106 protein-coding genes and 1 tRNA gene (1 of these 107 only partly in view) are annotated in these 114,222 nt (G+C 63.4%); 65 read left to right on the top strand and 42 right to left on the bottom strand.

What is annotated here, in order from left to right; genetic code table 11:
- Positions 1-728 carry the 3' portion of a YihY family inner membrane protein gene (locus GQB03_RS03485; protein WP_159684473.1) on the top strand. It extends 517 nt beyond the left edge of the window, so 728 of the gene's 1,245 nt are visible here — the last part of the coding sequence; its start codon lies off the left edge, out of view; the stop codon is at positions 726-728.
- Here the strand turns inward: GQB03_RS03485 and GQB03_RS03480 are convergent.
- Entirely contained in the window at positions 716-2,185 is a 1,470-nt protein-coding gene (locus tag GQB03_RS03480; protein ID WP_159684471.1) for a hypothetical protein, read from the bottom strand. The two genes, GQB03_RS03485 and GQB03_RS03480, sit on opposite strands and share 13 nt — an antisense overlap.
- A gap of 189 nt (positions 2,186-2,374) precedes the next feature.
- On the opposite strand from GQB03_RS03480, the gene rpsP reads away from it, so the two are divergent.
- From rpsP to rplS, 4 genes are read left to right on the top strand one after another with little or no spacing between them, the layout of a single operon-like run.
- Complete coding sequence (rpsP, locus tag GQB03_RS03475; protein ID WP_159684468.1) at positions 2,375-2,623, top strand: 30S ribosomal protein S16; 249 nt, start codon at positions 2,375-2,377, stop codon at positions 2,621-2,623.
- A gap of 26 nt (positions 2,624-2,649) precedes the next feature.
- The gene (rimM, locus tag GQB03_RS03470; protein ID WP_159684465.1) at positions 2,650-3,156 is read left to right on the top strand and encodes a ribosome maturation factor RimM; all 507 of its coding nucleotides are present in this window, start codon (positions 2,650-2,652) and stop codon (positions 3,154-3,156) included.
- Positions 3,138-4,007 carry a tRNA (guanosine(37)-N1)-methyltransferase TrmD gene (gene trmD, locus GQB03_RS03465; RefSeq protein WP_159684462.1) on the top strand — a complete coding sequence of 290 codons (870 nt, stop codon included), beginning with the start codon at positions 3,138-3,140 and terminating at the stop codon, positions 4,005-4,007. Before rimM ends, trmD begins: the two co-directional genes overlap by 19 nt.
- 21 nt (positions 4,008-4,028) lie before the next feature.
- The gene (gene rplS / locus GQB03_RS03460; protein WP_159684459.1) at positions 4,029-4,412 is read left to right on the top strand and encodes a 50S ribosomal protein L19; all 384 of its coding nucleotides are present in this window, start codon (positions 4,029-4,031) and stop codon (positions 4,410-4,412) included.
- An 85-nt stretch (positions 4,413-4,497) separates the two neighbouring features.
- Here the strand turns inward: rplS and lptG are convergent, their stop codons facing one another.
- Positions 4,498-5,574 carry an LPS export ABC transporter permease LptG gene (gene lptG, locus GQB03_RS03455; RefSeq protein WP_159685205.1) on the bottom strand — a complete coding sequence of 359 codons (1,077 nt, stop codon included), beginning with the start codon at positions 5,572-5,574 and terminating at the stop codon, positions 4,498-4,500.
- Positions 5,568-6,653: an LPS export ABC transporter permease LptF gene (gene lptF / locus GQB03_RS03450; protein WP_159684456.1), complete on the bottom strand. Its 1,086-nt coding sequence runs from the start codon at positions 6,651-6,653 to the stop codon at positions 5,568-5,570. The genes lptG and lptF overlap by 7 nt, the downstream gene beginning before the upstream one ends.
- A 108-nt stretch (positions 6,654-6,761) precedes the next feature.
- On the opposite strand from lptF, the gene GQB03_RS03445 reads away from it, so the two are divergent.
- From GQB03_RS03445 to GQB03_RS03425, 5 genes are all read left to right on the top strand, one after another.
- Positions 6,762-8,261 carry a leucyl aminopeptidase gene (locus GQB03_RS03445; RefSeq protein ID WP_159684454.1) on the top strand — a complete coding sequence of 500 codons (1,500 nt, stop codon included), beginning with the start codon at positions 6,762-6,764 and terminating at the stop codon, positions 8,259-8,261.
- Positions 8,262-8,275: 14 nt separating this feature from the next.
- A complete protein-coding gene (locus tag GQB03_RS03440; protein WP_159684451.1) occupies positions 8,276-8,707 on the top strand; it encodes a DNA polymerase III subunit chi in 432 nt (143 codons plus the stop codon).
- On the top strand, positions 8,704-9,162 hold the full coding sequence (locus tag GQB03_RS03435) for a hypothetical protein (protein WP_159684449.1): 459 nt from the start codon (positions 8,704-8,706) through the stop codon (positions 9,160-9,162). Before GQB03_RS03440 ends, GQB03_RS03435 begins: the two co-directional genes overlap by 4 nt.
- A gap of 94 nt (positions 9,163-9,256) precedes the next feature.
- Complete coding sequence (locus GQB03_RS03430; RefSeq protein WP_159684446.1) at positions 9,257-12,136, top strand: valine--tRNA ligase; 2,880 nt, start codon at positions 9,257-9,259, stop codon at positions 12,134-12,136.
- A gap of 77 nt (positions 12,137-12,213) precedes the next feature.
- Positions 12,214-12,576: a hypothetical protein gene (locus tag GQB03_RS03425; protein ID WP_159684443.1), complete on the top strand. Its 363-nt coding sequence runs from the start codon at positions 12,214-12,216 to the stop codon at positions 12,574-12,576.
- Here the strand turns inward: GQB03_RS03425 and GQB03_RS03420 are convergent.
- Positions 12,511-14,040, bottom strand: a complete 1,530-nt coding sequence (locus GQB03_RS03420; protein ID WP_159684440.1) for a tetratricopeptide repeat protein — start codon at positions 14,038-14,040, stop codon at positions 12,511-12,513. The two genes, GQB03_RS03425 and GQB03_RS03420, sit on opposite strands and share 66 nt — an antisense overlap.
- An 80-nt stretch (positions 14,041-14,120) precedes the next feature.
- Here GQB03_RS03420 and GQB03_RS03415 point away from each other — a divergent pair, with 80 nt between their 5' ends.
- On the top strand, positions 14,121-14,555 hold the full coding sequence (locus tag GQB03_RS03415; RefSeq protein ID WP_159684436.1) for a gamma-glutamylcyclotransferase family protein: 435 nt from the start codon (positions 14,121-14,123) through the stop codon (positions 14,553-14,555).
- Here the strand turns inward: GQB03_RS03415 and GQB03_RS03410 are convergent, their stop codons facing one another.
- On the bottom strand, positions 14,556-15,644 hold the full coding sequence (locus GQB03_RS03410) for an HD-GYP domain-containing protein (protein ID WP_159684433.1): 1,089 nt from the start codon (positions 15,642-15,644) through the stop codon (positions 14,556-14,558). It abuts the gene before it with no gap.
- Positions 15,645-15,786: 142 nt separating this feature from the next.
- Entirely contained in the window at positions 15,787-16,707 is a 921-nt protein-coding gene (locus GQB03_RS03405) for a LysR substrate-binding domain-containing protein (protein ID WP_159684431.1), read from the bottom strand.
- A gap of 91 nt (positions 16,708-16,798) precedes the next feature.
- Between GQB03_RS03405 and GQB03_RS03400 the strand changes: the two genes are divergently transcribed.
- The 12 genes from GQB03_RS03400 (at position 16,799) to GQB03_RS03345 (ending at position 28,996) form a co-directional block, all read left to right on the top strand.
- A complete protein-coding gene (locus GQB03_RS03400; protein ID WP_159684428.1) occupies positions 16,799-18,259 on the top strand; it encodes a form I ribulose bisphosphate carboxylase large subunit in 1,461 nt (486 codons plus the stop codon).
- Between the two features lie 77 nt (positions 18,260-18,336).
- The gene (locus GQB03_RS03395; RefSeq protein ID WP_159684425.1) at positions 18,337-18,768 is read left to right on the top strand and encodes a ribulose bisphosphate carboxylase small subunit; all 432 of its coding nucleotides are present in this window, start codon (positions 18,337-18,339) and stop codon (positions 18,766-18,768) included.
- Positions 18,769-18,836: 68 nt separating this feature from the next.
- Positions 18,837-19,772 (top strand): CbbX protein, encoded by a 936-nt coding sequence (cbbX, locus tag GQB03_RS03390; RefSeq protein WP_159684422.1) that lies wholly within the window; start codon positions 18,837-18,839, stop codon positions 19,770-19,772.
- Between the two features lie 105 nt (positions 19,773-19,877).
- A complete protein-coding gene (locus GQB03_RS03385) occupies positions 19,878-20,954 on the top strand; it encodes a class 1 fructose-bisphosphatase (RefSeq protein WP_159684419.1) in 1,077 nt (358 codons plus the stop codon).
- Between the two features lie 44 nt (positions 20,955-20,998).
- Complete coding sequence (locus GQB03_RS03380) at positions 20,999-21,874, top strand: phosphoribulokinase (RefSeq protein ID WP_159684416.1); 876 nt, start codon at positions 20,999-21,001, stop codon at positions 21,872-21,874.
- Positions 21,875-21,905: 31 nt separating this feature from the next.
- Positions 21,906-23,948: a transketolase gene (gene tkt, locus GQB03_RS03375; protein WP_159684413.1), complete on the top strand. Its 2,043-nt coding sequence runs from the start codon at positions 21,906-21,908 to the stop codon at positions 23,946-23,948.
- Positions 23,949-24,008: 60 nt separating this feature from the next.
- Positions 24,009-25,241, top strand: a complete 1,233-nt coding sequence (locus GQB03_RS03370; protein WP_159684410.1) for a phosphoglycerate kinase — start codon at positions 24,009-24,011, stop codon at positions 25,239-25,241.
- A 51-nt stretch (positions 25,242-25,292) separates the two neighbouring features.
- Positions 25,293-26,333: a class II fructose-bisphosphate aldolase gene (gene fba, locus GQB03_RS03365; protein ID WP_159684406.1), complete on the top strand. Its 1,041-nt coding sequence runs from the start codon at positions 25,293-25,295 to the stop codon at positions 26,331-26,333.
- Between the two features lie 300 nt (positions 26,334-26,633).
- Complete coding sequence (locus tag GQB03_RS03360; protein WP_159684403.1) at positions 26,634-26,951, top strand: cupredoxin domain-containing protein; 318 nt, start codon at positions 26,634-26,636, stop codon at positions 26,949-26,951.
- Between the two features lie 5 nt (positions 26,952-26,956).
- Positions 26,957-27,778, top strand: a complete 822-nt coding sequence (locus tag GQB03_RS03355) for an FTR1 family iron permease (protein ID WP_159684400.1) — start codon at positions 26,957-26,959, stop codon at positions 27,776-27,778.
- A gap of 221 nt (positions 27,779-27,999) precedes the next feature.
- Positions 28,000-28,542: a redoxin domain-containing protein gene (locus GQB03_RS03350; RefSeq protein ID WP_159684397.1), complete on the top strand. Its 543-nt coding sequence runs from the start codon at positions 28,000-28,002 to the stop codon at positions 28,540-28,542.
- Between the two features lie 28 nt (positions 28,543-28,570).
- Entirely contained in the window at positions 28,571-28,996 is a 426-nt protein-coding gene (locus tag GQB03_RS03345) for a cupin domain-containing protein (protein ID WP_200832092.1), read from the top strand.
- Positions 28,997-29,094: 98 nt separating this feature from the next.
- Here the strand turns inward: GQB03_RS03345 and GQB03_RS03340 are convergent, their stop codons facing one another.
- Together GQB03_RS03340 and GQB03_RS23410 are read right to left on the bottom strand one after the other, a co-directional pair.
- The gene (locus tag GQB03_RS03340) at positions 29,095-30,615 is read right to left on the bottom strand and encodes a methyl-accepting chemotaxis protein (RefSeq protein WP_159684394.1); all 1,521 of its coding nucleotides are present in this window, start codon (positions 30,613-30,615) and stop codon (positions 29,095-29,097) included.
- Between the two features lie 21 nt (positions 30,616-30,636).
- Positions 30,637-30,759 carry a hypothetical protein gene (locus GQB03_RS23410; RefSeq protein WP_268817515.1) on the bottom strand — a complete coding sequence of 41 codons (123 nt, stop codon included), beginning with the start codon at positions 30,757-30,759 and terminating at the stop codon, positions 30,637-30,639.
- A 322-nt stretch (positions 30,760-31,081) separates the two neighbouring features.
- Between GQB03_RS23410 and GQB03_RS03335 the strand changes: the two genes are divergently transcribed.
- From GQB03_RS03335 to GQB03_RS03310, 6 genes are all read left to right on the top strand, one after another.
- The gene (locus GQB03_RS03335; protein WP_159684391.1) at positions 31,082-32,113 is read left to right on the top strand and encodes a DctP family TRAP transporter solute-binding subunit; all 1,032 of its coding nucleotides are present in this window, start codon (positions 31,082-31,084) and stop codon (positions 32,111-32,113) included.
- 90 nt (positions 32,114-32,203) lie between these two features.
- Positions 32,204-32,692, top strand: coding sequence for a TRAP transporter small permease (locus tag GQB03_RS03330; protein WP_159684388.1), 489 nt, complete (start codon positions 32,204-32,206; stop codon positions 32,690-32,692).
- Positions 32,689-33,972, top strand: coding sequence for a TRAP transporter large permease (locus tag GQB03_RS03325; RefSeq protein ID WP_159684385.1), 1,284 nt, complete (start codon positions 32,689-32,691; stop codon positions 33,970-33,972). Before GQB03_RS03330 ends, GQB03_RS03325 begins: the two co-directional genes overlap by 4 nt.
- A gap of 472 nt (positions 33,973-34,444) precedes the next feature.
- The gene (locus tag GQB03_RS03320; RefSeq protein WP_159684382.1) at positions 34,445-35,806 is read left to right on the top strand and encodes a dicarboxylate/amino acid:cation symporter; all 1,362 of its coding nucleotides are present in this window, start codon (positions 34,445-34,447) and stop codon (positions 35,804-35,806) included.
- A gap of 112 nt (positions 35,807-35,918) precedes the next feature.
- A complete protein-coding gene (locus GQB03_RS03315) occupies positions 35,919-36,602 on the top strand; it encodes an SDR family oxidoreductase (RefSeq protein ID WP_159684379.1) in 684 nt (227 codons plus the stop codon).
- A 534-nt stretch (positions 36,603-37,136) separates the two neighbouring features.
- Entirely contained in the window at positions 37,137-37,952 is an 816-nt protein-coding gene (locus GQB03_RS03310; RefSeq protein WP_159684377.1) for a D-alanyl-D-alanine carboxypeptidase family protein, read from the top strand.
- 39 nt (positions 37,953-37,991) lie between these two features.
- Here the strand turns inward: GQB03_RS03310 and ppk2 are convergent, their stop codons facing one another.
- Positions 37,992-38,924, bottom strand: coding sequence for a polyphosphate kinase 2 (gene ppk2, locus GQB03_RS03305; RefSeq protein WP_159684372.1), 933 nt, complete (start codon positions 38,922-38,924; stop codon positions 37,992-37,994).
- 131 nt (positions 38,925-39,055) lie between these two features.
- Complete coding sequence (locus GQB03_RS03300; RefSeq protein WP_159684367.1) at positions 39,056-39,550, bottom strand: hypothetical protein; 495 nt, start codon at positions 39,548-39,550, stop codon at positions 39,056-39,058.
- A 243-nt stretch (positions 39,551-39,793) separates the two neighbouring features.
- Here GQB03_RS03300 and GQB03_RS03295 point away from each other — a divergent pair, with 243 nt between their 5' ends.
- The 3 genes from GQB03_RS03295 to GQB03_RS03285 are packed head-to-tail and all read left to right on the top strand — an operon-like array spanning position 39,794 to position 41,167.
- Entirely contained in the window at positions 39,794-40,261 is a 468-nt protein-coding gene (locus tag GQB03_RS03295; RefSeq protein WP_159684362.1) for an SRPBCC family protein, read from the top strand.
- A 17-nt stretch (positions 40,262-40,278) separates the two neighbouring features.
- The gene (locus tag GQB03_RS03290) at positions 40,279-40,686 is read left to right on the top strand and encodes a VOC family protein (protein ID WP_159684359.1); all 408 of its coding nucleotides are present in this window, start codon (positions 40,279-40,281) and stop codon (positions 40,684-40,686) included.
- A 52-nt stretch (positions 40,687-40,738) separates the two neighbouring features.
- Complete coding sequence (locus GQB03_RS03285) at positions 40,739-41,167, top strand: GFA family protein (protein ID WP_159684357.1); 429 nt, start codon at positions 40,739-40,741, stop codon at positions 41,165-41,167.
- A gap of 39 nt (positions 41,168-41,206) precedes the next feature.
- On the opposite strand, the gene GQB03_RS03280 is transcribed toward GQB03_RS03285, so the two are convergent.
- The 3 genes from GQB03_RS03280 to GQB03_RS03270 form a co-directional block, all read right to left on the bottom strand.
- A complete protein-coding gene (locus GQB03_RS03280) occupies positions 41,207-41,560 on the bottom strand; it encodes a heavy metal-binding domain-containing protein (RefSeq protein WP_159684353.1) in 354 nt (117 codons plus the stop codon).
- A 49-nt stretch (positions 41,561-41,609) separates the two neighbouring features.
- Entirely contained in the window at positions 41,610-42,215 is a 606-nt protein-coding gene (locus GQB03_RS03275) for a hypothetical protein (RefSeq protein WP_159684349.1), read from the bottom strand.
- 113 nt (positions 42,216-42,328) lie between these two features.
- Entirely contained in the window at positions 42,329-42,709 is a 381-nt protein-coding gene (locus GQB03_RS03270; protein WP_159684346.1) for a rhodanese-like domain-containing protein, read from the bottom strand.
- Between the two features lie 250 nt (positions 42,710-42,959).
- Here GQB03_RS03270 and GQB03_RS03265 point away from each other — a divergent pair, with 250 nt between their 5' ends.
- The 7 genes from GQB03_RS03265 to GQB03_RS03235 all read left to right on the top strand — a co-directional run bounded on the left by GQB03_RS03265 (position 42,960) and on the right by GQB03_RS03235 (position 50,376).
- The gene (locus GQB03_RS03265) at positions 42,960-44,435 is read left to right on the top strand and encodes an AarF/UbiB family protein (RefSeq protein WP_159684344.1); all 1,476 of its coding nucleotides are present in this window, start codon (positions 42,960-42,962) and stop codon (positions 44,433-44,435) included.
- Entirely contained in the window at positions 44,435-44,839 is a 405-nt protein-coding gene (locus GQB03_RS03260; RefSeq protein ID WP_159684342.1) for a hypothetical protein, read from the top strand. The genes GQB03_RS03265 and GQB03_RS03260 overlap by 1 nt, the downstream gene beginning before the upstream one ends.
- A 101-nt stretch (positions 44,840-44,940) precedes the next feature.
- The gene (locus tag GQB03_RS03255; protein ID WP_159684339.1) at positions 44,941-45,471 is read left to right on the top strand and encodes a YeeE/YedE thiosulfate transporter family protein; all 531 of its coding nucleotides are present in this window, start codon (positions 44,941-44,943) and stop codon (positions 45,469-45,471) included.
- On the top strand, positions 45,471-46,061 hold the full coding sequence (locus GQB03_RS03250) for a YeeE/YedE thiosulfate transporter family protein (RefSeq protein ID WP_159684337.1): 591 nt from the start codon (positions 45,471-45,473) through the stop codon (positions 46,059-46,061). Before GQB03_RS03255 ends, GQB03_RS03250 begins: the two co-directional genes overlap by 1 nt.
- Positions 46,062-46,516: 455 nt before the next feature.
- Positions 46,517-47,476: a sulfurtransferase gene (locus tag GQB03_RS03245; protein WP_159684334.1), complete on the top strand. Its 960-nt coding sequence runs from the start codon at positions 46,517-46,519 to the stop codon at positions 47,474-47,476.
- A gap of 76 nt (positions 47,477-47,552) precedes the next feature.
- Positions 47,553-48,836, top strand: coding sequence for an NAD(P)/FAD-dependent oxidoreductase (locus GQB03_RS03240; RefSeq protein WP_159684332.1), 1,284 nt, complete (start codon positions 47,553-47,555; stop codon positions 48,834-48,836).
- A gap of 223 nt (positions 48,837-49,059) precedes the next feature.
- Positions 49,060-50,376 (top strand): DUF3422 family protein, encoded by a 1,317-nt coding sequence (locus GQB03_RS03235; RefSeq protein WP_159684329.1) that lies wholly within the window; start codon positions 49,060-49,062, stop codon positions 50,374-50,376.
- A 59-nt stretch (positions 50,377-50,435) separates the two neighbouring features.
- Here the strand turns inward: GQB03_RS03235 and GQB03_RS03230 are convergent, their stop codons facing one another.
- Both GQB03_RS03230 and GQB03_RS22915 read right to left on the bottom strand, forming a co-directional pair.
- On the bottom strand, positions 50,436-52,454 hold the full coding sequence (locus GQB03_RS03230; RefSeq protein WP_159684327.1) for a sigma-54-dependent Fis family transcriptional regulator: 2,019 nt from the start codon (positions 52,452-52,454) through the stop codon (positions 50,436-50,438).
- Between the two features lie 13 nt (positions 52,455-52,467).
- Positions 52,468-52,767, bottom strand: coding sequence for a hypothetical protein (locus GQB03_RS22915; protein ID WP_200832110.1), 300 nt, complete (start codon positions 52,765-52,767; stop codon positions 52,468-52,470).
- On the opposite strand from GQB03_RS22915, the gene pedF reads away from it, so the two are divergent.
- The 8 genes from pedF to GQB03_RS23125 all read left to right on the top strand — a co-directional run bounded on the left by pedF (position 52,766) and on the right by GQB03_RS23125 (position 61,325).
- Positions 52,766-53,197, top strand: a complete 432-nt coding sequence (gene pedF, locus GQB03_RS03225) for a cytochrome c-550 PedF (protein WP_235026923.1) — start codon at positions 52,766-52,768, stop codon at positions 53,195-53,197. The genes GQB03_RS22915 and pedF overlap by 2 nt on opposite strands.
- Positions 53,187-54,026: a substrate-binding periplasmic protein gene (locus GQB03_RS03220; RefSeq protein ID WP_159684321.1), complete on the top strand. Its 840-nt coding sequence runs from the start codon at positions 53,187-53,189 to the stop codon at positions 54,024-54,026. The genes pedF and GQB03_RS03220 overlap by 11 nt, the downstream gene beginning before the upstream one ends.
- Positions 54,027-54,064: 38 nt before the next feature.
- A complete protein-coding gene (locus tag GQB03_RS03215; protein ID WP_159684318.1) occupies positions 54,065-55,009 on the top strand; it encodes a beta-propeller fold lactonase family protein in 945 nt (314 codons plus the stop codon).
- Complete coding sequence (locus GQB03_RS03210) at positions 55,006-55,551, top strand: cytochrome b (RefSeq protein ID WP_159684313.1); 546 nt, start codon at positions 55,006-55,008, stop codon at positions 55,549-55,551. Before GQB03_RS03215 ends, GQB03_RS03210 begins: the two co-directional genes overlap by 4 nt.
- Before the next feature lie 889 nt (positions 55,552-56,440).
- Positions 56,441-57,205, top strand: a complete 765-nt coding sequence (locus GQB03_RS03205; protein ID WP_159684309.1) for a DUF6969 family protein — start codon at positions 56,441-56,443, stop codon at positions 57,203-57,205.
- A gap of 329 nt (positions 57,206-57,534) precedes the next feature.
- On the top strand, positions 57,535-58,401 hold the full coding sequence (locus GQB03_RS03200; RefSeq protein WP_159684306.1) for a YiiX/YebB-like N1pC/P60 family cysteine hydrolase: 867 nt from the start codon (positions 57,535-57,537) through the stop codon (positions 58,399-58,401).
- A gap of 304 nt (positions 58,402-58,705) precedes the next feature.
- Positions 58,706-60,253, top strand: a complete 1,548-nt coding sequence (locus GQB03_RS03195; protein ID WP_159684303.1) for a SulP family inorganic anion transporter — start codon at positions 58,706-58,708, stop codon at positions 60,251-60,253.
- An 82-nt stretch (positions 60,254-60,335) separates the two neighbouring features.
- The gene (locus GQB03_RS23125) at positions 60,336-61,325 is read left to right on the top strand and encodes a PEP-CTERM sorting domain-containing protein (protein WP_235026922.1); all 990 of its coding nucleotides are present in this window, start codon (positions 60,336-60,338) and stop codon (positions 61,323-61,325) included.
- 60 nt (positions 61,326-61,385) lie between these two features.
- Here the strand turns inward: GQB03_RS23125 and GQB03_RS03185 are convergent, their stop codons facing one another.
- Both GQB03_RS03185 and exaC read right to left on the bottom strand, forming a co-directional pair.
- Positions 61,386-61,757 carry a DUF779 domain-containing protein gene (locus GQB03_RS03185; protein WP_159684300.1) on the bottom strand — a complete coding sequence of 124 codons (372 nt, stop codon included), beginning with the start codon at positions 61,755-61,757 and terminating at the stop codon, positions 61,386-61,388.
- 195 nt (positions 61,758-61,952) lie between these two features.
- Positions 61,953-63,473, bottom strand: a complete 1,521-nt coding sequence (exaC, locus tag GQB03_RS03180) for an acetaldehyde dehydrogenase ExaC (protein ID WP_159684297.1) — start codon at positions 63,471-63,473, stop codon at positions 61,953-61,955.
- Positions 63,474-63,776: 303 nt separating this feature from the next.
- On the opposite strand from exaC, the gene pepP reads away from it, so the two are divergent.
- The 8 genes from pepP (at position 63,777) to hemF (ending at position 72,012) form a co-directional block, all read left to right on the top strand.
- Positions 63,777-65,105, top strand: a complete 1,329-nt coding sequence (gene pepP, locus GQB03_RS03175; RefSeq protein ID WP_159684294.1) for a Xaa-Pro aminopeptidase — start codon at positions 63,777-63,779, stop codon at positions 65,103-65,105.
- Positions 65,092-66,240 carry an FAD-dependent monooxygenase gene (locus tag GQB03_RS03170; RefSeq protein ID WP_159684291.1) on the top strand — a complete coding sequence of 383 codons (1,149 nt, stop codon included), beginning with the start codon at positions 65,092-65,094 and terminating at the stop codon, positions 66,238-66,240. The genes pepP and GQB03_RS03170 overlap by 14 nt, the downstream gene beginning before the upstream one ends.
- 179 nt (positions 66,241-66,419) lie before the next feature.
- Entirely contained in the window at positions 66,420-67,442 is a 1,023-nt protein-coding gene (gene dusB, locus GQB03_RS03165; protein WP_159684288.1) for a tRNA dihydrouridine synthase DusB, read from the top strand.
- Positions 67,439-67,675, top strand: a complete 237-nt coding sequence (locus GQB03_RS03160; RefSeq protein WP_159684285.1) for a helix-turn-helix domain-containing protein — start codon at positions 67,439-67,441, stop codon at positions 67,673-67,675. The genes dusB and GQB03_RS03160 overlap by 4 nt, the downstream gene beginning before the upstream one ends.
- Positions 67,676-67,711: 36 nt before the next feature.
- On the top strand, positions 67,712-69,283 hold the full coding sequence (purH, locus tag GQB03_RS03155; protein WP_159684279.1) for a bifunctional phosphoribosylaminoimidazolecarboxamide formyltransferase/IMP cyclohydrolase: 1,572 nt from the start codon (positions 67,712-67,714) through the stop codon (positions 69,281-69,283).
- Between the two features lie 61 nt (positions 69,284-69,344).
- Positions 69,345-70,616: a phosphoribosylamine--glycine ligase gene (purD, locus tag GQB03_RS03150; protein ID WP_159684273.1), complete on the top strand. Its 1,272-nt coding sequence runs from the start codon at positions 69,345-69,347 to the stop codon at positions 70,614-70,616.
- Between the two features lie 145 nt (positions 70,617-70,761).
- The gene (locus GQB03_RS03145) at positions 70,762-71,094 is read left to right on the top strand and encodes a YegP family protein (RefSeq protein WP_159684269.1); all 333 of its coding nucleotides are present in this window, start codon (positions 70,762-70,764) and stop codon (positions 71,092-71,094) included.
- A 9-nt stretch (positions 71,095-71,103) separates the two neighbouring features.
- Complete coding sequence (gene hemF / locus GQB03_RS03140) at positions 71,104-72,012, top strand: oxygen-dependent coproporphyrinogen oxidase (RefSeq protein WP_159684262.1); 909 nt, start codon at positions 71,104-71,106, stop codon at positions 72,010-72,012.
- A gap of 75 nt (positions 72,013-72,087) precedes the next feature.
- Here hemF and GQB03_RS03135 read toward each other — a convergent pair whose 3' ends face one another.
- The 4 genes from GQB03_RS03135 to hemC are packed head-to-tail and all read right to left on the bottom strand — an operon-like array spanning position 72,088 to position 76,368.
- Positions 72,088-73,269 carry a heme biosynthesis HemY N-terminal domain-containing protein gene (locus GQB03_RS03135; RefSeq protein WP_159684258.1) on the bottom strand — a complete coding sequence of 394 codons (1,182 nt, stop codon included), beginning with the start codon at positions 73,267-73,269 and terminating at the stop codon, positions 72,088-72,090.
- An 11-nt stretch (positions 73,270-73,280) separates the two neighbouring features.
- Complete coding sequence (locus tag GQB03_RS03130) at positions 73,281-74,612, bottom strand: uroporphyrinogen-III C-methyltransferase (RefSeq protein WP_159684251.1); 1,332 nt, start codon at positions 74,610-74,612, stop codon at positions 73,281-73,283.
- A gap of 9 nt (positions 74,613-74,621) precedes the next feature.
- Complete coding sequence (locus GQB03_RS03125; RefSeq protein WP_235026921.1) at positions 74,622-75,413, bottom strand: uroporphyrinogen-III synthase; 792 nt, start codon at positions 75,411-75,413, stop codon at positions 74,622-74,624.
- 7 nt (positions 75,414-75,420) lie between these two features.
- The gene (hemC, locus tag GQB03_RS03120) at positions 75,421-76,368 is read right to left on the bottom strand and encodes a hydroxymethylbilane synthase (RefSeq protein WP_235026920.1); all 948 of its coding nucleotides are present in this window, start codon (positions 76,366-76,368) and stop codon (positions 75,421-75,423) included.
- A 131-nt stretch (positions 76,369-76,499) separates the two neighbouring features.
- Here hemC and GQB03_RS03115 point away from each other — a divergent pair, with 131 nt between their 5' ends.
- Positions 76,500-76,919, top strand: coding sequence for a thioredoxin fold domain-containing protein (locus tag GQB03_RS03115; RefSeq protein ID WP_159684248.1), 420 nt, complete (start codon positions 76,500-76,502; stop codon positions 76,917-76,919).
- A 32-nt stretch (positions 76,920-76,951) separates the two neighbouring features.
- Entirely contained in the window at positions 76,952-79,699 is a 2,748-nt protein-coding gene (ppc, locus tag GQB03_RS03110; protein WP_159684245.1) for a phosphoenolpyruvate carboxylase, read from the top strand.
- A gap of 6 nt (positions 79,700-79,705) precedes the next feature.
- On the opposite strand, the gene GQB03_RS03105 is transcribed toward ppc, so the two are convergent.
- Both GQB03_RS03105 and GQB03_RS03100 read right to left on the bottom strand, forming a co-directional pair.
- Positions 79,706-80,461, bottom strand: coding sequence for a LytR/AlgR family response regulator transcription factor (locus GQB03_RS03105; protein ID WP_159684241.1), 756 nt, complete (start codon positions 80,459-80,461; stop codon positions 79,706-79,708).
- Complete coding sequence (locus tag GQB03_RS03100) at positions 80,458-81,477, bottom strand: sensor histidine kinase (protein ID WP_159684238.1); 1,020 nt, start codon at positions 81,475-81,477, stop codon at positions 80,458-80,460. The genes GQB03_RS03105 and GQB03_RS03100 overlap by 4 nt, the downstream gene beginning before the upstream one ends.
- A gap of 140 nt (positions 81,478-81,617) precedes the next feature.
- Here GQB03_RS03100 and argH point away from each other — a divergent pair, with 140 nt between their 5' ends.
- The 3 genes from argH to GQB03_RS03085 are packed head-to-tail and all read left to right on the top strand — an operon-like array spanning position 81,618 to position 85,311.
- A complete protein-coding gene (gene argH, locus GQB03_RS03095) occupies positions 81,618-83,114 on the top strand; it encodes an argininosuccinate lyase (protein ID WP_159684235.1) in 1,497 nt (498 codons plus the stop codon).
- Between the two features lie 17 nt (positions 83,115-83,131).
- The gene (locus tag GQB03_RS03090; RefSeq protein ID WP_159684232.1) at positions 83,132-84,415 is read left to right on the top strand and encodes a serine/threonine-protein kinase; all 1,284 of its coding nucleotides are present in this window, start codon (positions 83,132-83,134) and stop codon (positions 84,413-84,415) included.
- Positions 84,412-85,311: a fructosamine kinase family protein gene (locus GQB03_RS03085; protein ID WP_159684229.1), complete on the top strand. Its 900-nt coding sequence runs from the start codon at positions 84,412-84,414 to the stop codon at positions 85,309-85,311. The genes GQB03_RS03090 and GQB03_RS03085 overlap by 4 nt, the downstream gene beginning before the upstream one ends.
- Before the next feature lie 8 nt (positions 85,312-85,319).
- On the opposite strand, the gene GQB03_RS03080 is transcribed toward GQB03_RS03085, so the two are convergent.
- From GQB03_RS03080 to groES, 13 genes are all read right to left on the bottom strand, one after another.
- Positions 85,320-86,333, bottom strand: a complete 1,014-nt coding sequence (locus GQB03_RS03080; RefSeq protein WP_159684226.1) for a nucleotidyltransferase domain-containing protein — start codon at positions 86,331-86,333, stop codon at positions 85,320-85,322.
- Between the two features lie 67 nt (positions 86,334-86,400).
- Complete coding sequence (locus tag GQB03_RS03075) at positions 86,401-87,354, bottom strand: HprK-related kinase A (RefSeq protein ID WP_159684223.1); 954 nt, start codon at positions 87,352-87,354, stop codon at positions 86,401-86,403.
- Positions 87,351-87,590, bottom strand: coding sequence for an HPr-rel-A system PqqD family peptide chaperone (locus GQB03_RS23520; RefSeq protein WP_407644529.1), 240 nt, complete (start codon positions 87,588-87,590; stop codon positions 87,351-87,353). Before GQB03_RS23520 ends, GQB03_RS03075 begins: the two co-directional genes overlap by 4 nt.
- A gap of 35 nt (positions 87,591-87,625) precedes the next feature.
- Positions 87,626-88,138 carry a hypothetical protein gene (locus tag GQB03_RS03065; protein WP_159684217.1) on the bottom strand — a complete coding sequence of 171 codons (513 nt, stop codon included), beginning with the start codon at positions 88,136-88,138 and terminating at the stop codon, positions 87,626-87,628.
- A 264-nt stretch (positions 88,139-88,402) separates the two neighbouring features.
- Complete coding sequence (grxD, locus tag GQB03_RS03060; protein ID WP_159684214.1) at positions 88,403-88,732, bottom strand: Grx4 family monothiol glutaredoxin; 330 nt, start codon at positions 88,730-88,732, stop codon at positions 88,403-88,405.
- Between the two features lie 62 nt (positions 88,733-88,794).
- Entirely contained in the window at positions 88,795-89,664 is an 870-nt protein-coding gene (gene prmC, locus GQB03_RS03055) for a peptide chain release factor N(5)-glutamine methyltransferase (RefSeq protein WP_159684211.1), read from the bottom strand.
- Entirely contained in the window at positions 89,654-90,739 is a 1,086-nt protein-coding gene (prfA, locus tag GQB03_RS03050; RefSeq protein ID WP_159684208.1) for a peptide chain release factor 1, read from the bottom strand. The genes prmC and prfA overlap by 11 nt, the downstream gene beginning before the upstream one ends.
- A gap of 50 nt (positions 90,740-90,789) precedes the next feature.
- The gene (gene hemA / locus GQB03_RS03045) at positions 90,790-92,043 is read right to left on the bottom strand and encodes a glutamyl-tRNA reductase (protein WP_159684205.1); all 1,254 of its coding nucleotides are present in this window, start codon (positions 92,041-92,043) and stop codon (positions 90,790-90,792) included.
- Positions 92,044-92,184: 141 nt separating this feature from the next.
- Positions 92,185-92,260 (bottom strand) — tRNA-Phe (locus GQB03_RS03040).
- 71 nt (positions 92,261-92,331) lie between these two features.
- On the bottom strand, positions 92,332-93,816 hold the full coding sequence (locus GQB03_RS03035) for a sensor histidine kinase (RefSeq protein ID WP_159684202.1): 1,485 nt from the start codon (positions 93,814-93,816) through the stop codon (positions 92,332-92,334).
- Complete coding sequence (locus GQB03_RS03030; RefSeq protein WP_159684199.1) at positions 93,803-94,477, bottom strand: response regulator transcription factor; 675 nt, start codon at positions 94,475-94,477, stop codon at positions 93,803-93,805. The genes GQB03_RS03035 and GQB03_RS03030 overlap by 14 nt, the downstream gene beginning before the upstream one ends.
- Positions 94,478-94,748: 271 nt before the next feature.
- Positions 94,749-96,401 carry a chaperonin GroEL gene (gene groL, locus GQB03_RS03025; RefSeq protein ID WP_159684196.1) on the bottom strand — a complete coding sequence of 551 codons (1,653 nt, stop codon included), beginning with the start codon at positions 96,399-96,401 and terminating at the stop codon, positions 94,749-94,751.
- Positions 96,402-96,446: 45 nt separating this feature from the next.
- Positions 96,447-96,737, bottom strand: coding sequence for a co-chaperone GroES (gene groES, locus GQB03_RS03020; RefSeq protein ID WP_159684193.1), 291 nt, complete (start codon positions 96,735-96,737; stop codon positions 96,447-96,449).
- A gap of 435 nt (positions 96,738-97,172) precedes the next feature.
- Here groES and GQB03_RS03015 point away from each other — a divergent pair, with 435 nt between their 5' ends.
- Positions 97,173-97,790, top strand: coding sequence for a LysE family translocator (locus GQB03_RS03015; protein WP_200832091.1), 618 nt, complete (start codon positions 97,173-97,175; stop codon positions 97,788-97,790).
- A gap of 10 nt (positions 97,791-97,800) precedes the next feature.
- Here GQB03_RS03015 and GQB03_RS03010 read toward each other — a convergent pair whose 3' ends face one another.
- Complete coding sequence (locus tag GQB03_RS03010; RefSeq protein WP_159684190.1) at positions 97,801-98,694, bottom strand: LysR substrate-binding domain-containing protein; 894 nt, start codon at positions 98,692-98,694, stop codon at positions 97,801-97,803.
- A 112-nt stretch (positions 98,695-98,806) separates the two neighbouring features.
- On the opposite strand from GQB03_RS03010, the gene GQB03_RS03005 reads away from it, so the two are divergent.
- A complete protein-coding gene (locus GQB03_RS03005) occupies positions 98,807-100,066 on the top strand; it encodes an MFS transporter (protein WP_235026918.1) in 1,260 nt (419 codons plus the stop codon).
- A gap of 24 nt (positions 100,067-100,090) precedes the next feature.
- Here GQB03_RS03005 and GQB03_RS03000 read toward each other — a convergent pair whose 3' ends face one another.
- Positions 100,091-100,867, bottom strand: a complete 777-nt coding sequence (locus GQB03_RS03000; RefSeq protein ID WP_159684187.1) for an NUDIX hydrolase — start codon at positions 100,865-100,867, stop codon at positions 100,091-100,093.
- A gap of 157 nt (positions 100,868-101,024) precedes the next feature.
- On the opposite strand from GQB03_RS03000, the gene GQB03_RS02995 reads away from it, so the two are divergent.
- A complete protein-coding gene (locus GQB03_RS02995) occupies positions 101,025-102,287 on the top strand; it encodes a peptidase U32 family protein (protein ID WP_159684184.1) in 1,263 nt (420 codons plus the stop codon).
- Between the two features lie 15 nt (positions 102,288-102,302).
- Here the strand turns inward: GQB03_RS02995 and fumC are convergent, their stop codons facing one another.
- On the bottom strand, positions 102,303-103,685 hold the full coding sequence (gene fumC, locus GQB03_RS02990; protein WP_159684178.1) for a class II fumarate hydratase: 1,383 nt from the start codon (positions 103,683-103,685) through the stop codon (positions 102,303-102,305).
- Between the two features lie 137 nt (positions 103,686-103,822).
- A complete protein-coding gene (locus tag GQB03_RS02985) occupies positions 103,823-105,637 on the bottom strand; it encodes a TolC family outer membrane protein (RefSeq protein ID WP_159684174.1) in 1,815 nt (604 codons plus the stop codon).
- Between the two features lie 179 nt (positions 105,638-105,816).
- Between GQB03_RS02985 and GQB03_RS02980 the strand changes: the two genes are divergently transcribed.
- Together GQB03_RS02980 and GQB03_RS02975 are read left to right on the top strand one after the other, a co-directional pair.
- Positions 105,817-106,503 carry a transglutaminase-like cysteine peptidase gene (locus GQB03_RS02980; protein WP_159685185.1) on the top strand — a complete coding sequence of 229 codons (687 nt, stop codon included), beginning with the start codon at positions 105,817-105,819 and terminating at the stop codon, positions 106,501-106,503.
- 28 nt (positions 106,504-106,531) lie between these two features.
- On the top strand, positions 106,532-108,439 hold the full coding sequence (locus GQB03_RS02975; RefSeq protein WP_159684171.1) for a bifunctional diguanylate cyclase/phosphodiesterase: 1,908 nt from the start codon (positions 106,532-106,534) through the stop codon (positions 108,437-108,439).
- Positions 108,440-108,502: 63 nt separating this feature from the next.
- Here GQB03_RS02975 and GQB03_RS02970 read toward each other — a convergent pair whose 3' ends face one another.
- Together GQB03_RS02970 and GQB03_RS02965 are read right to left on the bottom strand one after the other, a co-directional pair.
- The gene (locus GQB03_RS02970; RefSeq protein ID WP_159684168.1) at positions 108,503-108,826 is read right to left on the bottom strand and encodes a hypothetical protein; all 324 of its coding nucleotides are present in this window, start codon (positions 108,824-108,826) and stop codon (positions 108,503-108,505) included.
- Positions 108,827-108,871: 45 nt separating this feature from the next.
- A partial coding sequence (locus tag GQB03_RS02965; RefSeq protein ID WP_159684165.1) for an Ig-like domain-containing protein occupies positions 108,872-114,222 on the bottom strand: 5,351 nt, incomplete at its 5' end.

Raw genomic sequence — 114,222 nt, 5'->3', positions numbered from 1 at the left:
AGGCGCAGTGGCTGCACGCTGCCTCGCTGCGCGTCATGACGCTGTTGCTGCTCGCTGCCGTCTTCAGCCTCATGTACCACGGCCTTCCGAACCGACCGGTCAGGGTCGCTCATGCAATCATGGGCGGCGTGTTCAGCGCCGTGGCACTGGCCGGCATGCAGCGCCTGTTCGGCGCCTACATCGGACACTTCACCGCCTACACGCTGATATACGGCACCTTCGCGGCACTCCCCATTTTCCTGCTATGGCTTTATCTTTCCTGGCTGATCGTCCTGATCGGTGCCGCGATTGTCGCCGTGCTGCCCGATGCTGCGTTCAACATGTCGAACCGCGACCGCTTTCCGGGCGACGCGCTGCTGGACAGTCTGCAGGTCATGGCGCGACTGCGCGTCGCCCAGCAACGCGGAGAAACGCCGGAAACCGGACAGATCGCGAACGACACCGGCCTCTCGCTCGCGGATACCGAGGCACGCCTGGAGGACCTGAACCTCGCAGGCTGGGTCGCCAACACCGATCGACTCGGCTGGGTCCTGACCATCCGCTGCGAGAACGTTCGACTGGGGCAGGTGTTGCAGGCCCTTAGCGTTTCACCGAAGGGCCTGCGCTCGCGCGGCGGGCAGCTTGGTCCTGCCCTCGCGGAGCGCATCGAGCAACTGGCCGACGACCCGCTCGCCGACTCGCTTGACCGCCTGCTCGACACCGCATCGACGGGCAATCAGATCGGGTAGGGATCAACCTCGAACTGGAACAGCTCGACACTCGTGGTTTGCATGTCGAGGCTCAGCAGTCTTCCCTGCGCCACGTAAAGACGGGCACCTTCGTGCAGCAGTACGAAGCGCCTCGAAGTATAGGTTCCCAAAGGCGCAAGGATCGCCTGATGGCGCCGGACCGCCTCGAGCGGCGGCAGCACCAGCGCACGCACCGGCCCTGCAGCCGACGCCCCGGTCCTGAACGCGATACGCACCGGGATGCCGGCCAGCGAAACCAGCTGCAGCCCAAGCTCCAGCTGATCGGGCGTCTCGCTGCGCACCCAACGGACTACGCAGATCGACCAGGGTTGATCTGTGTTCTTTCGTAGGGCGATCGGCATCCCCGAGGTCAGCGTATCGGCCACGCCCGAAAGGCGCATGATCGCATATCCCCCGGGGCTCTCGTTCTGGACCGTCCATTCGGCAAGGCGGCCGGCCGACGCGGGATCCGACAGCCGTCGCCAGATCGGATTCAGCCCAATGCACACCTGAACCGAGTACTCGCTCCTCCGCCGGGCCTGTTCACGCCTGGGCGGCATCGCCCATCGTTCGCGCAGTCGCCGATAAAGCGAAAGGCGCACGGCATCGACTCCAACATCCCACGCGTTTGCGTTCTCATCCGGCTCTTGTTCGCCGAGCGAATCGAGCAAGGTGGTGAGATGGTGTCCCAGCGGCACCGCCGAGAAAAAACCCAACCCGTCCACCGGCGGCGGCTCGCGACGCACGATCGGAACCGGCGGCGTGTCCTGTGCATAGTCGATCCAGAAATTCGACTGTGCCGCTTCGCCGGCCGCGACGCCAACCGTGGCCATACATGCCATCTCGTCCAGCAGCGCGTATGCCTGTTGGAGTTCCGTGGAAGTAAAGCCCTCGGGCTGCAACGTATTGATGGCCAACAGGCGCTTGTACGAGGCCACCGCACTATTGTGACGCTCCGGCTCACCGGCCGAGACGCCCGACGGACAAGCCGAATGAAACAGACCATGTGCCAGCAGCCAGAAGCCGTAAGGAGGCGAACAACCCGCCAGACAACAGATCTCGTAGGCCTCGACCAACAAGGCAAGCCCGCGGGCAACCACCTCATCGTCACGCCGGAAACCGGAAAGGAAACCGGATCGTCCTTCCCGCGTCGCCCCGCTACAGGCCCTGGCAGTCGCCACCAGGGTCTCGACGGCGATCTGCTGCAGGGCATGCAGATCGTGCGGAAGAGGCAGTGCAACGCCGACGAGTTGCGATACCACCCGGTCCGATTCGCCGGAAAGATCATCGGCGAGCACCTTGAGATCGTCCCCTGCGGCCCGCGAGCCCGGCAAAAGATCGATACGCTGTCGGAGCTGCTGGAGCTCGCTGGCCAGCCCGTCGGAGGCTGCGGCCTCGCCGGCATTCCCCCCGACGGAGCCGAGCGAATCGTTATCAGGCTTTGACGAGAGAGACATCCGCGGACACACGCTTTCCGTTTATTCGGTCCCGCGCATTCTATATTGTCGGAGGTGCCGGCAACAGCCCGCGATCGAATCCCCCTGACCGGTCGGACATCTGTATCCACCGCTATGGGGTGGCTTGTTCTCCGGCATGTTTTCCCGTATCCTTGCTCGTTTTCCGAAAACCCGGATCAGGACTACACGATGGTTGTCATTCGCCTTGCCCGCAGCGGCGCCAAGAAGCGCCCGTTCTTCAACATCGTCGCCGCCGATTCTCGCAATCGTCGTGACGGCCGCTTCATCGAGCGCGTCGGTTTCTACAACCCGATGGCGTCCGGCAAAGAAATTCCGCTCACCATCAACGCCGAGCGTCTTGCCCACTGGCAGCAGAACGGCGCGCAGCTGTCGCCGACCGTAGCCCGTCTCGTCAAAGGCGCCGCCAAGGCCGCCTGAAGCAGACAGATTCCGTCCGGGCCGAGATGATAGTACTGGGGCGCATCGTCGCCCCTTTCGGCATTCAGGGCTGGGTGAAAATCCACCCCTTCGGCGACGATCCGCTGTCGTGGCGCAAGATGTCGCACTGGTGGCTATGCGCCGATGCCGATGCGCCGGAAACCGAATGGAAGGCATATCGCCTCAAGGCATGCAGGGCGCAGGGTCGCTCGCTCGTCGCAGCATTTGACGAGTTGCCCGACAGGAATGCGGCGGAAGCCGTGGAACAGATGTACGTCGGTGCACCGCGCGAAGCACTGCCTGCCACCGGCAAGGATGAGTATTACTGGGCTGATCTGACCGGCCTTGCAGTACGCAATCTGGCTGGCGAAGCGCTCGGCACGGTTGCCGGTCTCATGGAAACCGGCGCGCATGCAGTGCTGCAGGTCCAGGAGGGCGAGGAGGAAAGGTTGATTCCTTTCGTCGAAGCCTTCATCAAGGAAGTGGATGTACCCGCGGGTGTGATTCACGTGGAATGGGAAAAGGACTGGTGACGGCGACCGGCAGACGGCGCTACGACATCATCACCCTCTTTCCGGAGATGTTCGGGGCGTTGACCGGCAGCGGTATCACGCGGCGCGCCCTCGAAAGGGATCTCTACCGGCTCGACTGCTGGAATCCGCGGGACTTTGCCACTGACCGGCACCGCACCGTGGATGACCGGCCCTACGGGGGCGGCCCCGGCATGGTGATGCTGGTCGAACCGCTGGAAATGGCGATTCAGGCGGCGAAGACCGCGCAGTTACAGGCCGGCGTGCCGGCAGGAAGGGTGATCTACCTCTCGCCCCAGGGGCGCAGGCTGGATCACGGCAAGGTGATGGAACTGGTGGCGGAGCCGTCGCTGGTGTTGCTTTGCGGACGTTATGAAGGCATCGACCAGCGGCTTATCGACCGCTGCGTGGATGAAGAAATATCTCTCGGCGATTTCGTGCTGTCGGGAGGCGAATTACCGGCCATGGTGCTGCTCGACGCGATTGTCCGGCAGTTGCCGGGGGCTCTGGGCGATGCCGACTCGGCGGTGGAGGATTCCTTCGTCGACGGGCTCCTCGACTGCCCCCACTACACCCGGCCGGAGGTGTATCGGGACATGCCGGTTCCCCCGGTTCTGCTCTCGGGCAACCACGCCGAAATCCGGCGCTGGCGCCTGCAGCAGTCGCTGGGGCGGACCGAGGCCCGGCGGCCGGACCTGCTGACGGGTCGGGCGCTGGGCAAACAGGAATTGCGCCTGCTTGAGACTTTCAGGCAGACACAATCCGCTGCAGCCCCCGCAAGGGGAGCGGCAACGGAAACACAAACGGAGGCATCAGGTGGCGACCTGCTCTGCCCCAAGGCCAGCGGCCACTGACTTTTTGACAGGAGTTACGCAATGAATCTGATTCAGCAACTCGAGCAGGAAGAGATTTCCCGCCTGACCCAGGACAAGCCGATTCCCGAATTCGCCCCCGGCGACACGGTGATCGTCCAGGTGAAGGTCAAGGAAGGTACGCGCGAGCGTCTCCAGGCCTATGAAGGCGTGGTGATCGCCAAGCGCAACCGCGGTCTCAACTCCAGCTTCATCGTCCGCAAGATCTCTTCGGGCGAAGGCGTGGAGCGCACGTTCCAGACCTACTCGCCGCTGGTCGCCAGCATCGAGGTCAAGCGCCGCGGTGATGTGCGTCGCGCCAAGCTGTACTATCTCCGTCAGCGTTCCGGCAAGTCGGCACGTATCAAGGAAAAGCTGGACTTCAAACGCAAGAAAGCCGTTTCCTGATCCGGGAAATCCGCTTTGCTGCGAACGGGGCGCCTCACGGGGCGCCCCGTTTTTTGTGCCCGCCAAAACGCCGCGGCAGCCTCGATCAGCGTCGTTCCTGAAGCCACAGCATCACGCCCGCAGCACACAGGAACAGCAGGCTCGGCGTCAGCGCCGCAACCGGTGCAGGCCAAGCGTTGATGACCCCGAGGTTCGAGAACAGCCCGTTGAGCAGATGAAACCCGATGCCCAGCATCACGCCGAGGAAGACCTTGAGGCTGACGCCGCCCATGCGGTCGTGACCGTAGGCGAAGGGCAAGGCCAGCGCGAGCATCACCAGGGCCGCCAGCGGGTAGGCCAGCTTCTTCCACAGCGCAATCTCGTAACGGTCCGCTTTCTGGCCGTTTTCCTTGAGATGAGCGACATAGGCATAGAGGGTGCTCACCGACATGCGCTCGGGCACAACCATCAGCACACTGAGGACCTCGGGCGTCAGTTCCGATTTCCAGTACAGCTCGTCGAGTTGCTCGACGCGCGTCGAGGTCTTTTCGAATACCGTCCGCGCAACGCGGCTGAGCTTCCAGCCGGCCGCCCCCTCGTATTGACCGGTCGCCGCGTCTGCGATGGATCGCAGGGCGTGATCATCATCGAATTCGTAGACACGGACATCCTTCAGGGTGCGGTCCGGCAACAAGGTACGAACGTTTACGAAGAGCGCACCATCACGAATCCACAGACCGCTCGACAGCTCCTGCGAAACGTTCGAGCGGGTCGCCGTGAGGCGCCACTGTTGCGCTGCCCGCTCGGCCGGCGGCGCAACATATTCGCCGAACACGAAGGTCGCGATCACGAACAGCGAGCCGATCGCGGCAAGCACACCCAGCGCCCTTGCGGTGGACAGTCCCGACGCCCGCATGACCGTGATCTCGGAGTTGCGCGCCAGCGTGGTCAGCGCGTAGAGCGAGCCGATCAGCACCGCAATCGGAAGCAGCTCATAAACCCGGCCCGGCACCAGCAAGAGCACATACACCAGCGCGTGATGCATCTGGTAGCCGTCCTTGCCGACGCTATCGAGCTCGTTGAGCAGATCGAAAAAGCCGAACAGACCGAGGAACGCCACCAGCACTCCGCCCGTCGCGACATAGATCTGGCTTGCCAGGTAGCGGGTCAGCACCTTCATGATGATGTCCGCCTGCGCCAGATCGAAAGCAGCGACAGCCGCTTGTAGAACAAGGCCCCCAGCAGCAACAGGACCAGGAGGTGAGGAATCCACAGGGCGAGCGCGAAACTGATCTTGCCCTGGGTCACCCAGGCCTGGGCGATGCTGATCGCATTCGTGTACACCAGATACGTAAGAATCGCCGCGATCAGGTTGTTGGTACGGCCTGCCCGAGGGTTGACGAAGGACATCGGGATCGCCAGCAGGGACAGCAGCAGGGCAGCCACCGGCGTCCCGATACGCGCCAGCAGTTCGCCCCTGTTGGCAGGTACCGGCTGTTCGACGAGCTCACGAAGCGTCAACATGCGTGGTTTCTGCGGCGGCTCGACAGCCGCGCGGTCCTGAATACGTACCGCGTATCGCTCGAACTCCATCACGCGGTAATCGGCCGTTCCCGGCGTGCCCTCGTAGCGCCGCCCGTTCTCGAGCACCACGAAACGCTGCCCCTGCTCATCGGTACGCAGGAAGCCCTCCGCCGAAACCATCACGCCGAGCCGGCCCTGCTGCATCGAACTCACGAACACATTACGCACCCGGCCGTCATCTCCCGCCCCGATCTCGACGAAGAACACCCGCTCGCCACGTGCCGACTCGCGAAATACGCCTGGCGCCACGCGCGAGGCATCGTCGCGGCTGGTACTGCGCTCCCGATATTCGACACTCTTGAGCTGGGCCCATGGGGCGATGACCAGCGTGGCGGCGGCGATCACGACGACCAAAGGCAGTGAGAACTTCAACACCGGCCTGATCCAGGCGGTGAGCGGCACGCCGGAGGCAAACCACACCACCATTTCCGAATCACGGTAGCTGCGCGACAAGGTGGTGAGGATGGCGATGAACAGGGTCAGCGAGAGCACGATCGGCAACTGTGCAAGGGCCCCAAAGCCGATCAGCGCAAGCACCGCATCGGACGGCAGACGCCCCCCCGCCGCCTGGCCAAGCAGGCGGATGAGAACGGTGGAAATAAGGATCGCAAACAGCGCGACGAATACCGCAGCCGCAGTGTTGGCGAATTCGCGCTGGGCGGCGCGCTCGAAGATCATCGCGCGAAAAACCGTCGGGTCGGAGCTTAAGGGCAGCTTTTGACGACACCCAATCATGCGGCCATAATCGCCGAAGGCCCGATTGACGCGTCATTCCAAGGAACAGCGATGGAATTTACCATAAAGACCAGTAGCCCGGAAAAACTCAAAACCGGCTGCCTCGTCGTCGGCGTGTTCGCCGACAAGGAACTCAGCCCCGCTGCCGCGGCGCTCGACAAGGCGTGCAAAGGCGCAATCGGCGCGATCATCGGTCAGGGCGATCTCGACGAAAAGGCCGGCAGTACGTTGATGCTGCACGCGGTACCCGGGCTGCTCTGTCAGCGCCTGCTGCTGGTATCGCTCGGCGCGGCCGACGGGCTCACCGACAAGACCTATCGTGACGCGATCAGCGCCAGTGCGAAGATCCTCGCCTCGGGCAGCGCAGAGGATGCTGCCTTTTGCCTGACCGACACCGAGGTCCCCGGGCGCGACATGGCGTGGAAGCTCAGTCAGGCCGCGCGACTGCTCAAGGACGCCACCTATCGCTTCGAGCTGCACAAGGCGAAGAAATCGGACAAGCCGGCCAAGGGCGCCCACAAACTGATTTTCGTTACCCGCCACAAGGTCAACGCCGCGATGGAAACCGCGATCACGCGTGGTCGCGCAACAGCCGAAGGGATGGCCCTGACCAAGGATCTCGGCAACCTTGCCGGCAACATCTGCACCCCCACCTATCTGGCCGACGCCGCCAGAAAGCTTGGCAAGGAATTCAAGCTCAAGGTGGAAGTGCTGGAACAGGCGCAGATGGAAAAGCTTGGCATGCACTCGCTGTTGTCGGTGGCGAAGGGCTCGGTCGAGCCACCCAAACTGATCGTCATGCAGTACAAGGGCGGCAAACCCAAGGAAAAGCCGGTGGTGCTCGTCGGCAAGGGCATCACCTTCGATACCGGCGGCATCTCGCTCAAGCCTGGCGCCGAGATGGACGAGATGAAGTACGACATGTGCGGTGCCGCCAGCGTTTTCGGCACGCTGCGTGCCGTGGCTCGCATGGCCTTGCCGATCAACGTCGTAGGCATCATTCCGGCCAGCGAAAACATGCCCGACGGCAAGGCCAGCAAGCCCGGTGATGTGGTCACGTCGATGTCCGGACAGACCATCGAGATTCTCAATACGGATGCCGAGGGCCGGCTGGTGCTGTGCGATGCGCTGACCTACGCGGAGCGCTTCGAGCCGGCCTGCGTGGTGGACATCGCGACCCTCACCGGGGCCTGCATCGTCGCCCTGGGCAAGATTCCGAGCGGTCTGATGGCGAACGACGACGAGCTTGCCGCGCAACTGCTCGCCTGCGGCCAGACCACCGGCGATCGCGCCTGGCAGCTGCCGTTGTGGGAGGAATACCAGGACCTGCTGAAGAGCAACTTTGCCGACATGGCCAACATCGGCGGACGCTTCGGCGGAGCGATCACCGCGGCCAGCTTCCTTGCCCGCTTTACCAAGGCGTACAAGTGGGCACACCTCGACATCGCGGGGACCGCGTGGCTTTCGGGGGATGCGAAGGGTGCGACCGGCCGCCCGGTACCGCTGCTCACCGAGTTCATCATCGGCCGTGCCGAGGGCAGGACCGGCTGAACGGCCGCATCCGCGTGACCGAGATCCACTTCTATCACAACGCCCCTGACCGGCTTGCCGCCGCGTGCCGCATTGCCCAGCGCGCCTGCGGCGCCGGGCGGCGGCTGGCGGTGCGCATCCCCGACACGACGCTCGCCCGTCGCTTCGACCAGTTGCTGTGGACTTTCGACCAGCTCGCCTTCGTCCCGCACGTGATGGCGGACTCGCCGCTCGCACCCGAAACTCCGATCGTGATCGGCCATGCCGAGGCAAAATGGCCGCATCACGACGTATTGCTCAACCTGGGAAACGACCTGCCCGCCGAGCACGCCGCGTTCTCGATGCTGATGGAAGTGGTCGGCCCCGACGATGCCGATCGCGCGGCGGCGCGCGAGCGCTGGCGCAGCTACAAGTCGGCCGGATTCGAGCCGATCCCACACGATCTCGCCAAGCGAGGTAGCGAATGAGCTTCCGCCCGCAAGACGAGCCTCCACTGCCGGAGGAGCTCGAGACCGCCGACCTGCTGCTCGGCAAGGCCGACGCGCTGATCCGTCGGCATCGAGGCGGCGACGACATTGACGATCTTCCGGTACTGACCGATGTCGTGGAACTCCCCGGCACGCCTGCCGCTGCAGGGCCACCTCCGGTTGCCGGTGCAGAGCCGGACGCCACCAACGCCGCCGGCACTGCGCTCGAGGCACGGATCGCCGAGCGCATAATCGAACTGGATGCCAGCATCCAGCGAAGCGTCGAGGAATGGCTCGCCGACGAGCTACCGCAGATCATCTCGCGCGAGTTCGACACCATGACGGACCGGATCCGCATCCAGGCACTGGCGCACATGCGTGCCACCCTGATCCCCGAGATTTCGGGCTGCATTGCACAAATGCTCGACGAGCTTCCGCAGGACATCCGCGACTAATCCCCTGCGGCGCAGCAATCGCCGCCGGAAGGGCCCTGCGGCTCCGCTATAATCCCGCCTTTGCCTTCACCGCCCCGACGGGGTTTACACGAGCATGGAACTGGCCAAGAGTTTTGAGCCGGCGGAGATCGAGCGCCGCTGGTACCCGGAATGGGAGTCGCGCGGATATTTCGACGCAGGCCTCGACAAGAGCAAGCAGGACGCCTTCTGCATCCTCCTCCCGCCACCCAATGTCACCGGCACGCTGCACATGGGTCATGGTTTCAACCAGACCATCATGGATGCCCTCACCCGCTTCCACCGCATGCGCGGCGACAACACCCTGTGGCAGCCGGGCACCGACCACGCCGGCATCGCCACACAGATCGTCGTCGAACGCCAGCTGGACGCTCAGGGCGTGAGCCGTCACGACCTCGGACGGGAAAAGTTCCTCGAGAAGGTGTGGGAGTGGAAGGAGTATTCCGGCGGCACCATCACCCGCCAGATGCGCCGTCTCGGCGCCAGCCCGGACTGGAAGCGCGAGCGCTTCACGATGGATGCGGGGCTCTCGAAGACGGTCACCGAAACCTTCGTACGGCTCTACAACGAAGGCCTCATCTACCGCGGCAAGCGGCTGGTCAACTGGGACCCGAAACTGGGCACCGCGGTGTCCGACCTCGAAGTGGTGCAGGAAGAGGAAGACGGCAAGCTGTGGCACATCCTCTATCCGTTTACCGAAGGCCCGATCGGTGAGCTCAAAGGCCTCACCGTCGCCACCACCCGCCCCGAGACCATGCTCGGCGACGTCGCGGTGATGGTGCACCCCGAGGACGAGCGCTACGCCCACCTAATCGGCAAGACGGTGCGACTGCCGCTCACCGAGCGCGACATCCCGGTCATTGCCGACGACTATGTCGAGCGCGAGTTCGGCACCGGCTGCGTCAAGGTCACGCCGGCGCACGACTTCAACGACTACGCGGTCGGCCAGCGTCACGGCCTCGACATGATCGTGATCCTCCGGCTCGACGGCAGCGTGCCGGCCGGTGCGGAGGTGTTCGACACCAAGGGCCAGAGCAAGGCCACGGTCGCGATGCCGACGAACATTGCCGGGCTCGACCGCGTCGACGCACGCAAGCAGGTGGTTGCCGATCTCGAATCGGCAGGCGTGCTGGTGGAGACCAAGGCCCACAAGCTGACCGTGCCGCGCGGCGACCGCACCAACGTGATCATCGAGCCGATGCTCACCGACCAGTGGTTCGTGGCCATGAGCAAGCCGGGCAAGGACGGCAAGAGCATCACCGAGCAGGCACTCGAATGCGTGGCCTCGGGCGAGATCAGGTTCTATCCCGAGAACTGGGTCAACACCTACAACCAGTGGCTCAACAACATCCAGGACTGGTGCATCTCGCGCCAGCTGTGGTGGGGTCACCAGATCCCCGCCTGGTATGGCGACGACGGCCGCTGCTGGGTGGCCCACGACGAGGTCGAGGCTGCCGCGCTGGCAGCTGCCGACGGCTACGCCGGCACACTCAACCGTGACGAGGACGTGCTCGACACCTGGTACTCGTCGGCACTGTGGCCCTTCTCGACGCTGGACTGGACCGCCGAGTGGCCGCAGAAGTCGAACGACGCGCTCGATCTCTACCTGCCCTCCACGGTGCTCGTCACCGGCTTCGACATCATCTTCTTCTGGGTTGCCCGGATGGTGATGATGACCAGGCATATCACCGGCAAGATCCCCTTCAAGCACGTCTATGTGCATGGCCTGATCCGCGATGCGGAAGGCCAGAAGATGTCCAAGTCGAAGGGCAACGTGCTCGACCCGATCGACCTGATCGACGGCATCTCGCTCGACGAACTCGTCGCCAAGCGCACCACCGGCCTGATGAACCCGAAGCAGGCCGCAAGCATCGAAAAGAAGACCCGCAAGGAGTTCCCGGACGGCATCCAGGCTTTCGGCACCGATGCGCTGCGCTTCACCTTTGCCTCGCTGGCCAGCCCGGGCCGTGACATCAAGTTCGACCTCGCCCGCTGCGAGGGCTACCGCAACTTCTGCAACAAGCTCTGGAACGCCACCCGCTTCGTGCTCATGAACACCCAGGAGCATGACTGCGGGCTCGACAACCACGACGCGGCGGCCTGCGAGGGCAGCTACCTCGACTTCAGCTTTGCCGACCGCTGGATCGTCTCGAAGCTGCAGCGCACCGAGGCCGAGGTCACCCAGCATTTCGCCGACTACCGCTTCGACCTGCTCTCCAAGGCGATCTACGAGTTCGTCTGGGACGAGTACTGCGACTGGTACCTCGAACTCGCCAAGGTACAGATCCAGAACGGCAACGAAGCGCAGCAGCGCGCCACGCGCCGCACCCTGCTGCGGGTGCTCGAGACGGTGTTGCGCCTGGCGCACCCGCTGATCCCCTTCATCACCGAAGAGCTGTGGCAGACCGTCGCGCCACTGGCCGGCCGCAAGGACACCGAGAGCCTCATGCAGGCGCGCTACCCCGCCGCCGACATGAGCCGCATCGATGAAGCGAGCGAGGCGAAGGTTGCCGAACTCAAGGCGATGACCTACGCCTGCCGTAACCTGCGCGGCGAGATGAACATTTCCCCCGCTCAGCGCCTGCCGCTCGTCGCCGCGGGCGAGGCCGCCGTGCTCAATGCCTACGCGCCCTACTTGGCCGGACTCGCCAAGCTTTCCGAGGTGAGCGTGGTCGACGAGATCAGCGCCGACGAGATGGCCCCGGTCTCGGTGGTCGGCTCGACGAGGCTGATGCTCAAGGTGGAGATCGACATCGCCGCCGAGCGCGAGCGCCTCGGCAAGGAAATCGCACGCCTCGAAGGTGAGATCACCAAGGCGCGGGCCAAGCTCGCCAACGAGAGCTTCGTCGCGCGCGCCCCCGAGGCGGTGGTCAACCAGGAGAAAGAGCGGCTCGCCGGCTTCTCCGCCACACTCGAGAAGCTGCGGCCCCAGCTGGAACGGCTCGCCGGCCGCTGAGCCAGACCCGCACGGCCGGCAGGAACCCCGGCTGGCCGTGCGGGTCGCAGCATCGAGTCGATTACGGAGATCGCGTCATGCCCATCCCTTGGGCCGCAGCCGCCAAGGCCATCCCATGGACCGATGTCATCGCCGCCGCGCCGGGCCTCGCCCGCAGCGCACGGGGATTGTGGAACAAGGTCAGGAACGAAACCCCGGCACCCGCCGATGAAGCCGATCGCGACGCGCCGGTGCCGCTCGAGACGCGGATCGATCTGCTCGAACAAGCTGTTTGTGATCTCGGCCGTGAAGCCCAGGCAAGCTCGGAACTGATCGCCCGGCTTGCCGAGCAGAACGAGCAACTGGTTACGGCGCTCGACGCCACCCGTCGCCAGCTACGGCTGGCCCTCGCGCTCGCCGCGGCCGGCCTGATCGGGTTGCTGGCGCTGCTTGTACGCTAGTCGCGCGAGCGCATCGCGCACCCGCTCCACCACGCCGGCCCAGTCGCCCGGCGCGTGCTGCCGGAAGAGGCGCATCACCCCCGGGTACCAGGGCGAATCCTCGCGCTCGCGCAGCCAGCGCCAGTCAGTGTTCTCGTCCGGCAGCAGCACCCAGCAGGGCTTGCCGAGCGCGCCGGCGAGATGGGCGATGGCGGTATCGACGCAGATCACCAGGTCCAGCCCCGAAATGATGGCGGCGCTGTCGGCAAAGCTGTCGATCTCGGCGCCAAGCCCCGACAGCGGCCGACCCACCGAGAACGGCGCAACCTCCTCTTCGCCCGGCCCCTTCTGCAGGCTCACGAAACGCACGCCCGTCACCTGCCACAGCGGGGCCAGCACCGAGAGCGCCGGCAACGAGCGCTGCCCATCGTTGGCGTGCGCACGCGAGCCCTTCCATGCCAGCCCCACACGCAGCCCTGCTGCGGGAAGCCGCGGCGCCCACTGCCTGATCAGGGAATCGTCGGCCGAGAGGTAAGGCAGGGGGCCCGGAATGTTCGCGATGGTGGTGCCGAACAGCCCCGGCAGGTCGAGCGGCAGCGCCCAGTAGTCGGGTCGTGAAAAGGTCGTCTCGGTGCCGAATGGAATCACCCGGTCGACGCCGTCGAGCCGCGCCAACAGGCTGCACAGCGGCGGCGGACAGACAACCTCCAACTGGCTTGCGCCGGCCGCACGCAACAGCGACACGTAACGGCAGAACTGGATCTGATCGCCAAAACCCTGCTCGCACCACATCAGAAAGCGCTTGCCCGCGAGCGATTCGCCCTGCCAGCGGGCAAAAGGCAGGCGCGGCACGCTCACCGCGGCATGCCCGCGGCGTGGCTCGGTGCGACGACGGTAGTGCAGCCAGCCTTCCTCTAAACGGCCCTGCGCCAGCAGCACGGAGCCGAGATTGAAGGCCGCCTCGTGATGCTCCGGATCGATCGCCAGGGTACGGCGGTAATGATGCTCGGCCTCCGCAAAGCGCTTGCGACGCAGGCACAGCAGGGCAAAGTTGAGGTGCGCGTCCGGCGGGACCGGATCGCGCGCGAACACCTCCAGATAGAGCGCCTCGGCCTCGTCGAGCCGATTGCACTGCAGGCACAGTCCGGCCAGCGCGTTGGCAGCGCGCGCATGCTGCGCATCAAGCGCGAGCACGCGGCGCAGGATCGGCTCGGCCTCGCCATGGCGCCCCGCCCGCGACAAGGCGATGCCGTAGTTGTAGAGGTCGTCGGACGTCTGCCCGTCGGCACGGCTGACCCGGCCGAGATAGCCGATCGCGGCATCCAGCGAATCGAGCGCCAGCGCGCTGAGCCCGGCCACTCGCAGCAGGGGTGTCGATTCGCCGAAGCCCTCGGCCGACTCAGCCGCCTGCAGCGCGGCCCCATAGCACTCGGCCCGGTAGTGCGCGCGCGCGGCCTGCAGGGCATGATCATGCGCGTCGGTCATGAACGGCTTCCCGTAGTGGTGCTTGCCGTGCGCTCACCGGCCATTTATGCTGCATCGCAAAACAAGATCTGGGCAAATCCATGACGCTCCATTGCTTCACTTACGGTTCATTGATGTGCGAAGAGATCATGTCGATGGTGTGCGGTCGCCCGTGCTACGGCGAGCCGGCGCTGCTGCACGGACACCAGCGCCACCCGGTACGCGGCGAGGACTACCCCGGCATGGTCGAGCGTCAGGGGCACGAGGTTCGGGGGCTACTCTATCGCATGCTCGACGAGGCTGCATTCGCCCGTCTCGATGCATTCGAGGGCCTCGAATACGAGCGAGTCAGGCGCGAGGTATGCCTGCCCGACGATACCCGCATCGTCGCCTGGACCTATCTCTTCCGGCCGGCCTTCCATCACCGCCTGCAGCCCGGCGAATGGGATTTCGACGCATTCCTGAGACAGGGCCGACAGCGCTTCATCGCCCGCTACGCCGGCTTCGGGCAGATCGAACCACCGAGCGGCGACTGATCAACCCTGTCGCCGCTCGGGCAGGTCATGGTAGGTTTCGCGGATATGCTCGATCCGCTCGATCGAACGCACGAAGATATCCACCAGCTGCGGATCGAACTGGCGGCCAGCTTCCGATACCAGGTACTCGACCGCGTTCTGCACCGACCATGGATCCTTGTAGTGGCGCCTCGAGGTGAGTACGTCGAAGACGTCGCAGATCGCGGTGATGCGTGCCTCGACCGGGATCTCCTCACCGCGCAGGCCGTTGGGATAGCCGCTGCCGTCCCATCGCTCGTGGTGATGCGCGGCGATCGTCGCAGCCATCCGCAGCATCTGTGATTCCTGGTCGCCAAGCAGCTCGCCACCCGCGCTGGCGTGCTCCTTGACCTGCTCGTACTCGTCGCCCGAGAGCCGGCCCGGCTTGAGCAGGATCTCCTCGCGCACCGCGATCTTGCCGACGTCGTGCAGCGGGGCCGCCCGTTCGATGAGCAGGCAGGTTTCCGGAGCGAGGCCGAGCGCCTCGCCGATCACCCGCACATACTTGCCGATGCGCAGGATGTGCAGACCGGTACCGCTGTCGCGCACCTCGCAGATGGTCGCGAGCTTGCGCACGAAGGTCTCGGACGCGCGCACCAGCTCCAGGGTCTGCGCCTTCACCCGCGCCTCGACCGCCGCGTCGAAGCTGCGCTGCCGGTCGACCGCCCGACGCAGGCGCAGCAGGTTGCGCACCCGCAGCGCAAACTCCATCTGACGCAGCGGGCGACGTGCGAAATCGTCCGCCCCCATTCGCAGCGCTTCGGTCCAGACCTCCACGCAGTCACCTTCGGTGAGTACCAGCACCTGCGGCCTCATTTCTCCCGGGGGCACCGACTGCAGCGCCTTCAGCACGGCAAGGACGGGTTCGCCGCGACTGCCGTCGATTGCGAGGATCAGCAGATCGAAGGGGCCGTGCCCCTTGAGCACCGCGACCACCCGCTCGACGTCCCCCAGCGACTCGACCGCCTGCATCCCCTCATCCGCGAGCATGCTGCCGAGTATCCCGAGCCCCTCCGGGTGCGCATCACACAGCAGGATGCGGCTGTCCCGCAATTCTTCTTCGATTGTCATGCCATTCATCCCGAGCACGGCATTTCTTCTGCATATGACGATGGTGTAAAACCCTCGGTCCGCCATGCAGCCTGCCGGCAGTACTTGTTGTCACGGCTTGTTACGGTCGAAGCCGGATCGACTTGAGGGTCGCTTCGGTCATTCAGGCGGTGTGGGCGCGCAGCAGCGTCGCGCCCTCGGTCTGCAGAAATTCGAGCAAGGCCTCGACCGCGGGGGTCGGCGGCCGGTCGCTGCGCACCACCACGTTCCATTCGCGGATCACCGGCGTGTCCTGCACATCGAGCCGCACCAGTCGCCCGGTCTCGGCCTCCATCGCGAAGGTGTGGTGAGACAGGAAGGCCACGCCGAGACCGGCCATCGCCGCCTGCTTGAGCGTCTCGTTGCTGCCCAGCTCGTCGGCGCGCTCTGGACGTACGCCGTGGTGCTTGAGGTAGCGCTCGAGGTGGTCGCGGGTGCCCGAACCGCGTTCGCGCAGCAGCAGACGCTCCTCTGTGAGACTTGCCGGCGGGAGGGCGCGCTTGCCGGCAAGGTGGTGATCCGGCCGCGCAACGAAGCTCAGCGCGTGCGGTGCGAACGGTGTACGCCGCAGCGGGATGCCCTTCGGCGGCGTTCCCATGATCGCCACGTCCACCCGCTGCTCGCGCAGCAAGGCATGCACCCGCTCACGGTTCTCGACCGACAGGCGGAAGCTGATCTCCGGAAAACGTCGTCCGAATTCGGCCAGCAGGTGCGGCACGAAATACTCTGCGGTGGTGATCGCCACCACCTCCAGCGTGCCCGCCGCGACACCGCGACGCGCCTTGATCTCGACCTCCGCCAGCTCCAGTGAATCGAAGACTTCGCGGGCGCGACGCACCAGCACCTCACCGGCATGGGTCAGACGGATTTCGCGACGCCCGTCGAGCAACACCTCGCCGACGATGCCTTCGAGCTCACGCAACTGCATCGACACCGCCGGTTGGGTGAGATGCAGCAGCCGGGCAGCATCGGTAAAGCTGCCGCTGGTGGCAACCGCATCGAGCGCACGCAGCTGCCGAAGGGTGACGCGACTCGCCAGTTTCATCAGAAAATATTATTTCATTCGCGCATAAAAACAGATTGGATCTTATTTAAGCGCCTCCTTATTGTCTAGCCATCACACCGAGGAGACGACCATGGGTGCCATCGAACAGAAGATCATCGATCCGAAGAAGCGTTACCAGGCAGGGGTGCTCAAGTACGCCCAGATGGGCTACTGGGATGCGTCCTATGAACCCAAGGACACCGACGTGCTGGCGGTTTTCCGCATCACCCCGCAGGACGGCGTCGATCCGGTCGAGGCCGCCGCGGCAGTGGCGGGAGAATCATCCACCGCGACGTGGACGGTGGTGTGGACCGACCGTCTCACCGCATCGGAGACGTATCGTGCCAAGGCCTACCGCATCGACCCGGTGCCGGGCCAGGAGGGCCAGTACTTCTGCTGGGTGGCCTACGAACTAGATCTCTTCGAGGAAGGCTCGATCGCCAACCTCACCGCCTCGATCATCGGCAACGTGTTCAGTTTCAAGCCGCTCAAGGCGGCCCGCCTCGAGGACATGCGCCTGCCGGTGGCCTACGTGAAGACTTTCCGCGGTCCGCCGACCGGTATCGTGGTTGAACGCGAACGGCTCGACAAGTTCGGCCGACCACTGCTTGGCGCGACCATGAAACCGAAGCTCGGGCTCTCCGGCAAGAACTACGGCCGGGTGGTGTACGAGGCGCTGCGCGGCGGGCTGGATTTCACCAAGGACGACGAGAACATCAACTCGCAAGCCTTCATGCACTGGCGCGACCGCTTCCTGTACTGCATGGAGGGGGTAAACCAGGCCGCCGCGCAGACCGGCGAGATCAAGGGCCACTACCTCAACATCACCGCCGGCACCATGGAAGAGATGTACAAGCGCGCCGAATTCGCCCGCGACCTTGGCTCGAGCATCGTCATGATCGACCTCATCGTCGGCTGGACGGCGATCCAGTCGATCAGCAACTGGTGTCGCGACAACGACATGATCCTGCACATGCATCGTGCCGGCCACGGCACCTACACCCGCCAGAAGAACCATGGCGTGAGCTTCCGCGTGATCGCCAAATGGCTGCGCCTGGCCGGCGTCGACCACCTGCACGCCGGCACCGCGGTGGGCAAGCTCGAGGGGGACCCGATGACCGTGCAAGGCTTCTACAACGTGTGCCGCGACACCTACACCCGGCAGGATCTGCCGCGCGGGCTGTTCTTCGACCAGGACTGGGCCAGCACCAGGAAGGTCATGCCGGTCGCCTCGGGCGGCATCCACGCCGGCCAGATGCACCAGCTGCTCGACCTGTTCGGCGACGACGTGGTGCTGCAGTTCGGCGGCGGCACCATCGGCCACCCGATGGGCATCCAGGCCGGCGCAACCGCCAACCGCGTGGCGCTCGAGGCGATGGTGCTGGCCCGCAACGAAGGTCGCGACATCAGGCACGAAGGGCCCGACATCCTCAGGGCCGCGGCCGAGCACTGCAGACCGCTGCGCGCCGCGCTCGATACCTGGGGCGAGGTCACCTTCAACTACGCCAGTACCGACACATCGGACTTCGTGGCCACGCCTTCGATGGCGTGAAGCGCGCCAGCGCGAGGGGCCGGGAGGTCAGCCTTTCCCCCTTCGCATCCACCCGCACCCGACTCCAGGAGACAAACATGCGAATGACCCAGGGCGCCTTTTCTTTCCTGCCGGAACTCACCGACATCCAGATCGCCGCGCAGATCGAGTATTGCCTGCGCAACGAATGGGCGGTATCGATCGAATTCACCGACGACCCGCACCCGCGCAACGTGTATTGGTCGATGTGGGGCCTGCCGATGTTCGACCTCCACGACGCCGCTGGCTTGATGCAGGAACTCGCCGCCTGCCGCGCGGCACAGCCCGAGCACTACATCCGCATCAACGCCTTCGACCCGAGCAAGGGCTGGGAGACGGTGCGGCTCTCGTTCATCGTCAATCGCCCCTCGCAGGAACCGGGTTTCAGGCTGGTGCGGCGCGAAGGCGCCGGCCGCAGCATCCACTACACCCTTGAAAGCTACGCGGTGCAGCGCCGCCCGGAAGGCGAGCGCTACACCACCGGCACCTGAAGCAGGCCGGCGAGACCGGCCGCTGCGCGACAGCACCGTCGCACCCGTCACCATCGCAGGAGCACCGCATGAACGCCATCGACCCTACAGCCGCCACGCAAGAGCGCATCGACCTCGCCGAGGAATATCGCGAGGCCGGCGTTGCCGATGTGCTCGAGCGCCTCGATCGCGAACTGGTCGGCCTTGCGCCGGTCAAGCGCCGGGTGCGCGAAATCGCGGCCCTGCTGCTGGTGGACCGGGTGCGCAGCCGCCTCGGGCTCGCCACCACGCCACCGTCCCTGCACATGAGCTTCACCGGCAACCCGGGCACCGGCAAGACCACGGTGGCGATGCGCATGGCGCAGATCCTCCAGCGCCTGGGCTACGTGCGCAAGGGTCACGTCGTGGCGGTGACCCGCGACGACCTCGTCGGCCAGTACATCGGCCACACCGCACCCAAGACCAAGGAGGTGCTCAAGCGCGCCATGGGCGGTGTGCTGTTCATCGACGAGGCCTACTACCTGTACCGCCCCGAGAACGAGAAGGACTACGGCCAGGAAGCGATCGAGATCCTCCTGCAGGTGATGGAGAACCAGCGCGACGACCTGGTGGTGATCCTCGCTGGCTATGCCGAGCGCATGGAAACCTTCTTCGAATCCAACCCCGGCATGAAGTCGCGCATCGCCCACCACGTCGAATTTCCGGACTACGCCGACGGGGAGCTTGGCGAGATTGCCGAACGCATGCTGGCCGACTGGAACTACCGCTTCGATGCGGCGGGCCGCGCTGCCTTCGACGAATACCTCGCGCTGCGCCGCAGCCGACCGCATTTCGCCAACGCACGCAGCGTGCGTAATGCGCTGGATCGCATGCGCCTGCGCCAGGCCCTGCGGCTGTTCGACGGCGGCGGCGGCGGACAGATCGGCGTCGATGCACTGTGCACCGTCACCGCGGCCGACGTTCGCGCCAGCCGCCACTTCGGCGATGCCGCCCTCACCGGCGGCGTGCCGCAGGCCGACGGCTGACCCGGCCCGCATCCCGAGGAAACGTTCGTCCGGCGCAGGCCGGAGGTCCGCGCCTTGCCGCAAGCCTGCCACCCCACATCCCTGCCAGACCTTTTGAGGCCCACCATGTTCTCGATCGAACGCACCACGCTGACCGAATACCTGATCACCCAGCGCCGCCAGTATCCGGACGCGACCGGCGAGTTCAATGCCCTGATCCTGCAGGTCGCCCAGGCCTGCAAGGCCATCTCGCGGGCAGTCGCCCATGGCGCGCTGGCCGATGTCCTCGGCACCCTCGAGTCCCGCAACGTGCAGGGTGAAACCCAGAAGAAACTCGACGTGCTGGCCGACGAGATCTTCCTGCGCGCCACCCACTGGGGCGGCGAGCTCGCCGGCATGCTGTCCGAAGAAAACGAGGCGCCGATCCCGCTGCCCGAGGGTCACGGCCGCGGCAAGTACCTGCTCGCCTTCGATCCGCTGGACGGTTCGAGCAACATCGACGTGAACGTGACGGTGGGCTCGATCTTCTCGATCCTGCGGGCACCCATGCCGGGTGTCGACGCCTCTGCCGTGGATTTCCTCCAGGCCGGTAGCCGTCAGGTGGCGGCCGGCTACGCAATCTACGGACCCTCGACGATGCTGGTGCTGAGCGTCGGCCACGGCGTGGCGGGCTTCACCTTCGACCCGATCATCGGCGAATTCTTCCTCACGCATCCACGGATCCGCGTGCCCGAGGCCACCCGCGAGTTCGCCATCAACGCTTCCAACTCACGCTTCTGGGAAGCGCCGGTGAAGCGCTATGTCGAGGAATGCATGGCCGGGCGCAGCGGCCCCCGCGGCAAGGACTTCAACATGCGCTGGGTGGCCTCGCTGGTCGCCGAGACGCATCGCATCCTCATGCGCGGCGGCGTATTTCTCTACCCGCGCGACCGCAAGGACCCCGCCATACCCGGGCGCCTGCGCCTGCTCTACGAAGCCAACCCGATCGGCTTCCTGATCGAACAGGCCGGCGGGCGGGCATCCACCGGCGTGCGGCCGATGCTCGACGTGCAGCCCGAGGCGCTGCACCAGCGCATCGGCTTCGTCTTCGGTTCGCGCGAGGAGGTGGAGCGCATCGAGCGCTACCACAACGAGCCGCTGCTCGGCGGGGACCACCACGATCTGCCGCTCTTCAACAGCCGCAGCCTGTTCCTCGCCACCTGACCCGGCGGCACAACGAACACAGTACAAAAAGAGGGGACACCACCATGTCAGAGCGTCATCCGATCGTGGCCATCACCGGCTCATCCGGTGCCGGCACCAGCACCGTGCAGCGCACGTTCGAAGAGATCTTCCGCCGCGAGGGCGTGACCGCCGCGATGATCGAAGGCGACAGCTTCCACGCCTACGATCGCAAGGCCATGCGCGCCAGGCTCGCCGAGTGCGAGCTCGAGGGACACTGCGATTTCAGCCATTTCGGCCCCGATGCCAACCTCTTCGGCGAGCTCGAATCGCTGTTCCGCAGCTACGGCGAGCGCGGCCGCGGGCAGCGCCGCAAGTACCTGCACGATGCCGACGAAGCCGCCCCCTACCAACAGGAACCAGGCACCTTCACGCCGTGGGAAGACCTGCCGGCGAACACCGACCTGCTGTTCTACGAAGGCCTGCATGCGGGCGTGGTGCATGGCGACATCAACATCGCCCGACACACCGACCTGCTGATCGGCGTGGTGCCGGTGATCAACCTCGAATGGATCCAGAAGCTGCATCGCGACAAGAACATGCGCGGCTACTCCACCGAGGCGGTCACCGACACCATCCTGCGTCGCATGCCGGACTATGTGAACCACATCTGCCCGCAGTTCGCCCGCACCCATGTGAACTTCCAGCGGGTGCCGATGGTGGACACCTCCAACCCCTTCATTGCGCGGGCGATCCCCACCGCCGACGAATCGATGGTGGTGATCCGCTTCGCCAACCCCAAGGGCATCGACTTTCCCTACCTGCAGAACATGATCCACGACAGCTTCATGAGCCGCGCCAACACCATCGTGGTGCCGGGCGGAAAGATGGAGCTGGCCATGCAGCTGATCTTCACGCCCTTCATCTGGCGCCTCATGGAACGCCGCCGCGCGCTGCTGTGACGACCGTCGACAACCATCACGGAGACCGCCCATGACCGCCCGCCTGTCCTCCCGCGCACTCGACACCCTGTGCGCCAACGCGCTGCGCTTCCTCGCCATTGACGCGGTCGAGGCCGCCGCCAGCGGCCACCCGGGCATGCCGATGGGCATGGCCGAGATCGCCGTCGCGCTGTGGACCCGCCACCTGCGCCACGACCCCGCCGAGCCGCAGTGGCCCGATCGCGACCGTTTCGTGCTCAGCAACGGCCACGGCTCGATGCTGCTCTACGCCCTGCTCCACCTCACCGGCTACGCCCTGCCGCTGGACGAACTCAAGCGCTTCCGCCAGCACGGCAGCCACACCCCCGGTCATCCCGAGGTCGGCCACACACCGGGCGTCGAAACCACCACCGGGCCGCTCGGGCAGGGTCTGGCCAACGCAGTCGGCATGGCGCTCGCCGAAAAGCTGCTGGCTGCCGAGTTCAACCGGCCCGGCCACACCATCGTCGATCACCGCAGCTGGGTCTTCCTCGGCGACGGCTGTCTCATGGAAGGCATCAGCCACGAGGCCGCCAGTCTGGCCGGCGTGCTGCGCCTGTCGAAGCTGATCTGTCTGTGGGACGACAACCGAATCTCGATCGACGGCGACGTGGCGGGCTGGTTCGGCGACGACACCGCGACGCGCTTCCGCGCCTATGGCTGGAACGTCATCGAAGCAGTCGACGGTCACGACGTCGAGGCCGTGGATGCCGCCATCCGCTGCGCGCGCGCCCATGCCGATGGCGACCGCGGACCGACCCTGATCTGCTGTCGCACCACCATCGGCCGGGGCAGCCCCGGCCGCGCCGGCACGGCAGGCATCCACGGCGCACCGCTGGGCAGCGCCGAGATCGCCGACACGCGCAACGCGCTGGGCTGGCGGCACGCCCCCTTCGAGGTGCCGGACGAAATCCGCGCAGCCTTCGACGCCCGCGAAGCCGGCGCCGCCCGTCACGCCGACTGGCGGCGCCGCCTTGACGCCTATGCCGCGGCCCATCCCGAACTCGCGGCAGAGTTCACGCGCCGCACCGCCGGCATCTTGCCAATGGGTTTCAAGGTGCTGGCCGATGCGCTGCTGCGCAAGGTGCACAACGAATCCGCCACCGTCGCCAGCCGCAAGGCCAGCCAGCAGGCCATCGCGCGGCTCGCCCGGGCACTGCCCGAGCTGCTCGGCGGCTCGGCGGACCTGACCCACTCCAACCTCACCGACTGGCCTGATTGCGGCGCGGTGCGCGCCGAACTCCCGAGCACGCCGCGCGCCCGCCACGTCAATTGGGGGGTACGCGAGTTCGGCATGGCGGCGGCGCTCAACGGCATCGCCCTGCACGGTGGCCACCTGCCCTTCGGCGCCACGTTCCTGGTGTTTTCCGACTACGCCCGCAACGCCATCCGCATGAGCGCGCTGATGCGTCAGCGGGTGATCTACGTGATGACACACGACTCGATCGGCCTCGGCGAGGACGGCCCCACCCACCAGCCCGTCGAACAACTTGCCAGCCTGCGCCTGATCCCCGGTCTCGACCTGTGGCGCCCCTGCGACGCGGTGGAAACCCAGGCCGCGTGGAACGCCGCGGTGCTTCGCGACGGCAAGGATGCCGGCCCCACTCTGCTGGCCCTGTCGCGCCAGAACCTGCCGCATCAGCCTCGCGACGAGGCCCAGCTCGAGGCGATCGCGCGCGGCGGCTATGTGCTGGCCGATGCTGAGCAACCAACGATCGTGCTCACCGCCACCGGCTCGGAGGTCGCCCTTGCCATGGCGGCGAAAGCGCGGCTCGACGATGAGGGCATTGCCGCCCGCGTGGTCTCGATGCCATGCACCAGCATCTTCGACCGGCAGCCGGAAGGCTGGCGCAACGCCGTGCTGCCCCCCGGAGTGCCGCGCCTCGTCATCGAAGCCGCGCATCCCGACGGCTGGTGGCGTTACCTTGCCGGCGTACGGGGCGGGGTCATCGGCATCACCCGATTCGGCGAATCGGCTCCCGCAAACGCGTTGATGGACGCCTTCGGCTTCACCGTCGAGCACGTCGTGACAGCCGCCCACTGCCTACTGGATTGAAGACGCGTCACCGCAACAAGGCGCTCGAGACCCACCGATCCACATGCACCGGAGTCCCCCATGAATTTCCCGAGCCTCTCCGACGTCGACCTTGCCGGCAAGCGGGTCTTCATCCGCGCCGATTTCAACGTACCCCTCAATGCCGACGGCAGCCTCTCGGACGACACCCGCATCCGCGCCGCGCTGCCCGGCATCCTCGCCTGCCGGGAAGCCGGCGCGGCGATAATGATCACCTCGCACCTCGGCCGTCCGCGGGAGGGCGCACTCGCGCCCGGCGATTCGCTCGCGCCGGTGGCAGAATCCCTCGGCAGCCTGCTGGGTCGTCCGGTGCCACTGGTACGCAACTGGGTCGATGGCGACTTTCCGCTCGCCGCGGGCGACGTGGTACTGCTCGAGAACTGCCGCGGCAACCACGGTGAGAAGGCCAACGACCCGTCGCTCGCCGCTCGCATCGCACGCTTCGTCGACGTGTATGTGAACGACGCGTTCGGCGCCGCCCATCGTCGCGAATGCACCCTGCATGCACTTGCCCTGGCCGCGCCGGTGGCCTGCGCCGGCCCGCTCATGACCAGCGAACTCGATGCGCTCGGGCGCGCGCTGGCCCGTCCGGCACGGCCGCTGGCGGCAATCGTGGCCGGCTCCAAGGTGTCCACCAAGCTGGAGATGCTCGAGAGCCTCGCCGAGCAGGTCGATGTATTGGTGCTTGGCGGCGGCATCGCCAACACCTTTCTCGCCGCACGTGGCCACGAGGTGGGCAACTCGCTTCACGAATCCCGCCTGCTCGCCGCCGCCGGAACGGTCGAGCGGCGGCTCGCGGCACGCGGCGGCCTCGTCTGGCTGCCGGAGGACGTGGTGGTGGCGGACAGGCTGGCGGCCGATGCCGCCAGCCGCGTGGTGAGCGTCGACGACGTCGGCAAGCGCGAGATGATCCTCGACATCGGCCCCGACGCCCGCGCCTCGCTCGCCGCCACGCTGGCGCGCGCTGGCAGCATCGTGTGGAATGGACCGGTCGGCGTGTTCGAACTCGACACATTTGCCGCCGGCACGCGCGCGCTCGCCACGGCCGTGGCGGCGAGCCCGGCCTACAGCATTGCCGGCGGAGGCGACACGCTGGCCGCGATCGCGCACTTCGGCGTGGCCGACCGGATCGATTACATCTCCACCGGCGGCGGCGCCTTCCTCGCGTTCCTGGAAGGCCGAAAACTGCCCGCGCTCGAAGCGCTCGAAAGCCGCACACAGCCGGGTGCCCCGTTGGTGACGCACCGCGCGGCGCTCGAAATCGCGCCGGCCTGAGCGCGCCCGTACGCGGAATCGACCCACTACCGACCCCGCCAGGAGAAAGCCATGGCCTTCATCGCCCTCAGGCAATTGCTCGACCACGCCGCCGAACGCACGTACGGCGTTCCGGCATTCAACATCAACAACATGGAACAGATCCAGGCCATCATGGCCGCCGCCGAGGGGCTGGACGCGCCGGTGATCCTGCAGGCCAGCGCCGGCGCGCGCGGCTACGCCGGCGAAGCCTTCCTGCGAAAGATGGTGGAAGCCGCGGTGGAACGCTATCCGGACATCCCGGTATGCCTGCACCAGGATCACGGCGCTTCGCCCTCGGTGTGCCTGCAGTCGATCCGTTCGGGCTTCACCAGCGTGATGATGGACGGCTCGCTGCAGGAGGACATGAAGACCCCCGCGCGCTACGACTACAACGTCGAGACCACGCGCCGCGTGGTGGACATGGCCCACGCCGTGGGCGTCTCCGTGGAAGGCGAACTCGGTTGTCTCGGCTCGCTCGAAACCGGCCTGGCGGGCGAAGAGGATGGCGTCGGCGCCGCCGGCACGCTGGACCACTCTCAGTTGCTCACCGACCCCGCCGAGGCTGCCGACTTTGTCGCCGCCACCGGTGTCGATGCGCTCGCAGTGGCCATCGGCACCAGCCATGGCGCCTACAAGTTCAGCCGTCCGCCGACCGGCGACATTCTCGCCATCGACCGTATCCGCGCCATCCATGCGCGCATTCCGGACACCCACCTGGTCATGCACGGCGCGAGCAGCGTGCCGCAGGAATGCCTCGCCATCATCCGCGAGCATGGCGGCGAGATCGACCAGACCTGGGGCGTACCGGTCGAAGCCATCGTCGAAGGCATCAAGAGCGGTGTGCGCAAGATCAACATCGACACCGACCTGCGCCTCGCCATGAGCGGCGCGATGCGCAAGCTGGCCGTCACCGACAGGCGCGAGTTCGATCCGCGAAAATTCTTCAAGGCCGCCCGGGATGCCGCCGAACGGATCTGCCGCCAGCGTTTCGAAGCCTTCGGCTGCACCGGCCAGGCGGGCCGGATCAAGCCACTGCCGATGGAGGCGATGGCAAGGCGCTATCGCAACTGAAGCCCTGCCGGAAAGGCTCTGGCCAGCACGGTCCCCGGCAAGGCCCCGGCCCACTCTTCTCCCTGCCCCACGACATGGCAGTTTCGCCCGCTCTCCCCCGAGAGCGGGTTTTTTCTGCCTTCAGGCCCAGCTCTCGCGCAGGCCATGTGCGCTCGAGAAGCGCGAAAACGCGGCCCGCGAAACGCACTGCCAGGAGGACGAATTCGTACGCAGCAAGCACGCACACGCCTTGAGCGATACGAGAATTGCTTCCATTAATACGAATCGTTATCATTCTTCGCATCAACCCCGGAGTCTGTCATGAAGCACGTCCTTGCCCTCTGCCTCGCCCTTCCTCTGGCCGCCTTCGCCGCCACCCCCGAGTTCGCGCTCGAGATCAAGGACCATCGCTTCAGCCCCGAGGAAGTGCATGTGCCGGCCGGCACCAAAGTCAAGCTACGGGTCCATAACCAGGACAGCACCCCCGAGGAATTCGAGAGCCATCAGCTCAACCGCGAGAAGGTCATTGCCCCCGGCAGCACCGCCAGCATCTTCATCGGCCCGCTCAAACCGGGCAAATACACCTTTGTCGGGGAGTTCCACGAAGACACCGCGCGTGGCGTGGTCATCGCGGAATAACAATCATGCTCGGCGCTGCGATCATCGTTTTCCGCGAATCCCTTGAGGCCGCGCTGCTCATCGGCATCATCGCGGCCGCCGCGCGCAGCCTGCCCGGGCGCAATCGCTGGCTGGCCGCAGGCGTCGCGGCCGGCGTGGCGGGCGCCTTCGTCGTCGCGGCATTCACCAGCACCATCGGCGAGCTGGCCGACGGTGTCGGCCAGGAGCTGCTCACCGCCGGCATCCTCGGCCTCGCCGTCGTGATGCTCGCCTGGCACAACATCTGGATGAGCCAGCACGCGCGCCAGATGATCACCGACGCCCGCTCTGTGGTGCAGGACGTGGCCGACGGCAAGCGCGAACTCTCCGCCATCGCGCTGGTGATCGCGCTCGCGGTGCTGCGCGAAGGCGCCGAGACCGTGCTCTTTCTGTACGGCATCGCCTCGCAGGGCGAAACAACCGGACAGGTGCTGGCCGGCGGCGCGCTCGGACTCGGTGCCGGTGCGCTGGTGGGCGCCGCGCTCTACATGGGCCTGCTGCGCATCCCGGTACGCTGGTTCTTCTCGGTCACCGCCGTCATGGTGCTGCTGATCGCCGCCGGCATGGCCGGCCAGATGGCTCGCTTTCTCATTCAGGGCGATATCATCCCGGCCATTGCCAGCCCGATCTGGGACACCTCCCGTCTGATCCCCGACGGCTCCGCGCTCGGTACCCTGCTCCACGTACTCGCCGGCTACGACGCACGGCCAAGCGCCATGCAGGCGCTCTTCTACATCAGCGCACTCGCGATCATCGTGATCGGCATGCGACTCGCCCGCCAGCGGCCGGCTCGGCTCGGGGCTGCTTGAGGGTATCCCCGCGCGCCAGAGACGATCCCCGTCGATCTGGCGTGCAGCCGGATCCGCTCGCAACGGGACGCTTGGGCAACGCCGTCTGACGGTCGCACGACGGCCCACCGTCGAAGCAGGCTATGCAGGGGTGGCTTGGCCATCGTCGGCGCCGACTGGCAATCGAGCGGTACCAACAGACCCGGTGCAAACTTTTGGCCGCCCGACGAGTCGATTCGACCATGACGATGACACCCGCCCCCACGACCGCCCCGGCGCGCAGCCGCCGAAGAGCCTGGCTGCGCGACCTGGCCTTTCTGCTGGCCATTCTCGCCGGCATGCACTGGGTTCAGACCCGCCACGTACCTGCCGGTCAGGCACCCGCCTTTCAGGCGCCACTCGCCGATGGCGGCGAGGTGACCTTGAGCAGCTGGCGCTCCCAACATGCAGGCAAGCCGGTGATGATCTATTTCTGGGCCGATTGGTGCGGGGTGTGTCGTGCGCAACGGGGCGCGGTCGAAGCCGTGATGGCCGACTGGCCGGTGCTCACCGTGGCGATGAGCTCGGGCAACGCGGCTCAAGTACGCCACTATCTCCGCAATGCCAACCTCGACTGGCCAACCGCCATCGATCCCGACGGCGCACTGGCCGCCCGGTTCGGCCTTCGCGGGGTACCGGCGATGGTGGTGGTCGGCCCCACCGGTGGAATTCGTGCTGTCTCCGTGGGGTACACGCCCTCATGGAGCTTGCGCGCACGTCTCTGGTGGGCCACGCTTCTGGGCTAAAGCGCTCTGGCGCGCGTTGGGGCAGGAAATGAGCAATCCGGATTCAATCGATCGAGCGGCCATCGTGCTGCGGCCGGGCGAAGGCAGGACGTATTCGATGGGTCGGATCTCGGCCGTGTTCAAGGCCGACCAGACCGAAACGCGCTCGAATTACTCGATATCGGAGTGGTGGCTCGAGCCGCACACGAAGGGGCCAGGGGCACATTCGCATGAAGAGGACGACGTTTTCTACGTCATCGAGGGAACCATGAGCATCCTTGTGAACGACACATGGATCGATGCGGAACGCGGCGCCTTTGTGCTCATCCCCGGCGGCGTCACCCACGATTTCGAGAATCGTGGCGACTGCCGGGCCGGCATACTGAACATTTCCTCGCCGGGGCCGTTCGAGCCGGCGATGCCGGACATCTCCGCCTGGTTCAAGGCGCACCCGCCGGGCTACGCCGGCGCCTGAGTCTTCTCCGGGGGTCGCCGGCCTCCGAGGCTGGACGATGAGTGGGCGTCCGCCCGGAAGCATGCACCCCCGCGCAGCAGCCGGACAACCGGCACCCGTCAGACACGGAAGCGCGCGACGATCGCGTGCATCTCCATGGACAGCTTGTCGAGCGCCTGCGAGGCTGAACGCACCTCGCCCAGGGCGTTTGCATTTTCCTCGCTCAAGGTCGCGATTGCCTCGACCCGCCGGGCGATGCTGTCGCCGGCCAGTTTCTGCTCGTTCAGGGCGGCGGAAATGTCGTGGCTGACGCTGACCACGTCGTGTGCGCCGCGGCGGATGTCATCGATGGCGGAACCTGCCTCGCGGGCCCCTTCGGCATTTGCCGCCACCTGATGGATCGCCCTGTCCATCACCGAAGTGGCGGTTTCCGCTTCCGATTCGATGGCGCTGACCACGGCCGAGATCTGTTTGGTGGCGGCCGCCGTGCGCTCGGCGAGCTTTCTGACTTCGTCGGCGACCACGGCAAAGCCACGTCCCTGCTCACCTGCGCGGGCGGCCTCGATCGCGGCATTGAGCGCCAGCAGATTGGTCTGCTCGGCCAGTTCATTGATCATGTTGGTCACCGAGCCGATCTCGCGGGAACGATCGCTCAGGGAGCGGACGGTCTGTTCCGATCGCTTGACCGTCTCGGTCATGGCAAGCATGTCGTTGATGGTGCGCTCGATCACCTCTGCGCCGCGTCGCGCCAGCTCCGCCGAGCGGGAGGATATTTTCTCCGCGTGCTCGGCGCTTTCGCTGACATGGTTGACGCTCACCGCCAATTCCTCGACGGAAGCAGCCATCGATTCCGTGGACTGGTTCTGTTGATCGACGCTGTCGCTCAAGGACCCAACCGAGCCGGCCAGCCGGGTCGAGGTGCCTGACACACGGCCGGCGTCGTCACTCAGGCGCCGCAGGATGCCCCGGAATTCCTGCAGCAGCGCGTTGACGCTCGCCGAGATCCGGGCAAACTCGTCGCGACCTTCAGTGGGTAGTGCCCTTGTAAGATCGAGCTCGGAGCGGATCGACGCCAGACCCGACTCCATTGCCTTCAGAGCCTTCGAAATTCGTCGCACTACGCTCACGGCGATGAGCAGCACCGCCAGGGCCGCGACGCCGACTACCGCGCCCATCATCACGCGACTGCCCACGTTTGCCTCGTGCAGGGCCGCCCTTTCGCGGTCGATATATGCAAGCTCCTCCTTTTCGACGAGCGCGATCAGCGACTCGATCTCCTCGGTCGCGGCTCGATCAACGCCCTTCACCTGCCGATCCACCTTCTTGCCGGCGTCCGGATCCTGCGGGTCGAAGGACGACAACGCGGAAAGATATGTTTCGCGCATCTTCGCGTGGGCCGCCATGAGCGCGGCTATTCGCTGAACGCGCCCCGGATCGGCCTCGGCGAGATCTTCGCCGCCCTGCAAACGGGCGGAGAGTTCGGTCAGCCTGGACTGTACCTTGTCCGCACTCGCGCCAAACTGCTTCTTGTACTTGGCGAAACTGTCCGGGTCATTGCCCCGCAGCAGGATGTTCTTCCACTCCTGGACCTGTTTCTTGAACTCCATTCCCGCGGACTCGATCAGCACCAGCGAATGCATGCCGTGGCTCACCTGCTGCAGCTACCTTCCCGTCGTCTCGTCGATGCGCCACAAGGCCCAGAGACCGCCAAGCGCAGTGGCAAGACCACCAAGGACGGCCACCAGCATCAGCGACAGCAGGCGGGAACGGATTGACGAGAACATCGAGATCTCCTGAGCCAGGAACAGTCAATGAAGCTGAGACGATATCGAGTCGCATTCGCGGAATCTTTAGCGGACTTCCCCGGAAACCCGCAGGCTTCCGGCGCAACCGCGCACCTTGCAAGCAGGCACCTCACTCGGCGCCCCTCGTCGATCCGCCCACCGGCCGGCATGCGGATCATCGAGCCGGAGCGCACGTTTTCTGCAAGGCCCGGGCGTCTCCGGATTTGGTCATTTCCACTTCCGGTTTGTAGAATCGGGGTCCCTCGCCGCCGGCAGCGCATCGGCAATGCCGGCAAAGAGAACACCTTACCGGAGACTCTTCATGCAAAAACGCCGTTTCAGTGCCCTTCTCGCGGGACTCTTCGCGGCTGCCGCGCTCGGCCTGTCCGCCCCCGCATCGGCCGAGCAGTACAAGGACGAGTACAAGATGTCCACCGTGCTGGGCGACGCCTTCCCGTGGGGCTGGGGCGCCAAGCGCTGGGCCGAGCTGGTCGCGGAGAAGACCGGCGGCCGCATCAACATCAAGGTCTACCCCGGCGCCTCGTTGGTTTCGGGCGACCAGACCAAGGAATTCACCGCGCTTCGCCAGGGCATCATCGACATGGCGGTCGGTTCGACCATCAACTGGTCGCCGCAGGTGAAGGAACTCAACCTCTTCTCGCTGCCCTTCCTGATGCCCGACCACAAAGCCATCGATGCGCTGACTCATGGCCGCGTCGGCAAGAAGCTGTTCGAGGACCTGGCCGCTCGCGACGTGGTGCCGCTCGCCTGGGGTGAGAACGGCTACCGTGAGGTGTCGAACTCGAAGCGCCCGATTCGCACACCGGAAGACCTCAAGGGCATGAAGATGCGGGTAGTGGGTTCGCCGCTGTTCCTTGCCACCTTCAGCGCGCTCGGCGCCAACCCGACCCAGATGAGCTGGGCCGACGCGCAACCGGCGATGGCCACCGGCGCGGTGGATGGCCAGGAAAACCCGCTGGCGGTGTTCAATGCGGCCAAGCTGCACACCGTGGGCCAGAAGTACCTCACCCTGTGGGGTTACGTGGCCGATCCGCTGATCTTCGTGGTGAACAAGAACGTCTGGAACAGCTGGTCGGAGGCTGACCGCAAGGCGGTTGCCGATGCGGCCCAACAGGCGGCCGCCGAGGAGCTGGCGCGTGCCCGCGCCGGCATTTCGGCGAGCGACGATACGCTGCTCAAGCAGATCGAGGCCAACGGCGTGACCGTGGTCCATCTCACCGACGCGGAGCGCAATGCCTTCCGCAAGGCGACCGCCGGCGTCTACAAGGAGTGGGCCGGCAAGATCGGCGAAGGCCTCGTCAAGCAGGCCGAGGAAGACATCGCCAAGCGCTGAGCGCAACAACGACGTCGAGTCCTGCCGGGCAGGCCGCATGCGGTCTGCCCGGCAGTGTTTTTATCAAACAACTTTGCAGCAGGTCAGGCAATGAGCACCGAGTTGTCCCCAGCCGGCGACGGGCAGCCCCCCGAGCCCTACACCATCGAGCAGATCCTCTCCGGGGTGGTGATGGCACTGATCGTTCTGATCACCTTCACCAACGTGCTGGTGCGCCATTTCACCGCCCAGTCTTTCGCCGCCACCGAGGAATTCTCGATCGCGCTGTTGATCGTTCTCTCCTTCCTGGGCTCCTCGGCGGCGTTTGCACTTGATCGGCACATCCGCGTGGTGTTCTTCGCTCAGCTCTTGCCGGGCCGCCTGCGCGCCACACTCGAGTGGCTTTCCTTCGCAGCCACCGCCAGCCTGTTTGCCTTCATCGCCTACTACGCCGGCCGCCTCACCTGGGACCAGTACCGGTTCGAGGAAACCTCGCCCGCGCTGGGCGTGCCGCAATGGTGGTACACCGTGTGGATGCCGCTGCTCGCCGCGTTGCTGGTGGTACGCCTGATCCTGAGCCGCGCCGGGAGAAAGGCATGACCGGCACCGTCCTGATCGGCCTCTTCCTGCTCGCCATGCTGGCAGGCCTGCCGCTAGCGGTGGCTCTCGGCGTCGCGAGCGTGACGGTACTGGCGATGGCCGGCTTCGACCAGCTCGCGGTACCCACCAACATCTATGCCGGCATTGCCAAATACCCGCTGCTGGCGATCCCGATGTTCATCCTCGCCGGCATGATCTTCGAACGCTCGGGCGTGGCGATCCGCCTGGTGCGCTTCGTCACCGCGATCGTCGGCGAATGGACCGGCTCGCTTGCAGTGGTCGCGGTGCTGGTGTCGATGCTGCTCGGCGGCATCTCCGGCTCCGGCCCCGCCGACGCGGCCGCGGTGGCCGCGGTGATGTTGCCGTCGATGATCGCGCGCGGCTACCCGAAGGGCTTCTCCGCCGGCCTCATCGCGGCCTCGGGCTCGACCGCTATCGTCATTCCCCCCTCGGTCGCCTTCATCGTGTATAGCGTGATGGTGCCTTCGGCAACCGTCCCGGCACTGTTCGCAGCGGGCCTTTTCCCGGGCCTGATCGCCGCCTTGTGCCTGCTGGTGCCTGCGCTGGTGATCAGCCGCAAGTACGGTTTCGGCCGCAATTTCAAGGCCGAGCGTCCACCGCTCGGGCAAAGCTTCGTCGACGCGATCTGGGGCCTGCTGGCGCCGGTGGTGATCCTCGGCGGCCTGCGTACCGGGCTGTTCACGCCCACCGAAGCGGCGGTGATCGCGGTGGCCTACGGCATTTTCGTGGGCATGGTGGTGTATCGCAGCATCGACCTGCGCGGCCTGTTCCGCATCCTCGTCGAAGCGGGCGAACTGTCGGCGGTAGTGCTCATGATCATCGGTATCGCCTCGGTATTTGCCTGGGCGGGCAATACCCTTGGCATCTTCGACAGTGCCGCGAAAGCACTGGTGGCGCTGCATTCCGACGAATGGCTGATGTTGCTTTCGGTCAACCTGCTGCTGCTCGTCGCGGGCATGTTCCTCGATGCGATCTCGATCTTCCTGATCCTGCTGCCGCTGCTGGTGCCGATCGCGGTGGCGATGGGCTGGGATCTGGTGTGGTTCGGGGTGATGATGACCATCAACCTCGCAATCGGCCAGTTCACCCCGCCGATGGCGATCTCGCTGATGATCACCTCGCGTATCGCCGGCATCGGCATGGAAGAGACTTTCCGCTGGGTGCTGTGGCTGGTGCTGGCAATGGCCGGCGGACTGGCGATCATGATCCTCTTCCCAGCCACGGCCCTGTGGCTGCCCGGACGACTCGGTTACCTCTGACCGAAACCACCTGTGGACGGACCGGCCGGCGCGCTCCGACCGCCCGGTCGCTCGCCGGTTCATCGAATTCCGGTTTGCCGATCGAGCGAATTGGCGAGCGAAGAGGTTGAGCCCTCGCCCTTCACGGCGCATCATGGGGGCGGCGTGGCACCGCCACCCACCCGTCCCGCAGCGGGCAGGCAGCCGAGATCCGTCGTCGTGCCGGTGAAGATTCGGTCGGTTCGCCGGATTGCTCAATGCCTTTTCCGCCCGCGGGATCCGGGCCGGTCTGCCACCCGCCAAGGGTCGTGCTTCCGCGTCATCCCGGCGCCAGGGGCGGCCATTCGACTGCGCAAGTGCCTGTGACACCCGGGCGCTTTTCCGGGCCCTGAGTCCGTCTTTGTATCTGCAGACCGAGAGTACTGCCGCAATGTCCCTGGTCGACGCTGCGTCGGCGCGGGACAGGCGGCACATTCGACAGGGGGATCACGCAATGGCTGCAACCGATCGGCCGGCCCAGACCGGCAAAAGGATGTCTCTCACCACGAAGATCATGATTGGCATGGTCGCCGGTATCGTTGTGGGGCTGATCTTCAACCAACTGGGCTCAAGCTTCATCAACACCCACATTGTCGGCGGACTGTTTGCCATGATCGGCAAGATGTTCGTCAACGCGCTCAAGATGCTGGTGGTTCCGCTGGTGGTCTTTTCGCTCATCTGCGGCGTGCTGGGGATCGGCGATATCCGCATTCTCGGACGGGTCGGCAGCAAGGCCTTCGTGCTCTACATCGTGACGACGGCAGTGGCCATCGCGGTTGCGATCGGTCTGGCAATACTCATCGCACCGGGTGCCGGATTCAACATGGAAGGCGTCAACACCAGCGGCATCACGGGCAAGGAGGCACCGAGCGTATGGAACGTGTTCGCCAACATCGTGCCGACCAACCCGATCGCCGCGATGGCCAATGGCGAGATGCTGCAGATCATCTTCTACGTGATCGTACTGGGCGTGGCCGCGCTCATGCTCGGCGAGGCATCCACATCCTTCGCCCGCGCCTGCGAGTACATGAACGAGTTGATGATGAAGGTGGTCGGGATCGTCATGGCGGCGGCACCCTACGGGGTTTTCTGCCTGATCGCCAAGACATTCACCGAACAGGGCGTCGAACTCTTCGTTCCGGTCCTGGCCTATGTGGTGACGCTGGTAAGCGCCCTGTTCCTGCACCTGTTCGTTACCCTGATGATCCTGTTCAAGGTCCTTTCCGGGCTCGATCCGCTCACCTTCATCAAGAAGATCCGCCCGGCCCAGATCTTTGCGTTTTCCACCGCGAGTTCGAATGCCACCATTCCGGTGACCTATCGGTGCGTGACCGAGCGCATCGGGGTCGACAATTCGGTCGCATCCTTCAGTGTGCCCCTGGGCGCCACCATCAACATGGACGGTACCGCCATCATGCAGGGCGTCGCCACCGTGTTCCTGGCCAACGTCTATGGGATCGATCTGGGCTTGAGCGGTTATCTGACCGTGATCGGGATGTCGGTCCTGGCCTCGATCGGGACGGCTGGCGTGCCCGGTGTCGGTCTGGTCATGCTGACGATGGTACTGAGTCAGGTGGGGCTTCCGGTGGAAGGCATTGCCCTGATCCTCGGCGTGGATCGTCTCATGGACATGATCCGTACGGCGGTGAATATCACGGGCGACGCGGGCGTGACCACCATCGTCGCCAAAGGCGAGGGCAAGCTTGACCTGGCAATCTATTCCGATCCGAATGCCGGTACCGTGACGGACGAACTGGGGATCGACCCGGCGGCCGAGGAAGCGCTGGCGGCGGCGGCCCACCATGCGGCGAGATAGGCGCACGGCACCGGGATCCAGGCCACCCACGCAAGCCCGCGCGGCGTAGAATCCCGGCGGTCGCCCCTGGGCATCGTGGATGCTCGGGGTGCATTCAGGCACAGGAGATGCGATGTCGAATCAGAACCTTCATGGCAAGCGTGTCCTCATCACCCAGGCCGACATGTTCATGGGTCCGGTGCTGTGCGAAGTGTTTGCCGCACATGGCGCCACGGTCGTCGCCAGCGAGGATCCGCTGCTGGATGTCGAAGCGCCCGCGGCAGTCGTCGCCGCGGCCGGCGAGATCGACGTGCTGCTCGCCAATCTGGCCATTTCCGCGCCGACGACCGCCGCAACGGAAGTTTCCGAGGCGGAGTGGAACGACACGTTCGCCGCTCTCGTGCATCCGCTTGCACGCCTGTTCCGCGCAGCACTGCCGGCGATGATCGAGCGTCGCGCGGGCAAGATCCTGGTCATGGGCAGCGCATCGGCCCTGCGGGGAATCAGGCGTGCATCGACCTACAGCGCGGCACGTGGCGCCCAGTTGGCCTATGTGCAGTCCGTCGGTATCGAGGTAGCGCCCCACAACATCCAGGTCAACGCGATCGCGCAGAACTTTGTCGACAACCCCACCTATTTCCCGCCAGAAGTTCAGGCCAACCCCCGGTTCCAGGAGCGGCTGAAACGCGAAGTGCCGCTCGGGCGGCTCGTGGGCGCCCACGAAGATGCAGCGTTCGCCGCCTATCTTTGCAGCGATGCGGCGGATTGTTTCGTCGGCCAGGTGTTCCCGATGTGCGGCGGCTGGGTTCCGCGCTGAACCGGTCAGTCCCGGCGACGCTACTCGCCCCGACACTACTCATTCACCAGTGAGGCCATGCACCCGGCCTCCTGTCGAACCACTCGCGCGGAATGAACGCTTCGAGCGAGCGCAGCGCGCCTTGGCGTGTCGCGCCCCCGGCCAAGGCGACGACCGCAAGCCGTTCCAGGTCGCCCCCGGGCCGGATTCACCACCAAAGAAGTACCGCCCGTCGAACGCCTGCCACAACACCGACCACGGGCCCCGACGTGCAGGCAGGACCCCGTCCCGCCCAAAAATGGGCACCCTTGCGACAAATCGTCACCCGATCGTGTAAGCCTTCGCTGGTGCGGTGCAACGCTTTCATTTAGTTTACCGGCGGTATTCGTCGTGAAGTCCGCCCGATTGCAGTTTCCGGACGGAACGACTGAAATGCGCTCAAAGAACGCGTCGAGTAGCCGTAGCAACGCTGGTCGGGCATCGACACGGTACGTCGCCCAGGCGCGATACTGAAACACGGATCGACAGACTCACTTGCTGGTAGGCATCGGAAGAATGGATCGCAGACATTTTCTTCAGGCTATGGCGGCCGGGGCGGCCTGCATGCAGGCGCCCGGTCTGCATGCCGCGCAAAAGCCCCTGGACGACGCATCGATCAAGGACTACCTCTTCAAGATTCGCCATCCGGACATGCACCATGCCAGCGATGTCGTGGCCGACGAGCGGACCCGTGCCATCCTGGCGAATGTCAATCGGCGCCTCACGGCCGTGCGCGAAGTCGTCGGTTTCGGCAATTTCAATGTCCTCAGCTTCGACGAGATGCTCGAGTTCGGACGTCGTTATTCGCAGATCGGCGAGTTCACCCGGGCCGAGCTCGATCTGCTCGAATCACTCTTCTACGAAGATGCGTCGCGATACGGTTTCTACGGGGAAAAACCACTCGGCAAGATCACCCAGCGGGTCGATCTGCGCGAAGTCATCAAGATTCCGAATACCGGGCACTACGTGTTTGCCGGCAAATCGCTGACACTCTACGAGAAGGTGCTCAAGCAGGTCGGCGGCAACCTGACACTGACTTCCGGCGTGCGCAGCGTCGTCAAGCAAATGCAGCTGTTCGTTGCCAAGGCCGACGCAGCGGACGGCAATCTGTCGCTGGCATCACGCTCGCTGGCGCCCCCGGGATACTCATTCCACGGGGTCGGCGATTTCGACGTGGGCATCAGGGGCTGGGGCGAGCGCAACTTCACCGACGATTTCGCCGACACCGACGAGTTCCGCAAGCTGCTGGACCTCGGTTACATCGACATACGCTACCCGCAGGACAATCATCAAGGCGTACGCTTCGAGCCCTGGCACATCAAGGTCACCTGACGTGCAGCGCCGCCCTGTCGGTGCCTGCCTGCCCCCGACTCAGTAGATGGCGGGAACGAACATGTCGTCTGGCACCGGATTGCGGATGTAGTTGGCGTTGTATACCCGCGCGGGCAATTCGACCGACGAGCGCTCGATTTCGCCGTAGGGAATCTGGGTCAGCAGATGGTGCATGCAGTTCAGGCGTGCGCGCTTCTTGCCGCCAGGCTGGATCACCCACCACGGGGCTTCGGGGATGTGCGTGCGTTCGAGCATGATCTCCTTGGCGATGGTGTATTGCTCCCAGAGGCGGCGCGACTCCATGTCCATCGGACTGAGCTTCCACTGCTTGAGCGGGTCGTGGATACGCATCTGGAAGCGGCGGTTCTGTTCATCGTCGGTCACCGAAAACCAGTACTTGACCAGGATCGTGCCCGAACGGATGAGCATCTTCTCGAATTCGGGCACCGAGCGAAAAAACTCTTCGTATTCCTCGTCGGAGCAGAAACCCATGACGCGCTCGACGCCGGCACGGTTGTACCAGCTACGGTCGAACAGGACGATTTCGCCGCCAGCCGGCAGATGATTGACGTAGCGCTGGAAATACCATTGCGACTGCTCCCGCTCGCTCGGCGCCGGCAAGGCGGCAACCCTGCACACGCGCGGGTTGAGCCGCTGGGTGATGCGCTTGATGGCGCCCCCCTTTCCGGCCGCATCGCGCCCCTCGAAGAGCACCACCAGCTTGAGCTTGTGGTGAACCACCCAGTCCTGCAGCTTGACCAGCTCGCCCTGTAACCGCAGGAGTTCCCGGAAGTACAGGCGACGATCCATGTCGCGCTCGCCACTGTCGAGACCCGCGGTATCGTGCTCGAGCAGCGCCTCCATGCGGTAATCATCAAGCTCCATCTCCAGCTCTTCGTCGAAGCTGTCCAGCAGCTCGTCGTGGAGGTGGGGATCGCGACCGACATCGCGCGCGAAACTGTCGGAACTCATAGGGGGAAATCTCCGCCGAGGGGATGGTCCGGATGATATACGCAACCGCGTTCGACCGAGATTACGGAAATGTTATACGCTGCGCCGCGGCGACAACCGACACGTGGCACCGGGCGTCTCGCCCGGTGCCATCAGCGGCGCATCCTGCAGCGTTTGCCTTCGTATTCGTGGCGATTCAGCGTGTAGGCCTTGCCATTCCAGCGCAGCACCGGAAAACAGAACCCGGGCCCGCCGACCTCGATATCGGGCCAGCCCCCGACCCCTTTGGCAGCGAGGAAAGTGGGAATCCCCGTTTCCGCGTTGATGAGCTTCCAGCGACCTTCGCCCTGCCGACTGACGATGCTGTAACCGGTGCCCGTCATGCCGTAACAGTAGGTCCCGCCCTCGGTGATCACCGCCTCGGGCTGACCGTCGCCGTTGAGATCGCGTACCTGCTCGATCCGCCCCGGGCTGTAGCTTGCGGTACCCGGATCGTCACAACCGCTGCGCCACTGGCCCGCGCGTTGGGTGAATCCGGCCGCCTTGAACGCAGCCGCCTGATCGGCGCCGGAGAGCACGATCGCATCTGCCGCCAGCGCACAGCCGGCCGACATCACCAGCCCGAGAAAGACTGCCGTTTTCTTCATGTCGCACTCCATCGTCTGTGGCCGGCTCGAACGGGCCGGAGGGCAGTTCCAGAATAGTTGCAGACGCCGCCGCTATCCAATCGGTTCGACAAGTCATTTGTCGGCGGACGACATCCGCCGCGAACGCCCGAACCGTGATTGAAAACGGTAAAGTAGTACGCCACGGGGGGGCCTGGCGCGGTTCGCATGCGTTCGGCCACCGGACGTCTCCTTCACACCGTCAATGATCGCGGGACACGCCCCATGAGCAACGATGAAAACCCGCGCGAACTCTCTCTCGTCCGCCTGATCGATGCGCCAGCGAAGAGCCTCTTCCGCGCCTGGACCGATCCGGCCTTGCTGATGCAATGGTTTGTGCCACGCCCCTGGACCGTGGCATCGGCCCACCTGGACGTACGTCCGGGCGGATCGAGCCTGATCGTGATGCGCAGCCCGGAGGGCGAGGAATTCCCGAATCGCGGCGTCTATCTGGAGGTCGTCGAGAACAAAAAGCTCGTCATCACCGACGCGTTCACCGAAGCCTGGGTTCCGTCCGAGAAAGCCTTCATGACTGCAACGATCACCTTCGAAGAAGATGGCGGAAGGACCCGCTACAGCGCCCGGGTACTGCACTGGAGCGCCGCCGATCGCGCTGCGCACGAGAAAATGGGCTTCCATGAGGGCTGGGGCAAGGCTGCCGACCAACTCGCCGAACTGCTGCAGGGACAATAAGCACCTCGGAGACCCGCTTGATCCACATCCGCGAGATAGACCACATAGTCCTTCGTGTACGCGACCTCGCACGCATGCTGCAGTTCTATTGTGACGCGCTCGGCTGCACGGTCGAGCGGCGACTCGACGATATCGGGCTCGTCCAACTGCGTGCCGGGCACTCCCTCATCGACCTCGTCTCAGTCGATGGCGCGCTCGGTCGAGCAGGCGGCGCCGCGCCCGGCAAAGAGGGTCACAACCTCGACCACTTCTGTCTGCGAGTCGAACCCTTTGACGAGGGCGCGATTCGTGGGGAACTCGAAGACAGGGGCATCGTCGTCGGCCCGCTGGTACGCCGATATGGCGCCGAAGGTGAAGGTCCGTCGGTTTATCTGACGGACCCCGAAGGAAATACCGTCGAACTCAAGGGACCGGCGGGCATCTGAGGCGTCGGCTGCACAGATTGCTGCCGACGCCTCGCTCAAACAAGGAGTAAACATGTCCGACAAGAATGCACGGGGACGCTGCCTCTGCGGCGCGGTCCGGGTCGAGGTTGCGCAGGCAGCAACCAGTATCAGCGCATGTCACTGCAGCACGTGCCGAAAATGGGGTGGAGGTCCGCTGCTGGCAGTTGCCTGCGGCACCGACGTGACGTTCTCGGGCGAGGACGACATCACCGTCCATGCCTCTTCGACGTGGGCCGAAAGAGGGTTCTGCAGGCACTGCGGGACGCACCTCTTCTATCGGCTCAAGCAGGAGCGGCAATACCACCTGCCCGTCGGGCTCCTCGATGAAACATCCGCTTTTGGCTTCGAACAGCAGATCTTCATCGACGAAAAACCGCCCTACTACCGCTTTGCCGACGACACCCGCAATCTGACCGGAGCCGAAGTGTTCGCCCTCCACAAGCCGGCATCGTCCATCTGAACCGTGCCCGGCGGAGCACACGCTGTCATACCTGGGCGATCACCCGATCCGCACCGCCGTGCCGCTCACGGCCACCATCATCATGCCGTTGGTTTCACCGAGCACCTCGTAGTCGAAATCGATACCGACGATGCCGTTGGCCCCCATCTCCTTCGCCGCATCGATCATGTCCTCGAGCGCGGCGTCGCGAGCGCCTGACAGGGCACGCTCGTAGCCGCCGGCACGCCCTCCGACCACGTCACGCACCGACGAGAACAGGTCGCGAAAGATGTTGGCACCGATGATCGCTTCACCATTGACCACGCCGAGATACTTTTCGACCTGCATGCCCTCGCCCGACGGGACCACGGTCGCGAGAAAGAAGCTCTTGTCAGCCTTGGAGAACCAACCCATCACACTCCCTCCGAATCAATAGCGCCGCACGATCCCGGCGGCAGGTATTTCAGCCGGCCAGCAGTTCGAGGTAGGCCTGCCGGGTTTCAGGCGACACCGATGCCACGGCCCGCTCGTAAGTCGTCTGATGCCGCGCCAGCATACGGGCCGAGGCGATGGTTCTGGATTTGCAGAACCAGTGGCAGGTATGCTGCATCAGGATCATTTCCGCCGAAAGGGTGAACGCGCGCTCCCTCGGGCTGCGCATCGCCGCGTTCCGAACCACCGCGGCAATTCCCCGAGCATGGATCTGCAACGCCTTGCGCATATCGAAGGCCAGTCTCGGGAACAGCCGGTCCGCGAAAGGCAGGGACCAGGCGAGCCGGCTCATTCGCGTGGCGTCGGGGTCCAGACGTGCGATATCCGCGGCGAAGCGCGCGAACTGGTCGCTCAGGGCGGCCTCCTTGTCATTCATGAGGCCCCATATCTGCTCACTTCGACCCGAATCTCCGGCGTCGAGCGCACGTATGTAACCCTCGGTGAGGGCTTCCATGAGTTTTTCAATCTGGTAATTCTTGAGATGGCTTCCGAGCAGCGCGATGCGCCGACGCTGGTCCGCGCTCCTGATCGCATAGGCGCCGAAGCCGATCATCATCAACAGGACATAGGTTTCCATGCCGCCATTGTGGTGCCGAACGCCCCAAGCCGGCAATGGCACGCCAGCACCGCCGCGTGATGGTCACATTGCGGCACGACGTTCACGCCGCCCGACGGGCGGACGTGATCCGCTTACTCGAAGCTTGGCATCTCGGGTTTGGCAACGGGATATCCCGCCGCGGACCATGCGTCGAACCCGCCGGTAATCGACTGCACCTCGAGGTACCCCATCTCGGCCAATGCACAGGCCGCCAATGCCGCCCGCCCGCTGGTCTTGCAGTAAAGGACGATCTTGAGGTCGCGAGCCGATAATTCAGGCATATTGCCAAGCTTGAATTCGAGCATGCCACGCGAGATATGGATGGCCCCCGGGATGTGTCCGGCCGCGTATTCGTCCGTCTCGCGAACATCGAGCAAAATGTCGGCGTCCTTGATGGCGGCAACGGCCTGCTCGGGGGTGATTTCGCGAATCCTTTGCTTGGCTGCGGTGACAAGGTCATGTGCGGTTTTCATTGTGATCCTTTGCAGGTATTCAGAGTCGGCAACGTGCCGGCACGGCGCGCGGAATCCGCGCGATCCGAGGGCAAGGCTGACACGTTCGCCGGCACTATATTACAAAACCCTAATACAATCAGCACCACCGGCACCCGGCCAACCCGGATAGCGTATTCCGGGTGTACGCCGTGCCGACCGATCAGGTGACAGACCAATGCCCGTATCTCCCAGTAGCAAGAAACGAATCCGACCTCCTCGTTCTTCGGGCATGGTCGACACCGCACTGATCGACTCGCTCGGACTGAACGAATTCATACCGGCGAGTCTGGTCCGGTGGCAAGCCCTCATGATCGAGGCGATGGCCTATTTCCTGGACCGCCTTCCGCCGCAACGCCTCGGCGCCATTGCAGCGCAGCAACTTGCCCTGCCTGCCGATACCGAGCCGGCGGCGCGGCTGGTGACGCTGCTTGCCCAGTGTCCGACACTTCACAAGCTTGGCCAGGTCATGGCCCGGAATCCGGCACTCGATGCCGGACTGCGCCGTCATCTTCAGACGCTCGAATCGATGCCGGCGTCCGCGGCCGCGGATGCCCTTGACGAAATCCTTCACACACTCGTTCCACCCGACGCCGGCATCACGCTCGGTCGGAAAGCCCTCGCCGAGGGCAGCGTCGCGGTCGTGCTGCCCTTCGCATGGCGCGAAGAGGGACAGCATCGCGAAGGCGTCTTCAAGATACTCAAACCGGGGATCGAGGCGCGGCTTGCCGAAGAACTCGCGATCCTGCCCGGTCTGGCCCGCATGCTCACTCGCCGTGGACGTCAGGCGGGCCTGCCGGCGCTCGATTACGCGGGCACATTCTCGAGCGTACAGCGTCTGTTGACCCGCGAAATCCGGCTCGACGAAGAGCAGCACAACATGCGCTGCGCGGAGACGCTGCTGGGCCGTGACGGATTGGTGTTCGTACCACCGCTGCTACCCTGGTGCTCATCACGCGTCACGGCCATGACCCGGGTGATGGGTGGAAGCCTGATCGATGCGGGGCTTCCCGAGCGGGAGCGCGACACACTGGCCGACGCACTGATCGAAGCGCTGCTGGCGAAGCCATTCTGGACGCGTACCGACGATGCGCTGTTTCACGGCGACCTGCACGGCGGCAATCTGCTGCTCGACGACGACCATCGCGTCGCGGTGATCGACTGGAGTCTCGTCGCCCGAATATCGAAGTCGCAACGCGAAGCGCTGACGGATCTCGCACTCGGCGGACTTGCGCTCGATGCGCGGCGAATCTGCAATGCGTTCACCGTGCTTGGCGTCCCGCACGACAGGGACGCCGCGGTACAGGCCCATGTCGAGCATGCGATCGACCTCCTCGCACACGATCAGCGGGTGATCGGTTTCGACTGGCTGGTAGAGATGCTCGACGCACTGGCGCTGCAGGGAAATACCAGCTTTGGCGAAGAGCTGGCACTGTTCCGGAAGAGTTGGCTGACCCTGTCCGGCGTCCTGCATGATCTGCGCGGCAGTGTTTCGGCAGACCTGCCATTGCTCGGTGCGGGCCTGCGCCACTTCCTCGCCGAAATGCCGCAGCGCATGCTGTCAGGCCCAGTCTCGCGCGACTTCGCCACCCACCTTTCGAACAGCGACCTGCTGCAACTGGCGTCATCGGGCTGGGCGACCGGCATCCGCTACTGGAACATGAAGGTCGCGCAGAGTCTGCGCGAGGGCGACAACGAAACGTCCTGATGCAGCACGGCAAGATCCCGCCCCGGAAGATCCTGGCAGCGTGGCTGGCGATGCTGGGTATCGCGATCGCAAACGGCGTGGTTCGCGATTTCACCTACGGCCGCCACATGAACCGTGTCGGAGCCCATCAACTCTCCACCGCGGCCGCCGCAGTGCTTCTGGGCCTTGTCATTCGCGCCTTCGTGCGCCGTCATCCACCCGCCTCGCTGCGCGAAGCATTGTCGCTCGGCCTTTACTGGGCCGTGCTCACGGTCGCCTTCGAGTTCCTCTTCTTTCATTTCATCGGTGGACGTCCCTGGCCGGAGCTGCTGGCCGCTTACAGGCTCGACCAGGGCAGCCTGTGGCCCCTGCTGCTGCTCTGGCTGGTGGTTGCGCCGGCACTCCTCCGGGCACGAAGCAGCTAAGTGGACTCACTCCAGGCTACTGCAACGCAACATCGAATCTGGTTGATCTCCGTTTCCGAGGCCACTAGTATTTAAGCACTTGCTTATTCACTTATGCGCTCATGAACACTCCGAACAAGGCCTGTGATCCCCGCCCGTTCTGGCCACCGCTGGTGGCCGGCGTCGCACTGGGCGTGGTGCTGCTGCTCACCTTCCTGCTCACCGGACACGGCCTTGGCGCAACCGGCTTCTTCACCCGGCTTGCCGCCTGGACCGGTGGCGAACTCGCATTCGACGCAACCTACAACAACGTTTACCTCGGCCCGCTGCTTGACGACGGCAAGCCGATGTCATCGTGGATCACTTGGCAAATCATCGGCGTCGCGCTGGGCGCACTCGCCGCAAGCTGGAGCACCGGACGTTTTCGCGTGCGCCTCGACGGCACCCACAAGACGGGTCGGATCTCCCGTGGCACCCTCGCCCTGCTGGGCGGTGTGCTGGCGGGCTTCGGAGCACGGGTGGCGGCCGGTTGTACCAGCGGTGTGGGACTCTCGGGCACCGCCACGCTGGGCGTCGCCGGATTCGTCTTCCTCGGCGCCTTCTTCGCTGCCGGACTGCTGGTGAGCCGCATCGCAAAGGGGGGACCTCAGTGATGCCTTTCAACGATATCGGCCTGGCCTCCGGCCTGCTTTGCGGCTTCCTCTTCGGCTATGTGCTTGAAAATGCAGGCTTCGGCAGCCCGTGCAAATTGACTGCGCAGTTCCGCATGTCCGACTGGTCGGTCTTCAAGGTCATGTTCACCGCCATCGTCGTTGCCGCGGTCGGACTCTTCGTGCTGCGCAGCATCGGGCTGGTCGCACCTGGCTCGATGTATGTGCCGCCGGCGTTTCTGGGTGCGGTGGCCATCGGAGGAGCGCTCATCGGCGCCGGCTTCGCGGTCGGGGGCTACTGCCCCGGCACTTCGGTGGTCGGCCTGTTCTCGGGACGGCTGGATGCCCTGCTGTTCAGCATCGGGCTGGTCGGGGGAACGTGGCTCTTCGCGGGCAGTTTCGACGCCGTGGAGAAATGGACGACGGCCGGCGAATCGACGGCCGGCGACACCCTGCCGGTGGCGCTCGGCGTGCCCGAGTGGGTGATCCTGGTGGCCATGATTGCAGCTGCCGTGATGATTTTCGTGATTGGCGGCCGCATCGAGCGCCACTTCAACGGCCCGTTGGATGCCAGCGCGGCCATGCGCGATTGAACCTCTGAACCAGTCCAGGAGTATTGAATGAAGCAACCTAAACCCGGCCGTACAAAGCTCGCCCGCGCGCTCCCCGCAGTCGCGCTCGCGCTCGGCGGCATGGCGGCCGCCCATGCGACAGAACCTCTGCGAACGGCACAGGCGAATCCGTGCGCCCCGCGCAGCCGTCAGGCCAATCCCTGTGCCGCAGGCAACCCCTGCGCACCACGACGCGCGCGCCGCAACCCTTGCGCTGCCAATCCGTGCGCCGCCGGTAACCCGTGCGCACCTGCCCGGCGGCGAGGTAATCCATGCGCTGCGGCGAATCCATGCGCGGCAGCCAACCCCTGCGCCGCCAGGCGGAGGAACAATCCCTGCGCGCCCGCGCGCTGATCGACAAGGGTGTCGGTAGAGCACCCGCGCACTGCGTCCCGGCGCCAAGTGCGACATGTAAACCCGGAGGAGTGAGAGTGAACATGAAAAGAATCGCATTCGTCGCAGCCGGCCTCGTATTCAGCGGGACCGTGCTGGCGGCCAGCCTCCCAGGCCCGGTAGTCAATGCCGCCTGGCTGGCTGACAATCTGAAGGATGTACAGGTGGTGGCGATCCAGTCCGATCCGTCCGCCTTTACCGCCGAGCCGGTATGGCGCACCGACGCCAAGACGGGCGCGAGGAGCCTGGTGGAAGCGAATGGGCATCTGCCCGGCGCACGCCTGGTCAATGCCAAGCAGATCCGCACGGATCGCAAGATAGGCGATCTCACGGTCAAGTACATGGTGCCGGAGCGCGCGGTGTTCGAGCAACTCATGCAGAAGGCGGGCCTGCAGGCAGACCGGCCGATCGTGCTGGTTCCGCTCGGCCAGGACGGCGCGGAACTCGATGATGCCGCGCGGCTGTACTGGCAGCTCAAGTACTTCGGCGAAGACCGCGTTGCGATTCTCGACGGCGGACTGGCCGGCTGGCTGGTGGACGGTCGCGAGATCAATACCACGCCGCCCGACGCGACCCCGGGCAACTGGAAGGCCGGCCCCGAACGCGCCGAGTTGATTGCCGACTCGAATGAAGTGGCTTCGAGCAAAGCCCAGCTGATAGACGCGCGCGCACTGCCCCAATATCACGGACTGTCCAAACGCGACTATGTCTACGCGTATGGTCACATTCCGGGCGCGCACGCCCTGCCTCCGGAAGTACGGCTCAGCACGGATGGTGGCGTGGCGCGCTTCCTCCCGGCCGAAAGCTATCGAACGATCCTCGGCCAATCCGGAATCGATCCCGCCGCGCCGGCGATCACCTACTGCAACAGCGGGCATCTGGCAGCCGGCGCATGGTTCGTGATGTCCGAAGTGGTCGGCAACAGGCAGGTCAAGCTCTACGACGGATCGCTGCACGAGTGGACACTCGAGAAACGCCCGATGGAAGGTATCGCCCGGCGCTGATACGGCCCGGATCAACGCAGGGGCGCCATCGAGAAGCGTCCCGCGACAACGACACGTGGATTGGAGGAGCAAGACCATGGCTCACATCGTCATCATCGGTGCAGGCATCGGCGGGCTGCCGATGGCGTACGAAATGCGCGACGCGGCGCGGGCGGAAGACCGGATCACGGTCATTTCGAAGGACGCAAAATTCCATTTCGTACCGTCAAACCCGTGGGTAGCTGTCAACTGGCGACAACGCGCGGACATCGAAATCGACCCTTCCGAAGTCCTCGCCAGAAAGCAGATCGACTTCATCCCGACGGGTGCCCGGCGCGTGCACCCACAGGAAAACGCGGTCGAACTGGAAGACGGCCGCAAGATCGAATACGACTACCTCGTGATCGCCACGGGCCCGAAACTGGCTTTCGACGAGGTCCCGGGCCTCGGCCCGCATGACGGCTTTACGCAGTCCGTATGCCATGTCGACCACGCGGTGACGTCGGAGCGGGCCTGGCAGGACTTTGTCAAGGATCCCGGCCCGGTCGTCGTCGGAGCAGTACAGGGGGCATCCTGTTTTGGCCCGGCCTACGAATTCGCGATGATCCTCGATGCCGATCTGCGCAAGCGCAAGATCCGGGATCGTGTCCCGATGACCTTTGTCACTTCCGAACCCTATATCGGTCACCTCGGGCTGGCCGGCGTCGGCGACTCGAAGGGCATCATGGAATCGGCCTATCGCGACCGCCACATCAAATGGATCTGCAACGCCAGGGTCGAACGCATCGAAGACGGAATGATGCACGTCATCGAGCATGACGACGAGGGCAAGGAGAAGCGCCGCCACGAACTGCCCTTCAAGTTCTCGATGATGTTGCCCGCATTCAAGGGCGTGGACGCGGTATTCGGTGTCGAAGGCCTGGTGAATCCGCGCGGCTTCGTGCTGATCGACAAGTACCAGCGCAATCCGACGCACCGCAACATCTTCTCGGTCGGGGTGTGCGTGGCGATTCCGCCCGTCGAAGCGACACCGGTGCCGACCGGCACACCGAAGACAGGCTACATGATCGAATCGATGGTGACCGCCACCGCGCACAATATCCGCGCCCTGATCGATGGCCGCGAGCCGGCCGAAACGGCCACATGGAACGCGGTGTGCCTGGCAGACTTTGGCGACACCGGCGCCGCCTTCGTGGCGATTCCACAGATTCCGCCACGTAACATGAACTGGTTTGCTCAGGGTAAATGGGTGCATCTGGCCAAGATCGGCTTCGAGAAATACTTCCTGCGCAAGATGAGGAAGGGTACGACCGAACCGGTCTACGAGAAGGTGGTCATGAACGCAATCGGAATTGCAAAGCTCAAGCAACCTGGCGGCTAGCTTTCTGCCGACGCTCTCCGGGCGGAGCGCTGTCCGTCCGCCCCACTCCTGACCCGCTCCACGGGTTTTTGCCCCGCTCGTCGCGGGGCACTTTTCTTCGCGCGCGGAGGCGGGGACTTGCGCCTGTGATCCGTGCTCGGGCATCCTTTCCGCTCACGAAAGGACATCAGCCCGCGCGACAGGCCCCTCCTTCGCGCGCGCGTCCCCGGACAGAAGAGAAAAAATGATCGATGCCACACGCAGGACCGAAAACCGCTTGGAACAGCACCCGCTTCGTTTTCGTCTGAACAACGAGATCCACGCCCGCCCACCAGTCGCTCTCGAGGCGCCACAGCTGATTTCGTACCTGGCGGTCACGCACGAGGGCGTGACCGCCCCGGATGAACTCGACCACCTGCGGGAACTTGCGCAGGCCTTTGCCAAGGCCTTGCCCGAAGCCGAGGGCGAACACCTGTTCCTCGACCTGAATGCGTTCCGGCTGAGATGGGAACGCCACACCGAATTCTCCAGCTATACCTTCTTCCGCAAACCGCAGGCCGGGGATGACCCGGCCCGGGGCGCGCTTTCCGCGGTCTCGCAGGAATGGATCAGCAATATTCCGGGCCGCATGCTGGTGGCGACCCATATCGAGCTGCGTTCAGCAGCCGAAGTCCCGCCATCCACGGTCATGAAGCGACTCTCGCAACCGTCAGGCCTGCAGTTGATCGCTTCTCAGGTCGCTGATGGCGCCGCCTGGGTATTCACCGACTTTCTGCTCACCGACGGATGGTCCCGCTTCATGGTCATCGATGCCTCACTGACCCCGCGCCAGGCGGGCCGCACAGTGCAGCGTCTGCTCGAGATCGAGACCTACCGGATGACCGCGCTGCTGGCTTTTCCGGTGGCGAAGGAGGTCGGCGTACTGCTCACCCGCGCGGAGCAAGAGCTTGCCGATCTGATGGATCGGATGGGAGGCGGCGGCAGTCCCGGTGACGAGCGCGAGCTGCTGTCATCCCTCACCCGGCTCGCGGCACAGGTGGAACGCTCGGTGGCACGCTCCACCTACCGCTTCGGCGCCGCCGCAGCCTACTACCGGCTGGTCGGTCAACGCATCGATGAATTGCGCGAACAACGTCTGACCGGCATGCCGACCATCCGCGAGTTCATGGACCGCCGCCTTTCGCCGGCGATGAGCACCTGTGCGGCGATCGCGCGGCGCCAGGAAGATCTGTCGAGCCGGGTAGCGCGCAACTCGCAGTTGCTGCGGACCCGCGTCGATATCGACCTGCAGCGGCAGAATCAGCTACTGCTTGCACAGATGAATCGCCGCGCCCGCCTGCAGTTGCGCCTGCAGCAGACGGTGGAGGGCTTGTCTGTGGTGGCCATCACCTACTACGCATCCCAGCTGGTGAACTACATGAGCAAGGGCGCCAAAAGCCTGCTCGGTCCACTCACTCCCGAAGTGATCACGGCGGTGTCGATTCCGATCATTGCCGGCGTCGTCGCGCTTGGCCTCAGACGCATGCACCACCAGTTGGCGGAGGACGCGGGCGAGCATTGAAGCCGCGCCCTCGCCCGGCACCGCCCTTGCGGGCGGGCACAGGAAGAGCCGGGCCGTGCTCAGAAACGGCCGAGCTTGCGATAGAGCGTGTTGCGGCTGATACCGAGGCGCCGGGCCGCAGCCGACACGTTGCCGCCGGCCTCGTTGAGCGCGCGCTGGATCGCATCGAGCTCGATCTGATCGAGCCGCGCAGTCGCGCCCGCCCCCAATGGCGCCGCACGTGGCAGGGTCTCTCCCGTCATGACCTGCTGGGGAGCACTCCGCTTTGGTTCACCAATGCCGGAATCGGACTCCATGCCGAACAGTTCCTCAGGCAGATGGACCGGCCTGATGACCGTTTCACCTTCGTCCAGCAAGGCAATCGCGACTCGGATCACGTTGTGGAGCTGGCGGATGTTGCCCGGCCAGTCGTAGCGGCCGAAGAACTCGAGGACATCCTCGGCCACCGATATCTCGGAATCGCCGCCCGCCTCGATCGCCAGAAGATTCTCGACCAGTTGCGCAATGTCGCTGCGGTCGCGCAGTGCCGGCAGCGAAACGGTGAGGCCGTTGATCCGATAGAAAAGATCCTCGCGGAAGCTGCCGCGCGCCACTTCGTCACGCAGCCGACGGTGCGTCGCACAGACCAGGGATAGATTGACCGGAACCGATTTCACTCCCCCCAGCGGTGTCACGCAACGCTCCTGCAGGACCCGCAGCAATCGCGCCTGCAGATTGAGCGGCATGTCGCCGATCTCATCCAGGAAAAGCGTGCCGCCATCTGCCTGCTGGATCTTGCCGACCATGCCTTCCTTGCGGGCGCCGGTAAACGCACCACCAAGGTAGCCGAAGAGCTCCGACTCGATGAGGTTCTCGGGAATCGCCGCACAATTGAGCGCGACAAAGGGCTGCGCACTGCGATCGCTGGACTGGTGGAAGGCCTTCGCGAACAGCTCCTTGCCCACACCGGACTCACCCTGGATCAGCATCGGGATATCCTTGCCGACGACCCGGGTTGCCCGCTGGATGGCCAGATTGAGTCGCTCGTCGCCGGTCCTGAGGTCATCGAGCGTTATTTCCCCTTCGCGGCGACGCTTTTGCCGGGTCGCCCCGGCGGCAGCGAGCGGCCTGGCGTGCGAAGGCGACGTTTCGATCCGCTTTGGAAGCGCACCGCGGATCATCGCGTAGAGCCGTTCGCCCGATCGGGTGTCCAGCGCGATGAGGGAATGGGGATCGCGCGAGGCGCGGTCGATCAACGCATTCAGAGGTGTGGCGAAGATCATGCCGAAATCGTAGTGATTCAGGTCGCCGCGGCGCAAACCGAGCAACTCGAGGGCGACCGGATTGATCCCGAGCAGATTTCCATCACACGACACTGCCAGCAGGCCCTCCTGCATGCTGCCTACGTGCTCCGGACGCGGATGGAAACTCACCTGCAGTTCCCGCGCATATTCCGATTCAAAGAGGCGCTTTTCGAGGAGTTGTGCCGACAGGCGCACCAGACCAAGCGTATGGCGCTGATAGGTACGGTAATCGCCGGAAATGTCGATGGCGCCAACCATTCGGCCCTGCGGGTCGAAAATCGGCGCGGCGCTGCAGGTCAGAAAGCCGTTGAGACCCAGGAAGTGTTCGCCGCCGACTATCTCGATCGGCGACTGTTCGACGAGTGCGGTACCGATCGCGTTGGTACCGCGCATCGATTCATCCCAGATGGCCCCTGGTTGCAACGCAACCCTCTGCGCGCGACTCACGAATTCGGGATCGCCGACGCGATGGATCAGCATGCCACGCGGGTCGGACAGTACGACCAGACTGTCCGATGCGCGAATCTGCTCGTAAACGTGCTCCATGATGCCCTGGGCATGGGCGATCAGCCTGCTGTTGCGCTCGCACGCCTCGCGCAGCTTCGGCGTCGTCACGACGCCATCGGTCGGCCGGAACCCGCCGTCATCAAGACCACCGCCACGACAACGCTCCCAGGATCGCAACACTGCCCTGGCGACGAGATCATCGGGGCAGCTTCCTCGATCCAGAAACAGCTTTCTCGCTTCGTGCAACCGCTGGTTGTGCACCTCCAGCGGCATTCCGCTCTGTCTCATGTCCACTCCTCCATCAATCTTTTCTAATTGTTTTTATTGCTTTTATACGCTGAAAGGCGTTGTAACGTCCTGCAAAGTAGCACCTGCTCCAACTTGAAGCAAACCCTTTGCACCAAGCGCCGGACAGACGGTAAGCAAGAAGCAGACCATAGGCATGTCCAAGACACTGAAAGACCGGGAATCCGGGCGTTCGCATCGCATTGACGATCTCTGGCACGGCCTTTGCACCATGGAACTCGGGATTTCGCCATGGCTCGCCCAGGCCCCCATCTTTCGCAACCAACGCAGACATGCAGAAAAGGATAGAGGACATGGAGACAATCAACCGCAAACTCCGAATGAACGGTCTGGCGCTTGTGCTGGCCGCCCTGGCGCCGGCCGCAGCGATGGCCCACGGAAACGTGACGCCGCAGGCCGTCGATGTTTCCACGCTCAAACCCGTGGGCGAGGACTGGCTCGCATCCAACCCCTACCGCAAGAACGCCGAAGCGATCCGGATCGGCAGTTCGGCCTACAACCAGAACTGCGCGCGCTGCCACGGCCTGGAAGCGATTTCCGGCGGCATCGCCCCGGACCTGCGTTACCTTCCCACCGGAGACGAAGGCGACGAGATCTTTCTGAACCGCATTCGCCACGGTTCGACACGCGGCGGCCGGGTCTATATGCCTCCGTTCGAGGGCATCCTGCAACAGGAAGCAATGTGGGCCATCCGCGCCTATCTGGAGACGGTACATGAAGAATGAACGCGCGCGCTCGCTGCTGCTGGGGGCGGTCCTGGCCATGGCGGCGTTCGCCACCGCTGCGGCAGACGTGCCCGAGACGCAGACGCCGGGCCGCCTGCGCGTCGCAGTCTATGCCGATTTCCCGCCCTATTCCTCCAAGGGCAAGGGGATCGACATCGAGCTCGGCAAGGAACTCGCCAAACGCATGGGCCTGGAACCCGAAGTGGTCGAGTACGCCGCCGATGAGGACATGAACGACGATCTGCGCAACATGGTCTGGAAGGGGCATTATCTTGGCACCCGCCCGGCGGACGTGATGCTCCACGTACCGGTGGACAAGTATCTTGCTGACAACAACGAGCAAGTGAAAATCTTCGGCCCATACCACCTCGAATCGCTTGCCGTCGCACGCAACCCCAAGCAGATTCCGCCAGTGACCGGTTCAGCCGCGCGTGCGCTTGAGATATTCACGCGGGAAAAGATCGGCGTTGAGACGGCAAGCCTGGCCGATGACTTCCTGCTGTCCGTCCTGAACGGTCGCCTGCGCGAGAACGTGCTCCATTTCACCAATGTCGGTCTCGCGGTACAGGCCCTGAAGGACGGGCAGGTCGGCGCGGTCATGGCCGCCCGCACCGAAGTGGAGTCGGCGCTCGGAGCAGGAACGCCATTCGAAATATCGCAGGTTTCCATGCCCGAACTGCGGATCAAGGGTTGGGCACTGGGGATGGCGGTCAAGGCCGGCAATGACCCGCTCGCGGAGGCGCTCGGCAAGGCCATGCAGGAAATCGATCGCGATGGCACACTGGCGCGGATATTCGCCGATAACGGGGCCACCCTTCAGAAGCCCTGAGTCGCACGCCTTACAACAAGAGGAGACGAAACGTGTACATGAATTTCACGCGGAGAGCGGCACTGCTGGTATTGGCAGTGCTGCCGCTGGGCGCCCTGGCAGCACCGCTCGCCTTTGTGCCCAACGAGAAATCCGGAACGGTCAGCGTCATCGATACGACACAGGACGCAGTAACCAAGACCCTGCAGGTCAGCGAACGGCCACGCGGCATCGCCGTGGCACCAGACGGCTCGCGACTTTTTCTTACCGACGCCCCGACCCGCTCGCTGATCGTAGTGGACCTCGCCAGTGGCAAACCGGTGGCCAGCTGGCCCCTCGGCGAATCGCCCGAAGGGCTTTATATCTCGCGGGATGGTCAATTGCTGGCTGCTGCGGTGGAAGAGGACAACAGCGTCGCCCTGCTGCAGAGCAGTGACGGCAAGACCCTCGCGCACATCAAGGTCGAGGGCGAGAATCCGGAGCATGCGGTGTTCAGCCCGGACCGCAAATGGCTCTACGTCAGTGCGGAGAATGCCGAGCAGGTGGACGTGATCGACGTGGCTGCACGCAAGCAGGTCGGGCGGATACCGGTAGGCAAGCGTCCCCGCGGCATCGGCTTTTTGCCCGACGGCAGCCGTGCCTATGTGGCCTGCGAGCTGGCAAGCACCGTCTATGCGATCGACGTCGCGAACCAGAAGGTGCTGGCGGCGATTCCGGCCGGCAAATTCTCGAACGGGATTGCCATCACGCCGGATGGTAAGCGGGTGTTCGTCTCGAACGGCAAGGACGGCACGGTCATGGCGATCGATACTGCAACCAATACCGTCATCGGCACGGTTCCGGTGGGCAAGCGGCCCTGGAACATGGCCATCACGCCCGACGGCAGCAAGCTCTACGTGGCAAACGGCCGCTCCGATACGGTCAGCGTAATCGATACCGACAAGCTGGTCGCCCTCAAGGATGTGCCGGTGGGCAGTTTCCCCTGGGGGGTGGTGATCAAGTGAGCCCCCCCCGCTACAGCACGCCTGCGATCGCCCTGCACTGGCTTTCGGCGGTTCTGGTCATCGGCATGATCGGCTGGGGAATGTGGATGGCCGATCTGCCCAAGGGCGCCGAGCGCTCCTGGGCATTCGGCATCCACAAGTCCTTCGGGCTGTTGGCGATCGCGCTGATCGCGACGCGTGTGGTGTGGAGGCTGGGCCATCGTCCGCCCGAGAATCCGGCGCTGCACGGTATCGAGCGGACGGTCGCGACCGCGGCCCATCACATACTTTATGTGCTGCTGGTGCTGGTGCCGGCAGCGGGGCTCACATCCGTGAGTTTCACCAAGTACCCGCTCAAGTTCTTCGGCATCCCGGTGCCCAAGCCAGGCTACCCGGACGAGGCGTTGAACGCCTTTTTCAGCGGCGCCCACACTGCGCTTGCATGGACGCTCGCCGCCCTCATCGTGCTGCACGTGGCCGCAGCGATTCGTCACTGGCTGCGGCGCGACGGGACCATGGAACGCATGCTCCCCGGCAGGTCGGGGCCTGAACGCGACAACTAGTCGCTGCCTCGAAACGTGACACCTGCTCCAGACTGGAGCAGCGGGTTCTGCTGCAACGCGCTCCGTGACGGACGGGCGCAACAATCCGAGGCCTTTCCGGCTTGGCCACGAACATGGCACATGGCGAACGGTGTTCCGCTCGCCTCACCATCGCACCTGCGTCTGACGACACCGGCCGTCCGGCGGCACGGCAATTCGTTTCACCACCAATGTAAGGATTCGAACGCGCGGTCCATCTAAGGGGATATCAACACAGGGCGTTGCCATTCCGGTACGCCCATTCACCCCGAGGAGCAAAACCATGAAAAACCCCCGCCCCACCCGCGTACGCTCTGCGATTCTGTCTGCCGGCCTGATCGGCGCCGTGCTCGGCATGCCGGCTGTCGCATTTGCGGGCTGCAGCCCCTGTTCAGCCAAGAACAGGGCCGGCACGAGCGCGAACCCCTGCGCCGCGAAAAATCCATGTGCTGCGAAGAACCCCTGCGCTGCGAAGAACCCCTGCGCGGCGAAGAATCCGTGTGCTGCGAAGAACCCTTGCGCGGCCAAGAAATAGGGTAGCGCCCCGATCGGGCGACGAGAGGTGCCGCCAAAGCAATGACCTGTCGTCATGGGCGCGGTTCGCGGCCGCGCCCAAGCGCCACCAGCCGGCGTGAGGTGAGAAAAGGCAGCGCAAGCTCGATAACGCTTTTGGACAAGCCCGATCAGCGCGATGCTAGGCAGATTCGTTGCGGCGCGCGAACGCTGGCATCCGCCGAAGGCAAACGCCCTTGCGCATGGCGGGACGGTAACGGGAACTCGAGTGCGCTTCGCCCAGGCATCCCGGCATGCATGCCGCTTCATGTTCGGAACCTGCGGAGCGACAATCGAACCTTCATCTCGAGCGCAACACATGAACAGACGCAAACCCGGCCCGAAACAGCTTCCGGAACTCGCCGCCTTTCTGCCGGCCGTTGCAACACTGGATGCAGGGCGGCGCGCCGAAATGCTTGAAGCGGGCCGCGAAATCCTCGAGTGTCGACGGGTTCTTGCCCGTGGCGGTCTCAACGTTGTCGGCGAAGTCCTGCGAGCGCAGGGCCCGTTCGTGGAGATGTCTCATTTTCCCGAAGACGACGTTTTCGACCCGGACAGCCACGCGCAGTACTACTACCATGCCCATCGCGGCCCGGTGGAGCACGGCCATTTCCATACCTTCATGCGCGCGGCTGGCATGCCCTCCGGCAGCCGGCCCTTCGATTGGCCAAATGCCGTAGAGTCATGGCCGGCCGGCGACGAGGCGATCAGCCACCTGATTGCGATCTCGATGGACGCCTGGGGTGACGCGATCGGATTGTTTGCAACCAATCGCTGGGTGACCGACGAAACCTGGTATCCCGCAGAAACCGTGATTGCCATGCTCGACGGTTTCGAGATCGACCACGCCTTCCCATCCTGGCCGACGAATCGCTGGCTGGGTGCCATGCTGCGTCTATACAGCCCCTGGATCGCCGGCCTGCTGCGCCATCGCGATGCGGTCATCAATGCATGGATCGAACACGCCCCGGGACACGACGTCTTCGAGGATCGAGCCCTCGAGATCACCGGCTTCCTGAGCATCGATCCGGATACGCTGCTTGAAGAACTCGGGCTCACAACCGGCCCGACGACGAACAGGTGAGATGACCGGCCGAAACGCGGTGCATTGGTGACCGACAATCCGGACCCGCCTGTCCGAGCGCCTTGAATTGACATGGATACCCACTGTGGAACGCGCCGGGCCGGAGGGCAGTCACATCTTCGTGCCCGGAAGCGTGCGATCGCGGGCTCGCAAGCGACTGGGTGCCGACGGCGGGGATGGACCGGCCGATACGCCAAGAGCTGCATGGACTGCCGGCGACCGGTGCGCGTTCTCATGACGGCGACGGCCCGTCACCACCGGAACGCGATCGATCCGACGAATCAGAATCAGGATGGGCATCGAGGACAGTCCGACACGTGGAGAGTCGAATGGGTGCAGCGCTGGATCGCATTGGCAACCTGCTCGGAAGCTGGCTGACCAGGCCGATTCACAATCACGGCGTTTCACGCGCCACACCGCCGGACAAACTTCGCCGCTGCCTGCAGCCCGGTGATGTGCTCCTGATCGAGGGCAACACCCGGGTCAGTGCCGCCATCAAGTACCTCACCCAAAGCACTTGGTCCCACGCCGCAATGTTCGTCGGCGAACACGCCCTCGCCGGCATGGCGCGGCCCGGACACTGCTTCGTGGAGGCGGATATCGTCGACGGTGTGCGCAGCGCCGGAATCGAACAATTCGAAAAACTTCCCAGTCGGATCTGTCGGCCGGTCGGCCTAAACCCGGACGAAATTTCCCGACTCGTGAACTTCATGATCGAGCGCATCGGCCATCGCTACGACCTGCGCAACATCGTCGATCTTGCGCGCTATCTGGTGCCGACCCCGCCTGTTCCCCAACGCTTCCGTCGCCGGATGCTCTCCCTGGGCAGCGGCGACCCGACCCGCGCAATATGCTCGACGCTGATCGCACAGGCGTTTCAGTCACTGCACTACCCCATACTTCCGGAGTCGGCCAGCTACATCCGACTGGATCCGGACTGCCACGGATGCGAAACGGAAGTTTTCAATGTTCGTCACTACAGCCTTTTCGTGCCGCGCGATTTCGATGTCTCACCTTATTTCGAGATCATCAAGCCGACGCTTGCCGAAGCATTCGATTACCGGAGCATGGTCTGGGACGACACGGCCGGTATCGCGCCGGAAGTTCCGGTGCAACGCAGGCTGCAACACGTCGATCCACAGGACGGGACGCCGTTATCAAGCGAATCCCGTCCACGGGGCCGCACGTCACCGTGAAACCTTGGGTCCGTCATACGGGCCTCGCCCGGCGCGGCTGAGACCTCAACGGAGACGACCTGAAACCGGACCCGCGATCACCGTGCCTCCCGGTTCACCTTGGCGGCCCTGCCGCGGGCACGAGCGCGCCAACGCCTCTTTTATGTTGCATCGCAGCACAAAAGAAAATAGCATCCGCCCTTCTGCCCGCACCCCTGCCCCGATCGCCCCAGGCTGATTCCGGCCCCTTCAAGTGCGGCGCACCCGCCAATACCTGCATGCGTCGCCCGTCGAGAAGCGGCGCAGATATCCGGAGTTTCCCGACATGCTCAGTACGCTACTCGCTCGCGGAGGCCTCACGCCGCTTGGCAATGCCGAGTTGCGCCAGAACGTCTTTTCGGGCCTGACCGTGGCACTCGCGATGGTGCCCGAAGCCATCGCCTTCGCCTTCGTCGCCCATGTTCACCCGCTGACCGGTCTCTACGCAGCCTTCCTGATGTGTCTGATCACCGCAGTGTTCGGAGGACGGCCCGGCATGATCTCCGGCGCAACCGGCGCGCTGGCGGTGGTGATGGTGTCGCTGGTGGTGACGCACGGCGTCGAATACCTCTTTGCGACCGTCATCCTGATGGGTCTGATCCAGTTGCTCGCGGGCGCCCTGCGGCTCGGAAAGTTCATCCGCATGGTTCCGCACCCGGTCATGCTCGGTTTCGTGAATGGTCTGGCGCTGGTGATTTTCATGGCGCAACTGGGCCACTTCAAGGATGCCGACGGCAGCTGGCTCGGCGGCACGGCGCTCTACACGATGATCGGCCTGACCGCGCTGACCATGGCACTGATCTACCTGCTGCCACGGCTCAGCAAGGCGCTCCCCGCATCGCTGGTCGCGATCCTCTCGGTGGCCACGCTGGTGCAGGTTTTCGGGCTCGAGACCCGCACCGTCGGCGACATGGCCGATATCGCCGGCGGCCTGCCGCAGTTCCATGTTCCGGAGGTGCCCTGGAATCTGGAAACGCTGCGGATCGTGCTGCCCTACTCGCTGATTCTCGCCGCGATCGGGCTCATCGAATCACTGCTGACCCTCAATCTCATCGACGACATCACCGACACCCGCGGGCAACCCAACCGCGAATGCCTCGCCCAGGGAACGGCCAACATCGTCACCGGGCTCTTCGGCGGCATGGGCGGCTGCGCGATGATCGGTCAGAGCATGATCAACGTGAACAGCGGCGGCACCCGCAGGCTGGCGGGTATCGTTGCGGCGATCGCGCTGATTGCCTTCATCGCACTGCTGTCCGCCTGGATTTCACTGATTCCGCTGGCCGCACTGGTCGGCCTGATGTTCGTGGTATCGGAAAAGACTTTCGCATGGGGCAGTGTGCGCATACTCGGCCGGGTCCCGAAGCACGATGCGCTGGTGATCGTGGCCGTCACCGTGGTCACCGTGCTTACCGACCTTGCGATCGCGGTCGGCGTCGGTGTCGTCATCTCAGCACTGGTGTTCGCCTGGCAGCACGCCAAGGACATCACGATCACATCGCGCATCACCGGCGAGGCTGACACAGCCGTCAAGACCTACGAAGTGCGCGGCACGCTTTTCTTCGCCTCGACCGCCAATTTTCTCGCGCAATTCGCTGCCAAGAACGACCCCGGCGAAGTCGTGGTTGAGTTCCGCGACGCAAAGGTCATGGACCACTCGGCCATCGAGGCCATCGAGGCGCTGGCCGAACGCTACCGGGCTCAAGGCAAACGCATCCGCCTGCGCCATCTGAGTCCCGACTGCCGGGAACTGCTCGATAAGGCGCGCAGTGCGATGGAGATGGACACGGCACACGACCCCCACTATCACCTTGCGGACGATCGGCTCGGCTGAATCCAGCGCTGACCCGCCGACAATCGGCTCGGCGGCCCTAATTGTCGGCGATTTTTACACTGCGCCGCACAATCCTATTTGCATGAACACATCTCAAAAAAGAAAAGAGATCCGATCCGATCTAAATACCAATGCAGATCATGATGTTGCAACTGCACATCAACTTCGCACACAAACCGGGCACACCATTTGCATAAAAATTGCACCGGTCCAACTCGACCGGCGGCACATGATCCCCGGAGATCCACAAATGCGCGTCAGATTCTTGTCTTCCCTGGTTGTGGGCACACTCGCAACCCTGGCCACGCCGATCGCTTCGGCGATGCCGCAGGCCGAATTCCAAAGTGCGGCATCGGGCAACTATTCCTACTCCTTGGGAAGCAAATCCGGCTCGCTAAGCATCGGTGAAAGCGACAATGGTGCTTTCGTCTCCGTCACCGGCGCAAAGAACGGCTACGGTTTCAACGCAAATGCCGAGGCCGCGGCCGGCCAGCTCAAGGCCTATGCGCAGACCGAGTATCATCCGTACGGGCAGGCTGGCTATGGTTACTCATCGGCAAGTGCAACCGCCTCCTTCACCGATTTCGTGACCTTTCTCGGTGGCACCGGAAGCGGTAGCGCAAGTTTTTCCACGCTCCTGAACGGCAGTCTCACAGGCGGCGCGGATGGGAACGCCGGTTATAGCCTGAGCGTCGCCCTATACGACGTCTTCCCCTCTGACTGGGACAACACCTATTACCTCGGCGACAGCCAGCAACTCGCCTACGATTACCGCAACATCAGCGGTCGTCAGCGCGTCACCGTAAACGATCTCTTCGAGAGCGACTTCGATTTCGAGTACGGCAAGACCTATGCGATCGCCGCTTACCTTACCGTCAATGTAGCGAGCGGCGGCATCGCTGACTTCAGCCACACCGCAAGCTTCGCCATGGCTGCAGCGCCGGGCACCACAGTGGCCTCATCGGCCGGCATCAACTACGGCATCCCCGCAGCCGTGCCGGAACCCGAAAGCTACGCGATGCTGCTGGCCGGTCTCGGCCTGATCGGTCTGGTAGCTCGCCGCAGAAAATAGGCACATCCGGGTTTGCCTGGCAATGGCAAGGGGCGCAAGCCCCCTCTTTCATTTACACGTTCAGACAATCCCGCCAGCCTGTAACTCCGCCCATTCCGCGTCGGTAAACAGGCGGGAGCGTGTGTGAAAACAGACGCCCTCAGGCCCCTCCAGCGAGAAAGTGCCACCTCCTCTTGCTTCGAGGACGTCGATGATCAACTGGGTGTGCTTCCAGTACTCATACTGCGACGGGCTGATGTAGAACGGGCACCCACCGATCTCGCCGAGCAACACGTCGTGGTCGGTATTGATTTCGCCTTTCAGGTAGCAGTTCGCCGCACTGCCGTCGCAGCATCCTCCCGACTGGTGGAAGATCAGTTCACGGCCGTGTTTTTTCTGAAGTCTTTCAATCAGGGCCAGCGTGGCATCGGTTGCGGTGACGCGGTCGACCATGTGCGCTTCACTCCCAAAAAAGAAAAAAACGGGGCGACCGGGGCCGCCCCTGCAACTCCTTACACGAGGAGGGAGAACTCGGTATGAAGGCCCCCGGTTACGGGAGCCAACGAAAGCGAACATCTCGGGCCTGCAGCGGGCCGGTCGGCAAGCCCGGCCGCGAGGCCGGGTCATCGAACCGCCCCACCGCCGCCATCAGAAGAAGCCGAGCTTGTTCGGGCTATAGCTCACCAGCAGGTTCTTGGTCTGCTGGTAATGGTCGAGCATCATCTTGTGGTTCTCGCGGCCGATACCCGACTGCTTGTAGCCACCAAAGGCCGCATGAGCCGGATAGGCGTGGTAGCAGTTGGTCCATACGCGGCCGGCCTTGATTGCGCGACCCATGCGATAGGCGCGGCTGCCGTCGCGCGTCCATACGCCGGCGCCCAGGCCGTAGAGCGTATCGTTGGCGATCGCGATGGCCTCGGCTTCGTCCTTGAAGGTCGTCACGGCCAGCACCGGGCCGAAGATCTCCTCCTGGAAGATGCGCATCTTGTTGTGACCCTTGAACATGGTCGGCTGAATGTAGTGGCCTTCGGCCAGATCGGCACCGCGGTGTGCGCGGCCGCCGCCGACCAGAAGCTCGGCACCTTCCTGCTTGCCGAGATCGATATACGACAGAATCTTGCTCATCTGCTCGTCCGACGCCTGGGCACCCATCATGGTCTCGGTATCCAGCGGATTGCCTTCGGTGATCGCCTTGACGCGGGCAATGCAGCGCTCGATGAACTTGTCGTAGATCGACTCCTGGATCAGCGCACGCGACGGGCAGGTGCACACTTCGCCCTGGTTGAAGGCAAACAGCACCAGACCTTCGATGGCCTTGTCGAAGAACGCATCATCCGCATCCATTATGTCTTCGAAGAAGATGTTGGGCGACTTGCCGCCGAGTTCCAGGGTTGCGGGAATCAGGTTGTTGGCGGCGGCCTGGCCGATCAGACGGCCAGTGGAGGTCGAGCCGGTGAAGGCGAGCTTGTTGATGCGAGTGCTGTTGGCCAGCGGCACGCCGGCTTCACGACCGAAACCGTTCACGATGTTGAGCACCCCCGGCGGCAGCAGGTCGGCGATCAGCTCGGCCAGAATCAGGATCGAAACGGGCGTGGACTCGGCCGGCTTGAGCACGATGCAGTTGCCGGCACCGATGGCGGGTGCGAGCTTCCAGGCGGCCATGAGGATCGGGAAGTTCCAGGGGATGATCTGGCCGACGACGCCCAGCGGCTCATGGAAATGGTAGGCAACCGTGTTCTCGTCGACTTCCGAGATTCCGCCTTCCTGGGCCCGCACGCAACCGGCGAAATAACGGAAATGGTCGACCGCCAGCGGAATGTCGGCGTTCAGGGTCTCGCGGATGGGCTTGCCGTTATCGACGGTCTCGGCGTAGGCAAGGATCTCGAGGTTCTGCTCGAGGCGATCGGCAATCTTGAGGAGCACGTTCGAGCGCTCGGTCGCGGAGGTGCGGCCCCATTTGTCTGCTGCGGCATGGGCGGCATCCAGCGCCAGCTCGATATCCTCGGCGGTCGAGCGCGCCACCTTGGTATAGGGCTTGAACGTGATCGGCGTTGTCACATCGAAGTACTCGCCCTTTACCGGGGCTACGAATTTGCCGCCGATAAAGTTGTCGTATTGCGACTTGAACTGGACTTTCGCATCGGGCTGGCCAGGCATTGCATAAAGCATTATTGAGTCTCCTCTGATATTCGATCGGCAACGCTTCCTTGCGTTGATCAGATCAATGCAGCAGGCATGCCAAGCGGCCGAGCGATCTCGCATCAACATTATTTTTGATTAAATATCATTCACTTGCGGACATTTCTCAGCCAACCGCGCACCGACCGCTGCAACAGTCCGGGGCAACCGCTGCTCCAGAACGGGACACATGCTCCATGCGCCGATGAAACAGTTGCCCTGCCCATCCCCTGCGGCGCGTCGTCGCCGTGGCCATGCCATAATTTGCGGGACACAATCGAGGAAGCCCCAGAGATGCAGGACATCGAACAATTTCGCGCGCGCCGCGAACGCCTGCTGGCCCGAATGGCCGCAAGTGGCGGAGGCGTCGCGGTCATCCCGACCGCCGCCGAAGTGGCGCGCAATCGCGACTCGCATTTCCCCTACCGCTTCGACAGCTACTTCTACTACCTCACCGGCTTTCGCGAACCTGAAGCAGTGCTGGTGCTGATTGCCGGTGACAACCCGAAATCCATCCTTTTCTGCCGCGAAAAGGACGTAGAACGGGAGATCTGGGACGGTTACCGATTCGGCCCCGAGGCTGCATGCGAGCACTTCCGCATGGACGAGGCGGCACCGATCGGCGAGCTCGACGGCCGCCTGCCCGGACTGCTGGCCGACCAGCCAACATTGCACTATTCGATGGGCTACGATCGCGCCTGGGATGAACGGATCGCCACGGCCCTCAATGCGGCGCGCGCGAATACCCGCAGTGGTGTCACCGCACCGCACGCCATCCACGATGTTCGTGCCGAACTCGACGAGATGCGACTGATCAAGGACGCACACGAGATCGAAACCATGCGCCGCGCCGCAGCCATATCGAGCGAAGCGCATAGGGGCGCGATGCGCGCGAGCCGCCCGGGTCGCTTCGAATACGAAATCGACGCGGAAATCGGCTATCTCTGTCGGCGCCGTGGCAGCCAGGCCGCCGCCTATTCATCGATTGTCGCGAGTGGCCCCAATGCCTGCGTGCTGCACTACGTCGAGAATGATCGTCGTATGGAAGATGGCGACCTGCTGCTGATCGATGCGGGTTGCGAGCTCGACGGTTACGCTTCGGACATCACCCGGACCTTCCCGGTCAATGGACGCTTCAGCGGCGCACAGCGGGACGTGTATCAACTGGTCCTCGCGGCACAGACCGCAGCACAGGCCGAGACCCGACCGGGCAATCACTGGAACGCCGGCCACGATGCGGCTGTCAGGGTTCTCGCTCAGGGCATGATCGATCTCGGCCTGCTCGAGGGCACACTCGACGGCGTCATCGAATCCGGCGCGTACCGCCAGTTCTACATGCACCGCACCGGGCACTGGCTCGGCCTGGATGTGCATGATGCCGGCGAATACAAGCTCGCGGGCGACTGGCGCACACTCGAGCCGGGCATGGTGCTGACGATCGAGCCGGGCTGCTACATCCGCCCTGCGGACAATGTTCCGGAAGCTTTCTGGAATATCGGCATTCGCATCGAGGACGACGCGCTGGTGACCAAAGAGGGCTGCGAACTCATCACCGCTGCCGCACCGAAGCAGATCGATGAAATCGAAGCCTTGATGCGTGAGACCGCCGATGCAGCGTTTTGACCTGCTGATTGTCGGCGCCGGTCCGGTCGGGCTGGCGCTTGCGCTCGCGCTCAAGGACAGTGGTTACTCGGTCGCCCTGGCCGACGCCCGCGATCGCCGCGCGGTGCGAAGCGATCCCCGGGTGCTTGCGCTGTCGCACGGCAGCCGCCAGACGCTCGCGCGGCTTGGTGTTTGGGCGAACCTCAGACCGACGGCCATCCACACCATCCACATCTCGCAACAAGGGGGGCTCGGGCGCACGCTGATCGATCACCGCGATTATGATCAAGCCGCACTCGGCTACGTGGTTTCGGCCGGCGAGCTCGCCGCCGCCCTCGGCGATGCCGTCGAGGCCAGCGGCGTACCCCTGCTCGACAACTGCAAGGTCGGCGAACTCGCTGCCGACTCGGAGAATGTGAGTGCAAGCCTGATCGGTGAGCGTTCCGCTCCCCTGTCCGCGCGCCTGGTGGCCTGCGCCGAAGGTGGCATGCAGGACGACGATCCACAGATCGTACGGCACGACTATGACCAGCATGCGCTCATCACCCAGGCGTCCGTCGCGGGCGGACATCGCCACATCGCCTACGAGCGCTTCACGCCGGGCGGGCCCCTCGCCCTGCTGCCCAACGGAGACGGTTTCGCGATCGTCCACACGGTCTCTCCCGAGCAGGCCGACCGTCTCATCGAGATGCCCGATGCACACTATCTCGGTACGCTCCAGGCGACGATCGGGACGCGCGTGCAGCTCACCGGGGTGGCAACACGCTTGCGCTACCCGCTTGGTCTGCGCTATCGCAAGCACGCCGCGGGTGAACGTACCGTGTGGCTCGGAAACGCAGCACAGACCCTGCACCCCGTCGCGGGACAGGGCTTCAATCTCGCGCTGCGCGATGTCTGGGCTCTGGCCCGGCACCTGCGCGAGGCCGACGGCATCGACCCGGGCTCGCCTCATCTGCTTCGCGCCTATGCGACGGGGCGCGGCCTTGACCGTCAGGGAACGATTCGCTTCACGGATGGCCTGGTACGCCTTTTCAGCAACGACTCGGGCGTCCTCCGGCACCTGCGCGGTGCTGGCCTGCTCGGCCTCGACACGCTACCTCCGCTTCGTCATTTTGTCGCCAAACGGATGATGTTCGGAGCACGCGCCTGGCCGTGAGGGCCTCCGTCAACGATATCGGCGACCGCGGCAGACACGAGACCTGCGGTGGGCAGCGGCTGCCGTAAGTCGTCGGGGCACCCGTCCGACTGCATTCGCGGACAGTGATATTCCGACTTATCGCCGGCCGCCCCATCGGTTAGAATCCGAGTTTGCCTCGCGTCACCCTTCCCCCTCAAATGCAATTAGCCGGGTTCAAACTGCGGAACAACCTTTTTGTGGCGCCCATGGCCGGCGTCACGGACCGGCCGTTCCGGCAACTCGCCAAGCGCATGGGGGCCGGCCTTGCCGTATCCGAAATGGTCACCTCCAACGCACTGCTCTATGCCACGGAAAAAACCCGGCGACGTACCGACCACAGCGGTGAGCCGGGCCCGATCTCGGTACAGATCGCCGGCGCGGATCCGCGGATGATGGCGCAGGCGGCATGCTTCAACGTGGACCAGGGCGCACAGATCATCGACATCAACATGGGCTGCCCGGCCAAGAAAGTCTGCAACGTGGCCGCCGGCTCCGCGCTGATGCGCGATGAAAGGCTGGTCAGCCGGATTCTCGAAGCCGTGGTCAGCGCGGTTCCCGATACCCCGGTCACGCTCAAGTTCCGCACCGGCTGGGACCACGAAAACCGTAACGCCGCGACCATCGCCCGAATCGCCGAATCGTCGGGTATCCGCCTGGTGGCGATTCACGGACGCACCCGCGCGGACCTCTACATGGGTGAGGCGGAATACGACACCATCGCCGAGGTCAAGGCAAGGATCACCATACCGGTGATTGCCAACGGCGATATCGATTCGCCACAGAAGGCCCGTGCCGTACTCGCACACACTGGGGCCGACGGCCTCATGATCGGCCGCGCGGCACAAGGTCGGCCCTGGATCTTCCGTGAAATCGAACACTACCTTGCGACCGGCGAACTGCTCGCACCACCGCCGGTTGCCGAAATCCACAGCGTGTGCCGTGCCCACCTCGCCGACCTTTACGATTTTTATGGCGAGGACAAGGGCCTGCGCATCGCCCGAAAACACATTGCCTGGTATACCCGCGGCCTGGTAGGTGCGGCTGCCTTTCGCAGCCACATGAACCTTCAGGAAACGGTTGAAGGACAGGTCGCCGCAGTCGACGATTTCTACCTTCGCATGGCCGAGGGTGATTCACGACTGCGTTATCAGGAAGAATTCCCCGAGGAACTCGCTGCATGACCCGCAACAACGACATTGCCGAATCGGTCAATCGCGTCCTTGACCGCTATTTCCAGGATCTGGATGGCGAGAAGCCGGCCGCCATCTACAGTCTGGTCATGAAGAACGCGGAAAAACCCATGCTCGAGTTCGTCCTCCGCCAGGCAAATGGCAACCAGACGATCGCGGCCGAAATGCTCGGAATCAATCGCAACACACTGCGACGAAAGCTTACCGAATACGACCTCCTGTAAATCCGGCATTCAAACGCCATCACCTTCTTCACCGAAATGAAAGCCACTCAAGCACTGATCAGCGTCTCCGACAAACGCGGCGTCCTCGAATTCGCAAAGGCCCTGCACCAACTCGGCATCAAGCTGCTGTCCACCGGCGGCACCGCCAAGTCCCTGCGCGAAGCCGGCCTGCCGGTTACCGACGTTTCCGAGCACACCGGCTTTCCGGAAATGCTGGACGGCAGGGTCAAGACCCTCCATCCGCGGGTTCACGGCGGCATCCTCGCCCGTCGCGATCTTCCGGAGCACATGCAGACGCTGGCAGAACACGATATTCCACGCATCGATCTGGTGGTGGTCAACCTGTACCCCTTTCAGCAGACCGTTGCGCGGCCCGATTGCAGCCTCGACGACGCAATCGAGAACATCGACATCGGTGGCCCGGCGATGGTCCGCGCCGCAGCAAAGAACCACGGCACCGAGATTGGCGGCGTCGCCGTGGTGACGGATCCGGACGACTATCCGGCCATCATCGAGGAGTTGCGTGCCAACGAAGGGCAGGTGTCATACAAGACCCGCTTTGCGCTGGCAGTCAAGGCATTCACCCATACCGCCCGCTACGACAGCGCAATCTCGAACCACCTCACCGCCCTTACCGCGGATGGCAGCAAGCAGCCCTATCCGACCAGGCTGCAGATGGCCTTCGACAAGGTGCAGGACCTGCGCTACGGCGAGAACCCGCATCAGAGCGCGGCGTTCTACCGCGAACCCGACGCTGCGAACGGCATCGCTGCCTACACCCAGTTGCAGGGCAAGGAGCTCTCCTACAACAATATCGCCGATGCGGATGCGGCGTGGGAATGCGTCAAGGCCTTCGACCAGGCAACGCCGGCCTGCGTGATCGTAAAGCACGCCAACCCCTGCGGCGTGGCACTCGGCGCGAGCCCGCTCGATGCCTATCAGCGTGCCTTCAAGACAGACCCGACGTCCGCTTTCGGCGGCATCATCGCCTTCAACGGCACGGTTGATCGCAGCGCAGCCGAAGCGGTCAGCGCGCAGTTCCTCGAAGTCCTCATCGCACCGGCCTATACCGAAGAAGCGCTTCAGTTGCTCGCGGCCAAGGCTAATGTGCGCGTCCTCACAGTCCCACTCGGCGATGTCCGTCAGACCGACTTCAAGCGCGTCGGTGGCGGCTTGCTGGTGCAGAGCGCGGACTTCGCACCGATTACCGCAGCGGATCTCAAGCTGGTAACGAAGCGCGCACCAACAGAGCAGGAGCTCGGCGACCTGCTGTTCGCCTGGCGCGTCGCCAAGTACGTCAAGTCCAACGCCATCGTCTACTGCAAGGACGCGATGACCGTCGGAGTGGGTGCGGGACAGATGAGCCGCGTCGATTCTGCGCGGATCGCCAAGATCAAGGCCGAGAATGCGGGCCTTTCGATCGGCGGTTGCGTGGTGGCCTCCGATGCGTTCTTCCCCTTCCGAGACGGCCTCGACGTGCTGGCCGAAGCCGGTGCAACCGCGGTGATCCAGCCGGGCGGCTCGATGCGCGACGCGGAGGTGATCGCGGCCGCTGATGAACACGGCCTGGCGATGGTCCTCACCGGCTTCCGCCACTTCCGCCACTGACCCTTCCGCGGCGCACATGTCGCGACCCGAACTGCACTGACAATCGATCCAGCAAGACATCATGAAAATTCTCGTCATCGGCTCCGGCGGTCGCGAACATGCACTGGCCTGGAAACTCGCCCAATCGCCCCGGGTTCACAAGGTGCTGGTTGCACCGGGCAACCCCGGTACTGCACGCGAACTGGGTGTCGAGAACGTTTCAGCGAATGGCATCGATGAACTCGTCGCTCTGGCGAAGCGTGAAGCCATCGGCCTCACCGTGGTGGGTCCGGAAGCCCCTCTTGCCGAAGGCGTGGTCGATGCCTTCAGGGCGGCAGGTCTGGCGATCTTCGGACCATCCCAGGCGGCTGCCCAGCTCGAATCCTCAAAGGATTTCGCCAAGCGGTTCCTGATCCGCCACAAGATTCCGACCGCCCGATATCAGACATTCAGCGATGCAAGGGAAGCGCACGCCTACCTTGAGGCGGAGGGAGCGCCGATCGTGATCAAGGCCGACGGCCTTGCCGCAGGAAAGGGCGTCGTCGTGGCGATGACGCTCGAGCAGGCCCATGAGGCGGTCGACATGATGCTGGTCGGCAACAGCATGGGCGACGCCGGGGCGCGGGTGGTGATCGAAGAATTCATGGAGGGCGAAGAGGCGAGCTTCATCGTCATGGCTGACGGCCGAAGCGCGCTCGCGCTGGCCACGTCACAGGATCACAAACGTCTGAGAGATGGGGACGCAGGTCCGAATACCGGTGGAATGGGTGCCTATTCTCCCGCACCGGTCGTCACCCCGGAAGTACACGCCAGGGTCATGCGGGAGGTCATCATGCCGACCCTCAACGGCATGGCGGCCGACGGCATTCCGTACTCCGGTTTCCTGTATGCGGGCCTCATGATCGACGCCGAAGGGCACCCCCGCGTCGTGGAGTTCAATTGCCGCATGGGCGACCCCGAAACCCAGCCGATCATGATGCGCCTCAAGACCGATCTGGTCGAATTGCTGGAAGCGGCGATCGCAGGCAAGCTCGACGCAGCCGAGGCGGAATGGGACCGGCGCTTTGCCCTTGGAGTCGTGATTGCTGCGGCGGGGTACCCGGAGAGTCCGCGCAAAGGCGATCTGATCACCGGGTTGCCGGAAAACGAGTCTCAGGAGGTGCACGTATTTCACGCAGGCACCAAAGAAGTGGACGGCCAGATCGTGACCAGCGGAGGCCGGGTCCTGTGCGTGACCGCCCTCGGAGACAATGTCAGAACGGCGCAGAAACTGGCTTACGCAACCGCTGACAGGATCGAATTTGCGGGCAAGCAATACAGGCGTGACATCGGCTTTCGTGCCATCAAGCGCTGACGCGCGGCAATTTTTCCGTCATGCGACCCAAATTCACAAGCTGCCACCCAAAGCGGCCGTGCGACCGGGGCGGACAAGTCATATTGCAGTGTATTCTGCGATCGGGAGCCTGCACCCCGCAGGCTGGCAAACCGAGGAGATCGATATGTCCCTGAAGTTCGAACTGACCAAGAACGAAAAAGGCGAGTTTTACTTCAAGCTGCTCAACGCCGACGGTGGAACCCTGGTCCGCAGCGAAGGTTACAACGCCAAGGCAAGTGCGACCAACGGTATTGAGTCGGTACGCAAGAACTCTACGGAGGACGGACGCTACGAACTCAAGGAAGCGAGTGACGGCCGCCCCTTCTTCAATCTCAAGGCCTCGAACGGCCAAGTGGTCGGCACGAGCCCGATGTTCAAGGACGTCGCGGCCCGCGACACCGCGATTTCAGCCATGAAATCTGGTACCGGTGCGGCCAAGGTCGACGACAAGACCTGATTCTCAGACATGAACTCCGCCACCGTAAAGGAATACCTGCTGGATCTTCAGCGCCGTATCGTCAACGCGCTGGAAACCTTCGATGGCAAGCCGTTTGCCCGAGATGAATGGACCCGGCCGCAAGGGGGTGGCGGCATCACACGCGTAATCGAAGAGGGGAATTTCTTCGAACGGGGCGGCTGCAACTTTTCACACGTAATGGGAGCGGCGATGCCGTCCTCGGCAACTGCGAATCGTCCCGAACTTGCCGGCCGGGCATTCGAAGCGATGGGCGTATCGCTGGTGCTCCACCCGCGCAATCCGCACTGCCCCACGGTTCACATGAACGTGCGTTTCTTCATGGCGACGTCCGAGGGCAAGGCTCCAGTGTGGTGGTTTGGCGGCGGGATCGACCTCACTCCCTATTATCCGGTCGAAGAAGACGTGATTCATTTTCACCGGGCGTGCAAGGCGGCGGTGATGCCTTGGGGTGAAGCCGAATATCGGCGTCTCAAGGAGTGGTGCGATCGCTATTTCTACCTCAAGCATCGCAACGAACCGCGAGGCGTCGGAGGACTGTTCTTCGACGATCTTGGCGCAGACGGGCGAATCGAGTTCGATTCAGCCTTTTCAATGACCCGGAGCATCGGCGACGCCTTTCTCGATGCCTACATGCCGATCATAGAACGTCGCCAAAGCCTACCGTACTCCGAAGAAGAACGTGATTTTCAGGCATATCGACGGGGACGCTACGTCGAATTCAATCTTGTTTTCGACCGCGGAACGCTGTTTGGACTGCAGAGCGGAGGTCGGACGGAATCGATCCTGATGTCCATGCCGCCGACCGTGAAGTGGCGCTACGATTGGCAACCGGCGGAAGGCACGCCTGAAGAACGTTTGTACAAGGAATTCCTGATCCCCCGTGATTGGGCGGCGTAAGGAGCCGAATCCCGTAAGCAAAAACGCCCGCACTGTACAGAGCGGGCGTTTTTGCTTACGGGAGCCGACGGGAACTCACTTTCCGCCAGACAACTCCGCCGCCGCCCGGTAATGCTTCTGCGCGTCGGCAGGGCGCTCGAGCCGTTCGGCAAGCCTCGCAAGCGCAAGATGAGCCGCAACGTTCTTGCGGATCGCCAGAGAAGCCTCGAGATAGCTCTGCGCCTTGCCCCACAACTGCACCTGCAGACAGAGCCGGCCCAGCGTCAGAAGGAGGCCGTCATCCTTCGGATACTTGCGCAGCCAACCCTCGGCCCGGGCAATGCCTGCAGTTGCCTGATCGTCTGCGCAACAGTCCGCATAGACGGCGGCAAGCGCCGGCTCCCACTCCTGATCGAGCAGTTCCTCAATCGTGCGGCGGGCGATCGCACCTTCTCCGGAAGCCACCAGTAACGGCACCGCCTTTTCGACAAGCAAGCGGTCCCGTTGCTCGGTCGGCGGGATCTGTTTCCAGTAATCTGCGATCGCCGCACCATCATCTGACCGGCTCTTCATGTTCTCGATATGCGCCCTGCGCAGCGTGACCGCCGCCGCCTCCGGGCTCATCGCCTTGTGCTTGGCCAGCTGCCTGGCAAGACGCACGACCTCTTCCCAATGTCCGAGGGCCTGGGCACTGCGCAGCGCAAGCCGCTGAGCGGCAACGTGGCGCTCACCACCCTGACGCAGATCTTCGAGCCTCGAAGCGGCTTCGTCGAAGCGGCGTGCGTCAAGCGCCAGATCCGCCTCGGTCATCAAACGCGCGGTTCGCACTTCAGGGTCGAGCTCCGCGGCCTTTGCCATCCACTCGCGGTAGCGCAACTCATCACGCATTGCATAGGCCGCCCTGCCCGCCATGATCGCTGCAAGGCCCCGGCTCTCATCCTCCTTGCTCGCCTTGTTTGCTTCCTTGAGCGAGTGGGCATAACGCCCTTCAAGATAAAGCCTCACGGAATCACGCAAGGCACCCTGAGCCTTGTCACGGCGACGCTGCCGACGCATCCGACCCACCTGACCGGGCAATTGCAGCGTCCTTCGAATCAATCGCAACAGCAGATAGGCAGCCACGAAACCGACCAACAGCATCAGCGCAAAAAGATTCAACGAAAGCTGTACCCGGTAAGGCGGGGAGACGACCAGCACGTAGCCGGTATTGACTTCTGCCACCAAAGCCAGGCCGGCAGCGAGCGCAAACAGTCCGATCAGCCAGAAGAGTATCCGCATTCCGCGCCCTCCTAGTGACCAGCCGGCTTGTCAGCCGTCGCAGGCGCAGAACCGCTTGCAGGCTTTTCGCCGTGGACAGGCGCCTGCCCTGGCTCCTGTGCGGCTTTCGACTCGTTCGGAGCGGCGGGTGCGGGATGCTGCGCGACCTCACGCACGGGCGCCTTGTGGGCGGTCGAAGCACTCGGGGTGGCCTGAGCGGCCTCACCCTGGGGCACCACCTCCCTGGACGATTCCGTTCTGGGCAGCTCGGCCGGGGGGGCTCCACGAAGCTGCAGGCCCCGCAGGACTGCCAGGGTATCGCCAAGCGACGGCATGCGCCCGGAGGCCAGCTCGACATTCTCAAGCTGGCCGAGCTCTTCGATCGTCCGCTGAACCGGTTCGCTCCTGAGATCGAAATAACGCTGCAGCCACTTGATCGATTGCCCGATATCAGACTTGTAGCTGACCGAATCGCGGCCGAGCAGCGCGAGTCGCGCCGACAGCAGTCGCAGCCTCAGATTTTCCCTCAGGAAGACACTTTGAGCAGGCGACAGCAACGCCGGGTCCGCTGTATCGAGTCTTTCGACGCGGATCAGCTGACGAAGCTCTACCCACAACTCCTTGCCGAACTGCAGGGCCATCTCGACGAAGCGGTTGCTCGTATTCGGTTCGGGCCGCTCGACCGGCGTCGCCTGCGCCTCGCCGGTGAAGGCAAGACCAAGATCATCGATTCTCGCGATCATCAGATCAAGTTTCACCGACAGCCCCGAGATGTCCACCTGAGAGCTCATCTTGAGCCGCTCGATATCGTTGCCGAGCGCCTTTCGAAGCGCCACCAGCGGGCCGGCGTCCAACTGACCAAGCCGCGCCTCCGCGCCCTGCAGCGCCGTCAGCGCCGCCTCGGTATTGCCGGCGAGCTGAAGCTGCTGCGAAGCCAGCACGACAGCCTGTTCAACTTCGGCAAGAACCTGTTCTTCGCGATTGCGCGACAACGATTGGTAGAGTGCCTCGAGCGCGGCCTGCTGGCCCTGCGACTCGGAAACCTGAGCCTCGATCTTGGCGAGCCTTACCTGCAGCTCGGTAATGCTTTCCGTCGCGAGGCGTGCCTCGGCACGGGCCTGACGGGCAGTCGCGTCCCCATCGCCAAGGCGCTGCGCCAGCTCCTGACGCAGCTCGCCGATCCGCTCACGCGAATATACCCACTGCCATGCGACCGCCGCGAACGCGATCAGCAGACCTATCGCAAGAAGCGGCACGATCCAGTTGTTCCGGCTTCCCTTCCGGACAGGCTCGGCGGGCGTCGACGAGATGCTCGAGGGCCCCGCTTCGGACGGGGAGTTCAGTTCAGGGGTCTGATCGCTCATGGGCCAATATTAACCGAGGCTGTTGAAATGGACATCCAGAGCCTGCATCAAACCGTCATCGCCCGGCGCAGTCAACCGCACAGTTGTGAAACCTGCGCGATTCGCTCGCTCCACGATCCGTGGGTGAGGAGCAAAAACGGGAATGGCGCTCAGGGCCGCCGTACCGCGCTCACCGAGCATCTTCACGAGGTTGTCGACACCCTCGCTGCTGGTCAGCGTGATCGCGTCGAGCCGCCCAGCAGCCGCGAGGGCCAGCAGCTTAGCACCGTCACCGGCCGGACAGGCGCGCCGGTAGCAGGTCACGTAAGTGACGCTGGCACCGCGCTGACGCACCGTCTCGCCCAACAGGTCGCGACCGCCATCCCCCCTGAAAATGACGAGGTGCCGACCAGCGATACGCGTTTCGGAAAAGGCCTCGAGCGCAAGAACCGCTTCGCTGTCGAAACCGGACTCGGGTGCCAACACTTCACCCAGCCCGTATGCTTCGATAGCCTGCTTGCTCCCTTTCCCGACCGTTGCCAATGCGAGTCTTTCCGGCCAGGACCGCCGCGCCAACACATAGTCAAGCGCATATCTGACCGCATTTGGGCTTACAAAAAAAGCAATATCGAACGAATCAAGTGCCTGCACCGCGGCCGCAAGGTCTCCGTCGCTCTCGGCCTTCTCGATCGCCAATACCGGAAACTGCACTGCCACGCCACCGCGATCCCGGATCAGCTCCGAGAGCCGGCCAGCCTGTTCGGGCGGCCTTGTTACGACGACATGGCGCCCCTCGAACCCTCCGCCGGAGGCCATCGGCATCGCTGGCTCAGCCGAGTGTCGCGAGAATCTCTTCCGCGCCTTGCGCCCGAAGCTCTTCGGCCAGACGGATGCCGAGGCCTTCGGCATCGGTCAGCGCTCCGTCGAGTTCGCTGCGAGCAAAACGCGCCCCGTCGGGCGATGCCACGAAACCGCGCAACCACAAACGGCCATCCCGAACCTCGGCGAACGCGCCGAGCGGCACTTCGCAGCTACCTGCGAGTGAGCGGGAAACGGCACGCTCCGCCGTCACGGAAGCAGCGGTAAACGGGTCGTTGAGCGGCCCGAGCCACTGCCTGATCTCCGGCCGGGATGCCAGTGCCTCGATCCCAAGCGCGCCCTGCCCAGCCGCAGGCAAGGAGATCTCAGCAGGCAATACAGTGCGGATGCGCTCCTTCAGCCCGAGGCGGATGAGCCCCGCGGCAGCGAGAATGATCGCATCGTACTGCCCCTCATCGAGCTTGCGCAGACGCGTATCGAGGTTGCCACGCAGGCTGGTCACCGCGAGCATCGGATAGTTGGCGTGCAGTTGGGCCTCCCGTCGCAGGCTCGAGGTGCCGACCACGGCGCCCGGCGGCATGTCGTCGAGCGATTCGTATCGGGACGAAACGAATGCGTCGAAGGGCACCTCGCGCTCGGAGACGCACGCGAGCGCAAACGCTTCGCCCATCTGCATCGGCACATCCTTCATCGAATGCACCGCAATATCTGCGCGACCGTCCAGCAGCGCCGTTTCCAGTTCTTTCACGAACAACCCCTTGCCGCCGACCTTGGCAAGCGGGCGGTCAAGAATCTGATCACCGCGGGTGGTCATGCCCAGCAATTCCACCCTGCAGGCGGGATACAATCCTTCGAGGCGCGCCTTGACATGCTCCGCCTGCCAAAGGGCCAGGCGACTCTCTCGGGTGGCGATCACAATGCGCTCGGGGGCCGGGTGCCCGCTGATCTCAAGGGTCACGATAGGAACTCACAATTGGGATGACTGGGATGCAATGCTCGACAAGCGCATTTCGCACTGCAGCATCAGGGTTCGCACCGATAGCGCGAAAGACGGCCGCGATTTTAGCATGCATGTGCTGGAGCTTCGGCATGGCGACCGATCTGCCGCGTGCCGATGATCTTCAGGCCGATGGGCGAGCGGCGCAGAAGTCGGGATCACCGATACTGGTGCTGTTCAGTCAGGCCGACTGTCAGTGGTGCGAACGGGCTCGCCGGGAATACCTGATCCCGATGTCGAGGGATGCGCATCTGAAGGATGCCGTGAAATACCGTCAGATAGACATCGACTCGGACCGGCCGCTGATCGATTTTCGCGGACAGACAAGCACGCACCGGAATTTCGCGAAGGAGCAGAAGATCAGGTTTGCTCCGACACTGGCTCTCTACGGCCCGTCGGGCGAGCGCCTTGACGAGGCAATCGTCGGCATGCGACTCCCCGACTTTTACGGGCAATACATCGAGCAGTCCATCGACGCTGCCCGGGCGAGAATGAAGGAAAAGGACCATTGAAACGGCCCAACCGAACACAGGACGATACAGTAATGAGTGAAGACAAAGACAGCCCCTTGCGAGAAGACATCCGCGAGCTTGGAAGGATCCTGGGCGATACGGTGCGTGCGCAGGAAGGCGAAGCGGTGTTCGAGCGCATCGAACACATCCGTCAGAGCTCGATCCGCTTTCGTCGCGACGATGACCTGGAAGCACGCCGCGAACTCGAGGCCACCCTCGACTCGCTCTCGCGCGACCAGACCCTGCACGTGGTGCGCGCCTTCAGCTACTTCTCGCACCTGGCCAACATCGCCGAGGACCAGCACCACACCCGGCGCTCGCGCGCCCACCTGATCGCCGGCTCGGCCCCGCGCGAGGGCAGCCTCGCCCACGCCATCGGCCGCGCCTTCGATGCCGGGCTCGAAGCGCGCGCCGTCGCGGAGTTCTTCGCCACCGCCCAGGTCACCCCGGTGCTCACCGCCCACCCCACCGAAGTCTCGCGCAAGAGCATCCTCAACTGCCAGATGGCCATCGCCCGCCTGCTCGATGCACGCGACCGCATGCGCCTCACCCCCGAGGAGGCCACGGACAACCAGGAAGCGCTGCGCCGCGGCGTGCTCACCCTGTGGCAGACCCGCATGCTGCGCCCCTCCAAGCTCTCGGTGATCGACGAAGTCGCCAACGGTCTGAGCTTCTTCGACTACACCTTCCTCTCCGAGCTGCCGCGCCTGTACGGCGCACTCGAGGACCAGCTCGCCGCCCGCCACGCTTCGCTCGGCGGACTCGAGCTGCCGCCCTTCCTGCGCGTGGGCAGCTGGATCGGCGGCGACCGCGACGGCAACCCCTTCGTCACCGCCCGGGTGCTCGACGAGGCGCTGGCGATGCAGTGCGGCCGCGCCCTCGATCATTACCTCGACGAGCTGCACCGCCTCGGCTCGCAGCTCTCGCTCGCCTCCCTGCTGGCTTCGCCTTCGGAAGCCCTGCTGGCGCTGGCCGCCCGCTCGCCGGACCATTCGCCGCACCGTGACGACGAGCCCTACCGGCGCGCCCTCACCGGCATCTATGCGCGACTGTCGGCTACTTACCAGGCGCTGCTCGGCAAGGCACCGCCGCATCATGCGGTGGGCGATGCCGAGCCCTACGCAGACGCCGCTGCACTGGCCGAGGATCTCGATATCGTGCACCGTTCGCTCGAGGCAAACGGCTCGGGCACCCTCGCCCGCGGGCGGCTGCGACGGCTGCGCCGCGCGGTCTCGGTGTTCGGCTTTCACCTGGCGCCGATCGACCTGCGCCAGAACTCGGACGTGCACGAGCAGGTGGTCGCCGAGCTGCTGGCGGTGGCGCGGCCCGGCACCGATTACCTCGCCCTCGACGAGGAGGGGCGCATCGCCCTGCTGCTCGAGGAGATCGCCTCGCCGCGCCCGCTCTACTCACCCTATGTCGAGTATTCCGAGCTCAGCACCGGCGAGCTGGCGATCCTGCGCATGGCCCACGAGGCACACCGGCGCTATGGCGCCGAGGCGGTGCCCAACTGCATCATCTCGAAGACCGACGGGGTATCGGACATGCTCGAGCTCGCCCTGCTGCTCAAGGAGAGCGGCCTGCTCGATCCGCGTGCCGGCACCCTCGCGGTGAACCTGATCCCGCTGTTCGAGACCATCGGCGATCTGCAGGCGAGCGGACCGGTGATGGACCGCCTGCTGGCGCTGCCGCAGTACCGGCGCCTGCTCGATTCGCGGGCGATGACCCAGGAGGTGATGCTGGGCTATTCGGACTCGAACAAGGACGGCGGTTTCCTCACCTCGGGCTGGGAGCTCTACAAGGCGGAGATCGCGCTGGTCGAGGTGTTTGCCCGCCACGGGGTGCGCCTGCGCCTGTTCCACGGCCGCGGCGGCTCGGTGGGCCGCGGCGGCGGCCCCAGCTACCAGGCCATCCTCGCCCAGCCGGGCGGCGCAGTGCAGGGCCAGATCCGGCTCACCGAGCAGGGCGAGGTGATCTCGGCCAAGTACGGCAACCCGGAGGTGGGGCGACGCAACCTCGAGGTGCTCGCCGCGGCCACGCTCGAGGCGACGCTGTTCGCCGACACCGAGCCGGCGCCGCGCCCGGAGTATCTGGCGGCGATGGACGAGCTGTCCGATGCGGCCTTCAAGGCCTACCGCGCGCTGGTCTATGAGACCGAGGGCTTCGAGCAGTATTTCTGGGAATCGACGGTGATCGCCGAGATCGCCCACCTCAACATCGGCAGCCGCCCCGCTTCGCGCAAGAAGACCACCGCGATCGAGGATCTGCGCGCCATCCCCTGGGTGTTCAGCTGGGCGCAGTGCCGGCTCATGCTGCCGGGCTGGTTCGGCTTCGGCAGCGCGGTCAAGGCTTACCTCGTCACCCACGGCGAGGCCGGCGCCGAGCGGCTCAAGGCGATGAACCGCGAGTGGGGCTTCTTCTCCACGCTGCTCTCGAACATGGACATGGTGCTGGCCAAGAGCGATATCGCCATCGCCAGCCGCTATGCGGCGCTGGTGCGCGACACCCGGCTGCGCGAGTCGATCTTCGCGCGCATCCGCACCGAGCATGAGGCCACCATCGCCGCCCTGCTCGAGATCACCGGCCAGGAGGCGCTGCTTGACGGCAATCCGCTGCTCAAGCGCTCGATCCGCAACCGCTTCCCCTATCTCGACCCACTCAACCATGTCCAGGTTGAACTACTCCACCGACACCGCGAGGGCAGCGACGACGAGCGCATCAAGCGCGGCATCCACATGTCCATCAACGGCATCGCCGCAGGACTCAGAAACAGCGGCTGAGGGCGGTTAGAGCTTGAGCGTCGCCTTTACCGTTGGCCACTGGCGACGGCTTATCGGCAGGCGCTCCGCCACACCGGCGAGAAGCACAGCCCAGTGTGGCTCACCGTCCGCCTCGCCTTCGCGCTCGACCCCGACAATGGCCGAGCGCGCGACAAGGCAGTTGCGATGAATACGCAAAAAGCGCTCGCCGAACTCTTCTTCGAGCTGCACGAGCGATTCGTCGAGCACATAGTCGCGCTCGGAAGTAAAGGCCGTGACGTACTTCATTTCCGCCTTCAGGTAGCGCACCTCGTCGACCGGAACCAACAGGATGCGCCCCCTTTCCGTGACGCTGAAATGCGTTCGCCCTTCGCCCCCGGCGCCCTCGCCCCCCGTCTCTGGCGTCCGGCTACGTCGAAAGCGTGCCAGCGCCGCAGCCAGCCGACCCGCGCGCACAGGCTTGACCAGATAATCCACGGCTTCGACGTCGAATGCGGTCACCGCATATTCGTCGTAAGCCGTGGTAAAGATGACGCCCGGCGGACACGGCCTCTCAGCCAGCTTCCGCGCAAACTCGACCCCGTCCATGACCGGCATGCGGATATCGGCGAGCACCAGATCGACAGGTTCCTGCTCGATCATCCGCAGCGCTTCCGCGCCATTTGCAACCATCCCGACCACCCGGGTCGGATACTCGTCGGCGATATCACCGAGCAGGTCCCTGAGTCGAGCGCGCGCCATCGCCTCGTCGTCTACGATGAGCACCTTGAGAACATCGTTCATGGGCTCTTCCTCCGATATGGCAGCCGAATCCGGATCACATAGGTATCCAGCCCTTTTTCGATTCCCAGCGACGCTTCGAGATCATAGAAAAGCATGAGCCTTTCGCGAATGTTATCGAGTGCCATGCGATTCCCTGCCTGGTGCCGCGTACTTCGTGAAAGCGGGTTTGCCACTTCTAGTCGCAACTCGCCCGATTTGAGCTCGCCCGCAATGGTCACCGTACCCGGTTCGGCTGAAGGCTCGATACCATGATATACCGCGTTTTCGACCAGGGGCTGCAACAGCAGGGGCGGGATAAGCGCGTCGCCGGGACAGGCATCGACCGACCACTCCACCAGCAGGCGCTCGCCCAAACGCAGCCGCTCGAGATCAAGATAGCGTTCGCAGAGCTTCAATTCGTCGTCGAGTGTCACGAGCTCGCGGTTATCTCTCATGACCACGCGAAACATGTCCGCCATTTCCTCCAGCGCCGTCTCGGCACGACGCGGATCGGAACGTATCACGCCCAGCACCGCATTCAGGCTGTTGAAAAGAAAATGGGGCCGGATCCGCGCCGTCAGCGCCAACAGGCGTGCTTCGGATTCGGCCGGCGAAAAACGCAGGGCACGATAGTCAAAATAGACCAGTACCAGCGCGCCTGCCGCGATCGCCCAGCTCATCGCACCGATGCGCTCATAGGCACTGCTGCCAAGCAGGCTCTCGGACAGCAGCGCACAGGCGATGACGATGAACCCCGCGGTTCCAAGCGCCCGCTCGAACGATAGCCGTTCAAGCACGGGCTGGAGCAGGTACAGAACGAGCAAGGCCAGCAGCAGCGGCAGCTCCAGCCTGCCGGAGGTCAATACCAGCCCCTCGAAAAGATCACCCGGTCTCGCCGAGCGTACGAGCACGGTCAGCACGCCCAGAAAGTTCACCGCCAGCAACACGCGCAACGCGACGCCGAGATTGCGGAAGTCCGGCAGACGCCGGGTCCTGCGGTTCTTTTGATTTATAATTCTGACATCGTTGGCCGTCATGCCTCGCGCCCCGTTTCAAGGTAATCGTCAGGCAGTCCGCGGATCATTCACGAACCACCCTCAGCTCCGACGTCCTCATGCCCTACCGGCCCGGGTACGCAGCCAAACCGACAGACCACATTCGTATCCTTTTCCGGATTATGGCAGAACACAATCCCACATCTCCCTCCGCCGATACCCCCGACACAACCGCCAATTCCGCTGCGAAAGCCTGGTCGGGACGATTTTCGGAACCGGTTTCCGATCTCGTCAAACGCTATACCGCTTCGGTTTTCTTCGACAACCGGATGGCGGAGCAGGATATTCGCGGTTCGATTGCGCATGCCAGGATGCTGGCACGACAGGGCATCATTGGCGAGCAGGACCTTGCCGATATCGAAAGGGGAATGGCCACGATCCGGGAAGAGATCGCGCGCGGAGAGTTTGTGTGGAATCTCGATGACGAGGACGTCCATCTCAACATCGAAAAGCGTCTGACGGCACTGGTCGGCGACGCAGGCAAGCGCCTGCACACCGGCCGCAGCCGCAACGACCAGGTGGCAACCGATATTCGACTTTGGCTGCGCGACGCGATCGATACCATCCTCAGCCTGATCGGCGAGTTCCAGTCGGCCGTACTCGATCTCGCGGAGCATCACGCGGATACGCCACTGCCGGGCTTCACCCATCTGCAGGTTGCCCAACCCGTCACCTTCGGCCATCACCTGATGGCATATTTCGAAATGACCCGCCGCGACGCCGAACGCTTTGCGGACTGCCGCAAGCGGGTCAACCGCCTTCCTCTCGGGGCGGCGGCGCTGGCGGGTACCACCTTCTCTATCGATCGAGAATTCGTCGCTGAACAGCTTGGCTTTGACGAAGTGTGCTTCAACTCGCTCGACGCGGTATCGGACCGGGACTTCGCGATCGAATTCTGCGCGGCCTCGGCACTACTGCTCACCCATCTGTCCCGACTCTCGGAAGAACTGATCCTGTGGATGAGTCCGCGCGTCGGATTCATCGATCTCGCCGATCGGTTCTGTACCGGCTCGTCGATCATGCCGCAGAAGAAAAACCCGGATGTGCCCGAACTGGTGCGGGGCAAGACCGGCCGGGTGAACGGCAGCCTCATTGCGCTGCTGACGCTCATGAAAGGCCAACCGCTTGCCTACAACAAGGACAATCAGGAAGACAAGGAGCCCCTCTTCGACACGGCCGACACGGTGATCGACACCCTGCGGATTTATGCCGACATGATGGGCAGCCGCATCGACCCTGACAGCGGCAAGCGCGTGTTCAATGTCCGCGTCAAGGCCGACGCGATGCGTTCGGCGCTGCGCCAGGGTTACGCGACTGCAACCGATCTGGCGGATTATCTGGTCAAGAAAGGTCTGCCGTTCCGCGATGCGCACGAAGCGGTTGCGCTCGCAGTTCGTGCCGCGGAAAAGCGCGGAATCGATCTGCCGGAGTTCACGCTCGACGAGTTGAGGGCCGAAATGGCCGGGCTTCCACGTGCCGTACCACTGCTCGAAGCCGACGTTGCATCGGTACTGACGGTCGAAGGATCGCTCGCCGCGCGGGATCATGTTGGCGGCACAGCGCCGTCGCGGGTACGCGACGCGATCGCGAAGGCCCGGGCGCGGTTGAAAAGCCGCTGAGGATACGGCGGAAGGCAATGAGCGAGCGCATCGGCAAGTACGAGATCATCCGACAGGTGGGCGAAGGATCGACCAGCACGGTTTTTCTCGCTCACGATCCCTTTGCGCAGAGGAATGTCGCGATCAAGCGCATCCACCAGAGCGTCCTGCGCGATCCCGAGCGGGGCAAACTCTATCGTCACCTTCTGCTCAACGAAGCATCGCTCGCCGGAAAACTGATTCACCCCCACATCGTCCAGATCTACGATGCCTTCGTGGCATCCGATGAAGGCTATGTGGTGATGGAGTACGTCGGAGGTGGCACGCTCGAACGCCATACCGATGCCGACACCCTGCTACCTCGCCCGCGTCTGCTCGAAATCATCTTCAAGTGCACCCGTGCACTCGACTACGCATATCGCCACGGCATCACGCACCGCGACATCAAGCCTGCCAACATCCTGTTGGTGGCAGCCGATGGCAAGGACATCAAGCTGTCGGATTTCGGATCTGCGCTTTTCACCGCGAGCGATACCACGCAGGTCTCGGGCGTTGGCTCTCCCGCTTACATGTCGCCGCAACAGGTTCGCGAGGTTCCGCTCAATCATCAGACGGACATCTACTCGCTGGGCGTCGTGATGTACCAGTTGCTCACCGGCAGACTTCCGTTCGAAGCGAGCAACAATTACAGCCTGCTGTACAGGATCACCAACGACGAAGCGGCACCACCGTCTCAGCTCAATCCAGATGTACCGCCCAGCCTCGACGCGATCGTGATGAGGGCAATGCAGAAGGATCTCGACAAGCGCTATCAGTCCTGGAGCGATTTCTCCCATGACCTTGCCCAGGCATTCCGGAATCACGAACTCGAAGCGCAACGGGGAAGCATAGCCGAGCCACAGAAATTCCAGAGCCTGCGCGGCATGGCGTTTTTCCGGGAGTTTTCCGATGTCGAGCTTTGGGAAGTAATCCGAATTTCGGAATGGTCGGTTGCCCAACCGGGCACGACGCTGATGCAGGAAGGAGAGCCCGGCAATTTCTTCTGTTTCATCGCCGCCGGCGAGGTCCGCGTCTCCAAGCAGGGCAGTCTGCTCAATGTTCTGACGGCGGGTGACTGCTTTGGTGAAATGGCCCTGTTCTCGGCCGGTGGCGGAATACGCAGCGCCCGCGTCGAGACCAGCACGGAAGTCGAATTGATGACGGTGCGGGCATCGATACTCAACCGCGCATCGGATGCCTGCCGGATGCATTTCTACAAGGCCTTTCTCGAAGTCCTGGCGACCCGGCTGTCACTCGCCAACGCACGCATTGCCAACGTATGAAGGACCACCACGGCCTCGCCCGGAAGCTCGAAGAAGCCATCAGGGCACATGTCGGCAACGATTTTCACCTCGACTCCACCTCGCCGGAAAGAGCGGAAGGTTCGGGGAAGATCGTCCTTGCCGGCGACGGCAAGCGCTTCTTCGTCAAATACGGAAAGTCTGGCGCCTTGGACCGGTTCTCCGCTGAAGCCGACGGCCTCGTCGCACTGCGGGATGCTGACTGCTTCCGGACCCCGGCAACAATCGATTGCAGCGGGGACGACGAGCATGCCTGGATCATCCTGGAGCATCTCGAGCTACATCCGGTCCGAACGCTCGCGGAGGGCCGGCTGGCCGCCGAAGCCCTCGCGAACCTGCATGCTCACCAGTCGGATGCGTTCGGCTGGCACCGGGACAACTACATCGGGAATACGCCACAGCAAAACGATCATTCAGGCAACTGGTCACGGTTCTTTGCTCTCCAGCGGCTCAAACCACAGTTCGAATTTGCCGCCAGGACGGAATTCGGTGGCGAACTGGCGAAGCTCGGACAGAAGATCATCGACCGGACTCCCGCGCTGTTCCTTGATTACCGTGCCCGGCCGTCCCTCGTGCACGGCGATCTCTGGCACGGAAACATCGCGATCACGAATGACGGACACGTCGCCAGCTTTGATCCGGCCATCCACTTCGGCGATCACGAAGTGGACTTGGCCATGACCGAACTGTTCGGAGGCCTTCCCGATACCTTCTACGCGACCTATCGCGCCTTGTGGCCGCTCGCGGAGGGCCACGCCGAGCGCAAGACGCTTTACAACCTCTACCACATACTCAATCATCTGAATCTGTTCGGGCGGGGATATCTGGGACAGGCCACCAGAATGGCGAAGCAGCTCTCGAGCATGCTCAGCCGATAAACCCCGTTTCACCTGATGATTGAGCGCACCGCAGTCATCGACTTGTGGCCCAAATGCCGTACCAGCAAGGCGGGCGGCATTCTCAACCAGTGGTAGCGCGCCTGGGCGGCCAGTTCAACCAACACTCTACTCGGTGTCTTGCCACGCTCGAAGATCCGGGGAGGGCACACGTGGCGGAAAAGCCACCCCGTCATCGCACGTGCGAGCCAAGACGGCTCGATGCCCGGCGGATCGGCTGGCACCGGGGTCCCGAGCCAAGAACGCGAATAATTCAGGGCATACCATAGCGGTGTCGTTGCACCGTGTTGTGCGGCCCGCTTCCAGAGCCTGTCGCAAGCCTGCTGGTCGAGAATGCTGCTCCGGTAAAGTGCATCGACATCCACAAGGTCCCGAAGCTTTCCAACCAACTCGGAATCCTGAAAGAGGTGGATGGCGGCGTGAATGATCTGGTCATGGCGGTTCAGCACGCGGAATCGCGTGCCTTCGACCGGTACCAACGCCGAGAACAAGGCCACGTCGTTTGCCCTGACCCGGCTTGTCACCGGCGCAATCGTATGGTGCAGATCGACCTCCAGTGCATGGCCCGGTATGCGCATCGGAGGAAGCTCATGACTCCACTGCCGATAGTATTGCTGGTCGTACTCGTCGACGTTCTCCATCTCCCAGCCGCCATCCCGCAACGCCGCCTCCGCGATGCCGAGATTCGCCCTTGGAACCAGAAGGTCGACGTCATTCGGCATGCGGCCATGCGCAAGAGGAAGACCCTCGACAACGTAGGCGGCCCCCTTGAGCAGCGTAACCGGCAGCTCCGGCGGCAGGGCTGCCGACAAAGCCGCGAGCTCCATCCTCACCATCTGCAACCGATGCGAGGAATAGTTGATCGAGGCCGTCAGATGTCCCCACACGCGGTCGGGTATCTGCTTCGCAAGATCGGGGCGATCGCGGATTCTGCACGCAATCGTGCCAAGGAGACGCGCCTGACGGGCAAGCACCAGCACAGCATCCCAATCCTCGATGCGCATTTTGGCCACATGCGATACATCCCGAAGAATCAGAAGCAGGTGCCACCCGGCCGCCCCTAGGGCCGGATCAGTATTCACGCGCGCCGCCCCCCTCGCCGTTCGAATTGAGCAGCGCCCGCACGCACCCGATGGCCTTCGGAAGATCACCATACGTCAACTCGTAGACCTGGCACCGGCCGGCAAGCACTGCCAATGCATCGAACGAAACAGGTCCCAACAGCGAATAGTTGAAGCTGTTGAAGGCCAGTCTCGCGAACGCCTCCTCGGGCAATTGTGGTTTGAGTTCGAGGCCGACTCCACGCCGATAGCGCGGAAAAACCACCAGGACCGGGCGGGCGCGAGCGCCCAACTGCTCCACGCTATTCGCGTTCGGCGCAAGATGGGACACGTCGCCCTTGCGCGTTCCCCTGTAGATGGGCCCGAGCGCGGCCTCATCCGACAGGGCTCGAATGACCTCGATCGACTCATTCTTGAGCGCAACCGGTTTCAGCATGGAAAGCAGGTCACCGGAAACTGGATCGAGAACCCCGAATTCGTCGGACAACAATCGGAATCCGGAAAGCATCATGCCGGCCGCAAGCGTGCTCTTTCCGGAACCAGGCGTAGCCGCCATCACAACGGCCCGGTCACCGAGCGCCAGAACGCCCGCGTGCAACAGCACGTACTGATTGAAGCGTTGGGCAAAACACCAGTTCACCCCCCACTCGAAATACGGCAACGCATTTGATCGCGGAAACGGCTCGAAGGGCTCAACGCCATCGATCAGAAAGCGCGCGGTGGGACGCACCCAGCGTCGCGCTCCCCGCCCCCGGTCGATAACCAGATGAAAATCGTCGAACCCATCGTCGGTGAGGAACGGAAAGGCGCCATAGACATTCCTTAGCGCATCGGCGAAACCGTCCACAAAAGCGCGAACGCGAACCGTACAGGCACCGTAGGGAATCCGCAGACCACCAGGCGCCTTCAATGCGTTCGAAATGGTCTTGGCTTCCAGTGCAGCCAACCGCGGTGGCGGATTCATTGACGAGCGAACATTCCGAGTTCCCGCAGTGTCTGCATGATTCCTTCGAGGCCGTCAGACTCCTGCTCGAGGCCGAGAGATGCACGAATCCCTGCCTCCACGCGAGATTCACTTGCGACGCCGGGCCCCCCGCACTCGTCGACAAAATCCAGCACTACACATGCGGCGGGCGGAAGCACATGCGTCTGCCAGGTCGTGGCATCAAAAACGACTGCGGCGTCACCGAGACGCCGCACGAGAAGCCTGTCTTCCACAGAATGTCAGAACGATATCAATTGATCACGTTGCTCGAGAGGTTTGACGAGGTCAACGAATTCCAACATGACGCACCTGCAATCGGACTAACCGCCTTGTTCGGATCAAGCACAATCGTTGCAGGTGCACTTTGCTGATAATCGACCAAGGCATAGACATATTGTCCAGCCACCTGAACGGGCGCCTGTGACGACGGGGTCAATTTCACTGCCACCTGCTGGGCCACCCCGCTCGTCACCTGATAGTACGCGCCATTGAACTTGAAGCCGGTAACCGCCGCCCCCCCGCTTTCAAGCCGGAAGGTCCAGACCTCGCACCTCACGCGCATCCATTTGTCAGGCGCAGAAGGAAATCCTGCAACCGGAGACTCGTCCGCGAAGGTTGCCTGGCTCTTCACATCACACCCAAGGCTTGCAGCCGCCATGGCAGAGCCAACGGCTCCAGGCAAAGTGAAAAGTGCTGGCGCACCAACGGCGCTCTTGATCAATTTGCGTCTTTTCTCGATCTGATTTTGTTTTGATGTGGACATTTGTGATCCTGGGTTGCCGCCAAGTGCCTGTGATCGAAGCTTATCCCAAACATGTGATTCGGGAGATGAACTGCTTCACGCTTTGGACGTACTTGAAGGCAAGAATCGCACCACACATGCAAAACGCTTCAAATTTCCATTCAATTCAAACAGTTAACAATCAACAAGATCAATATGAGCTCGACAACCTGGCAAATCGTAAAGAATTCCGACAACAGGTACGACGAAATCGAGCCGATTGGTCCAACCCGAACGCAGTCCGCCTCAACTCTGAACGACCACGCCGGCCTCCGCCAACAGCTGCTGCAATTCCCCGCTTTCGTACATCTCGCGCACGATATCGCAACCACCGACGAACTCACCTTTCACATACAACTGGGGAATTGTCGGCCAGTTAGCATATTCCTTGATGCCCTGCCGAATATCCGCGTCGGCAAGCACGTTGACCGAGAAGTAATCCTTGACCCCGCAGAGCTTCAGAACCTGAGCAACGGTAGCCGAAAAACCACACTGGGGGAACTGCGGAGAGCCTTTCATGTAGAGCACAACGGAGTTGCCGGTGACCTGTTCCTGAATCAATTTCTGGGTATCCATCGAACCGCCTCGAATAGTTGAGTAATTTAATCGGGAAATTGTATTCTCGGCCATCGCGAGCGTCAACCTGGCCCCGCGTATGGTTGAAATCGTCCGCCGCTCACACGCACGACCCCTGCAAGATCCGGCCATGCGGACAGTTCTTCGAATCCTGCTTGGGCGAGCAGCTCACCCACGCTCCAGGCCTGATCGTATCCATGTTCGACGAAAAGCCAGCCCGTCCGGTTCAGATGGACAGACGCCTCCTCGATGATGTCACGCAGATCATTCAGTCCATCGACACCGGCCGACAAGGCGCCCGGAGGCTCGAAGCGCAAATCCCCTTGCTCGAGATGCCGATCATCCGTGCGGATATAGGGTGGATTGCTAACAATGCAGTCGAAGCGCCGCCCGAGCAACGGCCCGAACCAGCTTCCCTCGCAGAATTCGACATTCGCCCCCAGCAATCGGGCATTTTCGCGTGCCAAGTCCAGCGAAGCCGCCGAGACATCGACCGCACACACGCGGGCGGCGCGATCGGCCAGCTCCAGCACGATCGTAATGGCAATCGCCCCGCTCCCGGTTCCGAGGTCCAGTATTGTCGGACACTCCGTGCCACTTACCGCCTGTAGCGCCCGCTCTACCAAGAGCTCTGTCTCCGGCCGCGGAATCAGCACCGCAGGCGAAACCTTGAAGCTACGTCCGTAAAACTCGCGCCGTCCCAGAATATAGGCAATCGGCTCGCCCGCCTCACGGCGTCGCACCAACGTCTGGTAGTGCGCCCACTGGTCGTGCGAAAGTCGCTCCTCCGGATATGCCGCGATCCGCACAGCACTGCAGTCAAGGACTTCGCGCAGCAACAGGCGAGCATCAACGGCATCGACAGCTCGACGTCCATAGCTCAACGCACCGGCGATACTCGGCAGCCCCACACTGATCCGTTCAGCGTCCATCGTCCGCGAGCGCAGCGAGTTGGTCGGCCTGGTATTCAGTCTTGAGCGCCTCGAGGATTTCGTCGAGGTCGCCTTCCATGACCGTATCGAGCTTGTAGAGCGTCAGGTTGATGCGGTGGTCGGTAACGCGACCCTGCGGAAAATTGTAGGTCCTGATGCGCTCGGAGCGATCGCCGCTGCCAACAAGACTCTTTCGGGTGGCTGCGGTCTGGGCCTGTTGCTCGCGCAGCTGAGCATCCTTGATTCGCGCCGCGAGCACCGACAGCGCCTGCGCCTTGTTGCGATGTTGCGAGCGATCGTCCTGACACTCAACCACGATGCCGGTTGGCAAATGCGTCACACGTACCGCGGAGTCGGTTTTGTTGATGTGCTGGCCGCCGGCGCCACTCGCCCTGAAGGTATCGATGCGCAAATCGGCGGGGTTGATATTCACTTCGGTAAGCTCATCGGCTTCCGGCATCACCGCCACGGTACACGCGGATGTGTGGATCCGACCCTGTGTTTCTGTCACCGGAACGCGTTGCACCCTGTGCCCCCCCGATTCGAACTTGAGTCGTGCAAACGCTCCCGCGCCAATTACGCGCAGGATCACTTCCTTGTAGCCACCCAGCTCGGACTCTGCCGCCGAGGCAATCTCGACACGCCATCCCCGACGCTCGGCATAGCGTGAATACATCCTCAGCAGATCCCCCGCAAAGAGGGCGGCCTCCTCGCCGCCGGTCCCGGCTCGGATTTCGAGGAAGAGATTCCGGTCGTCGTCGGGGTCCTTGGGTAGCAGCGCTTTCTGAAGTTCGAGTTCAAGTCTTTCTACTGCCTCACGGCTCTCTGCGATCTCGGCCTGGGCCAGATCCCGCATCTCGGGATCGGCAAGCATTTCCCCTGCCGTAACACCATCCTCCTCCGCCCGCCTGTACTGCGCATAGAGGCCGACCACTTCGCCAAGTTCTGCGTGCTCCCGGCTGTATCGCCGAAAGGCATCCATGTCGGCACCGACCTCCTGAGAGGCAAGGAGGCGCTCCAACTCTTCATGCCGTTGGCTGAGTTGCTCGAGTCTGTCGCGAATGCTGGATTTCATCGTACACGCTGGAAAAGGCCCCCGACGCCTGATCGGGGCGCGCCGGCAGACTAGCCGCGGCGGTTCAGATCAAAAAGGTGGTGCAACACCCGCATCGCCTCACCAAGACGCTCGCCTTCAGAACGGTTGAGGTACTGCGTAGGGGCGTGCATCAATTTGTTCGCAAGGCCGTGACTGAGCACCTCGAGCACCCGTTCGGGCGATTCGCCACGCGCAAGAAGCTTGAGGGCCCGCTCCATCTCGGTCTGTCGAAGTGACTCGGCATGCTCGCGCAGCGCGCGAATAGTCGGAACGGCATCCCGGGCCTCCACCCAATGTAGAAACCCGTCGACCTGCGAATCGATGATCGATTCCGCTTCAATTACGGCAGCCTGTCTCGACTCAAGACCTGACTCGACCACCTGAGCCAGGTCGTCGACCGTATACAGGAACACGTCATCGAGATCCGCAACCTCTCGCTCTATATCGCGCGGTACCGCAAGATCCACCATTACCATCGGCCGGTGCCGTCTCGCCTTGATCGCCCTCTCCACCATCCCGAGCCCAACAATCGGCAAGGGACTGCCGGTACACGAGACCACCACGTCGTAGCGATGCAGTACGTCTCCAACGGCATCAAGCCGGATCACATCCCCGCCGAAGCGCTCGGCGAGGCCCTGGGCGCGCACTTCGGTGCGATTTGCGATGGTCAGTCGACGAGGCTTCGCGCCCGCGAAATGAGCAGCACACAGCTCCACCATTTCACCCGCCCCGACGAAAAGCACCTGCTGGTCGGAGACACGTTCGAAAATTCGCTCCGACAAATGAACCGCTGCCGCCGCCATGGAAACGGTATTCGCTCCGATTGCGGTCGTGGTACGTACCTCTTTAGCCACCGCGAAGGTCCGCTGGAAGAGCTTGTGAAGCAGGGTACCGAGCGTCCCCGCTTCTTCCGCCTGACGCGCAGCCTCCTTGACCTGGCCCAGAATCTGCGGCTCACCGAGGACCATCGAATCGAGTCCGCTCGCAACCCGGAAGACATGCCTTACCGCCTCGCGCTGCGGATAGCTGTACAGATAGGGCGAAATGTCGTTGAGACTAAGCCGGTGAAAATCGGCAAGCCAGTCGGCAGCGGACTGCGGATCGTCACTTGCGTAGTAAAGTTCGGTGCGATTGCAGGTCGACAGAATCGCTGCCTCTCGCACCGGTTTGGCATTGGTCAGACTCAACAGGGCCTGACCTAGCCGCTCAGGCTGGAACGACACTCGTTCGCGAATCGCGATCGGAGCCGAGTGGTGATTCAAGCCGAGAGCAAAAAGCTGCATGCGATAGAGGAAGGCCAACGAATCAGCGGATTATAGCACTGCCCGATTCCTTCAAAGATCGAGGAAAATCAGCCGTTTCCTGCACACCACAACATGGCGGACAAAGCAAAACGGCCCGCATGCGCGGGCCGTTTCTTGTCTTGGTGGCCAGGGGCGGAATCGAACCACCGACACGCGGATTTTCAATCCGCTGCTCTACCAACTGAGCTACCTGGCCAAAGAGAGCGCGCATTATAGCCGACCCAGCCCCATCGTCAAATAGTTTTTGAGTCGATCCGGTACAGCGGATCATTCGGATGGCGTAACGTCGTCAAGCGTTTCACCTTCCCCTGTACGGGGCTGCAGGCTACGCGGGAAAACAGCCTGCGCGAGCGTGCCCTGACCTGCCGGATTCGGGTTAAGCGTTACCCTGGCTCGGTGCAATTCCGCGATTTCCTGCACGATAGGGAGCCCCAGTCCGGAACCATCCTCTCCACTTCCAAGGACGCGGTAAAACCGTTCGAATACCATCTCGCGATCTCCCTCGGGAATGCCGATACCGCTGTCTTCGACCTCCAGAATCGCGAACTCCGTTCCGAGCGTACGCACGGTAACCTGCCCTCCAACCGGCGTGTACTTGATGGCGTTGTCGACCAGATTCTTTACCAGTTCCCGCAACAATACCGGGTTTCCATCAATGATCAACGCTTCTTCGGCCGCCTCGAGGCCAAAGTCAATATGCTTCACCAGTGCACGAGGGAATAGATCCTGCACGACTTCAAGGGCGAGAACATTCAGGTCAAGCCGCTCAACTGCATAGATTTTCTCGGAGCTCGACTCTGCACGGGCCAGCGATAGAAGCTGATTGATCAGGTGGCTCGCGCGCTCGGCACTACCGGCAATCTGCTCAAGCGAGCGCCGCAACAGGCGCGGCTCGGTTTCCTGTAGCGCGAGTTCGGTCTGTGTTCGGAGGCCTGTCAGCGGTGTCCGCATCTGGTGAGCCGCATCTGCGATGAAACGCTGCTGAGCTTGAAGGTTTTCCTCAAGCCGGCCCATCATCTCGTTGAAGCCGACGATGAGCGGGCGTACCTCCTCGGGCACGCCTACCGTCGAAATCGGCGATAGATCGGACGGCCTGCGACGTCGCAAGATGCGCTGCAGTCTGTTCAACGGCGCAATCCCCCGCGACAACCCGAGCCAGACCAGCACCACGGCGAGGGGGATGATTGCGAATTGAGGTAACAACACACCCGTAACGACACGCGATGCGAGATCACCACGCTTGTTCCGTGTTTCGGCCATCTGCAGCAGAACCAGCGGGCTGGTGGGTTCGGGAAACGCCCTCAGAAAAAGATAGGCGATACGGACCTCTTCGCCCTGAATCACCCCATCGCGAAACAGAACCTCTCCGGGGATGAGGTTGCGCGGGGCGCCGATCCAGGGAATGTCCCTGTCACCCGCGACGACTTCGCCGATCAGATCGGTCACCTGAAAATAAAGAACGTCGTCCTGATCCGAACGGAAGAGCGCTCTGGCCGGAGCCGGAAAACTTACCTTGACCTCCCCCTGCTCGACCGACACCATCTGCGACAAGGCCCGCAAGCTTTCCGCCAATCCTTTGTCATAAGGCGTATTGGCGATGTTGTCCGCAACGTTGTGGGTGATGATGATCGAAATGGGCCAAAGAAAAAGGAGGGGGGCGAGCATCCAATCGAGGATTTCCCCGAACAGGGAATTATGATGCGCGCCATCGCCCCCACCATCCTTCACCTTGCGCCATTTACGCAGTGGCATCCGGCTTTTCCAGGCAATACCCCAGACCGCGCACGGTTACGATTCTTGCCCCGCTACTCTCGAGTTTCTTGCGCAATCGATGCACGTAGACTTCGATCGCGTTATTGGAGACCTCTTCGCCCCAGCCACAAAGATGATCGACAAGTTGATCCTTGCTTACCAGCCGGCCAACCCGCAGCAAGAGAACCTCCAGGAGCCCGACCTCACGCGCCGAGAGCTCGATGATCTGACCGGATATCTTGACGACTCTGTCCGCCTGGTCATAGGTCAGGCTCCCGAGCTCGATACATTTCGGCTGACCGGTCCCACGACGAGTCAGGGCACGGACCCGGGCCTCGAGTTCGGGAAGCGCGAACGGTTTCGTCAGGTAGTCGTCGGCACCCGCGTCGAGGCCGCGTACTCTATCCTCGACACCATCCTGCGCCGTGAGGATCAGCACCGGCACTGCGGACTTGCGCGCACGCAAACGCTTCAGGACTTCAATTCCTGGCAGCTTGGGCAGACCCAGGTCAAGGATCAGCAGGTCGAACGGCTGGGAAGCAAGCGCCGCGTCCGCCTCGGTCCCGGTCGGCACATGGTCTACAGCATAGCCACCCCGTTTGAGCGCCCTCGAAAGTCCATCGGCAATAACGGGATCGTCCTCGGCCAGAAGTATCCGCATGCTAAATCCATTGTAAGTTCTGCGTAAGCGGGGACCGTTAACTTCAATCCCGCTGTTCTCCTTTTACTCGGTCTTAGGGAATTTCCCCCTCTTTTCAGACGGGGAAATTCCAGGGAGCACCCTGATCCTGCAACGGGTGCCTCCCTGCCGTTTTTTCCGCGATTATCACACGGCGACGCGTCCGCGCGGGCGCTCATATCGCCTTGCATGGCCGTAAACGAAAAAAGCCCCGCACCAGGCGGGGCTTTTCGTTGGCGCGAGGCCGGGAGGATTACATCCCCATACCGCCCATACCGCCCATGCCGCCCATGCCGCCCATATCGGGCATGCCCATGGCGGGCTTGTCTTCCGGCAGCTCGCCAACCATGCAGTCGGTGGTGAGCATCAGGCCAGCAACGGAAGCGGCGTTCTGCAGCGCGGTACGGGTCACCTTGGTGGGATCCAGCACGCCCATCTCGACCATGTCGCCGTACTCACCGGTAGCGGCGTTATAGCCGAAGTTGCCCGAACCTTCGTTCACCTTGTTGACCACCACGCTCGGCTCATCGCCCGCATTGGCGACGATCTCGCGGAGCGGTTGCTCCATCGCGCGCAGCACGATCTTGATACCGGCGTCCTGATCGTGGTTGTCACCCTTGAGGCCCAGGAGATTCACGCGGGCGCGCAGCAGAGCCACACCACCACCGGGGACGATGCCTTCTTCAACGGCAGCGCGGGTAGCGTGCAGCGCGTCTTCCACACGAGCCTTCTTCTCTTTCATCTCGACTTCGGTGGCAGCGCCAACCTTGATCACGGCAACGCCACCGGCCAGCTTGGCGACACGCTCCTGGAGCTTCTCGCGGTCGTAGTCGGAGGTCGCTTCTTCGATCTGCACGCGCACTTCCTTGACGCGGGCTTCGATCTGGCCTGCATCGCCGGCGCCGTCGATGATCGTGGTGTTTTCCTTGCCGATTTCGATACGGGCAGCCTGACCGAGCTCAGCCAGGGTTGCCTTTTCGAGGGTCAGACCGACTTCTTCGGCGATCACGGTACCGCCGGTCAGCACGGCGATATCCTGCAGCATGGCCTTGCGACGATCGCCAAAGCCCGGGGCCTTGACTGCGCAGGTCTTGAGGATGCCACGGATGTTGTTGACCACGAGGGTGGCCAGCGCTTCGCCATCGACGTCCTCGGCGATGATCAGCAGCGGACGACCGGCCTTGGCAACCTGCTCGAGAACCGGCAGCAGATCACGGATGTTCGAGATCTTCTTGTCGAACAGCAGGACGAACGGGTTCTCGAGAATGGTGGCCTGCTTGTCCGGGTTGTTGATGAAGTACGGCGACAGGTAGCCACGGTCGAACTGCATACCCTCGACCACGTCGAGTTCGTTTTGCAGGGACTTGCCGTCTTCAACGGTAATCACGCCTTCCTTGCCGACCTTGTCCATGGCGCGGGCGATGATGTCGCCGATGTCGCTATCGGAGTTGGCGGAGATCGAGCCGACCTGGGCAATTTCCTTGTTGGTCGAGCAGGGCTTAGAGAGCTTGCGCAGTTCTTCGATGGTGGCGATCACGGCCTTGTCGATACCGCGCTTCAGGTCCATCGGGTTCATGCCGGCGGCGACGAACTTCATGCCTTCGCGAACGATCGACTGGGCCAGCACGGTGGCGGTGGTGGTGCCGTCACCGGCGACATCGGAGGTCTTGGAAGCGACTTCCTTGACCATCTGCGCACCCATGTTCTCGAACTTGTCCTTGAGTTCGATTTCCTTGGCGACGGAGACACCATCCTTGGTCACCGTGGGGGCGCCATAGGAGCGCTCCAGCACGACATTGCGGCCCTTCGGGCCGAGAGTCACCTTGACGGCGTTTGCCAGCACATTGACGCCAGCGACCATGCGGTCACGGGCAGAATCACCAAACTTGACTTCTTTTGCAGCCATTCTTCAACTCCTTGATTCGTATTGACGTGTCGGTGAGAGAGGCACTCAGCCTTCGATCACACCCATGATGTCTTCTTCGCGCATGACCAGCAGTTCCTGGCCCTCGACCTTCACCGACTGACCGGCATACTTGCCGAACAGCACCTTGTCGCCAGCCTTGACGGCCATCGCACGCACATCACCGTTTTCCAGGATCTTGCCGTTACCGACGGCAACCACCTCGCCTTGATCGGGCTTCTCACCAGCGCTGTCGGGAATAACGATGCCGCTGGCAGTGGTACGCTCGGCTTCGATGCGCTTGACGATTACGCGATCATGCAAAGGACGGATTTTCATGAAGCAGTCTCCTTGGTTCAGGAATCAACGTGTCGGACACTGAGGTCCGGTAAGTAAAATCGAACATCGGGGCAGCTTGTTAGCACTCACCCCTGACGAGTGCTAATAGTATGGACAGGGCCAGCGCATTTCAAGAGCGGTACATGCATTTTTTTGTAGCAGCCGTCACATGATGGCTGCCGAGGTGATCTCCAAGCGCCGACCCTCCAACGTTCTGGATGTGCGAAATCCTTGCTTCAGAAGCGGCCCAAGGATGCGAAGCGACGGTGGTCCCTACCACCGCATGATGAACACTCCCCCGGTTTTGCGCGCCGACGGATGCGTTACGGCCCCGACACCGGCCCAAAATTGCCTTCCGAGCGGCCGGGCGTACCGGGACACCATCGGGGATCGGGACGACGATGTGTCCATCGGAACACCGCATGGAGGACACCCGTGGAACACCTCGTTCTCGCCACAACGGCCCTGCCACTGGCCGCGTTCATGCTGGTGGCGTCGATTACGCCCGGCCCCAACAATCTCCTGGTGGCCTCGGCCGGCGCCCATGCAGGCTACCGCGCCACGCTGCCTCATCTTCTCGGCATCGGCGTGGGACACAGCGTCCAGGTGGCCTTGTGCGCCACGGGTATCGGCGCGGTGCTCGTAGCAAGCCCCGACTTGCGCAACGCGCTAAAGGCCGTCTCCGCTGCCTATCTGATCTGGCTCGCAATCAAGCTCGTCCGCGCGACGCCGCCGGCAGAAGGGCTGCCTGCCAAAGAGGGCGGCCCCATGAGCTTTATCGGCGCAGCAACCTTTCAATGGATCAACCCGAAGGCCTGGATGATGGCACTCACCGCTTCGAGCGCCCTGCTACCCCCACTGAGCGATCGCGCTTCGGCCGTCGCTCTGGCCTGCGCAACGATCATCGTGGTGAACTTTCCCTGCGTCTCCGTTTGGGCGGCATTCGGTTCAGGCATGCGCCGGTTCCTCACCCGACCGCTGCGCTGGCGTCTTTTCAATGGCGCGATGGGCGCATCACTGCTACTGACCGCTTGGTGGGTCGTGCGTGCATGACCGACATCCTTCAGATGCGACAAACTTGCTCAAGCACCTTCATGAAGCCACCCAGCAAAGGACTGGGTGGCGCATCGACAGTGGCAACGCCCAGCGCAACCTCCATTCCGGGATCGCTCACGGCCAGATAGCGAACCCTTGGAATCCGCACCCGTTCCAATGGAGCGGGGAGCAATGCAATGCCCAGACCGGCCGCGACCAGTCCGATCTGTGTCGTTGCCTCCCGCGCAATCTGCACGATACGCGCTTCGAACCCCGCTGCGAGGCAGGCGGTACGCAGGATACCCGGCAGTCCGGTTCCGATGTCAGGCGGAAAGGTAATGAAGCCCTCGTTCGCGACCTCGGCAAGCGAAATCTCGCTACGACTCGCAAGTGGATGCGCCGCATTGATCACCAACCGAAGGGGGTCGCGTCCGATCTCGCGGGTGCGTAACCCGACCGGGGCGCCCGTACCACCAAAGCGGACCAGCCCGACATCGAGGGTTCCCGTCGAAAGTGCCAGAAACTGATCGCCGGTAAACATTTCGCGAAGTTGCAGTTGCACGTCAGGATACTGCCGACGATATGCATAGATGATGTCGGGCAGGACAGAGCTGTAAGGCAACGAAGACGCAAAGCCGATCCTGAGTTCGCCCACCTCGCCACGTGCCGCGCGCCGCGCCTCATCGGCCGCGGACGCCGCCTGCAAGAGGATGCTTCGCGCACGTTCGAGAAAGCGCCGCCCCGCCTCGGTCAACGCCACTTTGCGTTTGGTTCGCTCGAACAGGCGAGCCCCCAGTTCATCCTCGAGATCGCGGATCTGCATCGACAGGGGGGGTTGTCCTATATGCAGGCGCTCCGCCGCTCGGGTGAAATTCAACTCCTCGGCAACCACCACGAAGTAACGCAGGTGTCGGAGCTCCATTAATACAATCCATATATATTTGGAGCTCATAGAATATATTGGACTGCCTTTTTTCGCCGTCCTAAGATCGCTCATCACGGCTGCTTGGCCATGGCAATCAGGAGTGCGGAACATGACGGCGAATACGGAACACCCTGCGCGTGCCTCGGGGCCGGACGATTTCATCGAGGCCGGCACCCCCGAATTCCGTCGCGCCAATCTCGCCATGTTCTTTGGCGGCTTTGCCACTTTCGCGATGCTTTATGGCACCCAGCCAATTCTGCCGCGGCTCACAGAAGTGTTCGCTGTATCGCCTGCCACGGCCAGCCTGTCGGTATCGGGCGGCATGGCTGCGCTCGCGGTCATGCTGATTCCGGCAAGCGTACTCTCGGACCGCTACGGTCGCGGCACAGTAATGAAGTGGTCTCTGCTGTTGGCTGCCGTGACCGCCTTTGCATCCGCATTCGCAGTGAACTTCCATCAGCTGTTGGCACTGAGGATCTTGCTTGGCGCCGTACTGGCCGGTCTGCCAGCCGCGGCAATGGCTTATCTGGGCGAAGAGGTCGTCTCGAGCGCTCAGGGGCGGGCACTCGGACTTTACATTGCCGGCAACACGCTCGGCGGCATGAGCGGGCGCTTCATCGCGGCGGCGGTCACCGACTGGAGTTCCTGGCGGATCGCGCTGGCGGTGCTCGGCCTGATCGGCGGCGTCGCGGCGGCAATCTTCTGGCGCCAATTGCCGCAATCACGTCATTTCCGGCTGCGCCAGGCGCAACTTGGACGCCTCCTCTCCGACGCACGTGCTCTTTTCGCGGACCGCGCCCTGCCTTGGCTGTTTCTCAGTGCCTTCCTCTTGATGGGCGCTTTCGTCGGGGTCTACAACTATCTCGGCTTTCGCCTCAGCGCTGCGCCATTCTCACTGGGGCAGACCGAACTCGGCGCAATCTTCCTGCTTTACCTGGTGGGCACCTGGTCGTCGGCCTGGAGCGGTCAGCTCGCCGACCGCTACGGGCGCCGGCGGGTACTGTGGCTGATGATCACGATATGCTGCGGGGGGCTCGTGACCACCCTGTCGATGCATCTTCCGGTGATCATCGCAGGCGTCGCGATATTTACTTTCGGCTATTTTGGCGCCCACACCACGGCCAGTGGCTGGACCAGCCGTCGCGCCGGGGAGCGGCGCGCGCTCGCTGCCGCAATCTACCTGTTCGGCTACTACCTGGGAGGCAGCATGATCGGCAGCGCTTCCGGCGTTGCATGGGCGATGGGCGGTTGGCCGACGGTCGTCGCCGTCCTCGGCATCAGCGTGCTTTGCGCTCTGATCATCGCGGTTCGCCTGCGCAGCGTCTCCCCACCGCTTCCGGCAGGATTCGCCAACGCAACGCCTTGCTGAACGCGCGGCGACGACACAACGCTGTCACGATCCCGAGTGCCGCAACAGACAAGCCGCGGTGACCGCGCCTGCGTCGATCGTGAATGCCCCACCGCAAAGCGCCTCGGTGACGGCATCCGGCGACATGAGCGAAAAGCCGGCCACTTCACCATCGAGATTGCGAGGCATGAAATCCACCGGTAGCAACAGGTCGTAGATGTGCAAGGTCTCGTGGTGAATGCCGTCCGGCTCACGCCGCAGAGAAACCCGCCGTTCTGTAAAGTGCGCACCGCGTGCCACCGCCAGCGGCACCCCCGCCTCCTCTTGGCATTCGCGCAGCAACGCGCTTGTCGCATCTTCACCCGATGCGATCCCGCCGCCAACCATGTTGTCCAGCCTTCCCGGATCGATAGCCTTGCTGGCCGCACGGCGCGCCACCCAGATGCGCCCGTCGTGCGAGATCCCGTTGACGTGAACCGCCTCACTCTTGAGTCCGAATCGACGAAACGCGCCGCGCTCGAGCTCGCAGATCGGTTCTCCATGCGCGGGATGGCGCACCGCATAGGCCTCGTCGCGCCAGGCCGGTAACCAACCATCCGTTCGACACATCACTGCAAGCTCATGCCATCGTGCCGACAATTCCGGTGGCGGACGCAACGGATCGATCCACAGCAGCCCATCCCGGAGCGCGATGAGGGACCGCCGCGCGAGGACGTAGGCGGAAAACGCGGGGGACAGATGACCAATGCAGGCTTCGCCGAACATCAGGGGCACATGTCCGGCGAATACCTCCGCCTCGGGTTGATCCAGTGAATCGACCATCGCTCGAAGCTGCGCCCCGTGTGCCGATGCATCAAACCCTGCACACCCTGATGAAGCCATTTTCCCCTCCGTTCTCAGGCAGAACCACATCCGGAGCGAGGCGCCATCGCGCCCACCGCCCGTTATAATCGGCGCCCCGCACCTGCACGAGCCTGACATGACCCCGCGCAAACCCGAACTGCTCGCGCCCGCCGGCTCACTGGCGATGCTGGACACCGCCCTCGCCTTCGGCGCCACCGCCATCTACGCAGGGCAGCCGCGCTACTCGCTGCGCGTCCGCAACAATGATTTCGGTGACATCGAAGTCCTGCGAGAAGGCATCAACCGAACCCATGCCGCTGGCCACCGCTTCTATCTGGTTTCCAACATCTACCCGCACGGCGCGAAACTCAAGACATACCTGCACGACATGGCACCGGCCATCGCGCTCGGCCCCGACGCGCTCATCATGTCCGATCCGGGCCTGATCATGATGGTTCGCGAGACCTGGCCTGAAGTAGACATCCACCTCTCGGTCCAGGCGAATACGGTCAACGCGGCCGCAGTCCGATTCTGGTCAAAGGCGGGCATCAGTCGCGTGATCCTGTCACGCGAACTGTCGCTGGAGCAGATTGCGGAAATCCGCGAGGCGTGTCCCGACACGGAACTGGAAGTCTTCGTTCACGGCGCACTGTGCGTGGCCTATTCGGGCCGCTGCCTCCTCTCCGGTTACTTCAACCATCGCGATCCGAATCAGGGGACCTGCACCAACTCGTGCCGCTGGGATTTCAAGGTCCACGAAGCGGCCAGCGATCCGAGTGGCGACGTATACCTGATCGAAGAGCAGGAAAAGCGCGCGGGCAGCTACATGCCGATCGAAGAGGACGAGCACGGTACCTACATTCTCAACTCCAAAGATCTGCGCGCCATCGAGCATGTACAGCGACTCGTCGAAATCGGCGTCGACTCGCTCAAGATCGAGGGCCGTACCAAGAGCCCATACTACGTTGCGCGCACCTGCCAGGCCTACAGGCAGGCCATCGACGATGCGCTTGCGGGACGCGGCCTCGACCCGGCCCTGCTGGGTCAGCTCGAGGGGCTTGCAAATCGTGGCTACACCGACGGCTTCTACCAGCGACACACGCCGGCCGATTACCAGAACTACCTGCGTGGCCATTCCGAATCGAACCGCAGCCTGTATGTCGGCGACGTAGTGGCCTTCGACACAGCGCGCCGACTCGCGAGGGTCGATGTGAAGAACAAGTTCGCCGTGGGAGACCGGCTCGAATTCGTGCATCCCGCCGGCAACTTCGAACTGACCCTCGAGCACATGCAGGACGCCCGGGGCGAGCCGATGGACGTCGCGCCCGGGAGCGGCCACCAGGTGTGGCTGCCCCTGCCGGAGCACAGCACGGGAGCCTTCGTCGCCCGCTTCGTGTGAGCAGCCCGCAGACGCTCAGACCATGTCTTCCGGGCGGACCCAGCGATCGAACTCGTCTTCCGCAAGATAACCTGAAGCCAGCGCAGCCTCACGCAAGCTCGTGCCCTCGCGGTGCGCGCGCTTGGCGATCTCCGCGGCGCGATCGTAGCCAACATGCGGCGCGAGCGCGGTAACCAGCATCAGCGAACGCTCGAGCAACTCGGCAAGTCGCTCCGCTTGCGGCGTGATCCCGGCCGCACAGTGATGGTCGAAACTCGCACAGCCGTCAGCCAGCAAGCGCACACTTTGCAGGAACGCATCCGCGATCACCGGCTTGTACACGTTCAGTTCGAAATTGCCGCTGGCCCCCGCAAAATTGATGGTTGTATCGTTGCCGAACACGCGCGCGCAGATCATCGTCAGCGCCTCGGCCTGTGTGGGATTGACCTTGCCGGGCATGATCGAGCTGCCGGGCTCGTTCTCGGGGATGCTGATTTCACCAAGCCCGCAGCGCGGGCCGCTGGCGAGCCAGCGAATATCGTTGGCGATCTTGTGCAAAGCCGTTGCGAGTGTCTTGAGCACGCCGTGGGCCACAACCATCGGTTCGTGACCGGCCAGCGCGGCAAACTTGTTGGCCGCGCTCTCGAACGGCGGCCCAAGCTCGCCGGCAAGCTGAGCGGCGACCGCTTCGCCAAAGCCTTTCGGCGCATTGAGCCCTGTTCCGACGGCGGTCCCGCCGATGGCAAGTACATACAGCCCTGGCAGGGTCGTTTCGAGCTGCGAGATGCAGAAATCGAGCTGCGCCACGTAGCCAGAAAACTCCTGCCCAAGAGACAGCGGCGTTGCATCCTGCAGGTGAGTCCGACCGATCTTGAGCAGGGAACCGAACGCGCGGGACTTTTCCGCCAACGTATCACGCAAGCGCCCCAACGCCGGCAGCAACGCATTGCGGATCTCGAGTGCCGCTGCCACATGCATTGCCGTCGGAAACACGTCGTTTGAAGACTGACCGCGATTCACATCGTCGTTCGGATGAATCAGCCGCCCCTCGCCACGCGCACCGCCCAGTAGCTCCGACGCACGATTGGCCAGCACCTCGTTCATGTTCATGTTGCTCTGCGTTCCCGAACCGGTCTGCCACACCGACAGAGGAAACTCCTCGTGATGCCGCCCGTCGATGACCTCCTGCGCGGCCCGACGGATGGCTTCGGCCTTGTCGGACTCAAGCAGTCCAAAATCCCGGTTCACCTGCGCGGCCGCCCTCTTGACGCTTGCCAAAGCCATCAGCAACGGCGTCGCCATGGTTTCGGTCGAGATTGCGAAATGCTCGAGCGAGCGTTGTGTCTGCGCACCCCAGAGGCGGATTTCCGGAACCCCGATCCCACCGAAGCTGTCCTTTTCGATTCTGAGCTTGTCCACACCCGTTACCTCCGCCCTGAAAGACCACTTGTCTGCTGAGAGCCCGGCAGCGCGCAGGCGTTCCCCGCGTTCACGCACGCACAAGAGAAAGCCCGCCGAAGCGGGCTTTCCACGACTTGTGACTTGCGGTCAGGCAATCAGAGCGCCGACTCGCGGACGATCTTCCATGCACCTGCCTCGCGCACCCATTCGAGCCGCTTGGTCACCTCATCTCGGTAGTCGGCCGACACATAACCTTGGCGGAACTCGGTGACCACCGAGTCCGGACTGCCCGCCCGGATCGAAACCTCACCGATCTTGATCTCGATCCGACCCGGCTTGCCGACATACTTGCGACGCATCTGCTCCCAGGCGGCTCGGCCTATCCCGCCCTCGGGCGTGAAATTCGACGCGTAAAAGCCGAGATAGCCGTCGGTATCCTTGCTTTGCCAGGCATCTGCCCATTCCTTCACCCTGAGTGACACCGCCGCGTCGGCCGCACTCGCCGCAGGCTTCTCGATCGGCGCCTGCGGTTCAACCACCGGTTTTGCCGCTGCCGCAAGCGCCGCCTTGTCGAAGGTGACCTGCAACGGCGCCGCGGCGGGGCAGGCAGTCGCGGGATCGATCCCATCGCGATCCTGGCCGAGTGCTTCCAGGGTGGGCAGATCCGCACGGGCAAGACCGAGCTTCTTCAACAGCCCACCCATGCCCGCCAGGGTGCGGGCCTCGGCAATCTGTCGGTCATAGCCCGCATTGGCGTAGGCACGACGGGCCTGGAAATACTCATTCTCGGTATCGAGCAGATCGAGCAGCGTGCGCTGGCCGATCTCGAATTGGCGGCGGTAGGCCTCACGTGCCTTCTCGATGGAAAGCTGATGCTGGTTGAGGTAGCGCAGCTGCTCGCTCAAGCGTCCGATATCGTTATAGGCAATCGCCAGCGTCTGACGGATATCGCGGCAGCTCTTGTCACGCAGATCCTTGGCCTCGTTGAGCCGCTCGGCGTACTGACGCTTGAGTGCCCGGTCGGATCCGCCATTGAACAGGTTGTAGTTCAGAACCAGTTCGATGACCCGATCGCCACTTCGGCCGTCGACGCCGTCCAGATTGTGTACCAGGCTCTGGCTCGCACGAAGATCGACCCGCGGCTGGAACCGGGAATCTGTCGCCTGCGCTTCAGCCTGTGCGGCACGCACATTCTCCACCGCGGCATTGAATGCCGGGCTGCCCTGGTAAGCGAGGGTAAGCGCCTCCGAAATCGAAGGCGGGAGACCGTCGGAGCCCAGCGACGCCGGGAGCAGTGCTTCTGCAGGCAGCTCGCCCACGACCCGCTGATAGCGCGCGCTGACATCGTGAAGATTGCTTGCCTCGGTAAGCAGATTCGATTCGGACAGTGCCAGACGTCCGGTCGCCTGCTCGAGATCGACCCGACGCCCCACCCCGGCCCGCACGCGCTCTTCGATCTGGTCGAATACCTGCTTGTGCTGGACGTAGTTTTCTTTTGCGAGCGCCACCAGATCACGATATCGCTGCACGTCCTGGTAGGCCCGTACGGCCTCGAGTGCAGTGTTCTCAGCGGCATCGACGACTTCGTAATAACGTGCCAGCTTGGCATAGCCGAGCCTGGCGACTTCGGACTGCGTCGCGAAGCCGTCATACAGCATCTGGTTGAGCGACAGGGTTCCGCCCCGCCGGGTGTAATCGACATTCGGGACATCGGGACGGTCGCGGTGTTCGAGCCCGATCCCGCCCGTCAGGTCGACTCTCGGCAAATAGCCACCCCGCGCCACATCCTGCTCGTCGATCGAGGCCCGGAAGGCATGCCAGCGGGCCTGGACTTCGGGATTCGATCCAATCGCGCGCGAAACCGCGTCGTTCAACTGCGATGCTGGCGCGAGCGGTGTCTGTTGAGCCTGCGCCGGCAGGCTCGAGGCTGAAAGCAAGGCAACGGCAACAAAGATCCTGCGCAACGTCATATCTCAAGTCCTGAACTTTCCGGCCGATACGGTGTGATCGAAACCGCAATATTTTAGTGACGGAATGTTAAACCAGCCCAGCATGTCGATTGGACAAATACTGTAAATTCAGGCGGGAATATCTCACTGAGGCCCCCAGAAAAACTGCTCAACATCGCTCCAGGCGTCATTTTCCTTCAATGCAGTCGAGACAGTTTCAGAGCGCCGCACAGAATAGCGCAGCCGCGTTCGCGCTGTCACTCGTCATGCTCCTTGGCGGCGCGCTTGCGGCCCCCCAGTTCGACCGTCTGCAGGCGATTGCGGCCAGCCGATACGGCGAAGCCGGGAGCTCTGCAGTACGCGCTTGGCGAGCCATGCTTCGAGATGCGGAGACTGAGCCGGATGATCAGAAGCTGAAACGGGTCAACGACTTCTTCAACCGGCGCCTGCGCTTCATCGATGACGTTGAAGTATGGGGAGAAGCAGACTATTGGGCGACACCACTCGAGACGCTGGGGCGCGGCGCCGGAGACTGTGAGGATTTCAGTATTGCAAAATACGTCACACTCAAGGCTCTCGGCATTCCCGAGGAGCGTATGCGGCTGATCTATGTCAGGGCACAACTCGGGGGGCCATACAGCCGCCTGACCCAGGCCCATATGGTGCTCGGCTACTATTCCACACCGAATGACGAACCCGTCGTCCTCGACAACCTGATTTCCGAGATTCGACCGGCGGCGACCCGGACCGATCTCTTTCCGATCTTCAGCTTCAACGCACAGGGGCTCTGGGTAGGCGGCGGCAACACTCCCGCCGCCAGCCCCACGGAGCGCCTTTCGCGCTGGCGGGATGTCCTGAACAGGATGCGTGAGGAAGGGATCGAATGAACAGAATGAATGACCCGAGGAAGGCATCATGTCCCTCATAAGACAACTCTGGATCGCAATCGCGGTGGTCACACTGCTGGCGTTCAGCGGTAGCCTGGTGCTTGGCACCTTATCGGCACGTCAGTACCTGGAAGAGCAGCTGCGAATCAAGAACGTCGACAACGCGACGTCCCTGGCGCTCTCGATGTCGCAATTGCCGAAAGACCCGGTCACCGTCGACCTTCTTCTCGCCGCGCAGTTCGACGCGGGCCACTACGAGTACATCCGCGTCGTCGGCCCGGACGGAAAGCTGCTTGCAGCTCGGGAAAGCAAGGCGGTCTCACCACTCGCGCCGACCTGGTTCATGGCCTTGGCTCCGATCCAGGTAAGCGAGGGAAGCGCTCAGATCCAGGATGGCTGGCGACAGTTCGGCACCCTGCACCTGAAGAGCCTCAGCAGCTTCGCCTATCGCAACCTCTGGCACGGGACACTTGAATTGCTCGCGTGGTTTGCGGTTGGCGCAACATTGTGCGGCGTCCTCGGCACCGCCCTGCTGAAACGGCTGCTTTCACCACTGGACCGCGTGGTGGATCATGCCAAGGCGATTGGCGAACGCCGCTTCATTACCACACCGGAATCCACCACCACGGAGTTCCGTACGGTCGTCGCGGCCATGAACCAGCTTTCCTCGCGGGTCGGCACCATGCTGTCCGAAGAGAGCGCAAGACTCGAGGCACTGCGACTGCAGACCCAACACGATGCTGTCACCGGCGTCCTCAATCGATCTCATTTCCTGAATATCGTGGACGAAGCGCTTGAAAGCGAACAGGCCCCGGCCGGCGGACTGCTGGCGATGATCCGCATGCCGGATCTCGCCGATCTGAACCGCGAGTTAGGCCGCAGTACCGTGGACGCCATGTTGCAGAAGCTTGCCAGCGGGCTTACCGATTTCGGCAATTCGCAGCACGGCTGGGCGGTCGGACGCCTGAACGGCTCCGATTTCGCGGTACTCGCGCCGGATGCCGGACCGGGCGACGATCTGCCCCTGCGCTTGAGCGAGAGCGTGAATCTGGCAGTCGGCGAATACATGCGAAACGCCGAACTGCAGATCGCGATTGGCCTGGCCAGTTATCGCCGCGGCAACACCTTGCCCCAGCTCCTGTCCCATGCCGACATGGCCTTGTCAAAGGCCATCGAACAAGGCGGCCATCCGGTACTCGAGGCGGTGAATGCGATTCTTCATCCGATCACCGATCTCGCCGGCTGGAGAGAAGGACTCTGTGCGGCTCTGGACGCCCGCCGACTGACCTTGCACGCTTTCCCGGTGCTGAACGCCAAGGGTCAGCTGTTGCACAATGAAGCGCCCGTGCGCCTTCAACTGGAGCGTAACGGAGAGTGGCTGTGCGCCGGTGAGTTCATGAGCTGGGCCGCCCGCGCCGGGCTGATCGAGCGGATAGATCTCGTCGTGCTGGAACTGGCGCTTGCGCACATGCGCAAGGATTCCCGGCCGCTTTGCATCAATCTGTCTTCCGAGTCGATGTGCAGCGCATCGAGCCTGTCGGCATTCTCCAAGCAGCTTGCAGACCTCCCCGACATTGCAGCCCGGCTCTGGATCGATCTACCGGAAACCGCAGCCTATGCGCACATTGACGCTTTCCGCAGATTCTGTGCTGAACTGAAACCGCTGGGCTGCAGGATCGGCCTCGAGCACGTCGGGCAAAGGGTCGGGCAGATCGGAGAGCTGAGCGAGGTCGGTCTCGACTACCTGAAGATAGCCCGAACGATCACGCGAGGCGTAGCGCTCAACACAGGCAGCCAGACCTTCCTGCGGGGGCTGGCGACAATCGCGCATGCGATGGGCATGGAAGTGATCGCGGAAGGCGTGGGGTCTGCGGACGAGGGCAAACTCCTCATCTCGCTCGGCATGGACGGCGTGACCGGACCCGGTATCAGCTGAGCCGTTTGGCGGCCGACAGGCTCGCCGTATCGCACGACGAGTCACGGCTTGCGGCCCACTCGATCAGAAGACTTCGTCGCTGCCGTCCAATAGATTGAGGGCGCCGATAACGTGGCGCATGCTGCGGCGCTCGAGAAGTTTTTCCTGAGCGGCATCGGGAAAGTCCGTGAATCTGACCACATCGCGCGCGATGAGCAGATCGATCAGATCCTCGAGCACCCGGACCAGGCGGATGTCTGACTGCTCGAAGCCCCCCCCGATCCCCTGCAGGCCACGCAGAAAGGCAACCAGCGAAGGATCGTCGACCTCACAAACTTCGTAACCTGGCGCAGCGGCAAGACTGACCGCCGTGATTCGGCCGTTCGAGTCGCGAGCGACAAAGGGCATCTTCGTTCTCCCGGGAAGGGGGCCATGGCGAGCCCCCCGCCGTCATCAGTCGGTTATCAGCTTGCCCTTGGAAAGCAGATCCTGAATCACCTGCTGGTCCGAGCTCAAGCCACCCGCGAACAGATCGACTCCATCGAGCGTGATCGAAACATCCTCGCGCCCCGGTGTGTAGCCGCCATTGAAACCGCCACTGCTGCTCACGTGGACAACGGTGCCGCCCGCGCTCGACTCGAAGTGCAGATAGTTCAGCAGGTTGCCTCCATCCGTACCCTGGAACTCGCCCTGCAGCAGATCACGCAGGTCAAGCTGGTCGCCACCGGCTGCCATGTTGAAGTCGGTAATGTGATCCATAGACGGCGAGCCAGTCGTGCCACGGTCCGCAAGCGACCATTCGAACACGTCCGAGCCCAGACCACCCGTCAGCAGATCCGCACCGGCCCCACCGGCGAGCACGTCATCTCCCGCCCCTCCGTCAAGCACGTCGGCGCCGCTGCCGCCGGCCAGATGATCCATGCCGCTGCCGCCGGAGAGATGATCGTTACCGTCACCGCCCTCGAGGATGTCGTTGCCAGCGCCACCATTCAAGGTATCGTTTCCGGCAAGGCCAACGAGCCGGTCGTTGCCCCCGGTCCCGTTCAGTGTATCCGCGCCGTCGCCACCCACGATGGTGTTGTCGATCGTCTGCAGGGTAAGCGTTGCACTCGAGCTGTCGCCGTCGGTATCGGTCAGGGTGTAGCCGATTTCAATCGGTGCGATCGGCGTCGCCCCCGTATCCAGCAAGACCGGCTCATAAGTCACACTGCTGATTGCCGAATAGGCACCACTGCTCGCCGAGATCTCGATACGCCCGACATTGCTGTACTCGGGCGGCAGCGCCACGGGATTTTCCGAGTAACTATAGAACTGACCCAGCAGGCTTCCGTCGATGTGATAGACCGAGTAAGTCAGCGCATAGACGGTTCCCGAGGTGTTGTACGACAGATTGCTATAGGTGTTGCTGTCGGTCGGGTCGATGACGATGTTGTTCACGCCGTAGGGATACAAGGTCCGACTGAACGTCAATACGAGCGTCTCGAGACTGTCGATACGCTGACTGCTTGCGCCAGAAGACACCCCTGCCCCACCGCTCGAGGTGCGGCGAACTCCTGCATCCTCGGTATTGGTATCGCGTGCCATCCCGGTAAGCGTGATTCCGCCGACCGTCAGGCTGGTAGCCGCCTGATTGGCTCCAGTGAAATTCACGGTCACCGGGGTACCGCTCAGATGCGACGGAAGATCGTCCGTTGCGGGGTGATACTCGTAGTAGCCATCGCGATTGAAGACCAGGCTGCTGCCATCGGAATCGTGCGTCCACACCAACTGCCCGCCACTGATGGTGTAGCTGTATCCGGCCCCGCTGCCGCTCGAATCCACGGTCAGGTCGTAGGACTGCCCCAAGAAGGTGATCGAACTTACACGCGCATCGTCCGGAGCCTGGTCCACACCCCGGCCCTGCGACGAAAACTCCAGCAAGTCGGCATTGAGCGCGAGGCCGCCATCGGTACCGACCCCACTCACGACGTTGCCCTGGAACACGCTGTGGTTGGCAAACAGGGTATCGAAATCGTCGTTCGCGACAGGCTTGCCGTCGACGACATTGAAGCTTACCCGAGTCGGATCGGTAGTATCCCCGTCACCGTCCCGTGCCACGAATACCACATCGAAACTGTCACCCTGCGACGCAGCGCCTCCGGTGAAATAGGTGTAATCGCCGGTAGAGAAATTGAAGGTGAGCGTTCCGAAGTTGAAACCCTTGCTCGCATCCAGCGTCAGCAGATCACCTGCTGGAACAGCGGGCAGGAATCCCGCGGTGTGCGTGATCTGCCCGGTGGTCTCATTGTATGAGAAGGTCACATTCTGGTCAGGCGAACCATCCCCGTTGCTGTCCAGCTGCACGACAATGGTTTGCACGCTGCCGCCGTCCGCGCCGAGCACGCTGCCGACCGACCCGGTGGCAACAAGATTCCCTCCGACGACGACCGGCACGGTGGATAGCAGCGTATCCGCCAGCTGGTTCAGATCGGGAACGATGATCGCCGAATCCTCTGCTCCGCTGAGATCGGCATCCACGTTATGGATGTCATCGAGGAAGGTCGTGTCGGCGATACCGGTTCCGATCCCCACGCCATACGATTTGATGTTGTTGCCGGCGATAAAGGCATCGTATCCCGATGCACCCACCGGATCCGTGATGTTCCCCACCGAAGGCACGCCGTCCGATATGAAATAGACGAGATTTTCCACCGACGGATCGATCGTACCGAAGGCCGCCTGCGTCGAAGTCAGTGCCGCCTCGTAGTTCGTCCCGCCCGAACCGGTCATACCGTTGATCGCAGCGATCGCCGCTTCCTTGTCGGTAAAGGCGACGTTGCCATTGAGGATGGTGGCGGAACTGGAGAATTCGATCAGCTTTATGGAGACGTTCTGCCCTTGGTTGAAATAGGCCTCGACCAGTTCGATCATTGCCTGCTTTGCCAGATCAAGCCGGGTCGTGATCGACACGCTGCCATCCGCATTGATCTCCCGGACCTCGCCGCCCGCACTTGCCGTAGTCATGCTCCCGGAAACGTCGAGCACGAGCACGAGATTGTAGTCGGGCACCGCTCCTTCAACGACGTTGACCACCCGTTCGCTTGCCAGCGGGGCATCGTCAACAACATTGACTCGCAACGCGGCCGAAGTCAGGTTGGAAGTGTAGTTGAAGACTTCAGTAACCCCGAGGTCGTTGGCAGGCGCACTGTTGTCCGCGGCGGCGTTCAGCGTATAGCTGTAATCACCCACGCCAGCCCCCGCAACGTCGACAATCAACTTTCCGAGCGAAGTCGTCACGCCAATGTATCCAGCGCGGCTATCGGTATCACCCGCACTGCCATCGGTGATGCCGTTGATATTGCTGATCGATGTGCCGCCTCCGTCGTTCGCAAGAAGATTTCCGCTTGCATAACGCGTACCACCACCCGTGCCATCCGGCAGCGCACTCTCGTTGACGGTCGCCAGATCATCCCGTGGAGCGAAAACCGTGACACCCACGTTCGCCGTGCTGGTCTGCCCATCGTCGTCGGTCAGCGTGTAAGTGAAATTTGCCAGTCCAGTCGATGCCGGCGTATAGGTCCAGGTGCCGTTTCCGTTATCCACCAGCGTTCCGCTCGAAGGTGGAGTCAGCGCGGTGATTTTTGCATGGTCCGGTAAAGAGTCATTCGATAGAAGCTGGCCAGCCGTAATGATGATGGGCGTCCCAAGCGTTGTCGTGAAAGCATCATTGACAGCGACTGGCTGACCATCGCTGACCGGCGCGACGTTGATCGTCGCGGTGGCGGTACTCACATCGCCATCCGCATCGGTGATCGTGTACGTGAAGCTGTCCGGGCCGTTGTAGTTGGCGTTCGGCGTGTAGCTGAACGTGCCGTCGGCATTGACCGTGACGCTGCCGTTGGCCGGGCCCGAAGCCAGCGCCCAGACGTTGCCGCCGTCACCACTCGGGGTGTCGTTCGCCGCGAGGGTGCCGGTCAGCGGCGTGTCTTCGAACGCTGCCAGGGTGTCGTCGGCCGCGACAGGGACGTCGTTTACCGGCGCGACGTTGATCGTCGCGGTGGCGGTACTCACATCGCCATCCGCATCGGTGATCGTGTAGGTGAAGCTGTCCGGGCCGTTGTAGTTGGCGTTCGGCGTGTAGCTGAACGTGCCGTCCGGATTCACCGTGACGCTGCCGTTGGCAGGGCCGCTCGCCAGCGCCCAGACGTTGCCACCGTCACCACTCGGGGTGTCATTGGTCGCGAGGCTGCCCGAGAGCGGAGTGTCTTCGACCGCGGCGAGCACGTCGTCGGCCGCAAGCGGCACATCGTTCACCGCGGTCACGGTCACATCCACCGTCGCCGTCACCGGCGTCGTGCCGTCGGTGACCGTGTAGTCGAACGAGACCGGGCCATTGAAATTCGGGTTCGGCGTGAAGGTCAGCGTACCGTCCGGGTTCAGCGCTACCGAGCCTTCCGGAATCGTCACCGGGTTACCCACGCCGATCGGCTGACCTCCGATTTCGGTGATCGTCAGCGTGTCGCCGTCCGGATCGCTGTCGTTGCCCAGCACGTCGATGATCACCGGCGTGTCTTCGGCCGTCGTCGCCACGTCGTCCTGGGCGATCGGGGCGTCGCTCGTCGGTGCGACGTTGATCGTCGCGGTGGCGGTGCTCACATCGCCGTCCGCATCGGTGATCGTGTACGTGAAGCTGTCCGGGCCGTTGTAGTTGGCATCGGGCGTGTAGCTGAACGTGCCGTCGGCATTGACCGTGACGCTGCCATTGGCCGGGCCGCTCGCCAGTGCCCAGACGTTGCCGCCGTCACCACTCGGGGTGTCGTTCGCGGCGAGGGTGCCGGTCAGCGGCGTGTCTTCGACTGCCGCCAGCGTGTCGTCGGCCGCGACAGGGACGTCGTTTACCGGCGCGACGTTGATCGTCGCGGTGGCGGTGCTCACATCGCCGTCCGCATCGGTGATCGTGTAGGTGAAGCTGTCCGGACCGTTGTAGTTGGTGTTCGGCGTGTAGCTGAACGTGCCGTCCGGATTCACCGTGACGCTGCCGTTGGCCGGGCCCGAAGCCAGTGCCCAGACGTTGCCACCGTCACCACTTGGGGTGTCATTGGCCGCGAGAGTGCCCGAGAGCGGGGTGTCTTCGACTGCGGCGAGCACGTCGTCGGCCGCGACAGGGACGTCGTTTACCGGCGCGACGTTGATCGTTGCGGTAGCCGTGCTCACATCGCCATCCGCATCGGTGATCGTGTACGTGAAGCTGTCCGGGCCGTTGTAGTTGGCATCGGGCGTGTAGCTGAACGTGCCGTCGGCATTGACCGTGACACTGCCATTGGCCGGACCACTCGCCAGCGCCCAGACGTTGCCGCCGTCACCCGACGGCGTGTCGTTCGCGGCGAGGGTGCCGGTCAGCGGCGTGTCTTCGACCGCCGCCAGCGTGTCGTCGGCCGCGACAGGGACGTCGTTTACCGGCGCGACGTTGATCGTCGCGGTGGCGGTGCTCACATCGCCATCCGCATCGGTGATCGTGTAGGTGAAGCTGTCCGGACCGTTGTAGTTGGCGTCCGGGGTGTAGCTGAACGTGCCGTCCGGATTCACCGTGACGCTGCCGTTGGCAGGACCCGAGGCCAGCGCCCAGACGTTGCCGCCGTCTCCACTCGGCGTGTCGTTCGCCGCGAGGGTACCGGTCAGCGGGGTGTCTTCGACTGCGGCCAGGGTATCGTCCGTGGCTACGGGCACATCGTTCACCGCGGTCACGGTCACATCCACCGTCGCCGTCACCGGCGTCGTGCCGTCGGTGACCGTGTAGTCGAACGAGACCGGGCCATTGAAATTCG

This window comes from Cognatazoarcus halotolerans (assembly GCF_009800965.1).
Lineage (GTDB): Bacteria > Pseudomonadota > Gammaproteobacteria > Burkholderiales > Rhodocyclaceae > Cognatazoarcus > Cognatazoarcus halotolerans.
The sequence above is the reverse complement of the archived record's forward strand: the minus strand, read 5'-3'. Positions and strand labels throughout refer to the sequence as shown.

Excerpts from the sequence above, each read along its gene's own strand:
- GQB03_RS03325 (WP_159684385.1), top strand. The coding sequence starts at position 32,689 with ATGACCGGCACCGTCCTGATCGGCCTCTTCCTGCTCGCCATGCTGGCA.
- GQB03_RS03160 (WP_159684285.1), top strand. The coding sequence starts at position 67,439 with ATGACCCGCAACAACGACATTGCCGAATCGGTCAATCGCGTCCTTGAC.
- GQB03_RS03260 (WP_159684342.1), top strand. The coding sequence starts at position 44,435 with ATGCAGCACGGCAAGATCCCGCCCCGGAAGATCCTGGCAGCGTGGCTG.
- GQB03_RS03265 (WP_159684344.1), top strand. The coding sequence starts at position 42,960 with ATGGTCGACACCGCACTGATCGACTCGCTCGGACTGAACGAATTCATA.
- prfA (WP_159684208.1), bottom strand. The coding sequence starts at position 90,739 with ATGAAATCCAGCATTCGCGACAGACTCGAGCAACTCAGCCAACGGCAT.
- GQB03_RS03215 (WP_159684318.1), top strand. The coding sequence starts at position 54,065 with ATGAATTTCACGCGGAGAGCGGCACTGCTGGTATTGGCAGTGCTGCCG.
- GQB03_RS03065 (WP_159684217.1), bottom strand. The coding sequence starts at position 88,138 with ATGTCCACATCAAAACAAAATCAGATCGAGAAAAGACGCAAATTGATC.
- GQB03_RS03335 (WP_159684391.1), top strand. The coding sequence starts at position 31,082 with ATGCAAAAACGCCGTTTCAGTGCCCTTCTCGCGGGACTCTTCGCGGCT.
- GQB03_RS03200 (WP_159684306.1), top strand. The coding sequence starts at position 57,535 with ATGGGTGCAGCGCTGGATCGCATTGGCAACCTGCTCGGAAGCTGGCTG.
- GQB03_RS23125 (WP_235026922.1), top strand. The coding sequence starts at position 60,336 with ATGAACACATCTCAAAAAAGAAAAGAGATCCGATCCGATCTAAATACC.
- GQB03_RS03445 (WP_159684454.1), top strand. The coding sequence starts at position 6,762 with ATGGAATTTACCATAAAGACCAGTAGCCCGGAAAAACTCAAAACCGGC.
- GQB03_RS03430 (WP_159684446.1), top strand. The coding sequence starts at position 9,257 with ATGGAACTGGCCAAGAGTTTTGAGCCGGCGGAGATCGAGCGCCGCTGG.
- cbbX (WP_159684422.1), top strand. The coding sequence starts at position 18,837 with ATGAACGCCATCGACCCTACAGCCGCCACGCAAGAGCGCATCGACCTC.
- groL (WP_159684196.1), bottom strand. The coding sequence starts at position 96,401 with ATGGCTGCAAAAGAAGTCAAGTTTGGTGATTCTGCCCGTGACCGCATG.
- GQB03_RS03355 (WP_159684400.1), top strand. The coding sequence starts at position 26,957 with ATGCTCGGCGCTGCGATCATCGTTTTCCGCGAATCCCTTGAGGCCGCG.
- GQB03_RS02975 (WP_159684171.1), top strand. The coding sequence starts at position 106,532 with ATGTCCCTCATAAGACAACTCTGGATCGCAATCGCGGTGGTCACACTG.
- hemA (WP_159684205.1), bottom strand. The coding sequence starts at position 92,043 with ATGCAGCTTTTTGCTCTCGGCTTGAATCACCACTCGGCTCCGATCGCG.
- GQB03_RS03315 (WP_159684379.1), top strand. The coding sequence starts at position 35,919 with ATGTCGAATCAGAACCTTCATGGCAAGCGTGTCCTCATCACCCAGGCC.
- GQB03_RS02980 (WP_159685185.1), top strand. The coding sequence starts at position 105,817 with ATGCAGTCGAGACAGTTTCAGAGCGCCGCACAGAATAGCGCAGCCGCG.
- GQB03_RS03370 (WP_159684410.1), top strand. The coding sequence starts at position 24,009 with ATGAATTTCCCGAGCCTCTCCGACGTCGACCTTGCCGGCAAGCGGGTC.
- GQB03_RS02995 (WP_159684184.1), top strand. The coding sequence starts at position 101,025 with ATGACCCCGCGCAAACCCGAACTGCTCGCGCCCGCCGGCTCACTGGCG.
- grxD (WP_159684214.1), bottom strand. The coding sequence starts at position 88,732 with ATGGATACCCAGAAATTGATTCAGGAACAGGTCACCGGCAACTCCGTT.
- GQB03_RS03320 (WP_159684382.1), top strand. The coding sequence starts at position 34,445 with ATGGCTGCAACCGATCGGCCGGCCCAGACCGGCAAAAGGATGTCTCTC.
- GQB03_RS03330 (WP_159684388.1), top strand. The coding sequence starts at position 32,204 with ATGAGCACCGAGTTGTCCCCAGCCGGCGACGGGCAGCCCCCCGAGCCC.
- GQB03_RS03235 (WP_159684329.1), top strand. The coding sequence starts at position 49,060 with ATGATCGATGCCACACGCAGGACCGAAAACCGCTTGGAACAGCACCCG.
- GQB03_RS03220 (WP_159684321.1), top strand. The coding sequence starts at position 53,187 with ATGAAGAATGAACGCGCGCGCTCGCTGCTGCTGGGGGCGGTCCTGGCC.
- hemF (WP_159684262.1), top strand. The coding sequence starts at position 71,104 with ATGAACTCCGCCACCGTAAAGGAATACCTGCTGGATCTTCAGCGCCGT.
- GQB03_RS03420 (WP_159684440.1), bottom strand. The coding sequence starts at position 14,040 with ATGACCGACGCGCATGATCATGCCCTGCAGGCCGCGCGCGCGCACTAC.
- GQB03_RS03270 (WP_159684346.1), bottom strand. The coding sequence starts at position 42,709 with ATGAAAACCGCACATGACCTTGTCACCGCAGCCAAGCAAAGGATTCGC.
- GQB03_RS03075 (WP_159684223.1), bottom strand. The coding sequence starts at position 87,354 with ATGAATCCGCCACCGCGGTTGGCTGCACTGGAAGCCAAGACCATTTCG.
- GQB03_RS03345 (WP_200832092.1), top strand. The coding sequence starts at position 28,571 with ATGAGCAATCCGGATTCAATCGATCGAGCGGCCATCGTGCTGCGGCCG.
- GQB03_RS03480 (WP_159684471.1), bottom strand. The coding sequence starts at position 2,185 with ATGTCTCTCTCGTCAAAGCCTGATAACGATTCGCTCGGCTCCGTCGGG.
- lptF (WP_159684456.1), bottom strand. The coding sequence starts at position 6,653 with ATGATCTTCGAGCGCGCCGCCCAGCGCGAATTCGCCAACACTGCGGCT.
- GQB03_RS03245 (WP_159684334.1), top strand. The coding sequence starts at position 46,517 with ATGAAAAGAATCGCATTCGTCGCAGCCGGCCTCGTATTCAGCGGGACC.
- GQB03_RS03195 (WP_159684303.1), top strand. The coding sequence starts at position 58,706 with ATGCTCAGTACGCTACTCGCTCGCGGAGGCCTCACGCCGCTTGGCAAT.
- rpsP (WP_159684468.1), top strand. The coding sequence starts at position 2,375 with ATGGTTGTCATTCGCCTTGCCCGCAGCGGCGCCAAGAAGCGCCCGTTC.
- GQB03_RS22915 (WP_200832110.1), bottom strand. The coding sequence starts at position 52,767 with ATGTCCTCTATCCTTTTCTGCATGTCTGCGTTGGTTGCGAAAGATGGG.
- GQB03_RS03005 (WP_235026918.1), top strand. The coding sequence starts at position 98,807 with ATGACGGCGAATACGGAACACCCTGCGCGTGCCTCGGGGCCGGACGAT.
- trmD (WP_159684462.1), top strand. The coding sequence starts at position 3,138 with ATGGGAAAAGGACTGGTGACGGCGACCGGCAGACGGCGCTACGACATC.
- GQB03_RS03275 (WP_159684349.1), bottom strand. The coding sequence starts at position 42,215 with ATGGAAACCTATGTCCTGTTGATGATGATCGGCTTCGGCGCCTATGCG.
- GQB03_RS03380 (WP_159684416.1), top strand. The coding sequence starts at position 20,999 with ATGTCAGAGCGTCATCCGATCGTGGCCATCACCGGCTCATCCGGTGCC.
- GQB03_RS03030 (WP_159684199.1), bottom strand. The coding sequence starts at position 94,477 with ATGCGGATACTTCTGGCCGAGGACGATCCCGTTATTGCCGATGGACTT.
- GQB03_RS03340 (WP_159684394.1), bottom strand. The coding sequence starts at position 30,615 with ATGCATTCGCTGGTGCTGATCGAGTCCGCGGGAATGGAGTTCAAGAAA.
- GQB03_RS03280 (WP_159684353.1), bottom strand. The coding sequence starts at position 41,560 with ATGGGTTGGTTCTCCAAGGCTGACAAGAGCTTCTTTCTCGCGACCGTG.
- tkt (WP_159684413.1), top strand. The coding sequence starts at position 21,906 with ATGACCGCCCGCCTGTCCTCCCGCGCACTCGACACCCTGTGCGCCAAC.
- GQB03_RS03250 (WP_159684337.1), top strand. The coding sequence starts at position 45,471 with ATGCCTTTCAACGATATCGGCCTGGCCTCCGGCCTGCTTTGCGGCTTC.
- GQB03_RS03130 (WP_159684251.1), bottom strand. The coding sequence starts at position 74,612 with ATGAGCGATCAGACCCCTGAACTGAACTCCCCGTCCGAAGCGGGGCCC.
- GQB03_RS03400 (WP_159684428.1), top strand. The coding sequence starts at position 16,799 with ATGGGTGCCATCGAACAGAAGATCATCGATCCGAAGAAGCGTTACCAG.
- pedF (WP_235026923.1), top strand. The coding sequence starts at position 52,766 with ATGGAGACAATCAACCGCAAACTCCGAATGAACGGTCTGGCGCTTGTG.
- GQB03_RS03405 (WP_159684431.1), bottom strand. The coding sequence starts at position 16,707 with ATGAAACTGGCGAGTCGCGTCACCCTTCGGCAGCTGCGTGCGCTCGAT.
- GQB03_RS03300 (WP_159684367.1), bottom strand. The coding sequence starts at position 39,550 with ATGAAGAAAACGGCAGTCTTTCTCGGGCTGGTGATGTCGGCCGGCTGT.
- GQB03_RS03230 (WP_159684327.1), bottom strand. The coding sequence starts at position 52,454 with ATGAGACAGAGCGGAATGCCGCTGGAGGTGCACAACCAGCGGTTGCAC.
- GQB03_RS03000 (WP_159684187.1), bottom strand. The coding sequence starts at position 100,867 with ATGGTCGATTCACTGGATCAACCCGAGGCGGAGGTATTCGCCGGACAT.
- GQB03_RS03100 (WP_159684238.1), bottom strand. The coding sequence starts at position 81,477 with ATGACGGCCAACGATGTCAGAATTATAAATCAAAAGAACCGCAGGACC.
- ppk2 (WP_159684372.1), bottom strand. The coding sequence starts at position 38,924 with ATGAGTTCCGACAGTTTCGCGCGCGATGTCGGTCGCGATCCCCACCTC.
- GQB03_RS03205 (WP_159684309.1), top strand. The coding sequence starts at position 56,441 with ATGAACAGACGCAAACCCGGCCCGAAACAGCTTCCGGAACTCGCCGCC.
- GQB03_RS03360 (WP_159684403.1), top strand. The coding sequence starts at position 26,634 with ATGAAGCACGTCCTTGCCCTCTGCCTCGCCCTTCCTCTGGCCGCCTTC.
- GQB03_RS03085 (WP_159684229.1), top strand. The coding sequence starts at position 84,412 with ATGAAGGACCACCACGGCCTCGCCCGGAAGCTCGAAGAAGCCATCAGG.
- GQB03_RS03395 (WP_159684425.1), top strand. The coding sequence starts at position 18,337 with ATGCGAATGACCCAGGGCGCCTTTTCTTTCCTGCCGGAACTCACCGAC.
- GQB03_RS03135 (WP_159684258.1), bottom strand. The coding sequence starts at position 73,269 with ATGCGGATACTCTTCTGGCTGATCGGACTGTTTGCGCTCGCTGCCGGC.
- GQB03_RS03170 (WP_159684291.1), top strand. The coding sequence starts at position 65,092 with ATGCAGCGTTTTGACCTGCTGATTGTCGGCGCCGGTCCGGTCGGGCTG.
- GQB03_RS02985 (WP_159684174.1), bottom strand. The coding sequence starts at position 105,637 with ATGACGTTGCGCAGGATCTTTGTTGCCGTTGCCTTGCTTTCAGCCTCG.
- GQB03_RS03310 (WP_159684377.1), top strand. The coding sequence starts at position 37,137 with ATGGATCGCAGACATTTTCTTCAGGCTATGGCGGCCGGGGCGGCCTGC.
- ppc (WP_159684245.1), top strand. The coding sequence starts at position 76,952 with ATGAGTGAAGACAAAGACAGCCCCTTGCGAGAAGACATCCGCGAGCTT.
- GQB03_RS03080 (WP_159684226.1), bottom strand. The coding sequence starts at position 86,333 with ATGCGCATCGAGGATTGGGATGCTGTGCTGGTGCTTGCCCGTCAGGCG.
- groES (WP_159684193.1), bottom strand. The coding sequence starts at position 96,737 with ATGAAAATCCGTCCTTTGCATGATCGCGTAATCGTCAAGCGCATCGAA.
- exaC (WP_159684297.1), bottom strand. The coding sequence starts at position 63,473 with ATGCTTTATGCAATGCCTGGCCAGCCCGATGCGAAAGTCCAGTTCAAG.
- rplS (WP_159684459.1), top strand. The coding sequence starts at position 4,029 with ATGAATCTGATTCAGCAACTCGAGCAGGAAGAGATTTCCCGCCTGACC.
- pepP (WP_159684294.1), top strand. The coding sequence starts at position 63,777 with ATGCAGGACATCGAACAATTTCGCGCGCGCCGCGAACGCCTGCTGGCC.
- rimM (WP_159684465.1), top strand. The coding sequence starts at position 2,650 with ATGATAGTACTGGGGCGCATCGTCGCCCCTTTCGGCATTCAGGGCTGG.
- GQB03_RS03105 (WP_159684241.1), bottom strand. The coding sequence starts at position 80,461 with ATGAACGATGTTCTCAAGGTGCTCATCGTAGACGACGAGGCGATGGCG.
- GQB03_RS03410 (WP_159684433.1), bottom strand. The coding sequence starts at position 15,644 with ATGACAATCGAAGAAGAATTGCGGGACAGCCGCATCCTGCTGTGTGAT.
- GQB03_RS03350 (WP_159684397.1), top strand. The coding sequence starts at position 28,000 with ATGACGATGACACCCGCCCCCACGACCGCCCCGGCGCGCAGCCGCCGA.
- GQB03_RS03255 (WP_159684339.1), top strand. The coding sequence starts at position 44,941 with ATGAACACTCCGAACAAGGCCTGTGATCCCCGCCCGTTCTGGCCACCG.
- GQB03_RS03090 (WP_159684232.1), top strand. The coding sequence starts at position 83,132 with ATGAGCGAGCGCATCGGCAAGTACGAGATCATCCGACAGGTGGGCGAA.
- GQB03_RS03425 (WP_159684443.1), top strand. The coding sequence starts at position 12,214 with ATGCCCATCCCTTGGGCCGCAGCCGCCAAGGCCATCCCATGGACCGAT.
- GQB03_RS03145 (WP_159684269.1), top strand. The coding sequence starts at position 70,762 with ATGTCCCTGAAGTTCGAACTGACCAAGAACGAAAAAGGCGAGTTTTAC.
- fba (WP_159684406.1), top strand. The coding sequence starts at position 25,293 with ATGGCCTTCATCGCCCTCAGGCAATTGCTCGACCACGCCGCCGAACGC.
- GQB03_RS02970 (WP_159684168.1), bottom strand. The coding sequence starts at position 108,826 with ATGCCCTTTGTCGCTCGCGACTCGAACGGCCGAATCACGGCGGTCAGT.
- GQB03_RS03385 (WP_159684419.1), top strand. The coding sequence starts at position 19,878 with ATGTTCTCGATCGAACGCACCACGCTGACCGAATACCTGATCACCCAG.
- GQB03_RS03240 (WP_159684332.1), top strand. The coding sequence starts at position 47,553 with ATGGCTCACATCGTCATCATCGGTGCAGGCATCGGCGGGCTGCCGATG.
- purH (WP_159684279.1), top strand. The coding sequence starts at position 67,712 with ATGAAAGCCACTCAAGCACTGATCAGCGTCTCCGACAAACGCGGCGTC.
- GQB03_RS03010 (WP_159684190.1), bottom strand. The coding sequence starts at position 98,694 with ATGGAGCTCCGACACCTGCGTTACTTCGTGGTGGTTGCCGAGGAGTTG.
- dusB (WP_159684288.1), top strand. The coding sequence starts at position 66,420 with ATGCAATTAGCCGGGTTCAAACTGCGGAACAACCTTTTTGTGGCGCCC.
- prmC (WP_159684211.1), bottom strand. The coding sequence starts at position 89,664 with ATGGACGCTGAACGGATCAGTGTGGGGCTGCCGAGTATCGCCGGTGCG.
- GQB03_RS03295 (WP_159684362.1), top strand. The coding sequence starts at position 39,794 with ATGAGCAACGATGAAAACCCGCGCGAACTCTCTCTCGTCCGCCTGATC.
- GQB03_RS03115 (WP_159684248.1), top strand. The coding sequence starts at position 76,500 with ATGGCGACCGATCTGCCGCGTGCCGATGATCTTCAGGCCGATGGGCGA.
- GQB03_RS03185 (WP_159684300.1), bottom strand. The coding sequence starts at position 61,757 with ATGGTCGACCGCGTCACCGCAACCGATGCCACGCTGGCCCTGATTGAA.
- GQB03_RS03415 (WP_159684436.1), top strand. The coding sequence starts at position 14,121 with ATGACGCTCCATTGCTTCACTTACGGTTCATTGATGTGCGAAGAGATC.
- argH (WP_159684235.1), top strand. The coding sequence starts at position 81,618 with ATGGCAGAACACAATCCCACATCTCCCTCCGCCGATACCCCCGACACA.
- GQB03_RS03285 (WP_159684357.1), top strand. The coding sequence starts at position 40,739 with ATGTCCGACAAGAATGCACGGGGACGCTGCCTCTGCGGCGCGGTCCGG.
- GQB03_RS03435 (WP_159684449.1), top strand. The coding sequence starts at position 8,704 with ATGAGCTTCCGCCCGCAAGACGAGCCTCCACTGCCGGAGGAGCTCGAG.
- GQB03_RS03035 (WP_159684202.1), bottom strand. The coding sequence starts at position 93,816 with ATGCCACTGCGTAAATGGCGCAAGGTGAAGGATGGTGGGGGCGATGGC.
- GQB03_RS23410 (WP_268817515.1), bottom strand. The coding sequence starts at position 30,759 with ATGTTCTCGTCAATCCGTTCCCGCCTGCTGTCGCTGATGCTGGTGGCC.
- GQB03_RS03125 (WP_235026921.1), bottom strand. The coding sequence starts at position 75,413 with ATGCCGATGGCCTCCGGCGGAGGGTTCGAGGGGCGCCATGTCGTCGTA.
- purD (WP_159684273.1), top strand. The coding sequence starts at position 69,345 with ATGAAAATTCTCGTCATCGGCTCCGGCGGTCGCGAACATGCACTGGCC.